88 protein-coding genes, 3 tRNA genes and 4 pseudogenes (1 of these 95 only partly in view) are annotated in these 115,343 nt (G+C 57.1%); 70 read left to right on the forward strand and 25 right to left on the reverse strand.

Annotated features, from left to right (window positions below; genetic code table 11):
• The 5 genes from HUW35_RS13575 to HUW35_RS13595 form a co-directional block, all read left to right on the forward strand.
• Nucleotides 1–307 carry the final stretch of a glycoside hydrolase family 10 protein gene (locus HUW35_RS13575; protein ID WP_181252811.1) on the forward strand. Its footprint begins 863 nt before the window's first position, so the window shows 307 of its 1,170 coding nt (coding positions 864–1,170); its start codon lies off the left edge, out of view; its stop codon occupies nt 305–307.
• Nucleotides 308–366: 59 nt separating this feature from the next.
• Nucleotides 367–1,383 (forward strand): carbohydrate kinase, encoded by a 1,017-nt coding sequence (locus tag HUW35_RS13580; protein WP_219932569.1) that lies wholly within the window; start codon nt 367–369, stop codon nt 1,381–1,383.
• A gap of 16 nt (nt 1,384–1,399) precedes the next feature.
• Nucleotides 1,400–2,608 (forward strand): AGE family epimerase/isomerase, encoded by a 1,209-nt coding sequence (locus HUW35_RS13585; RefSeq protein ID WP_181252812.1) that lies wholly within the window; start codon nt 1,400–1,402, stop codon nt 2,606–2,608.
• A complete protein-coding gene (locus tag HUW35_RS13590; RefSeq protein ID WP_181252813.1) occupies nt 2,601–3,344 on the forward strand; it encodes a L,D-transpeptidase in 744 nt (247 codons plus the stop codon). The genes HUW35_RS13585 and HUW35_RS13590 overlap by 8 nt, the downstream gene beginning before the upstream one ends.
• A gap of 134 nt (nt 3,345–3,478) precedes the next feature.
• Entirely contained in the window at nt 3,479–4,876 is a 1,398-nt protein-coding gene (locus HUW35_RS13595; RefSeq protein ID WP_181252814.1) for an aminotransferase, read from the forward strand.
• 12 nt (nt 4,877–4,888) lie between these two features.
• Here HUW35_RS13595 and HUW35_RS13600 read toward each other — a convergent pair whose 3' ends face one another.
• Entirely contained in the window at nt 4,889–5,806 is a 918-nt protein-coding gene (locus HUW35_RS13600; protein WP_181252815.1) for a LysR family transcriptional regulator, read from the reverse strand.
• A gap of 652 nt (nt 5,807–6,458) precedes the next feature.
• On the opposite strand from HUW35_RS13600, the gene HUW35_RS13605 reads away from it, so the two are divergent.
• The 7 genes from HUW35_RS13605 (at nt 6,459) to HUW35_RS13630 (ending at nt 15,902) form a co-directional block, all read left to right on the forward strand.
• Nucleotides 6,459–8,819, forward strand: a complete 2,361-nt coding sequence (locus HUW35_RS13605; protein WP_181252816.1) for a TonB-dependent receptor — start codon at nt 6,459–6,461, stop codon at nt 8,817–8,819.
• Between the two features lie 146 nt (nt 8,820–8,965).
• Complete coding sequence (locus HUW35_RS13610) at nt 8,966–10,915, forward strand: glycoside hydrolase family 3 N-terminal domain-containing protein (protein WP_219932571.1); 1,950 nt, start codon at nt 8,966–8,968, stop codon at nt 10,913–10,915.
• 119 nt (nt 10,916–11,034) lie between these two features.
• On the forward strand, nt 11,035–12,471 hold the full coding sequence (locus tag HUW35_RS13615) for an amidase (RefSeq protein WP_181252817.1): 1,437 nt from the start codon (nt 11,035–11,037) through the stop codon (nt 12,469–12,471).
• Entirely contained in the window at nt 12,468–13,274 is an 807-nt protein-coding gene (locus HUW35_RS13620) for a putative hydro-lyase (RefSeq protein ID WP_181252818.1), read from the forward strand. Before HUW35_RS13615 ends, HUW35_RS13620 begins: the two co-directional genes overlap by 4 nt.
• Before the next feature lie 14 nt (nt 13,275–13,288).
• Complete coding sequence (gene pxpB / locus HUW35_RS18895) at nt 13,289–13,999, forward strand: 5-oxoprolinase subunit PxpB (RefSeq protein ID WP_255463300.1); 711 nt, start codon at nt 13,289–13,291, stop codon at nt 13,997–13,999.
• On the forward strand, nt 13,992–14,939 hold the full coding sequence (locus HUW35_RS13625) for a biotin-dependent carboxyltransferase family protein (protein ID WP_255463615.1): 948 nt from the start codon (nt 13,992–13,994) through the stop codon (nt 14,937–14,939). Before pxpB ends, HUW35_RS13625 begins: the two co-directional genes overlap by 8 nt.
• Nucleotides 14,940–15,902, forward strand: coding sequence for a glutamate cyclase domain-containing protein (locus HUW35_RS13630; RefSeq protein ID WP_181252820.1), 963 nt, complete (start codon nt 14,940–14,942; stop codon nt 15,900–15,902). It abuts the gene before it with no gap.
• Here HUW35_RS13630 and HUW35_RS13635 read toward each other — a convergent pair.
• The 4 genes from HUW35_RS13635 to HUW35_RS13650 form a co-directional block, all read right to left on the reverse strand.
• Nucleotides 15,872–16,855 (reverse strand): N-acetylmuramoyl-L-alanine amidase, encoded by a 984-nt coding sequence (locus HUW35_RS13635; protein WP_181252821.1) that lies wholly within the window; start codon nt 16,853–16,855, stop codon nt 15,872–15,874. The genes HUW35_RS13630 and HUW35_RS13635 overlap by 31 nt on opposite strands.
• Nucleotides 16,840–17,442: an NlpC/P60 family protein gene (locus tag HUW35_RS13640; protein WP_255463301.1), complete on the reverse strand. Its 603-nt coding sequence runs from the start codon at nt 17,440–17,442 to the stop codon at nt 16,840–16,842. Before HUW35_RS13640 ends, HUW35_RS13635 begins: the two co-directional genes overlap by 16 nt.
• Nucleotides 17,439–19,424 carry a M1 family metallopeptidase gene (locus HUW35_RS13645; protein ID WP_181252822.1) on the reverse strand — a complete coding sequence of 662 codons (1,986 nt, stop codon included), beginning with the start codon at nt 19,422–19,424 and terminating at the stop codon, nt 17,439–17,441. The genes HUW35_RS13640 and HUW35_RS13645 overlap by 4 nt, the downstream gene beginning before the upstream one ends.
• Nucleotides 19,425–19,621: 197 nt before the next feature.
• Complete coding sequence (locus HUW35_RS13650) at nt 19,622–20,767, reverse strand: MFS transporter (RefSeq protein ID WP_255463302.1); 1,146 nt, start codon at nt 20,765–20,767, stop codon at nt 19,622–19,624.
• 472 nt (nt 20,768–21,239) lie between these two features.
• On the opposite strand from HUW35_RS13650, the gene HUW35_RS13655 reads away from it, so the two are divergent.
• Complete coding sequence (locus HUW35_RS13655) at nt 21,240–23,927, forward strand: TonB-dependent receptor (protein WP_181252824.1); 2,688 nt, start codon at nt 21,240–21,242, stop codon at nt 23,925–23,927.
• Between the two features lie 66 nt (nt 23,928–23,993).
• Here HUW35_RS13655 and HUW35_RS13660 read toward each other — a convergent pair whose 3' ends face one another.
• Entirely contained in the window at nt 23,994–25,577 is a 1,584-nt protein-coding gene (locus tag HUW35_RS13660) for a tryptophan halogenase family protein (RefSeq protein WP_181252825.1), read from the reverse strand.
• Between the two features lie 109 nt (nt 25,578–25,686).
• Here HUW35_RS13660 and HUW35_RS13665 point away from each other — a divergent pair, with 109 nt between their 5' ends.
• From HUW35_RS13665 to HUW35_RS13685, 6 genes and pseudogenes are all read left to right on the forward strand, one after another.
• Nucleotides 25,687–27,261 carry a tryptophan halogenase family protein gene (locus HUW35_RS13665; RefSeq protein ID WP_255463303.1) on the forward strand — a complete coding sequence of 525 codons (1,575 nt, stop codon included), beginning with the start codon at nt 25,687–25,689 and terminating at the stop codon, nt 27,259–27,261.
• Between the two features lie 430 nt (nt 27,262–27,691).
• On the forward strand, nt 27,692–30,727 hold the full coding sequence (locus HUW35_RS13670; protein WP_181252826.1) for a carboxypeptidase-like regulatory domain-containing protein: 3,036 nt from the start codon (nt 27,692–27,694) through the stop codon (nt 30,725–30,727).
• A gap of 738 nt (nt 30,728–31,465) precedes the next feature.
• Nucleotides 31,466–31,624: pseudogene (locus HUW35_RS18990) on the forward strand (SH3 domain-containing protein); the annotation flags it as partial.
• A 378-nt stretch (nt 31,625–32,002) separates the two neighbouring features.
• Nucleotides 32,003–32,410, forward strand: a pseudogene (locus tag HUW35_RS18995) (NlpC/P60 family protein); the annotation flags it as partial.
• 11 nt (nt 32,411–32,421) lie between these two features.
• Nucleotides 32,422–33,516 carry a dipeptide epimerase gene (locus HUW35_RS13680; protein ID WP_181252828.1) on the forward strand — a complete coding sequence of 365 codons (1,095 nt, stop codon included), beginning with the start codon at nt 32,422–32,424 and terminating at the stop codon, nt 33,514–33,516.
• A 33-nt stretch (nt 33,517–33,549) separates the two neighbouring features.
• Nucleotides 33,550–34,335 (forward strand): MurR/RpiR family transcriptional regulator, encoded by a 786-nt coding sequence (locus tag HUW35_RS13685; protein WP_181252829.1) that lies wholly within the window; start codon nt 33,550–33,552, stop codon nt 34,333–34,335.
• A 110-nt stretch (nt 34,336–34,445) separates the two neighbouring features.
• Here HUW35_RS13685 and HUW35_RS13690 read toward each other — a convergent pair whose 3' ends face one another.
• Complete coding sequence (locus HUW35_RS13690) at nt 34,446–35,873, reverse strand: transglutaminase-like domain-containing protein (RefSeq protein WP_255463305.1); 1,428 nt, start codon at nt 35,871–35,873, stop codon at nt 34,446–34,448.
• A 265-nt stretch (nt 35,874–36,138) separates the two neighbouring features.
• On the opposite strand from HUW35_RS13690, the gene HUW35_RS13695 reads away from it, so the two are divergent.
• The 12 genes and pseudogenes from HUW35_RS13695 to HUW35_RS13740 all read left to right on the forward strand — a co-directional run bounded on the left by HUW35_RS13695 (nt 36,139) and on the right by HUW35_RS13740 (nt 51,536).
• Complete coding sequence (locus tag HUW35_RS13695) at nt 36,139–37,731, forward strand: serine hydrolase (protein WP_181252830.1); 1,593 nt, start codon at nt 36,139–36,141, stop codon at nt 37,729–37,731.
• 201 nt (nt 37,732–37,932) lie between these two features.
• Nucleotides 37,933–38,850, forward strand: a complete 918-nt coding sequence (locus tag HUW35_RS13700) for an LD-carboxypeptidase (protein ID WP_255463306.1) — start codon at nt 37,933–37,935, stop codon at nt 38,848–38,850.
• A 151-nt stretch (nt 38,851–39,001) separates the two neighbouring features.
• A complete protein-coding gene (locus HUW35_RS13705) occupies nt 39,002–40,396 on the forward strand; it encodes a Na+/H+ antiporter NhaC family protein (protein ID WP_181252832.1) in 1,395 nt (464 codons plus the stop codon).
• Between the two features lie 57 nt (nt 40,397–40,453).
• Nucleotides 40,454–42,496: an aminotransferase class I/II-fold pyridoxal phosphate-dependent enzyme gene (locus tag HUW35_RS13710; RefSeq protein WP_181252833.1), complete on the forward strand. Its 2,043-nt coding sequence runs from the start codon at nt 40,454–40,456 to the stop codon at nt 42,494–42,496.
• Nucleotides 42,497–42,639: 143 nt separating this feature from the next.
• Nucleotides 42,640–43,224, forward strand: a pseudogene (locus tag HUW35_RS19000) (M15 family metallopeptidase); the annotation flags it as partial.
• Between the two features lie 108 nt (nt 43,225–43,332).
• Nucleotides 43,333–43,902, forward strand: a pseudogene (locus HUW35_RS19005) (exo-beta-N-acetylmuramidase NamZ domain-containing protein); the annotation flags it as partial.
• Nucleotides 43,888–44,361: a hypothetical protein gene (locus HUW35_RS19010; RefSeq protein WP_370464621.1), complete on the forward strand. Its 474-nt coding sequence runs from the start codon at nt 43,888–43,890 to the stop codon at nt 44,359–44,361. The pseudogene HUW35_RS19005 and the gene HUW35_RS19010, both read left to right, overlap by 15 nt.
• 2 nt (nt 44,362–44,363) lie before the next feature.
• On the forward strand, nt 44,364–45,551 hold the full coding sequence (locus HUW35_RS13720) for a heparan-alpha-glucosaminide N-acetyltransferase domain-containing protein (protein WP_219932573.1): 1,188 nt from the start codon (nt 44,364–44,366) through the stop codon (nt 45,549–45,551).
• A 73-nt stretch (nt 45,552–45,624) separates the two neighbouring features.
• The gene (locus HUW35_RS13725; protein ID WP_255463308.1) at nt 45,625–47,067 is read left to right on the forward strand and encodes an FAD-linked oxidase C-terminal domain-containing protein; all 1,443 of its coding nucleotides are present in this window, start codon (nt 45,625–45,627) and stop codon (nt 47,065–47,067) included.
• Nucleotides 47,060–48,187: an FAD-binding protein gene (locus tag HUW35_RS13730; protein ID WP_181252836.1), complete on the forward strand. Its 1,128-nt coding sequence runs from the start codon at nt 47,060–47,062 to the stop codon at nt 48,185–48,187. The genes HUW35_RS13725 and HUW35_RS13730 overlap by 8 nt, the downstream gene beginning before the upstream one ends.
• Before the next feature lie 3 nt (nt 48,188–48,190).
• Complete coding sequence (gene glcF / locus HUW35_RS13735) at nt 48,191–49,474, forward strand: glycolate oxidase subunit GlcF (RefSeq protein WP_181252837.1); 1,284 nt, start codon at nt 48,191–48,193, stop codon at nt 49,472–49,474.
• Between the two features lie 193 nt (nt 49,475–49,667).
• Nucleotides 49,668–51,536, forward strand: a complete 1,869-nt coding sequence (locus HUW35_RS13740; protein WP_181252838.1) for a C39 family peptidase — start codon at nt 49,668–49,670, stop codon at nt 51,534–51,536.
• Nucleotides 51,537–51,607: 71 nt separating this feature from the next.
• Here the strand turns inward: HUW35_RS13740 and murQ are convergent, their stop codons facing one another.
• The 3 genes from murQ to HUW35_RS13755 all read right to left on the reverse strand — a co-directional run bounded on the left by murQ (nt 51,608) and on the right by HUW35_RS13755 (nt 55,156).
• Entirely contained in the window at nt 51,608–52,582 is a 975-nt protein-coding gene (gene murQ / locus HUW35_RS13745) for an N-acetylmuramic acid 6-phosphate etherase (RefSeq protein WP_181252839.1), read from the reverse strand.
• 80 nt (nt 52,583–52,662) lie between these two features.
• Nucleotides 52,663–53,550, reverse strand: coding sequence for a BadF/BadG/BcrA/BcrD ATPase family protein (locus HUW35_RS13750; RefSeq protein ID WP_181252840.1), 888 nt, complete (start codon nt 53,548–53,550; stop codon nt 52,663–52,665).
• 16 nt (nt 53,551–53,566) lie between these two features.
• The gene (locus tag HUW35_RS13755) at nt 53,567–55,156 is read right to left on the reverse strand and encodes a sodium:solute symporter (protein WP_181252841.1); all 1,590 of its coding nucleotides are present in this window, start codon (nt 55,154–55,156) and stop codon (nt 53,567–53,569) included.
• A 229-nt stretch (nt 55,157–55,385) separates the two neighbouring features.
• On the opposite strand from HUW35_RS13755, the gene HUW35_RS13760 reads away from it, so the two are divergent.
• Nucleotides 55,386–56,234 carry an SIS domain-containing protein gene (locus tag HUW35_RS13760; RefSeq protein ID WP_181252842.1) on the forward strand — a complete coding sequence of 283 codons (849 nt, stop codon included), beginning with the start codon at nt 55,386–55,388 and terminating at the stop codon, nt 56,232–56,234.
• Nucleotides 56,235–56,679: 445 nt separating this feature from the next.
• Here the strand turns inward: HUW35_RS13760 and HUW35_RS13765 are convergent, their stop codons facing one another.
• Nucleotides 56,680–59,832 (reverse strand): efflux RND transporter permease subunit, encoded by a 3,153-nt coding sequence (locus HUW35_RS13765; protein ID WP_181252843.1) that lies wholly within the window; start codon nt 59,830–59,832, stop codon nt 56,680–56,682.
• A gap of 12 nt (nt 59,833–59,844) precedes the next feature.
• Nucleotides 59,845–61,020, reverse strand: coding sequence for an efflux RND transporter periplasmic adaptor subunit (locus tag HUW35_RS13770; protein ID WP_181252844.1), 1,176 nt, complete (start codon nt 61,018–61,020; stop codon nt 59,845–59,847).
• Between the two features lie 439 nt (nt 61,021–61,459).
• Between HUW35_RS13770 and HUW35_RS13775 the strand changes: the two genes are divergently transcribed.
• On the forward strand, nt 61,460–62,488 hold the full coding sequence (locus tag HUW35_RS13775; RefSeq protein WP_181252845.1) for an isoaspartyl peptidase/L-asparaginase family protein: 1,029 nt from the start codon (nt 61,460–61,462) through the stop codon (nt 62,486–62,488).
• A 15-nt stretch (nt 62,489–62,503) separates the two neighbouring features.
• Here the strand turns inward: HUW35_RS13775 and HUW35_RS13780 are convergent.
• Nucleotides 62,504–62,579, reverse strand: a tRNA-Arg gene (locus HUW35_RS13780).
• A gap of 554 nt (nt 62,580–63,133) precedes the next feature.
• On the opposite strand from HUW35_RS13780, the gene HUW35_RS13785 reads away from it, so the two are divergent.
• The 11 genes from HUW35_RS13785 to HUW35_RS13835 all read left to right on the forward strand — a co-directional run bounded on the left by HUW35_RS13785 (nt 63,134) and on the right by HUW35_RS13835 (nt 71,933).
• Nucleotides 63,134–63,307: a PA3496 family putative envelope integrity protein gene (locus tag HUW35_RS13785; protein ID WP_181252846.1), complete on the forward strand. Its 174-nt coding sequence runs from the start codon at nt 63,134–63,136 to the stop codon at nt 63,305–63,307.
• A 258-nt stretch (nt 63,308–63,565) separates the two neighbouring features.
• Nucleotides 63,566–63,910: an STAS domain-containing protein gene (locus HUW35_RS13790; protein ID WP_219932575.1), complete on the forward strand. Its 345-nt coding sequence runs from the start codon at nt 63,566–63,568 to the stop codon at nt 63,908–63,910.
• Nucleotides 63,911–63,925: 15 nt separating this feature from the next.
• Nucleotides 63,926–65,704 (forward strand): fused response regulator/phosphatase, encoded by a 1,779-nt coding sequence (locus tag HUW35_RS13795; RefSeq protein ID WP_181252847.1) that lies wholly within the window; start codon nt 63,926–63,928, stop codon nt 65,702–65,704.
• Between the two features lie 33 nt (nt 65,705–65,737).
• Nucleotides 65,738–66,427: a cytochrome c biogenesis heme-transporting ATPase CcmA gene (gene ccmA, locus HUW35_RS13800; protein WP_181252848.1), complete on the forward strand. Its 690-nt coding sequence runs from the start codon at nt 65,738–65,740 to the stop codon at nt 66,425–66,427.
• Nucleotides 66,428–66,464: 37 nt separating this feature from the next.
• Nucleotides 66,465–67,166 (forward strand): heme exporter protein CcmB, encoded by a 702-nt coding sequence (gene ccmB, locus HUW35_RS13805; protein ID WP_181252849.1) that lies wholly within the window; start codon nt 66,465–66,467, stop codon nt 67,164–67,166.
• 68 nt (nt 67,167–67,234) lie between these two features.
• Complete coding sequence (locus HUW35_RS13810) at nt 67,235–67,984, forward strand: heme ABC transporter permease (RefSeq protein WP_305075937.1); 750 nt, start codon at nt 67,235–67,237, stop codon at nt 67,982–67,984.
• Between the two features lie 10 nt (nt 67,985–67,994).
• Nucleotides 67,995–68,228, forward strand: a complete 234-nt coding sequence (gene ccmD, locus HUW35_RS13815) for a heme exporter protein CcmD (RefSeq protein WP_181252850.1) — start codon at nt 67,995–67,997, stop codon at nt 68,226–68,228.
• A gap of 53 nt (nt 68,229–68,281) precedes the next feature.
• A complete protein-coding gene (gene ccmE, locus HUW35_RS13820) occupies nt 68,282–68,731 on the forward strand; it encodes a cytochrome c maturation protein CcmE (RefSeq protein ID WP_181252851.1) in 450 nt (149 codons plus the stop codon).
• Nucleotides 68,728–70,731: a heme lyase CcmF/NrfE family subunit gene (locus tag HUW35_RS13825; RefSeq protein ID WP_181252852.1), complete on the forward strand. Its 2,004-nt coding sequence runs from the start codon at nt 68,728–68,730 to the stop codon at nt 70,729–70,731. Before ccmE ends, HUW35_RS13825 begins: the two co-directional genes overlap by 4 nt.
• A 52-nt stretch (nt 70,732–70,783) precedes the next feature.
• Nucleotides 70,784–71,365: a DsbE family thiol:disulfide interchange protein gene (locus tag HUW35_RS13830; RefSeq protein WP_181252853.1), complete on the forward strand. Its 582-nt coding sequence runs from the start codon at nt 70,784–70,786 to the stop codon at nt 71,363–71,365.
• Nucleotides 71,328–71,933 (forward strand): YigZ family protein, encoded by a 606-nt coding sequence (locus HUW35_RS13835; protein WP_255463309.1) that lies wholly within the window; start codon nt 71,328–71,330, stop codon nt 71,931–71,933. The genes HUW35_RS13830 and HUW35_RS13835 overlap by 38 nt, the downstream gene beginning before the upstream one ends.
• A gap of 5 nt (nt 71,934–71,938) precedes the next feature.
• Here HUW35_RS13835 and HUW35_RS13840 read toward each other — a convergent pair whose 3' ends face one another.
• The 3 genes from HUW35_RS13840 to HUW35_RS13850 form a co-directional block, all read right to left on the reverse strand.
• Nucleotides 71,939–73,024, reverse strand: coding sequence for a PaaI family thioesterase (locus tag HUW35_RS13840; RefSeq protein ID WP_181252854.1), 1,086 nt, complete (start codon nt 73,022–73,024; stop codon nt 71,939–71,941).
• Nucleotides 73,025–73,139: 115 nt separating this feature from the next.
• Nucleotides 73,140–73,216 (reverse strand) — tRNA-Asp (locus tag HUW35_RS13845).
• 50 nt (nt 73,217–73,266) lie between these two features.
• Nucleotides 73,267–73,342, reverse strand: a tRNA-Val gene (locus HUW35_RS13850).
• Nucleotides 73,343–73,527: 185 nt separating this feature from the next.
• Between HUW35_RS13850 and HUW35_RS13855 the strand changes: the two genes are divergently transcribed.
• The 7 genes from HUW35_RS13855 to HUW35_RS13885 all read left to right on the forward strand — a co-directional run bounded on the left by HUW35_RS13855 (nt 73,528) and on the right by HUW35_RS13885 (nt 85,047).
• On the forward strand, nt 73,528–74,058 hold the full coding sequence (locus HUW35_RS13855) for a cytochrome c-type biogenesis protein (protein ID WP_255463310.1): 531 nt from the start codon (nt 73,528–73,530) through the stop codon (nt 74,056–74,058).
• On the forward strand, nt 74,051–75,328 hold the full coding sequence (ccmI, locus tag HUW35_RS13860; RefSeq protein WP_181252855.1) for a c-type cytochrome biogenesis protein CcmI: 1,278 nt from the start codon (nt 74,051–74,053) through the stop codon (nt 75,326–75,328). Before HUW35_RS13855 ends, ccmI begins: the two co-directional genes overlap by 8 nt.
• Nucleotides 75,329–75,558: 230 nt before the next feature.
• Nucleotides 75,559–79,062 carry a chromosome segregation protein SMC gene (gene smc / locus HUW35_RS13865; protein ID WP_181252856.1) on the forward strand — a complete coding sequence of 1,168 codons (3,504 nt, stop codon included), beginning with the start codon at nt 75,559–75,561 and terminating at the stop codon, nt 79,060–79,062.
• Between the two features lie 105 nt (nt 79,063–79,167).
• The gene (gene zipA / locus HUW35_RS13870) at nt 79,168–80,658 is read left to right on the forward strand and encodes a cell division protein ZipA (protein WP_181252857.1); all 1,491 of its coding nucleotides are present in this window, start codon (nt 79,168–79,170) and stop codon (nt 80,656–80,658) included.
• Between the two features lie 135 nt (nt 80,659–80,793).
• Nucleotides 80,794–82,830, forward strand: a complete 2,037-nt coding sequence (gene ligA, locus HUW35_RS13875) for an NAD-dependent DNA ligase LigA (RefSeq protein WP_181252858.1) — start codon at nt 80,794–80,796, stop codon at nt 82,828–82,830.
• Between the two features lie 231 nt (nt 82,831–83,061).
• A complete protein-coding gene (locus tag HUW35_RS13880; protein ID WP_078084842.1) occupies nt 83,062–83,496 on the forward strand; it encodes a hypothetical protein in 435 nt (144 codons plus the stop codon).
• A gap of 138 nt (nt 83,497–83,634) precedes the next feature.
• Nucleotides 83,635–85,047, forward strand: coding sequence for an aspartate ammonia-lyase (locus tag HUW35_RS13885; protein WP_181252859.1), 1,413 nt, complete (start codon nt 83,635–83,637; stop codon nt 85,045–85,047).
• Between the two features lie 55 nt (nt 85,048–85,102).
• Here HUW35_RS13885 and HUW35_RS18900 read toward each other — a convergent pair whose 3' ends face one another.
• Nucleotides 85,103–85,225: a hypothetical protein gene (locus tag HUW35_RS18900; protein WP_255463311.1), complete on the reverse strand. Its 123-nt coding sequence runs from the start codon at nt 85,223–85,225 to the stop codon at nt 85,103–85,105.
• Between the two features lie 251 nt (nt 85,226–85,476).
• On the opposite strand from HUW35_RS18900, the gene HUW35_RS13890 reads away from it, so the two are divergent.
• The 6 genes from HUW35_RS13890 (at nt 85,477) to HUW35_RS13915 (ending at nt 92,137) form a co-directional block, all read left to right on the forward strand.
• The gene (locus HUW35_RS13890; protein ID WP_181252860.1) at nt 85,477–85,683 is read left to right on the forward strand and encodes a hypothetical protein; all 207 of its coding nucleotides are present in this window, start codon (nt 85,477–85,479) and stop codon (nt 85,681–85,683) included.
• Between the two features lie 46 nt (nt 85,684–85,729).
• Nucleotides 85,730–86,794 (forward strand): AraC family transcriptional regulator, encoded by a 1,065-nt coding sequence (locus HUW35_RS13895; protein WP_181252861.1) that lies wholly within the window; start codon nt 85,730–85,732, stop codon nt 86,792–86,794.
• 361 nt (nt 86,795–87,155) lie between these two features.
• Nucleotides 87,156–88,949 carry an acyl-CoA dehydrogenase C-terminal domain-containing protein gene (locus HUW35_RS13900; protein ID WP_181252862.1) on the forward strand — a complete coding sequence of 598 codons (1,794 nt, stop codon included), beginning with the start codon at nt 87,156–87,158 and terminating at the stop codon, nt 88,947–88,949.
• Nucleotides 88,950–89,053: 104 nt separating this feature from the next.
• Nucleotides 89,054–89,407: an SCP2 sterol-binding domain-containing protein gene (locus HUW35_RS13905; RefSeq protein WP_181252863.1), complete on the forward strand. Its 354-nt coding sequence runs from the start codon at nt 89,054–89,056 to the stop codon at nt 89,405–89,407.
• 412 nt (nt 89,408–89,819) lie between these two features.
• Nucleotides 89,820–91,457 (forward strand): AMP-binding protein, encoded by a 1,638-nt coding sequence (locus tag HUW35_RS13910; protein WP_181252864.1) that lies wholly within the window; start codon nt 89,820–89,822, stop codon nt 91,455–91,457.
• A 152-nt stretch (nt 91,458–91,609) separates the two neighbouring features.
• On the forward strand, nt 91,610–92,137 hold the full coding sequence (locus HUW35_RS13915) for a phosphate-starvation-inducible PsiE family protein (RefSeq protein ID WP_181252865.1): 528 nt from the start codon (nt 91,610–91,612) through the stop codon (nt 92,135–92,137).
• Between the two features lie 76 nt (nt 92,138–92,213).
• Here HUW35_RS13915 and HUW35_RS13920 read toward each other — a convergent pair whose 3' ends face one another.
• From HUW35_RS13920 to HUW35_RS13930, 3 genes are all read right to left on the reverse strand, one after another.
• Entirely contained in the window at nt 92,214–94,010 is a 1,797-nt protein-coding gene (locus tag HUW35_RS13920) for a M28 family metallopeptidase (RefSeq protein ID WP_181252866.1), read from the reverse strand.
• Nucleotides 94,011–94,076: 66 nt separating this feature from the next.
• Entirely contained in the window at nt 94,077–95,207 is a 1,131-nt protein-coding gene (locus HUW35_RS13925; protein ID WP_181252867.1) for a carboxypeptidase family protein, read from the reverse strand.
• Nucleotides 95,208–95,853: 646 nt separating this feature from the next.
• Entirely contained in the window at nt 95,854–96,429 is a 576-nt protein-coding gene (locus tag HUW35_RS13930) for a hypothetical protein (RefSeq protein ID WP_181252868.1), read from the reverse strand.
• 279 nt (nt 96,430–96,708) lie between these two features.
• On the opposite strand from HUW35_RS13930, the gene HUW35_RS13935 reads away from it, so the two are divergent.
• Entirely contained in the window at nt 96,709–97,227 is a 519-nt protein-coding gene (locus tag HUW35_RS13935; RefSeq protein WP_181252869.1) for a hypothetical protein, read from the forward strand.
• A 104-nt stretch (nt 97,228–97,331) separates the two neighbouring features.
• Nucleotides 97,332–98,255: a DUF3445 domain-containing protein gene (locus HUW35_RS13940; RefSeq protein WP_181252870.1), complete on the forward strand. Its 924-nt coding sequence runs from the start codon at nt 97,332–97,334 to the stop codon at nt 98,253–98,255.
• Nucleotides 98,256–98,291: 36 nt separating this feature from the next.
• Here the strand turns inward: HUW35_RS13940 and HUW35_RS13945 are convergent, their stop codons facing one another.
• Nucleotides 98,292–99,263 (reverse strand): AraC family transcriptional regulator, encoded by a 972-nt coding sequence (locus tag HUW35_RS13945; RefSeq protein ID WP_255463312.1) that lies wholly within the window; start codon nt 99,261–99,263, stop codon nt 98,292–98,294.
• Between the two features lie 230 nt (nt 99,264–99,493).
• Here HUW35_RS13945 and HUW35_RS13950 point away from each other — a divergent pair, with 230 nt between their 5' ends.
• The 6 genes from HUW35_RS13950 (at nt 99,494) to HUW35_RS13975 (ending at nt 106,412) form a co-directional block, all read left to right on the forward strand.
• Nucleotides 99,494–100,840 carry an NAD(P)/FAD-dependent oxidoreductase gene (locus HUW35_RS13950; protein ID WP_181252872.1) on the forward strand — a complete coding sequence of 449 codons (1,347 nt, stop codon included), beginning with the start codon at nt 99,494–99,496 and terminating at the stop codon, nt 100,838–100,840.
• Nucleotides 100,841–100,852: 12 nt separating this feature from the next.
• Nucleotides 100,853–101,809, forward strand: a complete 957-nt coding sequence (locus tag HUW35_RS13955) for a bile acid:sodium symporter family protein (RefSeq protein WP_255463313.1) — start codon at nt 100,853–100,855, stop codon at nt 101,807–101,809.
• Between the two features lie 39 nt (nt 101,810–101,848).
• Entirely contained in the window at nt 101,849–102,844 is a 996-nt protein-coding gene (locus HUW35_RS13960; RefSeq protein ID WP_181252873.1) for an SDR family oxidoreductase, read from the forward strand.
• Nucleotides 102,841–103,701, forward strand: coding sequence for an SDR family oxidoreductase (locus tag HUW35_RS13965; protein ID WP_181252874.1), 861 nt, complete (start codon nt 102,841–102,843; stop codon nt 103,699–103,701). Before HUW35_RS13960 ends, HUW35_RS13965 begins: the two co-directional genes overlap by 4 nt.
• A gap of 249 nt (nt 103,702–103,950) precedes the next feature.
• Nucleotides 103,951–104,739, forward strand: coding sequence for a TatD family hydrolase (locus HUW35_RS13970; protein ID WP_181252875.1), 789 nt, complete (start codon nt 103,951–103,953; stop codon nt 104,737–104,739).
• On the forward strand, nt 104,736–106,412 hold the full coding sequence (locus HUW35_RS13975) for an aminotransferase class V-fold PLP-dependent enzyme (protein ID WP_181252876.1): 1,677 nt from the start codon (nt 104,736–104,738) through the stop codon (nt 106,410–106,412). Before HUW35_RS13970 ends, HUW35_RS13975 begins: the two co-directional genes overlap by 4 nt.
• Before the next feature lie 9 nt (nt 106,413–106,421).
• On the opposite strand, the gene tcdA is transcribed toward HUW35_RS13975, so the two are convergent.
• The 3 genes from tcdA to HUW35_RS13990 all read right to left on the reverse strand — a co-directional run bounded on the left by tcdA (nt 106,422) and on the right by HUW35_RS13990 (nt 108,439).
• A complete protein-coding gene (gene tcdA / locus HUW35_RS13980) occupies nt 106,422–107,219 on the reverse strand; it encodes a tRNA cyclic N6-threonylcarbamoyladenosine(37) synthase TcdA (RefSeq protein ID WP_181252877.1) in 798 nt (265 codons plus the stop codon).
• Nucleotides 107,220–107,331: 112 nt separating this feature from the next.
• Nucleotides 107,332–107,796: a peptidylprolyl isomerase gene (locus tag HUW35_RS13985; protein ID WP_181252878.1), complete on the reverse strand. Its 465-nt coding sequence runs from the start codon at nt 107,794–107,796 to the stop codon at nt 107,332–107,334.
• Between the two features lie 208 nt (nt 107,797–108,004).
• On the reverse strand, nt 108,005–108,439 hold the full coding sequence (locus HUW35_RS13990; RefSeq protein ID WP_255463314.1) for a hypothetical protein: 435 nt from the start codon (nt 108,437–108,439) through the stop codon (nt 108,005–108,007).
• Between the two features lie 429 nt (nt 108,440–108,868).
• Here HUW35_RS13990 and HUW35_RS13995 point away from each other — a divergent pair, with 429 nt between their 5' ends.
• From HUW35_RS13995 to HUW35_RS14010, 4 genes are all read left to right on the forward strand, one after another.
• Nucleotides 108,869–109,288 (forward strand): HIT family protein, encoded by a 420-nt coding sequence (locus HUW35_RS13995; protein ID WP_181252879.1) that lies wholly within the window; start codon nt 108,869–108,871, stop codon nt 109,286–109,288.
• A gap of 92 nt (nt 109,289–109,380) precedes the next feature.
• Nucleotides 109,381–110,169, forward strand: coding sequence for a GIN domain-containing protein (locus tag HUW35_RS14000; protein WP_181252880.1), 789 nt, complete (start codon nt 109,381–109,383; stop codon nt 110,167–110,169).
• 228 nt (nt 110,170–110,397) lie between these two features.
• Entirely contained in the window at nt 110,398–111,849 is a 1,452-nt protein-coding gene (locus HUW35_RS14005) for a YcjX family protein (protein ID WP_181252881.1), read from the forward strand.
• Nucleotides 111,849–113,039, forward strand: coding sequence for a TIGR01620 family protein (locus HUW35_RS14010; RefSeq protein WP_181252882.1), 1,191 nt, complete (start codon nt 111,849–111,851; stop codon nt 113,037–113,039). The genes HUW35_RS14005 and HUW35_RS14010 overlap by 1 nt, the downstream gene beginning before the upstream one ends.
• 57 nt (nt 113,040–113,096) lie before the next feature.
• On the opposite strand, the gene HUW35_RS14015 is transcribed toward HUW35_RS14010, so the two are convergent.
• Nucleotides 113,097–113,564 (reverse strand): hypothetical protein, encoded by a 468-nt coding sequence (locus tag HUW35_RS14015; protein WP_255463315.1) that lies wholly within the window; start codon nt 113,562–113,564, stop codon nt 113,097–113,099.
• 344 nt (nt 113,565–113,908) lie between these two features.
• Between HUW35_RS14015 and gorA the strand changes: the two genes are divergently transcribed.
• Nucleotides 113,909–115,270 (forward strand): glutathione-disulfide reductase, encoded by a 1,362-nt coding sequence (gene gorA, locus HUW35_RS14020; RefSeq protein WP_181252884.1) that lies wholly within the window; start codon nt 113,909–113,911, stop codon nt 115,268–115,270.
• Nucleotides 115,271–115,343 lie beyond the last annotated feature (73 nt).

Consider the following 115,343-nt stretch of genomic DNA (forward strand, 5'->3'; position numbering starts at 1 on the left):
GCAGGGTTCCGTAGACCTGTTAATTCCCCAGGTTTATCGACACCAACTGGACAGCTATCGAAATACGCTCCGTGAAACGCTTGGCTATGTGCCTGAGGCGCAACGCGCCAGCTTTGCGCCGGGGGTTTTGATCAAGGTAGGAAGTACCATGCCGTCCCAGGAGTTGATGCGCGGCATGCTGGCGGCTAATAGGGAGGCTGGTCTTTTGGGCGAAGTGTTTTTCTTTTATGAAGGACTGGAACACTACCGGGAAATCATTCGATCCTCCTATGCGTCACGGCCCGTGCGGTTTCCCGAAGCCCTGTAGCCGAGAGCCTGTAACAGAACCACGAAGTGATCGCGTACAACGAATCAAGGGGGAGCACAGTGAAAGTCGTCTGTTTTGGTGAAGCACTGGTGGACATGTTGTCCAATCGGGTATCCGGAGCCAGTGTCGCCACTGAACACGAGCAGTTTACCAAGTTCGCTGGCGGTGCACCGGCAAACGCTGCCGTCGCCGTGGCGAAACTGGGGGGTAACGCCTATTTCGCTGGTATGCTCGGAGAGGATGCGTTTGGTCGCTTTCTGCAGGGCGCACTCGACGCAGAAGGGGTAAAAACGGATTACGTGCGGTTCACCCCGGAATCCAAAACCGCTTTGGCCTTTGTCTCTCTGGATGAAAATGGCGAGCGCAGTTTCGAGTTTTATCGACCACCGGCCGCGGACCTTTTGTTTCGTGCAGGCCACTTCGACCCGGATACCTTTGCCGGCAATGGAATTCTGCATATCTGCTCAAACAGCCTGACGGAAGAGGGCATTGCCGATACAACGGCCACCGCCGTTGCACTGGCGCGAGAGGCCGGCTGGCTGGTGAGCTTTGATGTGAATCTCCGGCACAATCTCTGGCCCACCGGATACGCGGACCGCCAACGCATCAATCAACTGGTTGCCAAGTCCGATATTGTCAAACTCAGCCTGGAAGAACTCGAATACCTCGCCGCGGAAGAAAACCCGGAAACCGGAGGCTATATTTCCCGTCAGCTGCAGCAGCGTCCGCAACTGATCCTGGTGACCGACGGTGGCCATCCGGTGCAGTGGGCGACCCGCAGCGACTGGGGAGGCGTACGACCGCCGGCGGTAAACGCCGTGGACACTACCGCCGGAGGGGATGGGTTTATTGGTGGGTTTATCTATCAGCTGGCGGCTGACAATGTCAGCGCAGGTTCCCTGATGCAATGGCTCGAATCCGGTGCACATGAAAAGGCGTTGGCGTTCGCCTGCGCCTGTGGTGCCCACGCGGTGTCACGCCGCGGCGCATTTGTCGCGCTGCCTACCCAGAAGAGTCTGCAAGACTTCCTCAATGCCGGTGCCGCGGCCCCGGGAAACCAGCTTCCCAATGATTAGTTCCGGAGCATCACCTATGTCGGATTTCCGTAGTCCCGAATTCTTGCAGCAACACATAGACAGTATCCTCGCCTTCTACCGCCCGCATGTGCGGGATATCGAACGGGGAGGGTTCCACCAGAACTTCCTGGATGATGGCCGTGTGTTTAATCCGGGCAGCAAGCATCTGGTCAGTACTACCCGGATGATTTTCAACTACTGCAGCGCTTACCAGAACACCGCGAACGCAGCAGACAAGGTGGAGTATCGGGCACTGGCGGAAGCCGGATTGGACTACCTGATAAAGTACCACTGGGATGCAGCGCGGGGTGGTTACAACTGGGTTTTACTGGACAATCTGCCGGTGGATCAGACCAATCACTGCTACGGTCTCGCCTTTGTGATTCTGGCTCTGGCTACCTGCGTGCAAACAGGTATTGGTAATGTGCGTGCGCAGTTGTACAAAACCTGGGACTTGCTCAATGACAAGTTCTGGCAGCCTCATGTGGCGCTTTACGCCGATGAAGCCTCTGCCGGCTGGAGCCGCGTTTCCGACTACCGTGGGCAGAACGCCAACATGCACTGCTGTGAAGCGCTGCTGGCGGCATATGCGGCAACGGATGATCCGGTATTCCTCGATCGCGCCTACGCCCTGGCAAAAACCGTCTCGATAACCCTGGCGGACAAAGCGGATGGGCTGATCTGGGAGCACTATACCAAGGAGCTGGAGATCGACTGGGACTACAATCGGCACGACCCCAAGAACCTGTATCGCCCGTGGGGATTTCAACCCGGTCACCAGACGGAATGGAGCAAACTCCTGTTATTACTGCACCGGGTACGTCCGGAGAGCTGGATGATAGAGCGTGCGCGTAGTTTGTTCGATCGCGCACTGGAGATCTGCTGGGACAATGAGCATGGCGGCATCCTGTATGGCCATGCGCCAGACGGGTCTATTTGTGACGACGATAAATATTTCTGGGTACAGGCCGAGTCCTTTGCCGCCGCGGCGCTGCTCGCCGAGGCCACAGGTGAGAATCTTTACTGGCAGTGGTATGACAAAATCTGGGCCTACTGCTGGGCGCATTTTGTCGATCATAAACACGGAGCCTGGTATCGCCTGCTCAACCGACGAAACCACAAATACTCCGATGAAAAAAGTATTGCTGGTGGCAAGTGCGACTACCACACACTTGGGGCTTGCTGGGAAGTCCAGCGTTTATTTCTGGGGAACAGACATGTGTAAAAAACTGGTTTTGTTGCTGCTCATCCTGACCTGCACGACGCATGTGAATGCGCAGGTGCCAGAGAACAGTCAGCAGCTACTGGTGACTATCACCGACAATTGGGCGGCCACCACGGGAGAACTGCATGCATTTCGTCGTACGAAAGACGGCTGGCAACCGGTGCTCAAGCCGATACCCGTGAACCTGGGACGCACCGGCCTTGCCTGGGGTATCGGATTGCACCAGCAATCGGTCATGGGTGAAGGAGACCCGAAAAAGCGCGAGGGTGATGGTAAGGCGCCCGCGGGAATTTTCAGCCTGGGTGATGCGTTTGGATACCCGGACATGCTGAACACGGGGCTCGATTACCAGCCTATGCGTGCATCCCACTACTGCATCGATGTGCCGACGTCGCCACTGTATAACCAGACCGTCGACGCATTGACGGTCGGTGAGGCGGCGGTGAAGGGCTCCTCCGAAGGCATGCGCCGTGATATTCACTATGGGGATCAGCAGTACAAGAAGGGGATTTTCGTTGCGCACAATCCCGATAATGAGCCGGGGGCGGGCAGTTGTATTTTTGTTCATCTCTGGAAGGCAGCTGGCAGCCCCACCGCCGGATGCACAGCCATGGCAGAAGCGCAGATGGATGCGGTACTCGAATGGCTGCAAGCCGGGAAGCAGCCGGTGTACGTCGCCTTGCCGGCGGCCCACTATCATGCTCTGCGCGCGCGATGGGCCCTGCCAAAGCTGTAGGTCGTACACACAGTCTCAAACCATCGGTGCTGTCGATAGGTACAAACTGTTCCTTGTGGGTGCCCCGTTTACACTGAGCTCAATGTCCGCGCGTTTGCGGCGGCCATCCACAAAGGTTGAGATTGAGCAAAGCGATGAGCAGCGAGAACTGGCAGGCGGACAAGCGCCACTGGATGCACCCCTGGACCCACTTTGACTCCTTTGAGGAAGAGGGGGCCTTGATGATGGCGCGGGCCAAAGGTGCACGGCTGTGGGATGAGCAGGGCAAGTCGTACTTTGATGCGGTGGGCGGCCTCTGGTGTACCAATATCGGTCTCGGCCGGGAGGAAATGGCCGAGGCCATCGCCGAGCAGGTTCGGGAAATGGCCTACGCCAATCCATTCGTGGATATTTCCAATGCGCCCGCAGCCCAGCTGGCGAAAAAACTGGCGGAACTCGCACCCGGGGATATCAATCGGGTGTTTTACAGTTGCGGCGGTTCCACCGCGATCGACACCGCATTCCGTCTGGTGCATTTCTATCAGAACTGCCGGGGAAAGCGGCACAAGAAGCATATCCTTGCCCGCAAAGGCGGCTACCATGGCAGTACCTATGCAGCCATGTCGATTACCGGAAAGTCGGGAGACAAGATCCCGGAGTTCGATTACATCCAGGACTCAATTCATCACCTGAGTTGCCCCAACCCCTATCGCGCACCGCAAGGAATGGATGAACAGCAGTTCTGTGACTTTCTCGTGGAGGAGTTCGAGCAGAAAATCCGCGAGCTGGGCGCAGACAACATTGCCGCATTTTTTGCCGAGCCGATCCTCGGTTCCGGCGGTGTGATCGTTCCTCCGGAGGGATATAACCGTCGTATCTGGGAATTGTGCCGGGAAAACGACATCTTATTCGTGGCAGACGAAGTGGTTACCGCCTTCGGTCGGGTGGGACACTGGTTTGCCTCCAAAGACCTTTTCGGTATCCAGCCAGACATCATCACCTGTGCCAAGGGCCTCACCTCCGGTTACCAACCCCTGGGTGCGACGTTGTTCAGCGATCGTATCTATGACGTGATCTCAACCGGCGATCCGGATCGTTACTTCGCCAGTGGATATACCTATTCAGGCCACCCGGTAGCCTGTGCGGCGGCGCTGAAAAACATAGAGATCATTGAGCGGGAAAACCTGTTACAACGCGTGGTCGAGGTCGGTGCCTATTTTGAGCAGCGCTTGCATTCGCTGCGCGACCTGCCACTGGTGGGCGATGTACGCGGCAAGCGCTTTATGATGTGCGTGGAGAGCGTGGCGGACAAAGGTAGTAAACGGTTATTGCCGGATGAACTGAATATTGGCAAGTGGATATCGGACCGGGCAGAGCAGAATGGGCTGATTGTCCGGCCGATTGTGCATCTCAATGTTATGTCACCGCCACTAACGATGGGGCGTGACGAAGTGGACTTTATCGTAGAGCAATTGGGCGCTGCGATTGAGCAGGCCCATCATGACCTTCGCAAGGCCGGGTTGCTATCTGGCGCGCGTCAGATGATCGCGTAGGCATCAGACTTCTCAGGCAGGCTCAACGGTCTCGGCTGACAATACACGTGAGATTTCATCGATCAGCCGCTGACCCGCCGGCCCCAATGTTTTACGCCGTGACCAGATCAGGTCGGTGCAGTAAGGGTAGGGGGTCAGCTGGAAATCTGTGTCGAGCACCCTGATTGCGCCGCTATCGATATATGGCCGGGCGATGTGCAAAGGAGTAAACGCCCAGCCCAGGCCGGCAGTCAGCATGGTCATAAACAGCGAATAACTCTCGAGGTACCAGATGCGATCACTGAGGTCATTTTCCGGCATCGACGCTGAATCACTGCTTGCGCTGATGCGGAGATGCAGGTGATTGTGCAGGTCCTGGATACTTACGGCGTCCAGCGCGCTCAGAGGGTGGGTCTTACCGGCAACCATGACAAACGCGCAGTTGCCGACACCGCGGAAATCAAAGTCTTCCGGATAATCGCTTTGACTCAATACGATGCCGATATCTGCCTTGCCCTCTCGCACCTGTGCCGCCGCACTGTCACCAGAGGCATGCAGCAGCGTTACGGTGACGGTACCGAACTCCTCGTAGAAGGATTCCAGACTCTGCGTCAGTAGTTTCAGCTCGATTGCGGATTCATCGACCGCGATGGTGAGTGACTCCTCCAGCCCTGCGTTGAGGCTGCGACTCTTGGCTTCGAAGCGGGAATAGGAGTTGAGCAGTGAGCGCACATCGTGCAGTAACGAGCGACCCTGCGGGGTCAGTTTCGGCTCGCGACCGGAGCGGTCAAACAGATTGAGACCGGTGTCGATCTCCAGGTTGCTGATCAATCCGGAAATGGTGGACTGCGCCTTACCCAAAGATCGCGCCGCAGCAGAAAAAGAGCCGCTGCGTGCCGCTGCCTCAAATGCTTCCAGTTGTTCCGGGGCAATAAAAAAGCGCGATTCCATATATGACCTGATAGTTTCTACTGGTTATTGTTATGTCGTGGTATAGCCGATATTGAACCCTGTGAGTGACGGTGTTTGTAACAGTCTGTCACCAGCATCCGTCCCAGAAGCCATTAGATGGCCTCCAGTTGTTCCTCATTTTTCATTTGCAGACATTACCGCGTTCCGGGCCTTGTTCAGGCAATACCTTGTATCGGTTTGGCCTATGGAATTCACTTTATCAGAGCGCATCGATGTGTAAAGCAGGGGCTGAATAGTTTTCTTATTGGTCTCTTGCTAACCAAATTCCTGGCCGAAATTAACCGGAGATCTTCGCGTAATTCGCATTAAGCCTAATCCGAATATCGTTATACAGGCAGCGTTTGTGCGGTACTGACGCTATTGCTTTGTGAGTAACACATATTTTTTCGGCGCAATCCATGCGCCACTGTGGTGCGCGATGTGCAACGGATGGCCAGACGTGAGCGCAAATTGGGCAAAATGCGCTCTCTTGATGGATTTGGCGCCAATTCTATTTTAGCTCCGGCGAACTATCGTCATTGCCGATGGTTGATATTTTCCAATTCCTGCTTGCCAAAGAGATCCTGATAGCAGGGTGGATGAGTTCGCGCGCCCACGAACAGAGTCTCAATTTATAATAAGGATTTAGGGTATGTTGCCATTTAACAAGAAGCCAATTTCTTTTCTTATATCTGCTTTTGCACTAAGCGTGGCTCCTGGAGCGATTTCCCAAGAAGTCACTGAATCTGAAAGGGAGAAGTCCAAAAAGGAAAGTGAGCTTATAGAGAGTATCGTAGTTACCGCTACACGTCGTGAAGCGTCGGTAGAGGATATTCCTATAAATATTTCAGCAATAGGTGAGGCCGAGCTACGGAAGCGCGCTATCACTGATCTGAAAAGTCTTATTGAAGATTCTGTCACGATAAGTGCTCCCGCCAACTCCGCGCGTTTTGCTGACTCGGTTACCGTTCGCGGACTTAATGTTTCAGCAGTAACTCAAACTAACTTGGAGTTTTTTGTTCGCTCAACATTGGCGTACTACTTGGATGAAACGCCACTGCCAAATATCGGTTATCGGATCAAAGATATTTCTCGTGTGGAAACGCTCTTGGGGCCCCAGGGAACGCTTTACGGTTCTGGTAGTTTGGGAGGAACGGTACGCTATATTACGAACCAGCCTCAATTTGATGAATCCATAGTCCGGTTCAATACGGGAATGTATCAAACTGACGGTGGAGGCTTGAGTACTGACACTGATGTAGTAATCAACCAGCCATTAAGTGAGAATCTGGCTGTCCGAGCCTCGTTTGCCTATTTGGATGAAGCAGGGTTCACCGATCGTGCCGTATCTCCTTCCTTTAGGGAAGATAATCCCTGGGTTAGTCCGGATGGTTCCGGTGATACGTTGCTTAAGAATGACGATTTTCAGTATGTGAGCACAGGGAAAATTGCGCTTGCCTGGCAGATGAACCCAGATGCCAAGTTGACTTTCACCCATGCACAACAGAGTCAGTTGGCAAACGGTTCCCGAGGTACAACGCTTGATCCGAATGAGGAAGGCGATGTTTTTCAATACGGACAGGATGTTATAGTCAGCCGTTATCGAGAGTTTGCAGATCGCTCTTTCAAACTTGATTCATTGGATCTGGAATGGGATTTTCAGGATTTCTCGATGAAGTCCAGCACTTCCTATTTCGAGGATACCAGGGAGGGACAGGCGAATTATGGAATCGGATTTGTTTACTATGGAGATTGGGGTTGGAGTGCTCTGACACCGGAACAAACTGACGAATCTCCTTATATGGAATTCGATAATACCTATTCTGGGGTTAGTCACGAGACTCGATTTGTGTCCGCCGGAGATGGCCCCTTAAGCTGGGTGGGAGGTATCTATTACACCCAGCAGGAGCGCAGCCTTGCATTCCAGGAGTTTTTCCCAACTTTGGATGAAGTGGGTGGGTTGATTCGTGATGAAATTGGCGGTAGCACAGATGTTGGCTACGCCGAAGATATCAATACGGACTATCAAGAGCTGGCGTTATTTGGTGAGCTAACCTATTCAGTTACTGATCGATGGGATGTGACCCTGGGGGCTCGTGTCTTTAGCTATTCAGATGAAGCTGACCCGCAAATCACCGACTATGCATTCGGATTGGTTGATACCAGAGGCGCCATCGAAAATTCAGCATCCGGCGAGAAATTTTTCAAGTTTAATACTGCTTACGAGGTAGTAGACAACGTATTGCTCTACGCGACGGCGTCGCAGGGCTTCCGGCGTGGCGGCGTGAATGGCTTCAAAGATCAGGGGGATCAAGTTGTAGCCGAAGATACACAAAACTATGAGCCGGACTCTGTCGATAACTTCGAACTGGGTCTCAAAGGTTCATTTTTTGATGATGCGCTATACATAGAAACCAATGTCTATCAAATTGCGTGGGAAAACACCCAGACATATTACAGTCAGTCCATCAACAGTTTCCCCCTGAATGGCACTACTAACGGCCCAGATGCAGAGTCTCGTGGTTGGGAGTTTTCAAGTCGATTACGGCTTAATGATAACGTATCTCTTACCTATTCTACTGCTACCACTGAGGCCAAATGGGCGGAAACAGAAGAAGTTTGTCTCTATGCCGGTGGTTCCGAGTGCCGCACCTGGTCCAAGGGTGGGCTTCTGGGGGGGGCGCCGGAATGGCGGCACAACCTTGGGGCGAATTTTTACCATGACCTGAGTAGCGGGCTGACTCTTTCAGCCAGCGTGCGTGGTTCCTATACCAGTGAAATTCAGAGCGACCGATCTGATTCTCCAGATGAAGATGTCTACCGGTATGATTCTTACACCCTGTACAGTGCAAATGTCGGGCTCAGCGGGGATCAGTGGAGAGCCGGGCTTTGGGCTCGTAACCTGACCAACGAGCGTGCCGAGGTTTCTTATCAGTCTGAGAACTATGTGGGAGACCGACTGATCCAGACCATGCCCCGGACCTTGGGACTGAACGTTTCTTACGACTTCTAATTTCTTTCCTGATCGTCATCTTGTGAACCATTGGGGGCGTTTTCGCCCCCTTTTTTCTTTTTGCAAACTTCCTGTTGCACAGCGGCGCTAAATGTGAAGAATAAAATATTCCATGCGTCACTTAATTTTGAAATTGGTTATTTATTATGCGGGTTGAAAGCGTTCTGTCCAAGGCTGTGAAATTCTGCTCGGTGATGGTTATCGCGGCGGGTATTGGCGGGTGCGGCGAGTCACATCCGGGGGCGTCAGCTGATACGGGCAAGGCGTTGGACCTGCCGCAGAAGATCGCGCAAAAGCTGATGCTGGATATCCGGTACTTCTGCCCAGATATGCAGCGGCCCGCGGCGGGCAAGGCGGGTAATCGCCAGTGCAACAATCCGGTTACAGAACTTCCGCTGGAGCTGGCCAGCATGATTCGGGATACCGACCTCGGTGGCATTATCCTGTTCGCCGATAACCTCGAAAACAGCGCGCAAATCGTAAGGCTGAATAGGGCTCTGCAGCAGGCTGCCGCGGAGTCACGCAGTGGCCTGCCCCTGTTGATCGGTATTGATCAGGAAGGTGGGCGAGTAAACCGCTTGCCGCGCAATGAGGCCGCGGCTTTTGCCGGCAATATGGCCATTGGTGCGACCTATGCCCGCGAAGGCGACCGGTTTGCCAGCGCCACGGCAGTCGTGATGGCAGATCAGCTCCGCGCGCTGGGTTTCAATGTAAATTTTGCCCCCACGCTGGATGTAAACAGCAACCCGGACAACCCGGTCATCAATGTGCGCTCCTACAGTGAGAAGCCACAAGTAGTGGCGGATCTCGGGTCGGCGAGCGTTGCCGCATTTCAGCGGCGGGGTGTGGCCGCAACCGTAAAGCACTTTCCGGGTCACGGCGATACCAGTGTCGACAGCCATACGGGGCTGCCGAGGGTTGAGCGCTCCCTGGAGCAGGCTCGCGCAGTTGACCTCTTGCCGTTTCAGCAGGTCATTCTGAACGCGCAGCCGGCGCTGACAATGACAGCGCATATTCAATATCCGGCGCTGGACACCACGACGCTGACCTCCCGCTCTGGTGAGCAAATGCTTGCCCCCGCGACACTGTCTCGCAAGATCCTTTCCGGCATCCTGCGTGAAGAGATGGGTTACCAGGGAGTGATTGTGACCGACTCCCTCAATATGGCCGGGATCAGCGACTACTTTACGCCGGAAGAGGCGGTGGTAAATACCTTCGCTGCCGGGGCGGATATCGCACTGATGCCCATCAAAATTCGCTACCCGGAGGACCTGGTGCAGCTGGATCGGCTGATTGGTCGGGTAGTTTCTGCCGTGGAGGCCGGCGAGCTGTCACTGGATGAGCTGGATGTTTCTTTGGCTCGGGTGCAACGCTTGAAGCAGACCTATATCGATAACCAATGGGTCCGGCTTGAAGAGGGTGAGGCCGTCGATAGTGCGGCAGCGGTATTGGCCACGGCTGAGCATCGCGTATTGGCCGATAATCTCGCGAGCGCAGCGCTGACCCATATTTTTACGCCGCGAGCGTCTGCACTACCCGTGATTGACGGGAAGACTCAGCAGGTACAAGTGCTTGCCCCCAATCGTGCTATTGGCGAAGCGTTCAGTATCGCGCTGGCGCAGGTAAGTGATGCGAAAGTATCGGTACTGTCGCCTCTGCGGGCGGCGGATGAGGTTTCGCAGTCCGATGCGGACATATTGATCGTGGCGAGCATTGTGCCGGGGGAAAGCGCCGTGGAGCTCGGAGGAATGGAGGACCTGCCAACGCTACAGGAGCGTATTGTGGACCAGGAAACGCTCTACGAAATCTATCGTCAATCACTGAGCGCCGCCAGTGCGCGCGGGGCGAAGACCGTATTTATCAGTATGCGCTCCCCTTATGAAGCGGCACGCTTCAAGGCACTTGCAGATGTACACCTGGCAAGTTTTGACTACAAGGCATTTATCGGGCCCGATCGGACTCTGGAGGGGCCGATTTATCGCGCCCTGGCCAACGCGCTGGTCAGCTCGGAACCGGCTTCGGGCCAAATGCCAGTGACGGTTTCCGTATCCGACGCACTCCATGCGAGCAATGCTTCCACGAGTGACGAGGGTTGACGGTGGTAAGGCAACGTCCACTCCTATCGGTTCTACCTTTGGTTAGTCATTTAGTTGTATCGCTATAGATCTTCACACTTACGGGTATCGAAGTTAGAAAAAACAGGTGCGCCATGGAAATGGATTTGTGTTACCTAGATGCCTGTGAGGTACTGCAGCGCTATAAAAAACGGGAAGTTTCCCCGGTTGACGTACTGCAGGCACAAATCGAGCGTTTTGAACAAATCGGTGGCGAGATCAACCCGTTTACCCAGTGCCGGTTTGAGCGTGCTCAGCAACAGGCGCGCCTTGCCGAACAGGCGTATATGCGCAATGAGGCGCGGCCACTGGAAGGTGTCATCACCGCGATCAAGGACGAAACCTATGTCCGCGGTGAGGTGACCACCAATGGTTCGCGTTTGCTGCAAAATAATGTGGCGGATGTAACGGACCCGGTGCCTGAAAGACTGATGGCAGCTGGCTCCATTTTTCACGCGCGTACCGCCACTCCGGAATTTTCCGTTGCCTCCTACACCTGGTCAGACCTGTGGGGGGTTACCCGCAATCCCTGGAATACCGACATTACCCCCGGCGGATCTTCCGGCGGCGCTGCCGCGGCCATGGCCGCAGGTTTGAGCACCATCGCCAACGGCACCGATATGGGCGGTTCGGTACGCATCCCTGCTTCCCAGTGTGGCTTGGTCGGTTTGAAAGCCTCCCATGGGCGTATCCCTGAGATTCCTCCCTACAATGTCGACCCCTATGTGCATCACGGCATGTTGACCCGCAGTGTGCGGGATATGGTGCTGTTGTATAACCTGATTTCTGGCCCGCACCCGGTTGACCTGATGTCGCAGATGGCAAAGGAACCGGTGGCATCGCAGCCGCTGGATCTACGCGGAGTGAAGGTGGGGTTGTCACTGGATCTCGGATTCTTTCCGCTGGATGACGATGTGCGCCGGAATACACTTTCCTACGCGGAAACACTTCGTGCATCAGGGGCGGAAGTAGAGTTGGTCTCACTCGACTGGGATGCCCGATGTATCCGTACTGCGCAGATTCATCAGGGCGCGCAGATGGGGCATATGCTGCGCAAGAAATACGATCACGCCGAGTGTCGCGCACAGCTGACCAGTTACGTAAAACATTATTTCTCACTTTCCGCCGCCGCATCACCGCAGCGAATTCTGGAAGCCAATGAATATGCTCAGCATATGTGGCAGTCGCTTGAGCAGGTGTTTCGAGACTACGATTTTCTGTTGTGTCCCACGGTCTGTAGTACCCGTGTCCCTGCAGATTTTGATTACAGTAGGGATTCGATGGAAGTGGGTGGTGTAGAGGTGGACCCGGTGAAAGGGTGGTTTATGACCTACCCATTCAACACCCTAAGTCGTTGCCCGGTCCTCTCGCTTCCCAGTGGTTTCGCCGATAACGGGGTTCCCACCGGGGTACAGCTGGTCGGGCATCCCTATGCCGATGGCCGCTTGTTGCAGTTTGCTCTTGGTATTGAAGCTGTTACCGGCCCGTTTATTCATGCGGACAACCGGCCGATGAACTTACAGGTATTAAATTCATGATCAAACAGTGCGCGAGTGTGATTCGGGCGGAAATCCGCGCAGGCCGATTTTGTGGGCCCACTTCCGGTTTGGCAGCGGGCTATGTGCAGGCAAACATCGCCATGGTACCGCTGCAATATGCAGATGCGTTTGCAGATTTTTGCAAGCGCAACAGTCGTGCTTGTGCTCTGCTGCATCGCGCCGAGCCGGGACAATATTTATTGCCTACCTTGGGGGAAGATATCGATATTCGTACTGATGTTCCCCGCTATCTGGTACATCGCGCTGATCAGGAGCCACAGGAAGCGACCGATATTCGGGATATCTGGCGAGAGGACCTGGTTACCTTTGCACTGGGCTGTTCGTTTTCTTTTGAAGAGGCACTGATTGGCGGTGGCCTTGAAGTGCGCAATATTACCGAAGGTGCCAACGTACCAATGTATCGCACAGATATTCCCTGCGAGTCCGCAGGCCCCTTTCACGGAAAACTGGTCGTGAGCATGCGGCCATTTCCCGGTGAAGGGGTAGAGCGCGCCTGTGAAGTTTCCGGGCGATACCCACTGGTTCACGGCGCGCCGGTTTATGCAGGTGACCCCCAGGCGTTGGGAATTGCAGATATTAACGCGCCCGAATTTGGTGACGCCGTGACCATCCACTCCGAGGAAGTTCCTGCATTCTGGGCCTGTGGAGTAACCGCCATTGAAGCGTTGCGCAATGCCCGGCTGGACTTCTGTATTACCCATGCTCCGGGCCACATGCTGATTACCGACCGGCTGAACGCTTCGCTGGAGGCGGTGACTGATACCGGTGTGTTGGGCTGGTAGTTAGCGGAGGCATCATGGTTCGGTTAGAGGATGCCGGTGACAACGCTATTACTGTGTATCTGGCGGAGCAGCCCGGAGAACTCGCGCTCGCACGAGTACTCAGGTTTAGTACACAGGCGCGGCGAGAAATTGGTCACCTACTGCAAGATCTGGTTCCCTCCTATTGTAGCGTTACGGTGTATTACGATTTACTGCGCAGTGATTTTTACACCGTGTGCAGCAACATCCGGCGTATTGTCGACAAACTCGATGATGAATTGTCTTTATTGTCACAATCATCAGCGCAACAAAGTGATTTAGTTGTGTTACCGGTGTACTACGGAGAAGAAGTGGCGCCGGATCTTCCACGGGTCGCTCGGCAGACCGGGCTGACAGAAGAGCAGGTCGTTGCCGCGCACAGTACCCAGACCTATCGGGTGCACGCGCTGGGTTTTCGTCCCGGGTTTGCGTTTTTGGCAGAGACACCAGAGGCCCTGCGCGTCCCCCGTATGGAGACCCCGCGTACCAGAGTGCCAGCAGGTTCAGTAGCTATCGCCGGCATGCAAGCCGCCGTCTACCCCTCTGCCAGCCCCGGGGGGTGGAACCTTATTGGCCGTTGTCCCAAAGCATTATTTTCTTGCAGGCATGGCAAACCCGATGTGTTGCTTAATGTCGGTGATCTTGTCCGGTTCCAGCCAGTATCGCGGCACGCGTTTCTGGATGAGGGGGGGTGTCTGGATGAGTAGATATGCTGCACAAATCCTGGAGGCAGGGCCGCTTGCCTTGCTTCAGGATAAAGGGCGCTTTGGTGCCCAGCACCTGGGTATCAGTGTCAGCGGTGTCGCTGACAGACATGCGGCAGGCTGGGCTAACCGCCTGTTGAGTAATCCCGACAGCGCGCCACTGGTTGAAATCTGTCTTGGGAAGTTTCGATTGCGTTTTGCCGATGTTTGCCATTTTGCGGTGACCGGGGCAGACATGCATTGGAAGTTGAATGATCGGCCTTTAAACAGCTGGTGCACTTACCGCGCTTCAGCCGGGGATGTGCTATCGGCAGCATATGCGACCAGTGGACTGCGCGGATACCTGGCAATGCGCGGTGGTATTGTAGCGCCCATGATATGTGGTAGCTGTGCAACCAGTATCGGCGACGGACTTGGAGGCCTGCACGGTGATGGTGTGCGGCTTCAGGCCGGTGATCGGCTCCAGGTATCAACAGTGGATGCCGACTGGGTTTCGGACCGTTGGGTACCGCCCAAGTTTCGACGTACCTATAAAGGCCCTATCGAGCTACGTGTCGTTCCCTCTAACCAGTTTGCACAATTCTCTGCACAAAGCCGCCACCAGTTTTTTGATTCCTCATTTGAAGTGGCTGCCGAATCCGATCGAATGGGCGTGCGGCTCAAGGGTACTTCATTGCCAGATGCGCCGGGAAGCATGATTTCCGAGGCGGTTGGTGCTGGTGCCATCCAGGTTCCCGCGAATGGCCTGCCAATTGTCCTGATGCCCGATTGCCAGACCATCGGGGGCTATCCGAAACTCGGTCATGTGTACCGTGCGGATCTGGATCGGCTAGCTCAGGCACGCCCCGGAACAAGCGTGCAGTTTTCCCTGGGAGACCGCGCCGAGGCGCAGCGGGAATGGTTGTTTCAAACTCAGTTTTTTTCAGCACAGGAGTGCGCATAAATGGCAAGTTATTCCCTGAATATCTTTCGACGTCCCGATACCGTGCACTTGGCAGCTCAAATCGAGGGTTTGTTGGTGGCCGGAAATCTCCGGGGTATGGAAACTGTGCGCAATAGCGGTTATCGCGATTACTTGCTACCCGCGGTTCAAACACTGTTGCAGCATCGACAGCGTGTGGCGATCGTTAGCGGTTTTCCCGTCAGCGGGCACTACGAGACAGACGGCCCGGCTGGTGCTATCGCGCTAGCACGAGGTCTCCGCGCATTGGGCTCTGAAGTATCATTACTGGGTATGCGGGAATATGCAGAGTTACTGGCAGAGGCACTACCAAATGCGGTTCCGGAAGGAAAAGAGATCGCGAAGTCCGTGTTTCCAGTTGACCGAGAAAGCTTTGAAGAAAGGGTAGACCAATTTCTGAACTGGTTTTCCCCTACATTGATCGTATTTATTGAGGTACCTGGCGCAGCAGTTGACGGTCACTACCGGAATATGCGTTTTGAACTCATCGATGATGGTGTGCTTCCCTGGGAGCTAATGCTTTCAAAGGCAGATTGCCCGACACTGGCGATCGCAGATGGCGGTAATGAGCTGGGAATGGGGCAGGTGCGCAAGCAATTGCAGGACCTTCCTGTGTCGTGCGCCACAGCTACCACAGATGAGCTTGTAATTGCAGATGTTTCTAACTGGGGTGCGTACGGTTTACTTGCACTCGCATCAGCCTGTATTCGACGTCCGCTTCTTGACGGCTTTGTATTATCCGAGTGTCTTGAGGCACTGGTCGATGTGGGTATGGTGGATGGAGTGACTGGTTGCGCGATTGCGACGGAAGACGGACTACCCCTGTTCCGCAGCCAGTCACTCTTCGAGGGTGTGCTGGCGTTGACCTCCTCCGTGATTGCGCAGGGAGGAGGTTCGGTAGTACCTGCGAGCCCTCAGGAATCCTTGGCAGCCAGCACCGCCTGATTGATATCGGGGTAACCACTGAGTTTTTGTGGAAAATATTTTTCCAAAAGGGCGAGCAAGATTGCCCGACTGTGATTGTCTACCTCGCCATCCACTTTCCAGGGACGGAAGTGGTACTGGAAGGCGCGGGTATACAGCGTGATTTCCTCATCAGTCGCTGTTTCCGGGTCGATACCGTAACCATAGTCGCTGAGCCACTGGGCAAATCGCAAGCGAACACTTTCCCGATCACTGGTGGTGTTGCCATTCAGATAGTCCAGGTGACGCGTTACTGCTTCATCATCAAACCATGCACCAATACCCGCTTCGGCCAGCTGTTGCCAGGGAAATTTGGGGCCAGGATCAATTTTCCACTGCGGGATAATGTCTCCGTGGCCGATCACTCGGGTAGGAGAAATATCCGGGTAGCGTGCCAGAATATCCTTCGAGAGCGCAATCACCAGCTCCATCTGTTTGGGATCGAAGTCCGGGAAGAAACATACGGCCTCTGTCTCAGCTCCCGGCGTCGATTCCGCGGGTGGGTGACAGTGACTTTTGTTGACTATCTCAATTCCAATGGAGTGGTCGTTCAATTGGCTGCGGTCTTCCCAGATACTCGGGCCCGCATGCCAGGCCCGGCGCGTCTCGTCCACTAGCTGGTAAACCCTCAGGTCCTCATGCGGGTAGCTGGGATCGTCGCTTTCCGGCACCAGGTAGTGCGAACTTACCGGTGAGGAACTGGGTTGAGTGAGTACCCGCAAAGAGGTATCGAAGTCGATTGCGGTGAAATGCATTACCAGAAATCGAACGCGCTCACTCGCATTTTTCGACTCAACGACTTCAATTTTATAGGCATCGCTCTCGTGATTGAGGCCGGCACTCGTGCTGCTACAGCCTAGATTCAGCACCGCCATGGTTACTGCCGAGCTGAGCAGGGCGGCGCGCCCCAGTGTATGTATTATTGTGCTTGACATAGTGAATCCTTCAGTCGAATACCTGAGTCAAAATCCTCAGAAGGGATGGTGTTGATCTTTACGAGTCCGTCGTTGGAGGTCATGCGGTGGATATAGCGCCCATCTCCCAGGGCGATACCCACATGGGTCAGCACACCCTCGGCCCAATCACCATAGGTATTTTTAAGGAAAACGAGGTCACCAGGTTGCAGTGCATCGATTGTCGCAATTTTCTGGCCGAACTCATCGGCAGCCAATGAATCTACGTGTTCCGGCAGCAGCTCGTCGTCGGCACCAAGTAGATGCTTGTCCCATGGGTTGCGTGTTTCCAGTGTGGCAAAGTGCGGGCCGCAGGCTGCGACGAGTATTTCCCGTGTCCAGTTCATGCATTGTTCCGCCGTGCCAACCCGATATTCCCGGTTTTCCCAGGGCAGGGCCTCAGCAACGAGCCTTTCGCCCATGGCGACCGGGGAGGCGGCTGGTGTTTCGATGACGGCCGTCGGAGAAGTTTCTAGTGAATATGAGTCCCCCTCGGGTTGCGAAGATTCACTACAGCCTGCGAGGGATAAAAAAGTCGAGATGAAAAGTGAAAGAGACTTACTTTTCATGGCGATTGAACCTCCACACAATTATTGTTTCTGTTGGTATCGGGTGTCAGCCACAGCGGATCGGTACACACGCCAGTAAGTGTTTTAACCAGTTGAAGCTGAAGGGCCAGTTGTTCCCGTGCACGCATCCAGGCCTGCGCTGGCACGGTGATTCTGTGCTGGCTACCGTCGCTGAAGATCAACTGCAAGGGGACCGGTAGTAGACCTTCCCCGTGGTTGGTGATCTCGAGGGTATACCAGTGTTTCGTCCCGCTTTCATTGTGCTCATTAGCCGCTGAAACCGGAGTTATTTCTGGGAGTGGATCAGCCAGGCTTTCGGTGTAGGCATCGGCAAGGTGAGGGGATTTATCCACGACAAATTGGCGAATTTTGCCAACTGTATGCGCCAATGCACTGGGCTCAATGGATTCCGCTGGCGTTATTGGCAGGTTCTGGTCATCAATTCGGATACCTGCTACAGCCAGATCAATAGAATGGCTCTGGTAAAACCAGCTGTGCCAGAACCAGCTCAAGTCTGTACCCGCAGTCGTTTCCATTGCGCGGAAGAAGTCTCCTGGCATGGGTCGCTTTCCCTGCCAGTTACGCGCAAAATTTGCCAGGGCCAGGTCAAACACGTCTTCGCCCAAAACAAGATGACGCAGTGTATTGAGCATGCTGGCGGTCTTGTTATACGCGTTGTCAATTTTCCGATGCAATGAGTCCGCGCTGCTCATGATGGGTTGGCTGGATGCGCTATCGGTGTAGCCGGCAATAGTGCGAGGCTCGCCATAAATCACATCGAAATTGGCTTCCCAGCTATGTTCTGCGCGGTACTCAATAAAACTCACCAGGCCCTCATCCAGCCATGCCCATTCCCGCTCGTCGGTATTGACGCGCATCGGCAGATAGTTGTGCCCCACTTCGTGAATGACCGTACCAATAAAGTCGTATTTGGTGGAGCGGTTCCAGGCTGGCTGCTCCGCAGTAGGTAACGGGCGTTCAGGGCGAGTGGCAATGGTGGCGAGCCCCGGGTACTCCATACCAAAACCCGCAGCGTTAACAATGCTGATGCTATCTGCTTCCAAAGGGAAGAGTGCGGTATCGAATACGGTTAAGGTATGTTGGATGGCCGCCAAGCCAAACCTCTCCCAAAGTGGTGCTGCTTCGCGGGGGTAAAACTGTTGCAGTTTGCGCCCACGATTATCCATCTGTATTTGCCACATAAATGCCGGAGACGCGCTGAACGCAAAGTCACGGAGATCTTCACCAGCAAATTTCCAGACGATGCTTTCCCCCGTAGAGGTCGCGCGCTGATCTCGTGCCTGTATTTCGTCGACCATATGAGTGGGTGTCGTTGATGGTGCCTGCCAGTGGGCAAGCTGGTCGGGGCTCAAGACTTCTGCGGCGTTCTGCAGAGCACCACTCGCCGCCACGACATAGTTGGCGGGAACTGTCAGTGATATCCGATAGTCTCCAAACTCAGTGGAAAATTCCCCTTGTTGAAGAAAGGGTTTGAGTTGCCAACCTGCATAATCTGTGTAGGCGATCGCCCGGGGGAACCACTGCGCAGCCACGAATATGGGGACGCCATCGTCGAGCACCTCAAATCCACTGCGTGCTCCTGTAGCGACCTTATCCGTGAGGGGCAATGTCCATTGGATTTGAATCGACTGACGTGCGCCGGATGCGAGCGTTTTTGGTAGCTGGACCTGTAAATTCGTATCGCGAATCTCCCACTGCAGCGCCTTGCCCGCTCCATCGCTCACTGAGCGGATTATAAAACCTGCCGCTTCAGAGCGGGCCTGGGCACGTGAACGGCTTGCTTCACTTGCAATGGCTTGCAGGTTGTAGGAAGCGGCTGACCCCGGCTTGAGCGCATTGTGATCCAGTGCAAAGAACAGAAACTGGAGTCGATCTGGTGAGTTGTTGTGATAAATCACTTCGGCACGGCCATTGATCCGCTTGAGTGCGGGATCAAGCTCCGCCCAAATCGTGTAATCCACCTTCTGCTGCCAGTAATTCTCTGCAGGGAGCCCGTTGGCAGTTCGGTACTGCCCGAGGTTGAGGTCTTCTTGCGTGAATCTGCTGAATGGATCCAGCGCTGATCCTGCGTGTGCATATTGCACATGCGAAGCAAGCACTAGCAGAAAGCAAGTACCTAGCCACCTTTTCAGGGAACAGTTGACTATGGCCCGGTGCTTCATACCGGCGCCGCCATTACTGATGCGGTATCGGTCGGGTTGCGCCGCTCGGTAGTGAGCGCGATCACCAGCGTTACGGCCATGCAGCCAATGCCCAAGTACAGCACTGAGGAAAAACCGCCAACAGTGATAAGTGCTGCGGCCAGAGGAGGGCCGACAATTTCACCAACTTTGAAAGCACTGGCGCACAGCACGATGAAACGACCGGTGTCGTCCACACGATTGAACTGATCCATCAGCAGCGGCAGCGAGAAGCTCCAGAAAAACTGGAATACGATGGAAGTAATGGCATACAGCCAGTAGGCATTCAGGCTGTATTCGCCAATCAGTACCGCCATGGTGATCATCTGCGCTGTCATGGCGATGATCAGTGTGATCACACGGCCGAGATACTGGCTTAGCCACGGAGTGGCTAGCGAACCGAGTCCACTGATCGCAAAGCCAATACCCAGGAGATCTCCAACCTCTGCGCTCCCCAGCCCGAGGTTTACACCAATCCGCTCCAGATAAGCCCAGACCGCAGATACACCGCAGTAGTAAATTACCGTCGTGGCGAACACAAGCAGGGCGCGAGCCGTCAGCAATGTCGAAACTATGCTACTACCCGTATCGCGGGATTTTTCAGAGCGTGGGAAAGCAATCAAGCATAGTGCGATCGTAATGACTAGCCACCCATTCAGATAGTGGAAAAATCCACTGAAATCTGTCTCCCCCATGATACGCGGTACCGCGAAGAAACCGATGGTGCCGAAAACAACCTGAGCGGTAACCATCAGACCAAAGGCGAGTTGCGGATTTCGCTGGTCACCGAGCCCCGCAAGGGCAATGGCGTAAGCCGAGCCACAGCCGAGCCCGGCAAAGATACGAATTGCCATCAGCGGGATAAATTGTTGCGTTCCGAGGCTGGCGAGGTTGGCGAGACAAAAAAGGACGAGGCCGAGTAGTACCACGGGTTTCCAGGGCAATTTACGTACCCAGAATATTGCGGATGCGGAACTCAGGAATATGCCGATGACATCTGCGGAGGCCAGCCAACCAATTTGTTGCCCGCTAAATATTCCCTGATCGGTCAGTGCGCCTACCCACAGAGGCAGTAGCGTCAGGATGGATGCGCCCATCATGGCGACAAATAGCAAGCTTGCCATGTAGGGCAGATGACTGCGGAGCGGATTTATGGAATTCATACCGGATATTTATTGGTTATTGGCTTTCGGACGAGTAGATGCTGTCTGATCCGCAATGTTATGTATTTTGAAGCGTTTGGCGAATCACCCTCGATCGGTTTGAGCGATAGGTGAATCAGCAGCTATGAGGCGTCCCTGATTATTCTTCAGTCCAGCATAAGTTATTCAGCGCGGCGCATTAATGCTCCTTTAGGTTGAATTGTGCGTCATGTTGCTGCTTGCTTTGGGTATTCTACAAATAAAAAATTCCAATTGTGTGGTTTTTTTGGAATTTTCTAAGTAGTCTTGTGGCGCGCTTTCCGGAATGGAAGGCCATTGGATGTGAGGTATCTGGGCCTTTCTTGGATAAAAATGACAGCGATGTCAGTTTGGTCAGGTTGGGCGAAGGGAAGCTGATAAGCAAAATCCAACAAACGATAAAACGGAAAATACTATGAAATCCAATAACTTCCGTAAGAACCTGCTCGCACACGGTGTTGCATTGGCACTGGCAGGCGTTACAGCGCCGCTGGCATTTGCGCAAGAAGCCGAAAAGCAGGAAGAGAAGAAAGATGAAGTAGCGTCTCTCGAAGAGATTCAGGTCGTCGGCTTTCGTGCCGCATTGGAAAAGAGCGTCAATGTAAAGCGCTATGCCACTGTCGTGATGGACAGCATCAATGCCGAAGATATTGGCAAGTTCCCCGATAAAAACATCGGTGATGCGCTGATGCGTATTCCCGGCGTTGGCATTGAACGCCGCTTTGGTGAAGCAGACGGTGTGAGTATCCGCGGCCTCGATCCGGCATTGAGCTTGACCTACCTTAACGGCCAGTCGATTTCGACCGCGCAATGGTTTGAAGGATACCGCCCAACCCGCGGCTTCCGTTCCGATATGCTGGCCGCAGAGCTGGTTTCTTCTCTGGAAGTATACAAGTCGCCGCGCGCGGATCTCCCCGACGGCTCCATCGGTGGTGTGGTGAATATCAAGACTCGCCGTCCGCTAGAGATGGACGCCAATACCATGCACGGCTCCATGGAGTATCAGTACTCTGAGAATGCGGAGCGTTGGGATCCGGCGTTTTCCGGGCTTTACAGCTGGAAAACCGACGATGAAAAATTCGGCGTATTGATCAGCGCTAGTCATCAGGAACGCTTTACTACCTATGACGCCATGGAAAACTACTATGGCAGCGCCGCCGCGGCGAAAGATACCGACGGCTCCGGCGACTTCGACCAGGTCACCTGGGGGGCAGGACACGCTATTTTCCAGCAGCAGCGTGAACGTACGGCATATAATCTTACCGCCCAGTACCAACCAAACGAACAGCTGGACATCACTGCCAACTACCTCAACTTCTCGCTGTCTGCGGACAACGTGAACTCAAACTATCTGGTAGTACCCGGACGTACGGCTGATATCCGCAATGTAACCGCTGTGGAAGATTTTCCCGCTGGTCAGGGCGTTCTGAGGCATGACTCTTACCTGAGTGATGTAACCGGCGAGTCCGGCAACGACTACTGGTTCGGTCCGGATACATTTTTCCGCAATACCAACCCGGAAGCCCAGGCACTTGATATCGATGTGAACTACAGCCACGAGCTGTTCGACGCACACGTACAGGTGGGCCACACCGAAGCTGAGGGCGATATCATCGTGATCGGTTACTCCGGCATGATCAATACCCAGACCATGGGTGCTGCCGGCCTCACCGGAGATGAGGTACTCACGCTGGACCTGACCGGGAACAAGCTCGGAGTGGAATTCGATGGGTTTGACCCGAGTAACCCCGCCAGCTATCCGTTGAGTATCCGCGAGAATAACCCGCACATTCAGGATGCGGACGAGGAAACTTACGCGCAATTCGATCTGACGGTACCAATGCAAAATGGTGGTATTGTCACCTCCGTGAAGACTGGCCTGAAGTATCAGGATCGCACCAACGAGCGTTCCCTGCATAATTTCACCGTGGATATCCCGGCCAGCCTCGCTACCGGTACCGCCACCTATGCGGATCTACCGGTAAACACCGGATGTGGCCAGTATCAGGAAACCGCGAAGAGCAACACCCTGACCTGTCTGCCAACTCTGGATCTGGATGGCATTCGCAGCCTCTCAGCGGATCTGACCCCGTCTAACACCCTGCAGCGTGAAAGCCTGGCGGACTTCTATCAGATCAACGAGCAGAAATTCGCGATTTATGGTATGGCCGAGTTTGAGTATGACAAGTTTGCCGGTAACTTCGGCGTGCGCTATGTCGATTACGACCTCGAGTCTGTGGCGAACCAGGCAGACGCGCTGCGTGTGCCTACCAATAATGATTACAGTGAGTTCCTGCCCAGCCTGAACGTCACCTATGAAATCAATGAAGACCTGTTGGTGCGCGGTGCCGCGGCGCGTGTGATGTCTCTCCCCAACTATCAGGATCTGCGCAACACTTTCAGCTATAACAGCACCACGCGCACCGGTTCTGCGGGTAACCCCTACCTGGAGCCTTGGCTGGCAACCCAGTTTGATCTCGGTATCGAGTGGTATTTTGCGGAAGGTGCGCTCGCCAGTGCTACCTACTTCCGTAAAGATATCGACTCTTTCCTGTTCTCGATTTCCGAGATCGAGACGCATGAAATTATCGATGAAGACACTGGTGACTTCTTTACCGCTGACCTGGATATCTCTCGTACCCGTAATGGTGGCGAGGCAAACCTGCAGGGTATCGAGCTTCAGCTTCAGGCGGAACTGGGCTACGGCTTCGGCGTGACCACCAACTACACCTTCACTGACGCAGAAGTTGTAGACAACAATGGTCAGGATGGTCTGAATCTGCCGGGTAACTCAGAAGACATGTGGAACGTGACCACCTACTGGGAAAATGACCGTTACAGCGCACGTCTGATGGCAAACCATCGCGGTGAGTTCTTTAACGGATTCCGTATTGGCACTGCTTCTGAAACTGAGGCCTACACTTCCGTGGACGTTGCCTTCTCTGCTGAGGTAACTGAAAACGTGACCCTGAGCTTGCAGGGTGTCAATCTGACGGGTGAGCTGTACCGCACCAAAAATGCCCAGGATTCCTGGGATGGTCTGTTCCAGCTGATCAATGATGGCGGTACCCGCTGGTTCGTGAATGCGGCGGTTAAATTCTAAGCGCCAATCGCACTTTACGGCTAGCTAAAAAGAAACCGGCCAGAGGCCGGTTTCTTTTTATTTTTTCTAGCGATAATTCTGTATTCGCTGGAGGAGTGCCCGGTTGGTGGGCAGCACATCGGATATCTCGCTGCTCAGCTGATGGATGCGCTGAAAGTTACGCCGTGCCTCTTCCAGGTGAGGTAGCTGGCCTGCGTTCCATTGATAGTCCGAGTGATACTCCATCCCGTACAGGATGAACTCATAGCTTTCCCGGACAAACGGCTCCAGGGAACTCGGCATATCGAACCTGCTTGGGGGGTAGTGTTTCCAGAATGCCAGCTGGGCTTTTAGCGTATCGGGGAGGGAGGACACCTCAGTATTGTCCAGCCAGAAATCGCTGTCTCTCCTGCGGGATAGGTAGTAATGCAGCTTGATAAAGTCGACAACGCGATGCCAGCGTTCGTTGAAAACAGCATTATATTTTTTTTCCAATGCTGACAGCTGTCCCAAATGCTGTGGAAACAGCTCCGTAAGCATGTTGCACGATGCCTCGATAAGGAATATGGCACTTGCCTCGAGCGGCTCTAGAAATGCTGCGGAGAGCCCCATGCCTACACAGTTTTTGTGGAACACTTTTTCCCTAAAGCCCAGGCGCAGATCAATATGGCGTGCCTCAAGTTGATCGACAATGTCAGGTTGAGCAGGTGTGGCTTGTGACTGATTGAATGTCGCGCGGGCATAATTGCGCAGCGTATTCTCCGCTTCATCCGCGGTCGTGTGATTGGCGCTGTAAACATAGCCAGTACCACGTCTACTTTGCAGGCCGATATCCCAGATCCAGCCTGCCGATTGTGCGGTCGAGAGGGTAGGGCTGTTGATCGGTCCCTCGGCGTCGGCATAGGGGACCTGCATCGCGACTGCTTTGTTGACAAGCAGGGTATCGCTTACGCCGTGAAAGGGGATCTGATAGGTCTGGTCAAGAAGCAGACTGGTAAATCCGCTGCAGTCGATAAACAAGTCCCCGCAAATACTGTTGCCTTCCCTGGTTATGATGGAGTCAATGAATCCCGACTCAGATAACTGTGCGGACTGCACATGTGCCAGCAGGTGCGTTACTCCCAATTTTTCACAGGCGTGATTCCTCAGGAAAGTCGCAAATTTTCCGGCGTCAAGGTGGTAGGCGTAATTAAGAATCGCTTCGTACTGCGGGGTTTTCAGTGATTTTGGGGCGAGATGTTTTTGACATGCTGCGGGCTGTGGCGAAATAGCCTCCGCATAGGGTAGACCTAGCTGATACTGCAGGTGGTGCCAGTAAGGTCCCGGGGGAGTTGGCCACATTCCGCGTGGCAACTCGAATGAATGATAGTAGCTGGAATCTTCGCCATTTACGTTGGCGGTATGCCAATTGACAAACTGTGTCCCCTGTTTGAATGATGCATCGCAGGAGCGGATAAATTCAAATTCATCGATGCTGAGGTTTTTCAGTGTATTACGTATCGTCGGCCAGGTTCCTTCACCCACACCAATTGCGGGGGTATCCGGTGATTCCACCAGGGTTACAGAGTACTCCTGATTTTTCAGCGGGGACAGATGACGGGCCAGGCTGGCGGCGGCCAGCCAACCGGCAGTACCACCTCCAACCACCACCACTTTTTTTATTGGTTTCATTTTAGCCCCCTACACCGGATTGTCGCGAAACTAATTCGGTGGTGTAATGAATTTATAAGAATTATTTCAGCAGTAGTACTGCCTCTATTCTGCCACTGAAAAATCTGTGGTGGAACTGCGCCAGCTAGCAATATACGTGAAGTGTCAGGGGGATCTTGTGGGGAAAAATTTTTCCGTACTGATTGCCGGCGGTGGAACCGCCGGGTGGATGGCAGCGAATCTGCTGGCGCATCGGTGGCGAGACTTTCCGGTCAACATTTCTCTGGTGGAATCCACTGAGATTGGCACCATCGGGGTCGGGGAGGGAAGTACTCCCTATCTCAAGTCCTTGTTCCGCGCGCTCGATATTCCTGAAAGCGAGTGGATGCCGGCCTGTGACGCAACCTACAAGTGTGGAATCCGGTTTCCGGGTTGGTCTACGACCCCGGGGTATGCTGCCTACTATCACCCGTTCTATTCCCCCCTCGATCGTGAAACCGGTGCGGAGTTTTTTTTACAGGCTGATATGCGTCGTCGAGGCATACTGGTGGACGCACAGCCGGATCATTTTTTCCATGCGCCTTATCTGTCGTCTGCCGGCATGGCGCCAATTCCCAAGCGCCCACTACCCTTTGAGCTGGATTACGCTTATCACTTTGATGCGGGACTTCTCGGCAGGTTTTTGAAGTCCAAGGCGATGCAGGCTGGTGTTAGGTATCGTCAGGTCACCATCGATCGGGTCAGGCTGCGCGAACGAGGGCAGGGTGATGTAGTGATTGACAGTTTGACGACAGCGAGCGGCGAAGCTATCGCCGCTGACTTTTTTATCGACTGCACAGGCTTTCGCAGCAGTTTGTTGTCAGAACTGCCTGAGTATCAGTTCTCTTCGTATGAAAAGACGCTACTCAACAACGCTGCCGTCGCCCTGCAGATGCCGGGAGACAGTCAGGTATCCCTGAAATCAGAAACCGTATCTGAGGCATTAACTCACGGCTGGATGTGGAACATTCCTCTGCAAAGCCGCACCGGCTTTGGTTATGTCTACGGCGATGCCTTTATAAGTCCGGAAACGGCCGAACAGGAGTTGCGTAAGCGAACCGGCGCACCTGATGGTATTTCGTGTCGACACCTGAAAATGCAGGTAGGCCGCATAGAGCAGCACTGGTCCTCAAATTGCCTGGGTGTTGGACTGTCACAGGGATTTATCGAGCCGCTCGAGGCGACAGCCCTGATGCTCGTTCAGTTCACCATCGAGCGATTTTCTCTGGCGTTCGATCCTGTTAATCCGCACACATCGGGCGAGAATCAGCGCAGTGCGTTCAATCACAACATCAATACAATGTTCGACGGTGTGCTGGACTATGTTGTTGCGCACTATTTCCTGAATACACGGAATGATACGGAGTACTGGCGTGCCGCGCGCCACGACATTGCCGTGCCCGAACGGTTACAGAGGCTGGTGGACTGCTGGGATCGCGGAGATGACTTTGTTGAGTATCTAAAGCAGGCAGGTGCCGATAAGATCTACTCGCATGCGAGCTGGTATTGCCTGCTCGCGGGAATGGGACGGTTTCCGAAGGGCGGTGCCGTCGGTGGTGGCCTTGAGTCCCAACAATTGCTCCGCGATGTCCAGTCATTCTGCGGCGGCAATGTGGCCCGTTTTGAATCACATCGTCGCTATCTGGAGCGTCTTGCCGCGAACTGAATATTCCCCGTCTTGCCTGACTGCTCCCACTAGGTGGCGCCTAATTCATTACCGTGAGCTGCGGTAGCGTCTACTAAATTATTCCTTTTGAGCAATCTTTAACCATGCTGGGTTCCCGATTCAGTTCCCCGGCTGTTGATTCACATGCCTACACTAGCTGCCTAAGCTGTCTTTCGGTCTATTTGAAGAAATTTCGTTGAATTTTTTATGATTTTCTTCTCGCACAGAGAGAATTTTTTTCGCAGAATGGCCTTGGAATATCTTATTCCTTGCGTTGAGTGCTAAAGATATATTTTATCGGTTTGACCGATAGATGCTACTGACTGAGAACCAATAACTACGCACTACGCCGGCGCTGATGGGAAGTTGAGAATAGTGATCAACTCTTTCCCTATGGGGACAAACACAATAAATGCCTGGGAGGCCATCCATGTTCCAGAAAACGAAATTGAGCTCCTCGCTCCAGACAGCAACCTCAACAACACTCACACGTTCTGCGGCCGCTGTAGCAGGCGTGTTGTTTTCCATGTCTGTTGCTGCTCAGCAATCCGGAAGTATCGAGGGCACGGTCTATCTCGATGAAAATGTCGAAGCGGCCGGTGTAACCATTACCGCAACCAGCCCGGTAATGCCGAAGAGCAGAACCGTGCAAACAGGCGAAGGTGGTGATTTCAGAATGCCGGCATTGATTCCCGGTACTTACACTCTGACATTGACCACGGAAGATGGTATTACACGGACAGTTAAAACCCGGGTTCTGTTGGATCAGCGCTCGAATGTCTCCGTGGTGATGGCGCCTGACGTCCAAGACGCTAACTTGGAAGAAGTAGAGGTTACCGGACAATTGATTCAGGTTGGCGGCGAAGCGACTCTTTCTAATGCTTTGGGGGCCGATGTTGTTAAGGGCGTACCAACAGGGAACAACTACCGGGATATGATGAAGCTCATTCCTGGAGTGCAGTTTCACCAGAATAGCGTGCGTGGTGCGAGCGCCGGTGGTAGTGGTCAGGATAATGTTTATGCATTCGACGGTGTAAATATCACCCTGCCAATGTTCGGTACCCTGGATGCTGAGCCGTCCAACCACGATATTGAAATGGTGTCGGTTGAGCGTGGTGGTGCCAATGCAGTCGGATTTAACCGATCCGGTGGCTTCTCCGTGGACTCTAAGTCCAAGTCCGGTACCAATGAATTCCAGGCGGGTTTTGAACACAAAATCATGCCGAAGGGCTTTGTTGAGGAAAACCGGGATGGCGTAAAAGCGGAGACCGATAACAGCTGGACTACGATTTATGCCAGCGGTCCCCTCATTGAGGACCAGTTGTTCTTTTACGGTTCCTACTTCGGTCCTCGATCCGACCGTGAAAATAAAGAGACTACTTACGGCGATGTAAAAGACTACTCCAGTGAGCGTGATGAATACTTTGGCAAGCTGACTTGGGCGGTGACCGATGACATCCTGCTGAATGGTAGCTATCGGACCTCCGAGCGTATCGATCAGGGTGCCGCTATTGGATGGAACGAATCCAATGATGTGTCACGGGGTGAATTCAAAGAGCTGGAAGTTTTCACTCTGGATGGATCCTGGGTAATTAATGACAGCACCGTTTTCACCGCACAGTACACCAGTTTTGCTACTGAAGGTGGTGAGCGGGCCGACCGTATGCTTGGCGTTCAGCCCAGTCTGGCGGGAGGACTCGATGTATCTAACCTGGGAGATATGGGATACGTCGTTGTTCCGGGTTTTGTTGATGGTGAAGATGCTTACAATGATTTCATTCAGCCGATTGTTGATCAATACGGTTATTTGAATGATGAGGGAGAGATTACCGGCGGCGGTGGAGTTGGCGCCTACTCCCAGGTAGAAGCAGCGGGTTACTACCGCAAGGCTTTTGAGATGGCATTGGATCATACTCTGGAGTGGGGCGGTACCACGCATGAGCTCCATGCCGGTTTCATGTGGGAGGAAGGTGAGGAAGAGCTTTCACGCCTGTCCAATGGCTGGGGTGTTGTCCGTGTAAATGGGGGGCTGGATACACTTGATAGCCTTTCTCTGGATCCTGATAACTTTGTAAGCAATGCTGATTTGTCCCAGCAGGTCTATTACTCTGCCCGAATTCAGCAGATGAGCCTGGGCCTTGATGGCAACCCGGTGTCGCCGATTAACTCATTTACCGAGTCTTATAACTTCGAAGTAAATGACAAAATTGACTGGAACGATTTTACCTTTAACGTCGGCTTCCTGATCAGTGAAGATATCCTGTATGGAGAGGGTTTACGCGAAGCGAATAATTTTTCCGGCTTCGTTGAGGATTTCGGCAATAAGTACGAGATGTACCGTGTAGACTGGAAAGACATGATTCAGCCGCGTCTGGGCGTGACCTGGCGCTATAACGATGCTGAGGATACAGTTTTTGCAAACTACGCACGTTACAACCCCTCCGCCAGCTCGTTGGCTCGCGCGGCGTCCTGGGCGCGTAATACTCGCCGTGACCTGAATGTCTACTTTGATGAAAGCGGCAATGCCCTCGCGTATCAGCCGGCGGCTGGATCCAGCGGTAAGATGTTCGAAAAGGATATGGATCCGCGTTACATGGATGAAATCACCATTGGTACAACGCGCAACGTGATGGAAGGGTTGAATCTGCGAGCGCATGTCCGTTACCGTGAAAACGATAACTTCTGGGAGGATACGCCTTATTACACGCCTTCTGGCTGGTACTTTAATGACCCTGACCGGATTCCGGATAGTGTTGCCAGTCAGGAGTTTTACGCGTACAGCGCTGAAGAGATGGGTCGTATCCGTGAGGAGCTGCCTTCAACTTCTTCGTATGTGATCGCCCAGATCGATGGGGCTTACACCAAGTACTGGGAAGCCAGTCTGGAAGCTGAGTGGTACGGAGATCGCACTTATCTTAATGCATCCTACGTGCGTAGCCGCTACTCCGGTAACTTCGACCAGGACAACACGACGGTTAACAATGACCAGGCTATCTTCATTGGGTCTTCCAATCTGATGGACTGGGAAACCCTGAATATCTGGGATAACCGCGAGGGAACGTTGAGCGGTGACCGGCCGCATATTTTCAAGGCATTCGGTTACTATACGACCGATTGGCAGGCGAATGTTGGCGCCTACCTGATCTATCAGTCTGGCCAGCCTTGGCAGATTCAGGATGGCACCGTGTATGGTTACTCGCCGACTCTGGGTAACGATACGGGCGCCTACGGTGAGAAGGCCGGTGTGCGACGCTCCGATTCTCACTGGCAGCTGGATCTGAACTACACGCAGAGCTTTGATGTGTTCAATGATTACACCCTTAATTTCCGTGCTGATTTGTTCAATGTGTTTGATCGTCAGACAGGCTTTAACATTGAGCAGCGTCTGCGTGCGGACGACTTTGGTGAGGCGCAGAGCTTCTTTGATTCTCGTCGTCTTCAGTTGTCTTTCGGTGTGGACTTTTAATTGGTAGAAGTTTTCTCATAGTCTCCTGATAGTCTGAAACTTGCCCCGGCTTTGCCGGGGCTTTTTTGTCAATGGCTCTCAAGTGTGGAGAAAATCCGGGAGAAACTAGAAAATTATTTTTATAGTTATTTTTTGAATAATTTATTCGTTTTTGGCTATGGGTTTGCAGTAAGATATGCGGGTGCCAAATAAAATAACTGATCTTGTCTAGATATGGATTATGCATTGGGTTTTTTACCAGATCTGAAGCGCCGCTCTCGTACCTGGATTGCGACAATACTGTGTATCACAGTCGTGTCGTGTGGAAGCGCGCATGATGAAGGGTTGGTCGCTTCTACCGAAAAAAATGACGTCCGGGCGATTGCAACGCAGTCATCCACCTTCCAGACAGACGTCCCGGGCCTACGTGAAGAAATGTTAGGGTTGGAGTTTTGGACGCGACGCATCCAATCGGATGTTCGCCGTATGCAGCCTGCTGAGATTCAGGCATTCAATCAGAAAAACCTTTCCACAGATCAGTATCTCCATCATCTCGACCGCTTAGCGGACACCATGACGCAAGCGGACGTTCTTGCGTTGATCGACCAGGTGAGCCGTCCGGCCTCTTCACCGCGTTACTTTACCGACGGGCGTCAGCTTTCCGACAGCGACTATGCGGGGTTCGAAGCGAAAGTGCAGCGGTCCGCTCTGGCCGAAGAGGTAGCTGTCCGCTGGGGAGTGGTCGTTGAGCGCGCAAGTATGCGCAGCTACCCGACGGACACGCGGGTCGTGAAGCACCCGCAAGACTATGATCTGGACCGTTTCCAGGAAACGGGTGTGTTTCCCGGCCAGCGCCTCGCCATTTTGCATGAAAGCACTGACGGTGAGTGGTGGTTTGCTTTGAACTATCACTATGCAGCCTGGCTGCCAAAGCGTGCAGTGGCGGTAGGTGAGCGCAGCGAAATTGACCAGTGGTACAAATCCTCTCCGAGATTGACGGTCACCGGGTCGCAGGTAAGAACCAATTACAACCCGGTAGATCGCCGTACCTCCGAAGTTGTTCTGGATATGGGGGTGTCGCTGCCGTTGATGAGCGCGGCGGATGTGGGGCATAACGTGAATGGTCAGAACCCGCAGGCCAGCTACATCGTGGCATTGCCGGTGCGCAATGCCGAGGGGGAGCTGGAGTTCGAGCCCACTTTGATAGGGCGCGGCCAGGACGTTACTCCCGGGATGCTTGAGTATCGCCCGTCACTTGTGCTCCAGCAGGCATTCAAGTTCCTCGGTGAGCGTTATGGCTGGGGGCACGATTATAACGGGCGTGATTGCACCGGGTTTGTGGGCGAGGTGTATAAATCCTTCGGCATCCTGATGCCGCGGAATTCGGGGCAGCAGGGCAAAAGTGACTTCGCACCGACCAAGCGGTTTGCGCCGGAAGACCACGCAGCACGAGCAGAGGCGCTTTCTGCGCTTCAGGTCGGGGATCTGATTTACATTCCCGGGCACGTCATGATGTATATCGGTGAGGTCGATGGTGAGCCTTACGTGATCCATGACGTTACCGGGCTCAGCTATTACCAGAGTGACGAATCTCTGTATCGGGGCACGCTTTCTGGCGTTTCCATTACACCGCTTAGCCCAATGCGGCTCAGCAAAGAAAAAAGCTATATCGATGGCATCTATGCCATAAAAACCATTATCTAATTGGTGCTGCCATGAAAATCGTAGACGTAAAGCTGGGCATGCTGCGGGTTCCTCTGGTAACCCCGTTCAAAACTGCATTGAGAACCGTAGATGCGGTAGAGGATGTGGTGGTGATGCTGGAGACCGATACGGGGCATGTCGGTTACGGCAATGCCCCGGCTACCGCGGTGATTACCGGTGATACCCACGGCTCGGTGATCGAGGCCGTGCGCACGGTGTTTACCCCATTGCTGTTGGGGCGCGACGTGGCAGACCTGAACCGCCTTACTCGCCAGATTCAGGGGGCGATGATCAATAACACCAGCGCCAAGGCGGCAGTGGAAATTGCCTTGTTTGACCTGTTTGCGCAGAGCTATAAAACACCCCTCTACCGAATTCTCGGCGGTGGTGAAAACAGCCTGACCACCGATATCACCATCAGTGTCGACTATATCGAGAAGATGGTCGCTGATGCGGAAAGTGCGGTGGAGAGAGGCTTCGAGATTCTGAAGCTCAAGGTCGGTAAAGATATTGGCCTGGATATTGAGCGGATCAGGGCCGTCTACGCGGCGGTAAAAGGGCGCGCATTGCTGCGCCTGGATGCGAACCAAGGCTGGAGCCCGAAGCAGGCGGTGCTCGCCATTCGTGGCCTGGAAGAGGCGGGGGTGCTGCTTGAGCTCGTGGAGCAGCCGGTCAAGGCGAACAATCTTGAGGGGATGCGCTATATCGCAGAGCGTGTCAGGACGCCGATTATGGCGGATGAAAGCGTTTTCGGTCCGCAGGAAGTGATGAAAGTCATTGACCAGCGGGCAGCAGACATTATCAATATCAAATTGATGAAGACCGGCGGCATTTCCAATGCACTGAAAATCGCCGATATCGCGGATCTGCACGACGTGGAATGTATGGTGGGTTGCATGCTGGAGACGAGCATCGGTGTTTCTGCAGCGGCACATGTGGCGGCCGCCAAGGCGCCGGTAGTGTCCAAATTGGATCTGGATGTGCCGTCCCTGTGCAAATTTGACCCCGTGGTCGGTGGCGCGTCCTACAAGGATGCGGATATCATTCTGAATGAAACCCCGGGACTCGGTATTGAAAAAATCGAGGGCTTGCAGCTGCTGGCCTGATGGCCAGCGTGACGCGGAGTGATAACGCACCCCATGACCTGTCTTTTGAAAATGCGCGCGATGCGCGACCAGATGTCGGTTAATGAGCGCAAGCTCGCGGACTTTATTCTGGATAATACGCAGTTATTGCGTGACTACTCATCTTCCCAATTAGCGGATGCCGTGGGCGTCAGCCAGTCCAGTGTGGTCAAGTTCTCTCAGAAGCTGGGTTATCGAGGCTATCCGAGCCTGAAGCTGGCGGTATACGAATCCTACGCTGGTGCCGGTATGGCGGCAGATGAGGAAAAAGCCAGGCATTTTGCGCAGTCCGATAGCCCGCTCAGTACCCTTGGGCAAAAGAAGCTCGAGGTGCTGGAGAATACCGTCAGTATCAACGAGACGGAGCAGCTGGCTGCAGCGATCAACGCAATCCGGCAAGCTCGCTGTATACAGATTTCCGCTTGCCCCGGATCGGTATCGGTCGCGCGTTACCTGACCCACCAACTGCTTGAGCTCGGCTGCTGGGCGGTGTTCGATGAAGGTGGACAATTGCAGCATCGTATTGCCGATTCGCTGCGCGACGAAGACCTGTTGTGTATTTTGTGTGATTTTGGTGGTGAGGAATCGCTGGTAGAGGTGGCGAATCGCGCGCGGGAGCATGGTGTCAAGGTGTTGAGCCTGACTCGCTATAACTACAATGCGGCCAGCATCCATTCGGATATTCGGTTGTATGTAGTGCCCTCGGAAGATGAAGAAGCACTACAGCGCCTGTTGTTCCGTTCCGCACAACTGCACGTGATTGAGGCATTGGTGAGCGGGCTTCTGGAAAGCCCGCAGTAAGATATTTCCTTGAAAAACGGGATTAGCTTCAGGCGTTAGTCTGGCAGAAAAAGGCCACCGGGTGATGCCGGGTGGCCTTTTGTTTTTTGCATGCATCCATTCGTGTGGTGCTATTCCCCGGCAATTTGCGGTTTATCTCCGCTGCTTGCCACCGGCTCCCACTGCATCTCGTAATCCCATTGATCAAAGTACAGGTTACCACCGCGCCACTCTACTTCACCGCGCTGGCTATCGACGGTTTCCGAGCGGAAGTGTTGTTTTGCCGGCACCAGGGGGCGGCTGTAGTCGGTATTGAAGATCAGCCGGTAACTGTCCAGCCCGCCCAGGTAGAACCAGCGCTCTGCTTCATTTTCGCTGTCCAGCAGGCCGTGGGTGACGTCCATCGGCATCCATCCGTAAGGGGCCAGATAAAATTCGCCCCAGTCATGCATGGTGTCGAAGCTCGCGGGAGAAAACTCCCAGCCGGACTGCCAGCGGGCGGGAATGCCATTCATGCGCATCAGGGTGATCAACAAAAGCGTCTGCTGACCGCAGTCCGCGTGGCCCGCTTGGGCGGCGTACTGGCTGATATTGCGAATGGTGGAATATTCCCGGGCGCCGGCCCAGGGGATCTCGTCGACGTAGGCAAAGAGCTTCTGGGCAATGCGATAGGGGTTGGTCTCATCGCCGACAATGCGGTTAGACAGTGCGCGAAGCTCGGGAGTGAACTGGATATGTGGGGTTCGCTCTGCAAGAAACGGCGCGATCCTTTCGCGAGTTTCTTGGGCGCGATCCACTGGCGCAGTTTTTGCTGGGTCAATATTGAAATATCGTGACAGGCTGTCAAATGCGTATTCCACGGAAAACCGGGTTGGTGTGCCCGCGCGGGCAGTCTGTTCGAAATAGATAGTGCGTTGCGGTGTGTCCACCGGCGCCAGAGTGAAATCTGTCGGGGTGCTATTCAATAGTGCGATATTTTCCTGGCGCCCGGGTAGTTCTTGCGGAAAGGGGAGCCAGGCCCGCACGGTTTCGCCGTCGGGAACGCTATCTGCGTCCACGGTGAGGGTATAGGTGATGGCAAGGCGCTGGCGCAGGGGCGCATCGCCGTCACCGTGTGCGTCGATGACCGCGGCATGATGCGCGTGCAGCTGGTATAGCGGAGCCCGGTCTGTGAAGCGTCGGTAGTCCGCGGTGCGTGCTGCGGCTTCATCTGAAATGTGAACCAGGTTATAGGCCGCTTTATTGAAATAGCGTCGCTTGCCGTCAATGGTTTTGTATTCCAGTAATCCGGCGTCGTTCCAGTGTTTTATATCGTTTTCTGTGGCGTCGGGAATGTAGCGCTGCACAGAAGCCAGCAATTGCTCTGGCGGGATGGTGAATTCCATCTCGATGCGGCGCATGCGCTCAGCTTCAAAGGCGAGTGCGGTGCTGTCTGGAGTTTGCGGTTCCTTTTGCTGCATTGCGTTGATGTCCAGTTTGGCCTGCCGGTAATGGCCCTGATCAATCTGAGCCTGTATTGCGGCGATATTGCTTTGCTGCGCCATGGACTGCTGTGCCATTGATAGCTGCGCGGCAAAAAGGGCGCTCGCCAGCATTGTTGCAGTCAGGTACGGGCGGCTTGGTCGGTTTGTGCGGTAGGCATTTTTTCGGGTCAAGGTGCACTCCATTGATTGCGAGCCGACACGGTATCGGTTTGGCACTTCCGTCGATTCGGAATAATTTATTATTTACTTAAAAATCCATGATTGATAAATTATTCTGATGCGTTTGCCGCGTCAAGAGCGCATTCCGCAATCCGCGCACATTTATGGAGACTCTGGCCACATGAACCACTTCACTGCAACTGCCGTCCGTATTTCCTGCATGCTGGGCATGGTACTGGGCGCAGGTTGCCAGCCAGAGCCTTGGGATCAACACGACCCCGAAGCCTATATAGAACGCGTACTCGAGCAGGAGCAGGTGCCCGGTGCTGCAGTGGCGATCTGGCACAAGGGCGAACCTGTGCTGCTGCGTGGATTTGGTGTTACCAATGTGGATAGCCCGAAAGCGGTCGATGGGCAGACCCTGTTCAAGCTGGCGTCCACCACCAAAGCGTTTACCACTGCGGCTCTCGGGCTGTTGGTGGAAGAGGGCAAGCTGGAGTGGGAAGGGCGTGTGGTCGACTACCTCCCACAATTTCGTCTCGGAGATTCCTGGATCAGCAATGAATTTCGTGTGGTGGATCTGCTGACCCATCGTTCCGGTTTGGGCCCCGGGGCCGGCGATCTGATGCTGTGGCCGCAACCCAATGCTTACACGCGCGCTGACGTGATGAATGGATTGGCGCACCTCCCCGTTACCCGCGGTTTTCGCGCCGACTACGCCTATGACAACTTGCTGTATATCGTGGCCGGTGAACTGATCGCAGAAATTTCCGGCATGTCCTATGAGGATTTTATTCAGCAGCGTCTGCTTGCTCCCTTGGGGCTGGAAAGTTGCTATGCCGGACCGGTGCCGGCCGATGCCCGCGACAATCTTGCCGATCCCCATCGACTGGAAGATATTGGCGTGGTGGTGGATACCCCCAACCTGGCCGGCTATGAACCTATTGTGCTGGCGGCGGCTGGCGGTATGCACTGCAGCGCCGGCGATATGCTGACCTGGCTGCGGGTCTTGTTGAATGGTGGTGAACTGGAAAGTGGCGAGCGTCTATTCACGGAGCAAACCCGTGATCGCTTGTGGCGCCCGGAAACCCTGATGCCGTTTTCCAGCCAGCGCGCGGAGCGTGATGGAGGGCATTTCTATGCTTATGCCCTGGGGTGGCGAGTGCAGGACATGCACGGAAAAAAAGTGATCCATCACACCGGTTCCCTGTCCGGCATGTACGCCTGGGCGGCCATGGTGCCGGAAGAGGATCTGGCAATAGTCGTGCTGATGAACCGCAGCGCGGGCGCTGCGCGCCAGGCGTTGATTTATGGCCTGCTGAAGCCCTATCTGGGGGCGCCTGAGCGGGATTGGCTGGCCTATTTTCAGGACCTTTACGGCACCCCCGCAGAGGCAGTGGAACCGGAAGAACTGGTCGCGCCTGTTGGGTATACCTCGGTCGCAAAGGAAGAGCTGGCCGGACTCTATCGGGACCCGTGGTTTGGGGATGTCGGTATCACTCAGGAAAACGGAAAGCTGCGCTGGCGTGCACTCAAATCGCCCCGGCTGACCGGGACACTGACGGCCGCCAGTGACGGCGTCTGGGCGCTGCACTGGGACGACCGCAGTCTGAATGCGGATGCATGGATGATTGCTGACCGCAGCGAAGCCGGCGTTTTACTGCTTACCATGCAAGCGAAGTCGCGCGGTACCGATTTCAGTTACGATTTTCACGATCTGCGCTTTGAAAAGGTGGCCGAGGCCGTACAGGTAGAGACTGCCCGCAGCCATTAGTGCGACAACAGTGTTCGAAAACAATAAATTAATCAGTTTCAGGAGTCTGTCATGCGGCGGCGTACTTTAATTCAATCCCTGATGTCAGCTCCCCTGTTAGGGGCAGCAGCAAGTGTTGCCAGTGGCGCCCAAGCCTTGGAATCCTCTGGCTACAGCGGCGGAGATACTGACCTGCTGCGCCCGAAGCGATTAAAAAAAGGTATGACGGTAGGCCTGGTGACCCCGGCCAGTAATGCCTGGGAAGACGAAGATATCCGTTTTGCCGGTGATGTAGTGCGCTCGCTGGGCTTTGAAGTCAAAGAGGGCCGGCACCTGTATCGCCGCACTCAGTACCTGGCGGGTCCCGACTCTGCGCGGGCAGAGGATTTTAACAGCATGTTTGCCGACCCGGACGTGGATGCGGTTTTCTGCCTGCGCGGTGGTTATGGCACGCCGCGTATCCTGCCAATGCTCGACTACCAGTTGATACGCAATAATCCGAAAGTTTTGCTCGGCTACAGCGATATTACGGCGTTGCTGAATGCCATCTACCACCGAAGTGGTGTGGTTACTTTTCACGGCCCGATCGCCGCCCAGAACTTTACCGATTACACCCTGGCCGAGTACCAGAAAGTATTAGTGCACGGTGAACGCCCAGTACCACTGGGCGCTCCACCGCCCTTCGAGATTGCCCCGGGCCGGGTAGAGAAACGCAATCGAATTACCCGCTTTTCCGGCGGCCGCGCCCGCGGCCGTCTGATCGGCGGCAATCTGTCGCTGATGGCGAGCCTGGTGGGTACACCCTTTGAGCCGGATTATCGCGGTAAAATACTGTTTCTGGAGGACGTCGGCGAAGCCCCGTATCGTGTGGACCGTATGCTCACCCAGCTCTGGCTCGCCGGGAAATTGCAACAGGTTGCGGGGATAGTCTTTGGCAAGTTCACCGATGCGGAAACCAGCGGCAATACGTTCAGTATGGAGCACGTGCTGCGCGAACGTACGGCGGAACTCGGCGTGCCGGTAGTGCGTGGCTTGATGATAGGACATGTGGAAGACCAGACCACGGTGCCCGTGGGGGCGATGGCCGAACTGGATGGTGACGCTGGTACGCTGGTATTGCGGGATGCCGTAGTCAGCTAGTTGCGAAGGAAGCGCAAGTCTGTAAGGTGGCAGCTATCGGTTTCGGCGATAACTACCACCATTTCTCATCGGTGCCCAGCTGGTAGCATGTGGCAAATTGTGGATCACAAATCGCTGCCCGATCAAAAATATAACAATAGCAGTACTACTTATGACTGAACTCTCCTGGCTCACGCTTTTACCTCCTTTTATCGCCATTGGCCTGGCGCTGTTAACCCGCCAGGTTTACCTGGCGCTGTTCGCCGGTATCTGGTTAGGGTTCTTTCTGCTGAATCACGATGGTTTTTTTGCCTCCCTGGCGCAGGCGCTGGATGGTGTGTTAGCGGTTCTGGCCAATCCCGGTGATGCGCGGGTAGTGATGTTCACCCTTGTGATCGGTGCATTCATCATCACATTGGAACGCTGTGGGGCGGTCAGCGGCTTTGTGCGATTCCTGGAGCGCAGCCGCTGGGTCACTAATGGCAAGCGGGCTCAGTGGATGGCATGGCTGGTCGGCATTGTCATCTTCATCGAGTCCAATATTACGGTGCTGGTGGCAGGTACCGTTTCGCGTCCGCTGTTTGATCGGTTCCGGATTGCCCGTGAGAAGCTCGCGTACATTATTGATTCCACGTCAGCGCCTGTGTGCATGTTGATTCCCCTGAACGCCTGGGGTGCGTTTAATCTCGGGCTTTTGGATGGGCTCGGTGTGGAGGACCCGTTAAAAGTTCTGCTGGCGAGTATCCCCTTAAACCTGTACGCGATTGCCGCTGTCGCGCTTACAGCCTACACGATCTCCCGTGATTACAATCCGGGACCGATGGCTCAGGTGCAGGCCCGTACCAGCGGCGGTGAACTGGACGGCATCGATATCAGTGCGAGTACTGGTGAGAAGAGCCATATCAAACCCCGTGCGATGAATATGTTGTTGCCGGTCATGGTATTGATTCTCGCGATGCCGCTAAGCCTGTGGATCACCGGTGATGGCAAGATTTTTGAGGGCTCTGGCTCCACATCCGTACTCTGGGCATCGCTTGCAGCACTCACCACTGTGTCTGTGATGGTGATTGTGCAGCGCAGCATGTCGCTGGATGAACTCAGCCATACCTGGATGGAGGGCGCCGGGCGCATGTTGCCGCTGGCGATCATTCTGGTGCTGGCACTTGCGCTCGGCGCTATCTCCAAGACCCTCGGCACCGGGCAGTATGTCGCGGGGCTAGTGGGGGATTCGATTCCCCTGGCGTTGCTGCCGGTAGTCATTTTCCTGGTGTCCGGGGTAATTGCGTTTTCCGTGGGTTCCAGCTGGGGGACTTTCTCCATTATGTTGCCCATCGCCATTCCCGTGGCTAGTGCGCTGGGTGCGGAACCCGCTTTGTTCGTCGCCGCGGTGTTGTCTGGTGGCATCTTTGGCGATCACAGTTCGCCGATTTCCGATACCACCATCGTGTCATCGCTGGCGGCCGGTACTGAGCATATCGAACACGTACGCACGCAGATACCTTATGCGCTGCGTGCTGGTGTGGTGAGCGCATTCGGGTTTATCGCGCTCGGTTATCTGATGCTGTAAAGCGAAACAGGAAGTATTTTGAGTGAGAAACAAGGGTTGCAACCAGGGTAAAACGACATGAAGAAGAGCCCTTGTGAAATAGTGCTGTTTACGGATGACAAGGAATTTGCCGCGCGCTGGATAGACGAATTGACACCGCTCGCCGAGCACGATTCGGACGCACCCATTGCACTGGTATTCACACGCACTAGCGAGGAAGGGCTGGATTCAGCGCTCGCACGCGGCGCTGTGCAAATTCTGGTGGTGGATGATAAGGGGCTCGGCGAAGCCGATCTAAAGGCTACCCTGGCACGGGTGCACGCGCAGCGGGCGGAGATTGATCGTGTACTACTGACCGGTGCCGACGAAGCCTCAGGCGCTGGCTTTGAATGTGTGATTTCCCGGGCTGAATCCAATTACGGTGTTGTGTATCGTACCTTGCGCCGAATTTTGCTGGAGCGCATCGCAACCCCTTTTGCCGATGCATTGCGTGAGTATGTGTATGCGGCGCGAGATTCCTGGCACACTCCCGGGCATTCCAGTGGCGATAGCCTCAGTACCAGCCCCTGGATTGCCGATTTCTATCGCTTTATGGGCGAGCATATCTTCAATACCGACCTGTCCGTGAGCGTGAAAATGCTGGACTCCTTGATGGATCCCATCAGTGTGATTCGTCAGGCCCAGCAGCTTACAGCCAAGGCTTTTGGTGCGCACCAGAGTTACTTTGTTACCAACGGCACCTCCACTTCGAACAAGATCGTCCTGCAGCACCTCCTGCGCCACGGCGACCGTGTCATCGTGGATCGCAATTGCCACAAGTCCGTGCATCACGCGATGATCATGAGTGGTGCGCTGCCCGTCTACCTGGAGTCTGCGGTCAATCAGCATTATGGCGTTTACGGCCCGGTGCCACAGCGTGAAATTTTCAGTGCGATTGACGCCAACCCCGGTGCTCGTCTGCTGGTCCTTACATCATGTACCTATGATGGACTGCGCTACGATCTGCGCCCGATTATCGAATACGCCCACGCGGCGGGCCTGTTTGTCCTGATTGATGAAGCCTGGTATGCCCATGGTCGGTTTCACCCGGCCCTGCGCCCGACGGCGCTGGAGTGTGGGGCCGATTTTGTTACCCAGTCTACGCACAAGATGCTCTCGGCATTTTCTCAGGCGAGCATGATTCATGTGGGAAATTTCGAGTGGCAATTATCGCGGGATGGAGAGGAACGGGAAGAATTTGACGCGGCCGGATTCCGCGAAGATATCAATATGCACACTTCTACCAGCCCGCAGTACGGCATGATTGCCAGCCTGGATGTGGCCCGCAAGCAGATGAGTATTGAGGGCTACCAGGTACTGGATCGCACCCTGGGATTTGCCGAAGAAATACGCCAGTTTGTCGATCAGAATACGGTTTTCCGCAGCCTCGACGCGGAAGATCTCTGTGGCCCCAGACTGGCAAAAGACGGCATTCGTCTCGACCCGACCAAAGTCACCATTGATGTGGGCCAATCGGGTCTCAGCGCACCGGACGCACAGGCAGCTTTATTTACCGAATTCGGCATTCAGGTCGAGAAGAACACCCACAACACGCTGTCTTTTCTGGTCACTATCGGCACCACGGAGAGTAAGGTGCTGCGTTTGAAGCAAGCCTTGCGCCAGTTATCGGACGACGCTTGCAAAGCAGGGGGGCGCAGAGTTTCTGCCGCGGGTAACGATGAAGCTCCAGTTCGCGGACAGACCCTGCCCGAGCTCAGTGAGATCGTTGCCCTGCCGCGCACCGCGTATTTTGCCCGAGGGGAGAAACTTGCCTGGGAAGGCGGTGGCCGCGCTGCGCTGATTGGTCGTGTCGCTTGCGACGAGGTGGTTCCATATCCCCCGGGTATCCCTCTACTGGTGCCCGGCCAGGAGGTTACCGCAGAAATTCTCGATGCGATCATCGCTTTCACCAGTGAACGCGCGGACCTGGAAATGCATGGCCTGCGCCGTATCGATGGATCTCCGGCCCTGCGTGTGTTGACCGCGCGAGAAGCCGCTTTGGCGACGGTGGAATATCAGCAACTATGCACATTGAACGATGCCCGGTCGCCAGCTGCAGGGACATCGCGGGAGGCAGTATGAGGAAGGTTTGGAAGCAGGGGGGGCTTATCGCCCTGGCCGCCATACTGGTCATTGGTGGTGTCACGCTCAGCACGTTTTATTCACAGGGCGAAAGTCGCCGGGCGGAGACGGCCAGTGTAACCACTTCGACCAATCCGGGGTTTGTGGCGGTACGCGGTGGCAATATCAAGGTCGCCATGCGCTACGCGACGACAAATAATCTGGTGGGAGAGCCGCTGGATGGGTACCGGGATAACCTGTGTCTGTTGGCACCCGCAGCCGCCCACGCGCTGGAAAAAGTGGCTCACCGGCTGGCAGAAGAAGGGCTGGGTCTCGAACTGTTCGACTGCTACCGCCCGCAGCAGGCCGTCAATCACTTTGTACGCTGGGCCGCCGCGCCGGAAGATCACAGCACCAAAGCGGATTTCTATCCACGGGAGAAAAAATCCGAGATGTTCGAGCGGGGCTATATCGCTGAACGCTCCGGGCATAGCCGCGGTGCCACTGTGGATTTGACCCTCTACCGTATCGATACCGGCGAGGCGCTGGAGATGGGGACCGGGTTCGATTTTATGGATGAACGTTCGGCGACGGAATATCCGTTGAAGGATGCCACCGCACGCGCGAATCGGCTGCACCTGCGCGAGGTCATGGGGGCGGCGGGGTTTGTCAACTATACCCAGGAGTGGTGGCACTACACCTACAAGCCCGAGCCTTATCCCGACACCTATTTTGATGTGCCGGTGGCTCACGCCTCGCTGGAGGATGGCGATACCGGTGCTTCGGCGTTGCGCACCGGCGCAGAGCAAGCCGACCTCTACCTGCCCCTGCTGCGCGATCAGAAAGTGGGGCTGGTGGTAAACCAGACTTCTCGGGTGGGCGAGTCGCACCTGATTGATTTTCTACGCCAGCGTCAGGTCGGCTTGCAGAAAATTTTCGCACTGGAACACGGTGTGCGCGGCAATGTGGAAAACGGTGGCAAGGTAGATGATGGTATCGACGGCCCGAGTGGATTGCCTATCGTCTCCCTCTATGGTGGCAATTACGCACCCAGCGAGGAGAACCTGACGGAGCTGGATTGGCTGGTATTTGATATCCAGGACGTGGGTGTACGCTTTTACACCTACATCAGCTCATTGCACTACCTGATGCAGGCCTGCGCTGATCATCAGGTTCCGCTGATGGTACTGGACCGGCCTAATCCGAATGGGGACTACATCGATGGTCCCCTGCTGGAAAAACCTTTTCAGAGTTTTGTGGGCATGCACCCCATCCCGCTGATACACGGCATGACCGTGGGTGAACTGGCGCAAATGATCAATGGGGAGGGCTGGCTGGATGGCGGTGCGCAATGTGCGCTGACGGTGATTCCGGTGGCGAACTACCGCAAGAGCATGGCTTACAGCCTGCCGGTGCGTCCATCGCCGAATCTGCCCAATGATTTGTCCATCCGCTTGTACCCCTCTCTGGGGCTCTTCGAGGGCACTACGGTGAGTGTGGGACGCGGAACTGAATTTCCGTTCCAGGTGCTGGGTCATCCGGGTGATCATCAGGGCACCTTTACATTTACCCCGATACCTGTTGCCGGTGCCAGCGAGAATCCCAAACATAAGGGGATCCTGTTGACGGGAGATGATTTACGCAATGCGGATTCCCGTGTGCGCTTTTCGCTGCAACCGTTGCTCTCCTGGTCCCGGCGCACGGGAGAGTCTCCCGAAGCATTTTTCTCTCGCGCCAGTTTTTTTGACAAGCTCGCCGGCACAGACCAGCTGCGCAAGGCCGTCATGGACGGTACCAGTGCTAAACAGATTCGTGCCTCCTGGCAGGCGGATCTCGCTGCCTTTCGCAAACAGCGGCAGTCTTACCTGCTGTATCCGGAGCAATGACTGTGCAGCGGCACATTGACGATATTTTGCAGCAGTTACCCAGCGGTCGCCTGATGTCCGTTGACCTGCTGCGGGGGCTGGCCATTGCCGCCATGGTTCTGGTCAATAACCCGGGCAGCTGGTCCTACGTCTATGCGCCTATGGCCCATGCGGAATGGCATGGGTGGACACCGACCGATGTAATTTTCCCTCTGTTCCTGTTCGTAGTCGGATTGTCTATGGTGCTTTCCTGCGGTCGCAGCAGGTCATTCCCTGCGGTTGGTTGGGCGCAGTGGAGCAGGGCACTCAAGCTGTTTGCTCTGGGGCTGTTCCTGGCGGTGTTTTTCTACAATTTCCGCGATGACTCATACAGCTGGGTACAGGATCGGTTGGAGGGTATCCGTTGGATGGGGGTATTGCAGCGCATCGCACTGGTTTACATTGTTTGCTGTTACCTGGTGCGCTGGCTTTCGACGTCAGGCCTGATTGTCGCGACAGTTCTCTGCAGTCTGCTGCCGTGGCTAATGATGCTGTTTTTGCCCTACCAGAATGCCGCCGGAGAAACCTTTCAGGGGCAACTGGCATTCGGCAATCATTTTTCTGCCTGGCTGGACCAGTGGCTTCTCGGAGCTGAGCATGTGTATTACCGCAGTGCCGAGCCTTTCCCGTTTGATCCCGAGGGTGTGCTGACCACCTTTGCAGCAGCTTCCACCTGTCTGCTGGGGGTGCTGGCTGGCCTTGCCTGGAAGCAAACGGGAGTGGACAGCGCATCGCAGCTGCGACTGTGTCGAGTCTGGGGACTTGGCGGCGCCGCTATGCTGATAGTGGGGCAGTTATTGAATCCGCTTGTGCCTATCAACAAGGCACTCTGGTCGCCGAGCTTTGTGCTGGTAACTGCCGGTGTGTCCACACTACTGCTGTCCGGGCTCTATTATCTGGTGGATATCCGCGAACGCCGTCGCGCGCTGGCGCCACTGCTGGTGTTCGGTGTCAATGCCATTGCCCTGTTTATGCTCGCGGGTGTGATGGGGCGGTTGTTGATCATGTTACCGGTGGGGGATACCACACTAAAAGGCTGGCTGTTCCATACTGTGTTCCAGCCATTATTTGGTAGCTACGGCGGTTCGCTGGCATTTGCAGTGTCCAATCTGGCGCTATTTTATCTGGTGATGTGGCAGATGTACCGTCGCCGTATTATCTGGAAAGTGTGAGCGGCGATGTTTCGGTGCTGTAGTTCGCTCTTTGGTTGACTCTTTGGTTGGGATGAATCGTGTGACCCGGGGTATGGATTCCAGTACGCAGGCATTTCTCGCTGCACTCCGCAGGGTGTTTCCCGGCGAACGCTTGCTGTATGGGCGCGAAAATACGTCGCCCTTTGAATGCGACGCGCTTCCGGTCTACTGTCAGGAGCCACTGGCGGTCGCCCTCGCACACAGCGAGCAGGATGTGGTGGCGGCGGTTCGTCTGTGCCATGAATTTTCTGTACCGCTGGTCTCCCGCGGTGCCGGCACCGGCCTGTCCGCAGGGGCCAAACCCATCTCGCAGGGCTTGCTTCTGGTCACCGCACCTATGAATCGAATTCTGGACCTGGACCCTCAGGCGATGACGGCACGTGTGCAGCCCGGTGTGATTAATCAACAAATCTCCACGGTGGCGGCGCCTCACGGACTTTACTATGCGCCGGATCCATCTTCCCAGATCGCCTGTTCCATTGGCGGTAATGTCGCAGAAAATGCTGGCGGTGTGCATTGCCTGAAGTACGGTGTCACGGTCCAGAACGTTCTTTCCGTGCGCGTGGTATCCGCAGCCGCCGGCAACGTGGGTGAGGTAATGACCCTCGGCGGCGATTGCCTCAGCCAGCCGGGGTACGATTTGCTGGCACTGGTGCACGGTAGTGAAGGCGGTCTGGGGGTTATCACCGAGGTCACCGTAAGGCTGACATCGGTACCGGAAAAAACACGTACCCTGATGGCGGATTTTGACAGTGTGCGCGCCGCCGCGGATGCGGTATCCGCCATCGTGCGGGCTGGTGTGATTCCCGCGGCACTGGAAATGATGGACAAGCTCGCCATCTCCGCCACCGAAGCATTTTGTCACGCCGGCTATAACCTGAAAGCGGCAGCGATACTGTTGATTGACCTGGATGGTCATCCCCTGGAGGTGGACGCGGAGCTTGCCGTGGTAGAGCAGGTGTTGAGTGCATCAGGGGCGGTGCAGGTGCAGTGCGCGGCAGACGCGTTGCAGAGAGCCCGGTGGTGGAAAGGGCGCAAGAGTGCCTTCCCGGCTATTGGCCGTCTGAGCCCGGATTACTACTGTATTGACGGCACGGTGCCTCGACACCGTATCGGCGAGGTGCTGGAAGCGACCGCGCGATTTGCCGAACAGTACGACCTTCAGGTTGCCAATGTGTTCCACGCAGGGGATGGCAATCTGCACCCGATCATCATGTTCGATGGCAGCGAGTCCGACGCCCTCGAGCGCACGGAAAAGCTGGCCGCGGACATTCTTGAATACTGCATTGCCGTAGGCGGCACCATCACCGGTGAACACGGTGTGGGTATCGAAAAAATCAACCAGATGGCGGTGCAATTCAGTGACGCCGAGCTGGAACAGTTTCGCGCGATCAAACGCGCATTGGATCCTTTCCAGCTTCTGAACCCTGACAAGCAGATTCCCACCCTGGCCCGGTGCCAGGAATATCGCGCGTTGAGGCAAGAGCGTGGCTGAAGTAATACACCCAGGTAATGATCAGGATTATTCCGAGGGCCTCGCGGCACAGGTGCGCGAATGCTATGTCGCAAACACGGAGCTTGAGACTGGTGCATCTTCTCGGCCACATCTGGTGGTGGGGGGCAACGGCAGCCGCGTCGCATTGGGATTACCTGGCGACGCCACCCTCGCGATTGGTATGCACCGGGGCGTCATCGACTACCAGCCCGAGGAGCTGACGCTGCGCGCCCGCGCCGGCACGCCCCTGAGCGAACTGGAAGCGTTACTGGCGCACAATAACCAGAGCTTCGCCGCGGAAATCCCGCAACCTTCCCCGCAAAGTACCCTGGGTGGCGCCATTGCTTCCGGTTGGGACGGGCCATCCCGCGCATTTGGTATGGCACTGCGCGACAGCCTGCTGGGATGCAGGCTGATCAACGGACGTGGTGAAATCGTCAACTTTGGCGGGCAGGTGATGAAGAATGTGGCGGGCTATGATCTGGCGCGCCTGCAAGTTGGCGCACTGGGCACCCTGGGGGCAATTCTCGATGTCACCTTGCGCCTGCAACCGCGCGCCGAACATACGGCTTCGATCTCCTTCGCGGTTGCGCCTGGTGATTTGGCCCAGTGGTGGCAGCGCACACGCAGTCTACGCCCGTTGCTGACCGGTACCTGTTATCAGGACGGGCGCCTGTACCTGCGCATCAGTGGGCGAACCATCGCGGTGCAGGAACTGCTTACGCAATTGGGTGGTGACGCCACAGACTTCGACTGGGCAGCGTTGACGAATTTTCAGCTGCCGTTTTTCTGCAGTGAGCGGCTCGCCTGTGTGCATTTGCCCCGGTACGCCCATTTGCCGGTGAATGCCGGCCAGGCGCTGGTCGAGTGGGAAGGCGCGCGGGTCTGGGTACGGGATGGTGATCATCATGCACTGGCCCGTGTCGCAGCTGACCGGGGTGGCTTCGTTCAGATAATGCGCGGGCCTTTGGTTCCCGCGCAGGCGGATGCTCCGGAGTGGCATTGCGCATTGCGCGACGCCCTCGACCCCAAGGGGCTGTTCAACCCGGTGCTGTTCCGTGCGCGGTTTTGCAGTAGCGACGAGGCGCCTGAGCGAGTGGCAAATGGAGCGGGGCACTAACCAATGCAGGTCAACCTGATCGAAGGGCTTCTGGAAGAATCTGAAAAGCAACGCGCGGAGCAGGTATTGAATGCCTGCGTGCACTGTGGGTTTTGCACCGCAACCTGTCCCACCTATCTACAGGATGGCAATGAACTGGACAGTCCGCGCGGGCGGATTTACCTGATCAAGGAGATGCTGGAACAGGGCACCGCCAGCGAGGCCACGCGCACCCATCTCGATCGTTGTGTCACCTGCCTCAGCTGTGAAACTACCTGTCCCTCCGGCGTCGAGTATCACAAGCTGGTGGCTATCGGCCGCAATACCAGTGAGCGTCTCGCCCCTCGCGGTCTCTGGCAGAAGACGCTGCGTTGGGGACTGCGCAACTTGCTGGTAACCCCGGTGCTGTTTTCCGGGTTAATGGGAATGGGGCGACAGTTTTCGGCACTGTTACCCGCGTCTATCAAGCGCGTTTATTTTCCTAGGCAAGAAAAAACAAATGTAATCACCAGCCCGGTACTGACCGCAAACACCGCGGTTCCTGCCCTTGATCCTGGCGCGGTACTAATCGTGCGCGGATGTGTGCAGCCTTCGCTGAGACCGCAAACCGACGCCGCGTTGGAAAAAATATTGCACCACTGTGGCGTACCGGCGTGTATCAGTGCAGTAGCCAGCTGCTGTGGTGCGGCCAGCTTTCATACCAGTGGTGAAGCGCAGGCGCGAGCACTGGCGCGGGCAAATATTGATTCCTGGTGGTCTGTTTACGAACGGCAGCGTTCGGAAAACGCACCATTGCGTGCGATTGTTTCTACGGCATCTGGCTGCGGTGTGCACCTGAAAGATTATCCCCATGTGCTCGCGGACGACGAAGAATACCGACAAAAGGCGCAGATGCTTGCGGGGTTAATGCGCGACCCTGTGGAGCTGCTGGAGTCGGTGTTTAATGAGTCCACGCCCGATTTTTTGGAAACACTGCGCGAACAACAGCTTGTGTTCCACTGTCCCTGTACTCTGCAGCACGGACAGGCGCTGCCCGGCCGGGTTGAGGCCCTTCTGCATAAACTGGGGTTGCAACTACCGGTAGTGGCCGATAGCCATTTGTGCTGTGGTTCCGCCGGTACCTACTCAATCCTGCAGCCAACAATGTCCCGGCGCTTGCGCAGGGAAAAACTGCACTCACTTCAGGCAAGTCGTCCTGAAACCATCATTACCGCCAATATCGGATGCCAGCTCCATTTGCAGGCGGGAACCAAAACTCCGGTGCGCCACTGGCTCGAAATTCTGGCGGACAAGCTGCCCCCTTCCTGAGTATTGCGTCACGTTTGTTCCATGAATAACCGAAACCTTCGGACTTTCTCGTACCTTTATAGCTCTGACCGATAGCTGCTAACTGGTCGGATTCTCTGGTGGAGGGTGTGATGAGTCTGTGATGCGTTTTTCTCTTCTGAAATTTTTAAGAGTGCATTACCCCGTCTAACAATAATGTTTAACAGGTAATCACATGTCCTTGCGAAAATTACTGTTGCTTCCTGTACTGGCCTTGGGGTCCATGCAGGTGGCGGCGTTGTGTCCCGATGGAAGCAGTTTTGATACAGAACTCGATTTCTGCGCCAACGAGGTTGATGTTTTCGGCCCGTTTACCAACCAGATGGTCGATGGCTGTATCAACTACGGTGGTGGCAGTGCCTGCACCAATACCTATACCTACCCGGTACAGGGTAACAATATTCAGGTACTGCGCTGGTCCAGAAGCTTTGCGCAGAATTTGCGTGGCACGGGTAGCTGCCCGGTAGGTTCGGTTCGCTCCGCAACCTACGGAAACCACTGTTTTGAACAGGTCTCTGGTGCAGAAAACAATGTCTATGGGAACTTTTCCCAGACCGAAGTCAGTACCTGCCAGAGCCTGAATGGCGGTACTGCCTGCTTTACGAATCGCTGGTCGGCGAACTTTTATCTGTCTGTAAAAGAGGCGATGGATCAGCAGCCCCCGGGTTTACTCACCAATAAGTTTGGTGCCTGGCTCTGGTATATCGATGAACAGGGTTTAAATCGCACCCATACGCAACTGGCAGACGAACTGGCTGCGCTGGGTGTAAAGCGTATCTTCATCAAAATCGCCGACGGTACACAGAACTGCAATCTGTTTGCGGACGCCTGTTCTTCGGTTACGACGGGGATATACAAGAGCAGGGGGATAGAGCCCTGGGCCTGGGCTTACAACTATCCGAACAATTACACCACACAGGCAGATGCCCTGTACTACGCGGCACAGTATGGATATGTCGGTTTTGTTTCCGATGTGGAAGTGGAGTTCAACAATACCACCACGGCTTTGCACAACCTGTTCCAGGCCTTCACCAGTGCACGCACCGATGCTCAGAACGCGGGGCATGCGGATAGTAGTTTTGCCCTCGGTGCCACAACCTGGGGCAACCCGGCAGACCAGGGTATGGACGTGGGAATAATTGATCAGTACGTGGACTTCCATATGCCGCAAACCTATGTGGAAGTCTGGGGTGCAAGCTATATGGCGGACCCGGCGTACTGGATTGAAGTCGGGGATTGCGAATATCGTCAGCTGGGCGCGCAGAAGCCTATCTGGCATATTGTTTCCACCGAATATGATCAGATCACGCCAGCGCAGATTGAGGCGTTCATGTCCGCCGCTGGTCCCAATACCAGTATCTGGCGAGTTCCCGGTGGTTCAGTGCCGCAGACTGTGTGGAATGATTGGGGAAATATCGACTGGGAGCGGACAAACTTCACACCCGGTAATTGCAGTGCGGGCAACAATACGCTCACGGACCGGTTAGATGGAGCCGGTAATCCACCACCACCGCCGCAACAACCATCTGTACCGTACTGGAGTCAGCTGGACAATTACTACGATCCATACGGCACCTGTTCGGTTACGTCACTGGCGATGATTACCGATTATTTCGGTATTACCGATCCAGGCGACAATGGTCGGTCACCGGACTATATCTACGAGCGTTTTGATGGTGTTCTGCAAACCGTATCGGCGCTGAAAAGTGGGTTCAATACCCTGGCGCAGGAAGCGGGCAGCCCGATTCGTAATGTGGGTAAGGAAAATGGCACCATCGCAGAATTGCGTGCGCTCGCTTCGCAGGGTGTTCCCACAATTATCCATGGCTGGTTTACCCAGCCTGGCCACATCATGGTGGTTACCGGCTTTGATGGTGAGTACTACACCGTGAATGATCCGTTTGGGCAGTGGAACCTGCAGAAATGGGGAAGCTACGATACCAGCGTCTCCGGGGAGGGGCAGCGCTATCCGAAAGATGCGTTTGAGTATGCGATCAACGACAATGGCACCGGTGATGACCTGTGGATTCACATATTCGAATAGACTGAGGCTGTAGTTGCACGAAGTGCTATGAAAGCCGGCGCAGTGAGCGCTGGCTTTCATACCGATTGAACTCAGGCCACGGGTTCTTCTGTATTCCGCACGTGATCAATCTTTTGTTCCTGGTCTGCCGCATTTATTTCCCGCAGCGCCCGGCGCAGAAAACCGTCGGATTTTTTCAGGGCGCGTTCGGCATCGTGACGGTTCAGGCCGCTCAGTATCATCATGATGGCCAACTTGGCATTGTGTTCACAATCCTCAAGTACACGATCTGCCTCCGCCAGTTCCACACCGGTGGCTTCCATCACGATGCGGCGGGTACGACTCACCAGTTTTTCATTGGTTGCTTTTACATCCACCATCAAATTGTAGAAACTTTTGCCGATCCGAATCATGCTCGCGGTGGTTAGCATATTGAGTACCAGCTTCTGCGCGGTACCCGCTTTCATCCGTGTGGAGCCGGTCAACACTTCGGGGCCGACTTCGGGAAGAATGGCAATGTCCGCTTCAGCGGCGATGGCTGCCGATTTATTGCAGGAAAGCGCCACGGTTGTACAGCCCAGGCTGCGCGCGTAACGCAACCCCCCGATAACATAAGGAGTGCGGCCGCTGGCAGCAATGCCGACGACCACGTCTTTTTCTGTGAGCTGAATATTGCGGAGATCTTCACCGCCCAGGGTAAAGCTGTCTTCCGCACCTTCCTGGGCGCGATATACCGCTTCGTCACCGCCGGCGATCAGCGCCACCACCATTTCTTCACTGACGCCGTAAGTCGGCGGACACTCTACCGCGTCCAGAATACCCAGTCGTCCACTGGTGCCTGCTCCCATGTATACGAGTCGGGCACCGCTTTTGAAGGCTTCGGCGATGGCATCGACGGCCCGCGCTATCTGCGGTATTTCCCGATGTACTGCTGCGGGCACTTCCCTGTCTGCGGCGTTGATTTTTTCAAGAATCTGCTCGCTGGGCAAAAGGTCTATATCCAGTGTATCCGCGTTGCGGGCCTCGCTGGCGAGTGTGGCCAGTTCATTGATCAGTTGCGTGTTCATTCTTTTTTGTTCCTTGATGCTCCAGGGTTGGCTCGCGCAATGCAATCGGAGTGCTTTTCGGGGATGACGGCGACCACAATTCAACAGAGGGGATCGATGCTGGGTTGTAGCGCTTTCTGCCGCGCCAGCATGCAGGCGCCGTCCAGTGCGGTTCCCAATGGCGGAATTTGCCGATTTTGATGATCCGGATGTAGATGCGGGCTGAGCTTGTCCGCCAGACCGCCAAGAATGGCCAGTGGCAACTTCTCATCACCACTGGCAGCCTGAATCAACCGGTCCACCTCTGCGGCGGTTTTTCCGATGATGTCCCGCGCCAGCGGACATTCCGGCAAATGGCTGAATGCCGCCGGGGCAAGTGCTGCGTATTCACGGGATCCTGCCCGCTGCAGCCATGGCAGAATTTGCGAACGATCTTTACCAACCTCGGCCATTACCTGCTGGCATAGAGCGCTTACGGCTTTTCCGCGAGTATCCAATTCCCACAGCAGCGCGCGCACCAGGCTTTTGCCAATTGCTGCACCGCTGCCTTCATCGCCAACCGCCAGTCCCCATCCACCGTATTGATGGATTTTACCGTCGCGCCCAAGTCGCATGGCCACCGAACCGGTGCCGATAGCGACCATGACGATCGGGGTACCGGCTCCGGCCCCCAGTAGTGAGGTCTGTGCATCCGAGGAAATCTGAACGCTGGCAAACCCCAGGCTGCAAAGGCGCTGACGAAGCTTCTCCGCCGAAGCCGGGTTACCGGCGCCGGCGACGCCACAGGCCAGGTGAACCTGATTGGGGCGAACCCGTTCCCGCGCCAGCACCTGTCGGCTCAGACCCGCGATATTGTTGATTGCACCATCGAGATCCTGGGTAAGTGAGCTCGCGCCCGACTTGAGCGTGAGTCGCTCTCCTTGCGAGTCCTCGAGGCGGGCCAATGTCTTGGTCCCACCACCATCTATCCCTAGAAAATATGCGCTCATAGTGTGCGTACTTGCGTTATCCGTTAGCCGGGGTCTGGTTGTTGATGGCCGCGTTTTCTTCTGCCAGCTCGGGCGCTGGCCTTCCCAGGTTGCACACAGCAAAGGAGGCCAGCGTGCCAAGACAAAGTTGCCAGGGGAATGCAATAACCAATGGCTCATCAGTGCCGGTAAGCAGGGTGATCATCCAGGGTTGCTGAAGCAGGGTAACCACAAAGCCGACAGCCAACGCCCAGCCGACACTGCTGGCATTGCCGCGGCCGGTAAACAACGCGGTAAAAAACACACCCAGGAGTCCCGAGTAAGCGAACACCATCACCGAGAGGGCAAAGGTAATCAGAGGCAGGTCGCTCATCTGCTGCCAGTAAAAACACAGTATCGCCATGCCACCGAGGGTGCCGGCCACAATTGCCATACCCCAACGCCCTGCGCGTACAAAGTGCGCGGCCGGTTTTTGCACCTTGCGCTGACTCAACCAGTGCCGATACAGGTCTTCCGTGAGCACGCTGGCCATGGAATTCAGGCTGGAGTTAAGTGTGGACAGCGCCGCGGCGATCACGCCGATGGTGACCAGACCGCGCAGACCGGCGGGCATTTCATGCAAGACGTAGTGCATAAACACGGTGACGTCGCCACCACTGGGCTCGGAAACACTGGCGCCGGCCATCAATTCGGGGGACTGGTAAAAAATATGCAGTAGCAAGCCGATACCCATGAATACCGCCATGACAGGGACCACCATGACGACAGAGTAAAGCACCGCACGGGCACCATCGCGGGGAGTCTTGCAGGTGAGGATACGCTGGGTAACATCCTGGTCGAGGCCGAATGCCGCGATATTGAGAAGGACAAAGCCGGTGAGTGTGGCCCAGAGGTTAAAAGGATTACTCAGATCCCAGCCTGTATCTATCAGCGTCAGTTTGGAGGCGCTGCCATCGGACGGGGAGGCCAGTGCCGCTGCGATCTGCCCCAGATCAGCGGGAATCTGCCAGAGCAGCACCGCCACCACCGCGATGGCGGCACTGACGTAAACACCGCATTGCAGCACATCGCTTTGAATAACTGAGCGCACGCCTCCGATGAGTGTCTGTAACAGGCCTGCTGCACTGAGTAGAATGACTGCAGTTACCACGTGATGCGCGGCAATATCGTTAAACAGGATCATGGATACTGCGATGGCCGCCATGTACAGCCGTGCACCACTGGCAAATACCCGGCCCAGCAGATAGATTCCACCGGCGCGATGTTTTGCCTGCTCCCCGAAGCGGGTCTGCAGTAACTCGTAAACCGTGGTGACACGGTTGGCGTAAAAGCGCGGTATCAGATAACGGGCGACGACGATTGCGGCGATTACCGCACCCACATTGGTGAACAGGTAGGTAAGATCTCCGCGGTAGCCAAGATCTGGCCCGCCGAGGAAAGTGGCGGCGGACTGTGTGGTGGCCAGAGTTGAGATGGCTACCATCCACATGGGCATGCTATTGCGGGCAAGGAAGTAATCGCGGCTATCCTGCGACCGGCTTTGGCTGAAGTACCAGCCGGATGCGGCCAGTACTGCCAGGTAAAGCGCGAAAATCCCCCAGTCCAGTCCGGTAAACTGCAGTTCCATTATTCAACTCTCATTTTCCCTTTGGTATTGGCACCCGGGATAATTATTTATTCCTGTTATTCTATGCAATTGGTATCATTTATTCTTATGAGGTGCAAAGCATTTTCCATCGGTGGTACCGATAGTGGTAACCTGATTGGCAACTGAGGTACCCGATGAACGGCCCGGGTTTTCGGGCATTGTTACATTTGTCGCGTTAAACACGGCGACACCGAAATAGACCGTAGTTATGGGATCACTGGCTAAAATCCGCGCAATGCGCGACTCCATGTCAAACCACGAACGTCGCATTGCCGATTTTCTTTTGGATAATGTGGAAATCGTGCGTTCGCACTCGTCCAAATCACTGGCTGAACAGGTTGGCGTATCCCAGTCGAGCGTGGTGAAGTTCAGCCAGAAGCTGGGCTACAGGGGCTATTCCGACTTCAAACTGTCATTGAGCGAATCCGTGGCGCGCTCCGCGATGCTGCCCCAGGCGATCCATGGTGATATTGCGTCGGACGATGATCTGGCTACGGTTGCCCGCAAGCTTATAAGTCGAAAAAACATCGCGCTGAATGAAACTGTGATGGCGAATTCGGAAGAGTCTCTTGTCCGGTCTGCGCAGGCGCTGCGCAAGGCGAAGCGTATTTTGCTATTTGGTGTAGGGGCGTCATCGCTGGTGGCACGGGACGTTGCTTACAAGTTGATGAAGCTGGGCAAGTCGGTACTGATCGAGAGCGATACCCATGTACAAGTGGCTAACGCGGCAACCCTGGGGAAGGGGGATCTGGTTTTTGCGATCTCGGAGTCCGGTCTTACCCAGGATGTAGTTCGCGTTGCGCAAGCAGGTGCGGCACAGGGGGCGGATGTTTTGTCGCTAACGCGCTTTACCCGTAACCCGCTTACTGAATTGGCCACCCACAGTTTGTACTGCGTTGCGAACGAATCGGAGGCGCGTAGTTCATCTATTCTCGCTCGCACGGCGCAATTTATGATCACTGACCTGCTGTTTATCCTCATTTCGCAAAAAGACGCTAAGGCAAATGAATTGTTTGAGCGCAGTCGCCAGGCGGTCGAGGTGCTCCGCAGCACGTAAATGTGAGCGCGACGAATTGGTTGGGGTTGTATTATTCGGAAAGGAATAATATATTCTTGTTGTTCGCTCAATTTTGGAATTGTTGCGCTTAGTGTGGCAAGCCCATTCCGCGAACTCTGATTCAGGCGAAGTAAACTCCGGTTTGTCTTCCCTGAGTCATTCACCTTGTACTTCCAATTCTGATTTCCTCCTTGTTGAATTGGCATGGGAGCTCTATAGGGGCTCCATTTTTTCCTCCCTTCTGTGAAGATTTCTCCTCGAGCAAGTCGCGCTGGTGCAAACCGCTGCCCTCTTTACCCGTCTTACACTGCGGTGGAAATGGAAACTGGCGCCCAGATTGCTATTTGCCAGTAGTCGTGAATGCTGTTTTCGAAAAATGACGACCAACAAAAAAGCCCGGGGAAGTTTCCCCGGGCCTTGTCATTTCTCCTGGCGATGGTGATCGCTAGTTATTGATCTGGTTTAGTGGCGGCACCGAATGGGGCTTGCTACTCAGCTTGCTCGCCACACTGGCTTTGATGCGAGCGGCGAGACTGTTGATATCCACCCCGATCCCATACATCGCCGGCACCAGTAACAGGGTCACAAAGAAGGCGACAAATACACCGAATGCAAGCGCCACCACAATGGGTTGCAAGAAGGCCGCCTGAATACTGCGCTCCAGCATCATTGGCAACAGACCGACGATGGTGGTGATGGTGGTCAGCAGAATCGGGCGGAAACGCGCAACACCGGCTTCTACCACAGCCTTGAGCGGTGCCATACCTTTTTCACGCAGGCGGTTGCAGTGGTCCATCAGCACCAGGTTGTCATTGACGACCACCCCCGCGGCGGCGGCGATACCGAAGTAGCTGAAGATTGCCATGGTCATACCGGTAACAGCGTGGCCGAAGATCGCACCGATGAACGCGAACGGAATGGCAATCAGGATCAGGATCGGCTGCGAGTAGCTGCGGAAGGCGATGGCCAACAGGCTGTACATGCCGAAGAAAGCCATGATGTACAGGCCGAGCACTTCCTGGATAAACCGTTTCTCACCCTCTGCCTGGCCCACGGCACCGCGGACGATACCCGGGTAGCGCTTTTCCCAGTTGGGGAAGAAGTTGTCATTCAGGTCCTTCATGATGTCGCCGCGCACATCATCCTTCAGGTCTGCCATCACGCGCGCCGCGCGGTTGCCGTTCCAGCGCTGGATACGTTTGATACCCGGCGCATAGTGCAGTTCGGCGACGGCGAGCAGGGGCACTTCGCGTCCGTCCGATGTGCGCACGCGAAAGTCTTTCAGGCTTTCGATGGAGCGACGGGACTCCAGCGGATAACGCACCATCACTTTGACGTCCTGACCAGCCCGTGGCAGGCGCTGAACTTCTTCACCAAAGTAGGCCTGGCGTACCTGGCGGTTCACATCCGCCAGGGTCAGCCCCAATTTGGTGGCGCCCGGCTTCAACTCGATGCGGATTTCTTCGGAAGCGCCCTCCAGGTTGTTGCGCACGTCGTAAAGGCTTTCGTATGTGCGCAGTTGCTCCTCCAGGTCAGCGGTCGCGGTACGCAGCACATCCAGGTCGGGATGGCGAATGGAGAGCTCGAAACCGGGGCCGCCATTGTTGAACGAGTACTGTACCGAGACCTCTTTTGCGTCCGGGATATCACCGAGTAATTCACGCAGTCGCAGGGCGGCGTCTTTGGCGGACATATCGCGCAGTTCCGGTGGCGCCAGTTTGACGATGGCCATAACGCTGTCGCGACGGGAACGGGTGTACCAGTTTTCGATCAGAACCCCTTTACCGTCGGTGCGCTCGTTCACTTCCTGCTCAAGGCGTTTTTCGGCATCCTGCAGTTGCGCCAGTACTTCCAGTGCACGGCTATAGGGTGCACCCTCTGGCATGACCACATTGACGATCACTTCGTCGGACTCGATTTCGGGCATAAAGCCTTTCTTCACCCAACCGCTGCCGAACATACCGAAGCCAAGCATCATGACGGTGATGAAAATACTCAGCGTCAGGTAGCGGCGATCAACCGCCCACTGGCCAATGCGACGGTAGTGGTTCTGGGCAAAATAGATAATGCGGTCGGCAATATTTTTCTGGATGCGACCGAATCGGCCGAGCTTGGTGCGCGGCTTCAGGTTGCGCAGGTGTGCCGGCAGGATAAACAGGGACTCGATCAGTGAGAACAGCAATGCGAGGATCACCACCCAGGTGATATGGCGGGTGAACTCACTGGTGGAGCCGCTGATAAAAATCCATGGCAGGAAAGCAAAGATGGTCGTCACCACCGCAAAGATCACCGGTTTGGCGACAAGCTGGGTGCCGAGCACCGCGGCGCCCAAGCGACCTTTTTCATCGTTGCCGTGTTCCGGGCTATGGGACTCCGTATGAATACTTTCGCCCACCACAATTGCGTCATCCACAACGATGCCGAGCACAAGCAGGAAGGCAAACGTGGACAGCATGTTGAGGGAAACCCCCATGCTGGGCAGCAGCACAAATGCGCCGGCGTAAGCGGTGGCGATACCGAAGGCGACCCAGAATGCGACTTTAGGGCGCAGACTGAATACCAGTACCAGCAGAACCAGGAATAGCCCCATGAAAGCCGAGGAGCCGATGGTTTCCAGACGGCCCTTGAAGTCCTCGGCGTTGTCGGTCCACAGAGTGAGCTTTGCCCCAGCGGGCAGGGTGTCATTGCGCTTGGCGATCCAGTTGCGGATGGACTCAGAGGCCGTGAGAATGTCCATGGTCTCGGTGCTCATCACCTGCAAAAGCACCGCAGGCTCCCCGTTCAGGGTTGCGAGGATTTCATTGTCTTCAAATCCGTCCACCACGGTGGCGACATCCGCGACCCGGATGGTGCCGCCATCGGCGGTCTGGCGCACGATGATATTGCCGAACTCCTGTTCCGAGTCTGCCTGATTGCGCACCTTTAACTGATAGGTCCCCACCTCGGTACGTACGGTGCCGGCGGACTGATTGATAGAACTCTTGCGGATTGCATCGGCCACTTCCTGAAAGGTCATGCCGTAGCGGCGCAGGGCCTTTTCGCTGACCTCGATGGAGACCTCCTCCATGCGTGTGCCGAACAGGTTCACCACGGAAACAGCAGGCAGGGTAGCTGCCTCGCGTCGCAGTTGTTCTGCCAGCCGCTTCAGTTCCCGCTCACCGAGGTCACCGTGCACGGCGACCCGGATAAACTCCTGCCGGTTTACCCACTGGTGGACCTGCGGGGGTTCAATATCCCTAGGGAACGACGAGATACCGTCTACACGGATTTTCACGTCATTCATAAAGCGAGAGAAATCCACATTACTTTCGGCGAGGATGTACACCTCACCGGAGCCTTCGGAGGAAGAGGAGCGCACCCACTCGATATTGTCCATATCGCTGACGGCTTCTTCGATACGGGCGACGATTTGCTCTTCCACTTCCTGTGGCGCCGCGCTGGGCCAGGAGACACGGATCTCTAGGCCGGGGAAACGAACCTGGGGGTCCATTTCCCGCTCCATACTCATAAACCCGATCAGGCCCGCTACAAAAATGCCAATCATGGCAAGGTTGGCGGCGACGGGATTGCGCGCCCACCATGCAATCAAACTATTCATTGATGGGCTCCCTTAGTTTCTGGCCAGATGGGTGATCGGCTGTACTTTCATACCGTCGACCGCGTTGGCAACCGTGGAGGTCACCACGCGCTCGCCGTCGGCAATGCCGCCCGCGAGCACCACTCGGTTCTGGGAGGTGGACAGCACATCGACGGTGCGGATATTCAGTTCATCATTTTCATCCACCACGTAGACCTTGTCGGCACTACGCAATGCTGATCGGGGAACGACCACAGCCTGCTGTTCCTGTTCGCTTTCCGCTTCGGCGGTGACAAACAGGCCTACTGCTAATGGTGCACCGTCACTGGCGCCCGCGCCGTAGGGGTCTTCCACTTCTGCCACGGCGTAGATCAGGCGTGTCTGCTGATCCACCGCCGCCTGGGTGCGGACGATTCGTCCCTGCCAGGAATGTTGCCGCTGGCCAATTTGTGCGGATAGCGTCACCGCCGGGCCGGAATTCTTGTCACCGGCTTCAAAGCCCATGGGAAGGTTCAATTCCAGCAGCTGGGAGTCGGTTAGGGGGAGGCGTATCTCAACGCGGTCGGTAGCGAATACCCGGCCGAGTACGGTACTTGGTGTCACATACTGGCCGATACCGATATCACGGCTTGCAACCCGCCCGCGAAACGGCAACCGGATTTTGGTGCGCGCGAGATTCAGTTTGGCGTTGGCGAGCTCGGCTTTGGCGGAACGGAGGTTCGCTTCCGCTTCCAGTACCTGCGGTTTGTTGACCTGCAGAGGGGAAGGCTGTTTGTTCGGGTTTAGCTCGAGCCATTGCTGGCGTTTGATTTGGGCCGCGGCCTGGGCCTGAAGGAGGAGGACCTCCGCCTGCGCCACCCCGGCCTCGGCGCGCGCGAAAGCGAGGCGGTAATCGGAGTCATCCAGCTGGATCAGGGTTTCGCCGGATTCGAACCCCGCGCCTTCCGCAAAGCTGCTGGCTACAGAAATAATGCGTCCGGAAACTTCCGGCGTCAGTTCAATTTCTGTGTGCGCGCGGACTTCACCCTGTGTGGTCACCGCGAGATGCACGGCCTCCTGTCTGGCCTCCGTATAGACCAGTGAAACTGGCCGTTGCTCTTCTACTTTTTTCTCTGGCGCCGGCTTGGAGGCAGACATAAGTTGTACAGCGCCAAACCCCAGTGTTAGTACGATCACTGGCGCGGCAGCCTTCATGATTCGTTTCTTCATTGCTCTCATCCTGCCTGGTTCGAATTAATCGCCAACAGTCCCGTTGGTGTGTGTGGGTGATAAAACCACGGAATTGCGAAGTCTTGCCACGGCCCATAGTCGAGAGGAGCTGGATCCGCGGTAAATGGTCTGTGTAACGATTTTATTGACCACGCGAGGTGCGCGATTGGATGCACCGGAGGAGTAAAATTTTTCTGGGGCGAATACTCGCGTCAAACGGGTTGATGGCGGACGGGAGTCCTCGGCGTGCTACAAAGCCGATCGCAGCGCGCCAAACCACCGCTTCGGCGAATCCAGAAAGTGCTTCCAGGGCCTTGTCATCCAGGTTCTCAGTTTGGGGTGCTTGGGAGATGTGGCTGGCGGTGTCCGGGTGCTTTGCGTTATTTTTCGTGGATATCAGCGGTTAACGATTGATGATCAACAAATAGTGGAAAACGCGATGAACAAGATACTTTTTATTTTCTCCTGCTTGATTTGCCTCTCTTCGGGCGTCCAGGCATCTGAACCGGCTGAGTTTGCCATCGTCATCCACGGTGGTGCCGGTACTATCGAAAAGTCGAAGATGACTCCGGAAAAGGAGCGCGCCTACCGGACCAAGCTACAGGAGGCCATTGACGCGGGGTATGCGGTGCTGGAGAAAGGCGGTGCAAGCCTGGATGCGGTTGTCGCTGCGATCAATATCCTCGAAGACTCGCCCCTGTTCAACGCGGGTAAGGGTGCGGTATACACCTACGAAGGTGCCCACGAGCTGGATGCCTCGATTATGGATGGCCGCGATCGGCAGGCGGGGGCGGTTGCCGGGGTAAAACGGGTAGCCAATCCCATCAACCTGGCGCGGATGGTGATGGAGGATTCCCCGTTCGTGATGCTGGCGGGAGAGGGCGCTGAGGCGTTTGCACGCAGTCGCGGTGTCCCCATGGTAGACAACAAGCGTTTTGATACCGAACAGCGTCGCCAGCAACTGGAGCGGGCAAAAGAAAAGCTGGATAAGGAGAACAAGCAGGACAAGGATTACCGGGCGGCGGTAGATAGCCTGCCGGTCCCCTTCCGTATGGGCACTGTAGGTGCGGTCGCACTGGACAAGCAGGGTAACCTGGCGGCGGGTACGTCTACCGGGGGCATGACCGCGAAGCGCTTCGGCCGGATCGGGGACTCCCCGGTAATCGGTGCGGGTACCTTTGCCGATAACGCCTCATGTGCGGTATCTGCCACGGGGCACGGGGAATACTTTATCCGCTACAACGTGGCCGCGGATATCTGCACCCGGGTTGCGTACCAGTCCAAGTCCGTGGCCCAGGCGGCGGACGAGGTCATCAATGAGGTGTTGTTGCCGGTGGGTGGTACCGGTGGCGTGATTGTGCTGGATGCCAAGGGCAATATCGCGCTGACCTTCAATACCAAGGGGATGTATCGTGCCAGCCGGGTGGCTGGGCAGCCCGCGCAAGTGGCGATCTTTGGCAAGGATTGATCAGGGAGATCTGGATGGCGCCCCCGGGTGGACTCGAACCACCAGTCCGGACTTAGGAGGTCCGTGGTTTATCCTGTTAACCGACGGGGGCCGGTGAGGGCGCACATTCTAGCGACTGTCGCCGCGCGTGTCATGGGGAAGGGGCAGCGTGCTTCCCTTTCTGGATAGGCCGGACACGAGGCGGCGTTGTCTGGCAGGCCTCCAGTGTCTTTTTTACCTTATGGCTCGCCCTGTTTCCTTTCCCTGGGGCTCTCTCTTCCTCCCTCTACGTTGACAAAATTGCTACCCACTTCTCATTACTGAACATGAATGTCACCGAGGGTAACGCCAGATTGCGACCGGTTACCACTGTGAGCAAATAGTAACCTGCTGGGCCGGCGGTCTTTTTCCGGGGGGATTTTGAGAAAAACGACCGCAATTTGGTAACAAATAGCCGTTATTTTTGCGCTTGACGCCATCCGCCGCGGAGAGACTTTTCCCGCCGGAGGGGCGTACTGCTGTGGCGTGTGTAACCTTGTGAAAAAACTTGTTTCCACAGCGAAAAAGATGCTTGACCGGAAAAGTCAGAGCTGGCTAATCTGCGATTGCACAACAAAAACAGACAAAGTGTTTCTGCCTTGGCAGATCGAGATTGTGGAGTTTTCTATGAGCGGCAACGTTATCGAAAATGACATGGATTTTGATGAAAACGATTCCTCGACGGAAGAGGATCTACTGTATACCCCTCACAATCCCAGGGACGCCCGCCGGATGGTCGAAGACAAGCTGGAGGAGATGCGTCTCAGACGGGAATTGATGGATTTCCAGTACGATTTTTAAGCCGACAGGAATTTTCAGACCAATTTGCGCATACCGGTGTATGTCCGGTTTTAGACAGTGAGTTACCCGACCGTTTTGAGCATTGCGCCTCTAACAACGGGGTAGGCCTCTCCCAAAAGGAAAAGGGTGCCTTGCGCACCCTTTTTTCGTTTGTGGGTGTGTGGGGCGAACGACGTGGTCCGGCACCAGTTTTCACACCCTCCGGTGGGGTGTATATTGGGCGCAGGCGTCAGGAAAGGAAGGAAAAGGGACCTTCAGATGGTAGTTTCCGACAGGTATGACAGCAGGGTGACTTCGGAAGTCTCGGAAAGCGGTGATGCACTGATCATCCGCGTGGCCGGCAATTTCGATTTCAATATGCACCGGGAATTCCAGCGCGCCTATCGCAATGTGTCGCCGCCGCCCAGAACATTCCTCGTAGATCTCTCCGAAACCGATCATCTGGATAGCGCAGCGCTGGGTATGTTGCTGCTGCTGAGGGATTACTGTGTGGAAGTGGCGAGCGCGGGCACCCATCCGCAGGTGGAATTGATGAATGCCAACGCACACGTCTCCCACATACTGTCGGTCTCCAACTTCGACCGGATTTTCAGCATACGCTGAGGGGCACGATTGCTGATGGCTGCCTTTCGCGTCCTGATTGTCGAGAGCGATGCCAAGGAGGCGGCAGAGCTCAGGCAGCTGATCCACAGCTGGAAGTACACCGCAGCCACCGGAAACAGATTGCCCACACGCGTCGAGGTGGCGCCGGATATAGCTGTTGCTCTGGAGACCTACGAAGAATTTCTTCCCAACCTGGTGATATTTGGCCCCCTTGCGGTGGCGCAGGTTACCAGTGGCGACATCCGCCAATTGCGCCAGAGCGGCGGCATTGAGCCTGTTCCCATTCTGTTTGTACAGGATCTGTCCTCATCCTCCCGGGCGCCTGCCGAACCGCCCACCGATTGCGACGATATCCTTACCAAGCCCTACAGCCCGCCACTGGTGCGGTTAAAGCTCGCGTCCATCCGGCGCTTCTGTGAGTTCAGCCGCTCATTGATGGCCCAGCGGGACCGCCTGCGGCGACATCATGCAGATTTCTTGCAGGAGCAGGCCAATGCGCGGGAAATTTTTGGCAATCTCGGCAATGAAAGCTGCCTGGACGGTACCCCGGCTATTCGCTATCACCTCTCACCGAGGGCGGTACTGAACGGGGACGTGCTCGCGGCTACCTATACGCCAGACGGTAAGCTGGTGCTGATGCTGGGGGACTTTGCCGGCCATGGCCTCGCGGCCGCAGTCGGCGCGGTGCCCCTGACATCCATTTTCTATTCCATGATGCCCCGCGGCTTCTCGATGAGCCGGGTGCTGCGGGAGATGAACCGCAAACTGCACGGCATCCTGCCGCGGCAGATGTTCTGTTGCCTGGCCATGCTCGAGCTGGATCCGCGGCGCAACCATCTGCGGATCCTCAACGCGGGCATGCCCAGCCCCTGCCTCAAACGCACCAATGGCGAGCTGCACCTGCTCGAATCCCGGCATTTGCCCTTCGGTGTGCTGCCCTCCGATCAGGTGGATACGTCGATCGTCAATCTGCGGGTGCTTCCCGGGGACCGTCTGTATCTGTGGAGTGATGGCATCCACGAGGCACGCAATAGCAAGGGGGAGCATTTTGGCGAGTGCCGTTTGATGGCGCTGTTGCGCGCGGATGGCAACAGTGCCCAGGCGTTTGACCAGATCCTGATGGCGGTTAACGCACATGCCGCAGAGCAGCACGATGACCTGTCTCTCGTAGAGCTGGATCTGACCGACGATTCTCTTAAAAAGAGCGGGTGCCCTGCGGCGGACCAGTCGGGAGATCGCCGGGGTGGGCGGGTCGGCAACTGGTCGATGCGTCTTCAGGTCACCCAGGAGGAGTTGCGCGAGGCAGATCCACTGCCACACCTGCTCGGTGTACTGGCGCAGATGCCCGGTGCCGCGCGTTTTCAGGAAGACCTGGCGATCGCGCTTGGCGAACTGTTTCGCAATGCCCTCGAGCACGGCGTACTGGGGCTGGATTCTTCCATCAAGAATACCGATGACGGTTTTGTGCGTTACTACGACCTGTTGGCGGAGCGCCGCAGTGGGCTGCAGGATGGGTGGATAAGTGTCTCACTCAGCTGTAGTGAGGGTAAGCAGGGCGGCACATTGGTACTGGTGGTGGAAGATAGCGGCAGCGGGTTTCCGGAAGTTCGGGAGCCCACAGGGGTTTATGCGGGCCGGGGGCTCAACCTGTTGCATACGGTGTGCGATGAGGTGAATTACTTGCCGGGGAGTAGTCGGGTGGAGGCGGTGATTCGCTGGGATGCGGCGGAACAGGATCACGATACAGCGGAAGCGCATCGCAATGCCATACAAAACACGCCACTACCGGTATAATGCCGGCTACTTTTTCATCAAGTGCGGTGCACAATGGCATCTGGACCAGCGGAAACAGCTAGCAGTCGATCTGTTGACCTCGCCCTGAGCGCGCGGGCGCTCTCCTGTGAGCGGGACGGTCGCTCTCTTTTCGAGGGCCTGGAATTCGAGCTGGCGCCGGGTACCGCGCTTCAGATAGAAGGTGCCAACGGTGCAGGCAAGAGCACCCTGATCCGCACACTGATCGGCACGGCCTCAGATTTTTCTGGCGAAATCCTCTGGCAGGGTAAACCGTTCCCCGCGGCGCTTCCCGCACTGCGTGCATCCCTTCTTTATATAGGTCACAACGCCGGTGTGCGGCGCGGACTTACCCCCCTGGAAAACCTGGCCTGGTACGGGGCTTCCGGCGCAGCTGCGATGGCGGCGCTGGATGCGGTGGGTCTGTATGGGTTTGAAGATGTGCTCTGTCAGCAGCTTTCCGCCGGGCAGAATCGCCGGGTAGCTTTGGCGCGACTGTATTTGCCAGAAGCGCCCGCGCTGTGGATTCTGGATGAGCCACTCGCGGCCCTGGATGTCGCCGGGGTTGCCAGCCTGGAAGCGCAGATGAATCTGCATATGCAGGGTGGGGGCTGCGTTCTGCTTACCTCGCACCAGCCGGTAGCCATTGCGCCGCTGGCAAAGGTCAACCTGGCAGATTTCCAGCCCTGTCGCGATGCATCGGCGGAGTGGGCGTATGCGGGCTGATGTGGTGAAGCAATATGGCGGTGCAGGGGAGAGCGGGATGAAGATTGAAGCCGCAACCGCATCAGTGCGTGTCGCAGGCTTTTACACCCTGTTTCGCACCGAGTTGACCCTCGCTGTGCGCCGCCGTTCCGATATCTTCAATCCGCTGCTGTTCTTTGTCACCGTGCTGGCGATGATGCCGCTCGGTATAGGTCCGGAACCCGAGATGCTCGCACGAATGGCAGCCGGCCTGATCTGGGTGATGGCGCTGCTGGCGACACTCCTCTCCCAGGAGTCCCTGTTCCGTGGTGATTATGAAGATGGCTCCCTGGAGCAGTTGGCACTGCAGCCACAGCCTCTGTACTTTCCGGTGCTGGCCAAGGCGCTGGTGCACTGGTTGGTGACCGGCTTGCCGCTGGCGTTGCTGTCGCCCCTGCTGGGCATGATGTTGAATCTGGGGGAGGCGGGTTACTGGCCGCTGTTTGTCTCCCTTGCGCTGGGCACCGCGAGCCTGAGCCTGATCGGTGCCGTGGGTGCTGCCCTGACCGTAGCGCTGCGGCGTCCGGGCCTTTTGCTGGCGCTGATTATTATGCCGCTCTATGTGCCCGTGTTAATCTTCGGCACTGGAACGGTGCAGGCGGCCCTCGACGGCTACAGTTACGGCCCGCAAATGGCAATTCTTGGCGCAATTCTGGCAGCCGCAGCGGCGCTGGCGCCGCTGGCGGCTGCTGGCGCCATTCGCATCAGTCTCGAAAACTGACCCTTTTACGTACATTTCACGATAGCGGTGCGGGAAATGGGGAACAGAAGGGCATAGGAGTACTTATTTTGTCCTGGCAATGGTTTCACAGATTGGGATCGCCGCGCTGGTTTTATCAGAAAACCAGTGCCTGGCTGCCGTGGCTGGGTGCGGCCAGTCTTATACTGCTTTCTGTCGGTATCGTCTGGGGGCTCGGGTTTGCGCCGCAGGATGCCAAGCAGGGCAACAGTTACCGCATAATCTATATTCATGTTCCCGCGGCATTCCTCGCGCTTGCCGGTTATTACATCATGGCCTTCTGCGGTGCCATCGGCCTGATCTGGAAGATGAAGCTTTCGTTCGTGGTGATGCGCGCGGCGGCGCCAATCGGTGCGGCGCTCACCTTCATTGCTCTGTTTACCGGCGCGGTATGGGGCAAACCAACCTGGGGCACCTACTGGGTATGGGACGCCCGCATTACATCCATGCTGATCCTGTTCTTCCTTTATCTGGGGGTCATGGCACTGTCTGGCGCCTTCAGCCGTGAACAATCCGGCGACAAGGCCAGTGCATTGCTGGCGCTGGTGGGGACGGTCAATATTCCGATCATCTACAAGTCCGTGGACTGGTGGTTCACATTGCATCAGCCGGCGACCCTGAAACTTACCGAAGCCAGCACCATTGATCCCAGCATGTTCTACCCGCTGATCACCATGATTGCCGGCTTTTATCTTTTTTATGCCTGGGTGCTGACACTTCACACCCGCAGCCTGATCCTGCAGCGCGAGTGGCGTACCCAGTGGGTGCGCGAACTGTTCGCGCCAGCGGCGCGGGCTTGAGGGGGCTGCCATGCAATTTCAATTTGATAGTTTTGCCAGTTTTATTGCCATGAATGGCCACGGCCCCTACGTCTGGTTTTCTTATGCCGTGGCACTGCTTGTCCTGGTGGCACTGGTGGTGCTGCCGCTACTGCGCCAGCGCCAATTGCGCCGGGATTTCGGCCGGCAAATGCGCCAGGAAGAGGCGCGTCGTCGCGCGGCGGAAAATCGCCAGCCGCAGCCGGAACATGCAACCGGGTCCTGAGCCCGAATGGCTCCGCAGCTGTTTTTAAAAAATCGATGTATAACAGGTCAATCATGCACCCAGCCCGTAAACAACGACTGATTCTGGTGGTTCTTCTGGTGGCACTTTCCAGTGCCGCCGTGGGTTTTGTCGCCTATGCGATGCGCTCCAATATGGACTACTTTTATGCGCCCAGCGCTTTTGCTGCCGGTGAAGTGCCATTTGAAAAGCGTATCCGTGCCGGTGGCTGTGTGGTGCCGGGCAGTATCGTGCGTGACAGCGACTCCCTCGACGTGCGTTTTGCCCTTACCGATGGCGATGCAGAGCTGGAAGTGGTGTTCGACAAGATTCTGCCGGATCTGTTTGCCGAGGGTGAAGCCGCGGTGGTGACTGGTAAGTTGCAGCAGGATGGCTACGTGCGCGCAGACCAGGTGCTGGCCAAGCACGATGAATCCTACACGCCGCCAGAAGTTGCTGAGTCGATGCGCGGTGAGGCGAAATGCCATGGAGACGCCAAGATATGAGTCCTGAGCTGGGTCACTTTGCCCTGATTGTTGGTCTACTGCTCTCGGTTGCGCTGTCGGTAGTGCCGCTGCTGGGTACCTATACTGGTCGCGTACTGTGGATGGATACCGCGCGCCCGCTTTCTCTGGGGGTGCTCGCATTCACCGCAGTTTCCTTTGTCTGCTTGACCGTGGCGTTCGTAAACAGCGATTTCACGGTTGCCTATGTGGCGCAAAACTCCAACAGTATCCTGCCGATGATCTACAAGATCACCGCAGTTTGGGGTGGGCACGAGGGCTCAATCCTGCTGTGGTTATTGATGCTGGCGGGCTGGACAGCTGCGGTCGCCCTGTTCAGCCGGCAGCTGCCGGAAGTGCTGGTAGCCCGGGTGTTGTCGGTGCTCGGTATGCTGTTGATCGGCTTCTTCCTGTTTATTCTGCTGACCTCGAATCCCTTTGATCGGATCCTGCCGTTCCCGCCCAATGACGGCAGCGACCTGAATCCGCTGCTGCAGGACCCGGGCATGATCATTCACCCGCCACTGCTGTATATGGGGTATGTGGGTTTCTCGGTGGCCTTCGCGTTTGCCATTGCGGCGCTGCTGGAAGGGCGCCTGGACAGTGCCTGGGCTCGCTGGGCGCGGCCCTGGACGGCGGTCGCCTGGTCTTTCCTCACCCTGGGTATAGCCCTCGGCAGCTGGTGGGCCTACTACGAGCTGGGTTGGGGCGGCTGGTGGTTCTGGGATCCGGTTGAAAACGCATCCTTTATGCCGTGGCTAGTGGGAACGGCGTTGCTGCATTCCCTGGCAGTGACCGAGAAGCGCGGGCTTTTCCGCAGCTGGACCATCCTGCTCTCTATTTTCGCCTTTGGCCTCAGCCTGCTGGGGACCTTCCTGGTGCGCTCCGGTGTATTGACCTCGGTGCATGCCTTCGCCACCGATCCCCTGCGCGGCGGATTTATCCTGGCGTTCCTGGCGGTAGTGGTGGGTGCGTCCCTGTTGCTGTTTGCGGTGCGCGCTCCGGCAGTGAGTGCCGGCAGTGTGTTTTCCGTGCGCTCCCGGGAAACCTTTCTACTCGGCAATAACATCGTACTGATTCTGATTATGGCGGTAGTGATTACCGGCACCCTGTACCCGCTGCTCGCCGATGCATTGGGCTGGGGCAAGATCAGTGTGGGACCGCCCTTCTTCAACATGTTCTTTGTTCCCCTGATGCTGGTACTGAGCCTTCTGCTGGGGCTCGGCATCCACGCCAACTGGAAAGACAGCCAGATGGGCAAGCTGGCGAAGACCTGGGGTGTTCCTGCGCTGGTGGCAGCGGTCGCGGCACCGCTGGTGACTCTGTTGGCGGGTGATTTCCACTGGGGCGCGATGCTCGGTGTGTTTGCGGGTCTGTGGGTGATCGCCTCCAGTGTGGCGGATATGCGGGTGAAATCCCGCAATGCTGAGACACTTTGGGCTGGGCTCAAGCGTCAGCGTGCCAGTTACTACGGTATGCACCTGGGGCATATTGGTCTTGCTGTTTCCATCCTCGGCGTGGCGCTGACCACCGTTTACAGTATCGAGAAAGACCTGCGCATGTCGCCGGGGCAGAGTGCAGCGCTCTCCGGCTATGAGTTTACCTTTGAGGGGGTGCGTCAGGTTCGGGGGCCGAATTACCGGGCTTCCGAAGGTGTGTTGATGGTGCGCAAGGATGGTCGCCTGATTGCGGAGTTGCTGCCCCAGAAACGCAGTTACCTCTCCGGTGGCAACATCATGACCGAGGCGGCCATTGATAGCGGGATGTTCCGCGACCTGTACGTGGCGCTGGGTGACCCCATGGATAAAAGTAACCTGGGCGGCGACTGGGCGGTGCGCCTCCAGTACAAGGCTTTTGTGATCTGGATTTGGCTCGGCGCGGCGCTGATGGCGTTGGGTGGCGCCATAGCGGTCGCGGACAAGCGCTACCGCAAGGTCAAAGCGGTGCGGACGAGCAAGGTGGCCGCTACTGGCTCTGCAAATGGCTCCCTGGCCGGGACCTGATTCCGGCCCGCTTCACCAAAAGCCAGACTGAATTAAAGGATTGCGACGCTCGATGGCCAGGTTAAAACTGTTTCTGCCTCTGATTATTTTTGCTGCGCTGGCGCTGTTGTTCTGGCGCGGGCTCTCTTTGAATCCCCAGGATATGCCCTCGGCGCTAGTGAACAAGCCGGTGCCGGAGTTCACTTTGCTCGATGTGGAATCCAACCGTGAGCTGAAAAAGAAGGATCTGCCCAGCAAGCCGCTGCTGTTGAATGTATGGGCTACCTGGTGCATTTCCTGCCGGGTTGAGCACCCGTATCTCAATGAACTCGCCGCGGGTGGGGTGCCCATTGTCGGTATCAATCTGAAGGACGATAACGAAGCGGCGCAGAAGTGGCTGGAGAAATTCCACAACCCCTATCTGTTTTCCGTGTCGGATGTAGAGGGGCGCCTGGCGCTGGATCTCGGTGTGTTTGGTGCGCCGGAGACCTTTCTGGTGGATGCGGGTGGAACCATCCGCTGCAAGCATGTTGGTGTCGTCGACGACAAGGTGTGGCAGACCAAACTGCAGCCCCTGTACGAGCGTTTACAGAATCAGGAATGGGACGAATTTTCTGGTGAGTTATCAGATTCCCTGCTCGCCCGTTGTCACTGAGACGGAAGAGAAAAAGAGCCGTTTTATCTGCTGGCTGGGGCCAGTTACTGATAAAGCGGCTTTTTTGCATGAACTCGAAATAATCCGCTCTCGCTATCCCGATGCCTCACACCACTGTACGGCGCTGGTGATCGGCAACCCCTCCAATCCGCAGACGATGCAGTCCGACGATGACGGTGAGCCCGGTGGCAGCGCCGGGCGTCCGATGCTTGAGCTGTTATTGAAGCAGGGTGTGGGGAATGTCGGCGCGATTGTCACGCGTTATTTTGGTGGCACCAAGCTCGGCGTGGGCGGTTTGATGCGCGCCTATCGCGGGGCAGTGGGCGCGGCGCTGCAGTCTGCCGAGTTGACGACCTTCATTCCATTGCTGGCGGTGCGGATTGTGTGCGATTTTGCAGAGGAATCCCGCGTACGTTTTCTGGTTGCCCAGTGTCGCGGTGTTTGTGAAGACGCTGCTTACACCCACCAGGTGAGTGTGCCGGTTCAGCTTCCGCTGGATCAGTGGCCTGTGCTCAGGGCGCAGCTACAGGCGGAGGGTATCCGCTTTGAGGAGCTCGAGTCGACCTGACGCGTTCACCCTGGGTTGGCCGTTGCGCTGGCGATGATCTCCTCGGCTTTCTTGCCTTCACCGAGCATTCTCGCCCCACCCGGTAAAACCAGTGCCGAACCCGTCGCCATGGCGACGCGTTTCCCCTCCGCATTGGTGACAACACATGAAGATACCCGCAACTGGCGTCCGCGGTGGTGGACTCTTGCGATCAGCTTGAGTGGCCCCGAGTCTATGCTTGCTGCGCGGGTAAAACGGATATGCATATCCAGGGTGGCGAACAAGTCCCCCGCCGGGAGCGTGGAATAGACTGCCGCTCCCATGGTGAAGTCCGCCGCCCACGCGAGTAACCCGCCATTGATCGAAAAGCTGCCGTTTGAAAACCAGGCCGATGATGGCAGCGTTGCCTCGCAGTAACCGTCCTCGATTGCGGTGGCCCGGTATCCGGTAAATAGCCACACCGGATGAGTGCGTCCCTCTTCGACGGTGGCTTTCTGCAGGTCAATGGGAGTCCATCCCGCCAGCTCGTGCAGGTTACAGAAATTAGAAGATGGTCCCGGGCGCAGGTACGGATCTTCTGGAGTTGTGGGGCCGAGATCGGGTGCGGGAAAGTCCGCGTCGGCGTCTACGGGAAAATCCATGATCAGGCAGCGCGAGCTGCCAAAAGCCAGTGTGCGTCCCTCCTGATCGGAGATCTGCACGGTAGACAGTCCCACCTGGCTTCCCGAGTGCACGGTGGTGGCATGACCGATGATATTCCTGGTCTGCTCAGTGATCGGGCGAAGAAAGGACATGTTGAGCTCGGAGGTGGTCAGTATTTTGGAGGCGGGCAGTGTGGTCCAGATTGCAGCGGCCAGCGGTGAGTCCGCAAACAGGGCATAGATACCACCCCAGTAAATACCGGTGCCATCCGCCAGCCAAGGAGATATGGGCATGGAGAAGGTCGCTTTGCCCAGCCCGGCCTCGATAGGGTGTAAACCCGTCAGCCGCCAGATAGGGGGTAGCGGGAGGTCGCCGCGAATATAGCGCTTGAAGGTCTGCAGCCCCTCCTGCTGCAGGGCTCTCAAATCTGCAATGGCGCCGCGGTGGGGCTCATCGGTAATGTTGGGCATCGACTTCTCCCTGTGTATCGCAGAGATACGGGAGAAATACTAGGGTCGCATGGGGTAAGGTGTTAATGGCGCAAACAAAAAAGGCCCACACTTTCGTGTGAGCCTTTTCTGTATATGGCGGACCGGACGGGACTCGAACCCGCGACCTCCGGCGTGACAGGCCGGCATTCTAACCAACTGAACTACCGGTCCGCATTCCTGACTTTCCTTTGAGCAACCTGCCGAGCAGATGTAAAGGATAGTGGTGGGTGGTACAGGGGTCGAACCTGTGACCTACGCCTTGTAAGGGCGCCGCTCTACCAACTGAGCTAACCACCCCGCGTCAGGAGCTGCGTATAGTAATGATATTTTTTGGGGCGTCAACGCTTTTTGGAAATATTTTTGTGATTCAATGAGTTAAGTGCGATCGCGGGCAGTTGCGGGCGGCGGGTGAAGCACCGCAGAGGTATGTAGTGGCGCCGCCTCACTGTTATAATTCGGCCACTTTTTACTGGAGTAATTCCGTGCTGATCAAGATCCAAAGGACGTCGCTCATTGCCATGCTGACCCTGCTGGTTGCACTGGTCATGCCCTTTTCTGCAGTTCGCGCCTCGGTGGAGGTGGAACCGCTTTCCACGCCGGAACTGCAGGCGCGCTATCAAGTGCTGATTGAGGAGATGCGCTGCCCCAAATGCCAGAATCAGAATCTGGCCGGCTCTGACTCCATGGTGGCTACGGATTTGCGTCGCGAGATTCGCCGCCTGCTGGAAGAAGGATTCAGCGACCAGGAAATCAATGAATACATGGTTGCCCGCTACGGTGACTTTGTTCTGTATCGGCCCCCGCTGCAGCGCAACACCATGGTGCTGTGGCTTGCGCCGGGTATCTTTGCGGCGGTCGGGCTGCTGACCCTGATCGTGATCGTGGTGCGCTCGCGCGGTGGTCGCGGCGGCCGACAGAATGACGAATCTGATGAATTGAGCGTGGAAGAGCAGCAGCGTCTCGCGCAGCTGCTCAACACTGGTGAACAGGGCGGAAGCAAAACCAATGACTGATCTCTGGCTGATACTGGCATTGCTGATGCTGCCGCTCGCGTTTTTCATTGCCTGGCCCCTGCTCAGTGGGCAGGGCAAGGCGGCGTCTGCATTGTCGAATGATGCGGATACCAACACCCAGGCGGCACTGTACCGGGAGCACCTGGCTGAATTGGAAACGTCTCGCGCCAGCGGTGCGGTAGATGAAGCCCAGTACCTATCCTTGAAAAACGAGCTGGCGCGCAAACTGCTGGCGGAAGAGGGGGGATCCTATCGGGTTGCCCAGGCGCGCAACGGTGGGCGGGGGCTCTTGTTTGCACTCGCGTTTGCGCTGCCCTTTACCGCGGTGGGGCTGTATTTTTACTGGGGTGCTCATCAAGACCTGTCCCTGCACCGTGATCTGGTGGCGAGCCAGTCCGGTGAAACCGATATGGTGGTCGAGGCCCGTATTACCCAGCAGTTGAAAGCGCGTATTCAGTCACACCCGCAGGATATTTCCTCCCGCTATGTGCTGGCCCAGCGTTTGCTGGTGAGCAATGACCTGCAGGGTGCGATTGCGCAGTACCGCTATATCGTGGCTCATGAGCCCGAGGCGGCGAATATTCGTGCGGAGCTGGCACAGGCGCTGTTCTTTGGCAATGGGTCAAAGATGTCGCCGGAGGTCCTGCGCGAAGTGGATCAGGTACTTGCGATCCAACCCAGCAACACAACCGCCCTCGGCCTGGCCGGAATCGCGGCGTTTGATCGCGAGGATTATGTGGCTGCCAGGGATTTCTGGCAGCGCGCACAAGCGCAGATGGCCCCGGGTTCCAGTGCCGCTCAGGCGCTTGCCGCCGGCGTTGCGCGGGCGGAAAAGGCGATTGCCGACGCCGGCGGACAGGTGGTGGTCAATGAGTCGCCGGAAGCTGGCTCCCCGGAGGGCGCGGAGAGTGCCAAGGGTTCAGAGGGCGCGGCCAACCGCATCGCGCTCAAGATCACCCTGCCGGATAGCGTGCAGTCCTCCCCGGACACCCCGGTATTTGTTTACGCCCGCACCGCCGACAGCCCTATGCCGGTGGCGATTGTGCGGCTGACCGCAGCAGACCTGCCAGCAGAAGTGGTGCTCGACGAGTCCCGCGCGATGATGCCCGGCCGCAGTCTCAAGACCGTGGACGAGGTGGAACTGGTTGCGCGACTGGCGATCAATGGTAATGCCCGTCCGGCACCGGGGGATTGGCAGGGCGAGGTAAAAGGCCTGGCCCGTGCCGACTGGGGCAAGCCGATCCATATCTCCATCAACGAAAAAATCTGACCCTGCCTGTTATTCAAATAGTACCGTGCCCCGTCCGCAGTGAAAGTGGATGGGGCGGTCAAAAATAGCGCTGAAACCGTGCCCGCAGCCATGTACAATCGGCGGTTTGCAAAGACAAATCGGCGATCTGGCTGCCCGGCGGCCGGATCCCTCCTGTAATTACAACGAAGAGCGTTCGGCGGCGGTAAATGTGACCGTACGGGCGCCGGGTATTACCGAGTTTCAAGACCATGCGTTTGAAGTGCATCAAGTTGGCCGGGTTCAAATCCTTCGTCGATCCGACCACCGTTTACTTCCCTTCCAACCTCAGCGCCGTGGTCGGCCCCAACGGTTGTGGCAAGTCAAATACCATCGACGCCGTGCGCTGGGTAATGGGTGAGTCCTCCGCGAAGAACCTGCGCGGCGACTCCATGACCGACGTCATCTTCAATGGCTCCAGCGGCCGTAAGCCAGTGGGTCAGGCCTCCATCGAGCTGGTGTTCGACAATTCAGCCGGCAAGCTGACCGGTGAGTACGCCGCTTTCAGCGAAATCTCCGTCAAGCGTAAAGTAACCCGCGATGGGCAGAACAATTACTATCTGAACGGTGAAAAGTGTCGCCGGCGGGACGTGACCGATCTGTTCCTGGGAACCGGTCTCGGACCGCGTAGTTACGCGATCATCGAGCAGGGCATGATCTCCAAGCTGATTGAGGCCAAGCCGGAAGAGCTGCGGGTATTTATCGAGGAGGCCGCGGGCATCTCCAAGTACAAGGAGCGCCGCCGCGATACCGAAAACCGCATGCGCCGCACCCATGAGAACCTGGAGCGCCTTACCGATATCCGCGATGAGCTGGATCGCCAGCTGGCCCGCCTTGAGCGCCAGTCCGCGGCAGCGGAGAAATACAGCCGCTTCAAGGAGGAGGAGCGCACCCACAAAGCGCACCTGCAGGCGCTCAAGTACAAAGACCTGGACGATCAGGCCAAGGCCAAGCAGCAGCAGATCGGTGAGCTCGAGCTTACCGTGGAGGAGCTGGTCACCCGACAGGTGAGCTGCGACACCGGTATCGAAGAACAGCGCGTGGCCTACCACGACCTGTCCGATGCATTTAACGAGGTGCAGGGCCGTTTTTACTCGGTGGGCGCGGATATCGCGCGTCTGGAGCAGAGTATTTCCCATGCGCGTGAGCGCAACGCTCAGCTGCAGAGCGATTTTTCCCGAACCGAACAGGAATACAACGAATCTCAGTCACTGCTCGCGGCGGACCAGGAAAAGGCGGTGGAGTTCGACGCAGAGCTCGAAGTCATCGTGCCGGATCTGGAAATGGTGCAGGCGGCAGAGGAAGAATCTGCACAGGCACTGCTGACCGCGGAAGACCAGATGCGCGATTGGCAGAACGAGTGGGACCAGTTCAACCAGGGTGCTTCCGGTTCCCGTCAGCGAGCCGAGGTTCAGCAGTCGCGTATCCAGCATCTGGAAACCTCGACCCAGCGCCTGCAAGACCGTATCAGCAAGCTGCAGAGTGAGCGCGAGAGCCTATCCGGTGCTGGCGATGACAGCGAACTGGAACAGCAGAACGAAGAGCTGGCCGAGCTGGAAATGCAGCTGGCGGAGCTGCGCGAATCCATTTCCGAGCAGGTTGAGCAGCTCGCAGAGTTGCGCCGCCAGGAAACCGATATCGCTGCGGACCTGGATAAAGAACGCCTGCAACTGCAGACCAGCCGCGGCCGCCAGGCTTCCCTGGAAGCCCTCCAGCAGGCCGCAATGGGGCAGGGCAAAGCAGTAGCCAGCTGGCTGGAACAGCAAAACCTGCAAGATCGCCCGCGCCTGGCGGAGCAGATCAGCGCCCGGTCCGGTTGGGAGACCGCCGTTGAAACCGTACTCGGTGCCCAGCTGCAGGCGGTGTGCATCGATCAGATCGAGTCCCTGCAGGAGTCGCTCACCAGTCTCGAGAGTGGTCAGGCGGTATTTGTTGATGGCAACAGTGTTTCTTCTGTCGCCAGTGGCAGCCTGCCCAAGCTGGCGGACGTCGTGGATGGCCCCGCGGGCCTGACAGGTCTGATCGACGGTATCTACACTGCCGAAGACCTGACCGCGGCGCTCGCCCAGCGCGCCCAGTTGCGAGCCGGTGAATCCATTGTCACCCGCGATGGCCTCTGGGTGGGCCCGAGCTGGTTGCGTGTAAGCCGCGGTGCGGATGCGGAAGCGGGCGTTCTGGCACGCAAGCAGGAATTGGAAAACCTCGAGCAGTCCCTGGCGGAATGTGAAGCGCGCATCGAGGAACTGTCCGAGCAGCGCGAACAGCTGCGCGGGCGCGCCGCAGAGCTGGAATCCGGTATCGAGCAGGGGCGCAACAACGCCGAGCAGCTGAACCGTCGTACCGGCGACCTGCGCAGCCAGCTGTCTGCCCAGCGTGCCCGCCAGGAACAGATGGACGAGCGCCGCCGTCGTATCGAGCAGGAAATTGCCGAAGTAAAAGAGCAGAAAGAGATGGAGTCCGAAGCCATCTCAGAAGCGCGAATCGTACTGCAGGAAGCGGTCGAGGCCATGAGCGACGATACGGATCGTCGCGAGACAATGCTTGCCCGCCGTGAAGAGCTGCGTGAAGCGCTGGATAACGCCCGCCAGCGCGCCCGTGAAGACAAGGACCGCGCGCACGAACTGGCCATGCGCGAGCAGTCCGTGCGTACCCAGAAAGTATCCCTGGAGCGCACGCTGCAGGTGCTGCGCGAACAGGTGGAGCGCCTGCAGGAGCGCCGCGAGCAGCTTACCCTGCAGATGGAAGAGGCCCAGGATCCGTCCCAGGATTTCCAGGCCGAGCTCGAAGAAAAACTGGGCCAGCGTATCGAGGTGGAGAACGAGCTTTCTGAAGCGCGCAAGAACCTGGAAGACGTGGAATCCAGCCTGCGCAATCAGGAGCAGGAACGCCACAAGGCGGAGTCTGCGCTGCAGGGGGTGCGCGCACAGCTGGAGCAGCAGCGCCTCACGGCCCAGACCCTGGAAACCCAGCGCAATGGCCTGGTCGAGCAGTTGCGCGAGGCGGACCACGATCTGGAAGTCCTCCTCGAGGAACTCCCGGAAGAGCTGACTATCGAAGCAGTACAGCAGGATATCGAGCTGGTGGCTGCGCGTATTTCCCGTCTCGGCCCGATCAACCTGGCGGCCATCGACGAGTACAAGCAGGAATCCGAGCGCAAGCACTATCTGGATCGCCAGTACGATGACCTGACCGATGCGCTGGAGACCCTGGAAAATGCCATCCGCCGCATCGATAAAGAGACCCGGACCCGCTTCAAGGAGACCTTTGACCAGGTCAACAGCGGTCTGCAGGAACTGTTCCCGAAAGTATTCGGCGGTGGTCACGCCTATCTGGAGCTGACCGGAGACGACCTGCTGGATACCGGTATCGCGATCATGGCGCGCCCGCCCGGCAAGCGAAACAGCACCATCCACCTGCTTTCCGGTGGGGAAAAGGCGCTGACGGCGATCGCGCTGGTGTTCTCCATTTTCCGCCTGAATCCCGCACCTTTCTGTATGCTGGACGAGGTGGACGCACCGCTGGATGATGCCAACGTTGGACGCTACGCGCGCATGGTGAAAGAAATGTCCGCGCACGTGCAGTTCATCTACATTACACATAACAAGATCGCCATGGAGATGGCCGATCAGTTGCTCGGTGTGACCATGCACGAGCCGGGCGTGTCGCGCCTGGTGTCCGTGGACGTGGAAGAAGCCGCGGAACTGGCGTCTGCGTAATGGAAGTACAAAGTTGTTTAAATCGGAAGATCCCGGTGGATTGCAACATGTGGAGCCCGGGCTTTCCGGCTCGATGGATGTCGGCTTAGGGAGAGGGATGCACAAATGGACAACTGGCTGATCAATTTGCTGGCTCTGGTGCTGCTCGGGGTAGTACTCGATGGCGCGCGCCGCGCCTATCTCAAGCACCGCGACACCATGAAAGTTTCCCGTAACCTGTCCCGATCCATGCGTCGGGACATGGACGATTACAACGATGACATTCTCTCACCGCCGCGGGCGGTGGACGCGGGCGAGCGCGACCAGCCGGTGACTGAAAAACGGTCATCCAGCGCGCCCGTCGTGCAGCAAAGCGCCCGTTTTGCCGAGCCCGATCTCGAATATATCGATCCGGAAGAAGCGGAGAAGCGTCGCCAGATCGCCGCGGAGCTGCCCGGCACGGTACGCGTGGTGCAGCGACGCAAGCCAGAGGACGCCTCCCAGGTCAATCGCAAGGTGCAGCAAAACTTCCAGTCCTCGCGCAAACCCCTGGCGGGAAGCAAGCCCGATCGCCGCGATGCCGATATTCCGGAACCGGCCGTAACGGCTGAGCCGCCGCGCCCGCATGTGCCGGAGCAGGTCGCCCTGAATCTGGAGGAGCAGGTGCCCATGCTCATGGATTCCGTGACTGACGCGGACCAGGAGCCGGCTGCAGAGCCGGAATCCACCACTGCGCTCGGTCGCACCGCAGACCTTGAGCAGCTTGCCCCGGAGCTGGCACACCAGCAGCCGCTGGAGCAACAGTCCGTGAGATCTCCGCAATCTGGCGCTGGCCGCGATGCAGAAACCGACCCGCTGGGTAGTCTGGCCCAGGAGTCTGTGGCGGGCGACCGTCGGGAGCCCTCACTGGACGAATCTGTAAGTCTCGAATCCCTGCAGGAAGTTTCTGAGCCTGTCGGGGATGAAGCTGCGCGCACCGCTTCCGAGCCCCCGGCCAAGTCTGGCTGGGCTGCCGCAGACCTGAAACTGCCGGAACTGAAGTTTCCCGAATTCAAGAAGCCGGCCTCCCCGGCTCGGGAATCCCGCAGCGCAACAGAGAGTCGTGATACGGCGGGCAGCAGCCGTGCAGGCAAGCGCGGTAGCAAGGGCAAGGCCGCGGAGTCGGCAAAGGAGCGCGCCGTGGAAGAAGTGCTGATCCTCAATATCATGGCGCCCGCGGGCGACTATTTTGAAGGCAATGATCTGTTGCGTGTGCTGCTTTCCAGCGGCCTGCGTTTCGGCGATATGAATATTTTCCACTATCACTGCGGCGAAGCGGGCGAGGGTTCGGCACTGTTCAGCCTCGCGAATATTGTGGTGCCCGGCACTTTCGATATGTCCGAGATGGAAGATTTCACCACCCCGGGTGTCAGCCTGTTCCTGGCACTGCCCGCGGAGGTAGAGGCTCTCAAGGCTTTCGATACCCTGCTGTCCACTGCACGTGGCATCGCCGAGCAGTTGGGTGGCGAGCTCAAGGATGAAAACCGCAGTGTCTTCACCGCGCAGACCGCGGAACACTATCGCCAGCGGGTCATGGAGTTCCAGCGACGCAAGGCGCTGGCCCGGGCCCAGGCATAAAACGTCAGCCCCTCCCATTGCGGAGGGGCTTTTGTATCGGGTGCGATATTTCCGCTGATCCGCCGATCATTTGCCCGATAATCCCCTGTTAATTCCATTGCCATCGGCAAGTATTTTCCAATTCGCGAAAACACAATGACAAAGAGCATTCCCCAGGAAAAACAGCAGCGCGTCAACGAACTGCACGAAATCCTCAACCGCGCCAATTACGAATACTATGTGCTGGACACACCGGAATTGCCGGATGTGGAGTACGACCGTTGTCTGCGCGAACTGCAGGAGCTTGAGCGTGAATACCCGCAACTGATTACCTCTGATTCACCCACCCAGCGCGTGGGCGCTGAGCCTCTCGCCGCATTCACCCAGATCCGCCACGAGATGCCCATGCTGTCGCTGGACAATGCGTTCAACGATGAAGAGATGGAAGACTTTGACCGCCGCATCCGCGATCGCCTGAACAGCAGTGCGCCGGTGGAATATGCCTGTGAACCCAAGCTGGATGGCATTGCCGTGAGCTTGCTGTATCGCCAGGGGATTCTCGAGCGTGCAGCCACCCGCGGTGATGGCACTGTGGGTGAAGATATCACCCAGAATGTGCGCACTATCTATTCTGTCCCGCTGAAGTTGCTCGACGAAGACGTGCCGCCGGTGCTGGAGGTGCGCGGTGAAATTTACATGCCGAAGGCGGGGTTCGATGCCCTGAATGAAAAGGCCCGGGCCGCCGGGGAAAAGGGGTTTGTAAACCCGCGCAATGCGGCCGCTGGCAGCTTGCGCCAGTTGGACTCGCGGATTACCGCGCAGCGCCCGCTGGAATTATGTGTGTACAGCGTCGGTGTCGTGGAGGGCGGCGACTTGCCCGAGCGCCACTCTGAAGTGCTCGAGCAGCTGAATCGCTGGGGGTTCCGCATCAATAGTGAAATGGCGGTGGCGGAGGATATACAGGCGTGTATCGAGTACCACCGCAAGCTGGGCGAGAAGCGTGCGCAGCTGCCGTACGATATCGACGGCATTGTGTTCAAGGTTAACAGTATTCCGCTGCAGCGCCGCCTGGGATTTGTGGCGCGGGCGCCGCGCTGGGCCACCGCGTATAAATTTCCCGCGCAGGAGGAGATGACCCGCTTGCTGGATGTGGAATTCCAGGTGGGACGCACCGGTGCGGTGACGCCGGTGGCGCGCCTGGAGCCGGTGTTTGTGGGTGGCGTAACCGTGTCCAATGCCACGCTGCACAATCGCGATGAAATTGCCCGCCTCGGGGTAAAGATCGGCGATACGGTGATAATCCGTCGCGCGGGTGATGTGATTCCCCAGGTGGTTTCCGTGGTGGAAAGTCGCCGTCCGCAAGATGCCCGGGATATCGAGTTTCCCGCGCACTGCCCGGTGTGCGATTCGCCGGTCGAGGCGACCCCCGGCGAAGCCGTTGCCCGCTGTAGTGGCGGACTTATTTGCAGTGCCCAGCGCAAGCAGGCGATCAAGCATTTTGCCTCTCGCAAGGCCATGGATATTGATGGGCTCGGCGACAAACTGGTGGAGCAGCTTGTGGACGAGGGGCTGCTAAAGTCCGTATCCGGCCTTTACCACCTGTCCCTCGAGCCCCTGACCGGTCTCGAGCGCATGGGCGAAAAGTCGGCCCAGAATCTGCTCGATGCGCTGGAGAGGAGCAAAAGTACAACCCTGCCCAAATTTCTCTACGCGCTGGGGATTCGCGAGGTGGGCGAGGCCACAGCGCGCAATCTGGCGCGGCACTTCGGCGATCTCGAACATCTGATGCAGGCGGACAGTGAGGCCCTGCAACAGGTCGATGATGTGGGCCCGGTAGTAGCTCACTATGTGGCAGAGTTCTTCGAGCAGCCCCATAACCTGGAGGAAATTGCCGCGCTGCAGCAGGCCGGTGTGCACTGGGAAGCGGAGGTGCAGGAAGAGGGCTCGCAGCCACTGGCTGGGCAGACCTGGGTATTGACCGGCAAGCTTGAGACCCTGTCTCGCAGCGAGGCCAAGGATTACCTGCAGCGGCTCGGCGCCAAGGTGGCAGGCAGTGTCTCTGCCAACACCCATACGGTGGTGGCGGGGCCAGGTGCCGGTTCAAAACTGAACAAGGCGCGCGACCTCGATCTGCCGGTGCTCGATGAAGAAGGGCTGATGGCCATGTTGCGTGAGCAGGGTATTGAAATTTAACCGTCCTGATCGGTTTATCGACAACCTGTCTGGAGGATAGGCACCCGCATATCCTTCCGGTGCGTCACCGCACAATTCATATGTGGAAATTGCGACGAGATTGCCGATTTCGCCGATTTCCACAGTGGCATTCTGCGGTTTGCGCCGTTACAGTTGGCAGATAAAGTTTTATGAATTGGCCTGCAGGCAGTCGTGATTACGCTGCGAGGGCAGCGTAGGGGTTAGCGCAGAGTGATTCAGGGCGATCAGGAATCCATTGTTTACGGCTGTATCAAAGACAGTAATAGCCTGACCGGCGGCAGTGACCGACGCCGGGTCAATCGCGAAGCTGTCCTCGCGTTGCCGAGCGCCGACGAGTGGCCGTTTCTGTGCCGCGACATGTTTTCGATTCCCACCATCAAGGTCAAGCAGTCCCAGTACCAGACGGACGTCATTCATTTCGGCGCGTCCTACCGTGCGGTAGAGTACGAGTGGAATCACTGGATCCAGAAGTTTGAGGAATTGCTGCAAAGCATGTACTGGGTTTCTGCCACAGTACACCTCGAAACCGAACTCTCCGGTACTCATTCGTTCACCTGGGAGGCCGCGGGCCTCTACCATGAGCCCGGTTGTGGCGATATGCAGGTGCGCTGCGAGTGGACCCAGGAAGGGCGTGTCAGTATCTGACCGGTATCCACAGGCCGGTTGTATCTGGCTCCCCGCCAGCCCGGCATTTTTGACTTCGCGACTCCATATTCTCTACGCTACGCTAGTCCTGATGTATCAGTCCTAGATATCCAGTCAAATTCCGACCGGGGGTTGCGCATGCCTGAATCCACATCCGGGGCACCGGAAAATTATCGTATCGAAGAAGACAGCCTCGGCGAAGTGCGAGTGCCACAGGGCGCACGTTACGGTGCCCAGACCCAGCGTGCGGTGGAGAATTTCCCCGTCAGCGGATACACCCTGCCGGTGGAGTTCCTGCGTGCGGTAGTGGCGATAAAAAAAGCGGCGGCCGAGGCAAACCTGTGTCTTGGTCTACTCGAAAAAGAGGTGGCCGAGGCGATTATCGCAGCCTGTGAGCAACTGTCTGAAACCGACTTTCAGCAACAATTCCCCATCGATATTTTCCAGACCGGTTCCGGTACCAGCACCAATATGAATGTGAATGAAGTGCTGGCCCACATGGCATCGGAGCACAGTGGCCTGACGGTAGGCGCCAACGATCATGTCAATATGTGTCAGAGCAGTAACGATGTGATTCCTTCGGCGATCCATCTTTCCGCATTGCTGGCGCTGCAAAACAAACTCCTGCCGGCACTGGTACACCTGATCGATGTGACCGAGGAGAAAGCAGAAGCGGTGGACGGTGTGATCAAAACTGGTCGCACCCACTTGATGGATGCGGTACCGGTTTCACTATCTCAGGAGCTGAATGCGTGGGCGGCGCAGGTGCGCCTGTGCAAGGAGCGGATCGAAAATTCACTGCCGCGTCTCGAGCAATTGGCTCAGGGCGGCACCGCAGTGGGGTCGGGATTGAATGCGCACGCAGAATTTGCCGAGATCTTTGCGCGCAAGCTGAGTGGCGATTGCGGTGTTTACCTGCGCCCGGCGGAGAACCTGTTTGCGGCCATTGCCAGTCAGGACACGGCAGTGGAAGTTTCCGGACAATTGAAAACGCTGGCGGTGGCGCTGATGAAGATCGCCAATGACCTGCGCTGGATGAATAGCGGCCCCCTCGCCGGGTTTGGTGAGATTGCGTTGCCTGCACTACAACCGGGCAGCAGTATCATGCCGGGCAAGGTTAATCCGGTAATTGCGGAGTCTGTGGCCATGGTTGCGGCCAAGGTCATCGGCAATGACACCACCATCACAGTGGCGGGGCAGAGTGGAAATTTTCAACTCAATGTCATGTTGCCGGTCATTGCATTTTCCCTGCTGGAAAGCATCCGGATACTCAGCACCGGCACCCGCTTGCTGGCAGATAAGGCGATAGCAGGGTTTGAAGTGAACGAAGCGCGTATGCAGCAGGCCCTGGCGAGGAATCCGATCCTGGTAACCGCGCTCAACCCGGTAATCGGCTACGCGCGCGCGGCGGAAATCGCCAAGGCGGCTTATGCCAGTGGTCGGCCGATACTGGATGTTGCGGTGGAAATGACGAATCTTTCCAAAAGCGAATTGGAAAAGCTTCTCGACCCGGCGCGGCTGAGTCAGGGCGGAATCATAGATGGTGACTGAGGAACCCTTGATTGACCCGAAGAGTGGTGGCAGGTAAGTCCCGGCAGCGTATACGTCAGCTGAGTAGCAGAATACCCAGTAGTATCGAACCTGTCAGCAGCATCATGCATTCGACCCAGATAGCCAGTTTGCGCAGGATGCTCCTGTCTTCACTGCGATAAAGTAATCGTTTGCCCATGGTCTGCACCTCCATTGATCCCTGGTTTGCCCAGCTCCCTCAAGAAGCGGATGATTCCCCGGTTCGTTGACAGCTGCAGGTCGATGCTGCACGATTCTGCGCCGAGAGTGGCGCCAGACCCCGCAGTCCACACCGCGAGTGTGCCTTCGCCACCGGTTACCGGTGGGTGCCGGTTGCCTCACTATTATTAAGGGTAGTGTTGGCGCAGTTCGCCGACCAACCATTCATTTCCCAGCCAAAGTGTTTTTGTTATGGCCAACAAACGCCGCCGTTCGTTCATCACCAGTGTACTCGCCTGTATCGCATTTATTGCAGCGGCGATCTGGAGCTGGGACCTGCCGGTGGCGGATGTGCTCAGTTATCTGGTGTTGATGCTGGTGTTCCTCGCAGTGATTGTTTCCGTGGCATTCGGCTTCGGGGCACTGTTGAACTGGATTCGCAATCGCCGCGACAAGTAATAAAAACGGATTAACCTTAACTTCTGACCAGGTCGCCAGTTGTCGAATGGAAAACACCCACGAAGATATTCGAATCCCGATTACCTATGTGCAGCGCCTGCTGGATGAAGCTTCCCAGCACGGATGCGATCGCGCGGAACTGCTGGGGTCGGTGGGTATTTCCGAACAGGATCTGGAGGATACCGCCGCGTTTTCCGCGGTGAAGTACGGACGTCTTTACCAACGTGTGATGTGGCTGTCACAGGACGAGTGGTTTGGTATGTTGAGCGGTGGGCGGGTGCGTTCCGGCTCCTTCCGGTTGCTGTGCCTGACCGTGGTGAACTGCGCAACGGTGCGGCAGGCGATCACCCTGAGCGCCCAGTTTATGGAGATCTGCCGGGGGTTTCGCGTCAAGCCGGTGCTGTACCGGGAGGGCGACAAGGATCGCGTGGTCATCGAGGGCATCAGCTCCCTGCAGCCCGGTGAGTTTGATCAACTGATTGCAGAGACTTCGCCCGGGGTCATCCGCACCACCCTGGCGGTTTGGCATCGCTTTTATTGCTGGCTGGTCGGTCGGGAAATCCCGCTGGCAAAATTACATTTTTCTTTTTCGTGTCCGGAAGAGTTCCTCGCGCTGGCGCAGAGTGAAGCGGAAGAGCTGCTGTTCGACCAGCCGGGTAATGCGCTCGAGTACGAGAGCCGCTACCTGGACTATCCCATTGTGCAGAGCCCGCAGACGGTAGAGGATTTTATCCGCACCGCGCCCTACCACCTGGTGATCAGTGACGGCAATGCCAACAGCATCAAGACCAAGGTAAAGACCATTCTCAACCGGGATGTGAGCGAATCCATGCCGGCGGCAGAGGCGGTCGCCGAGCGCCTGAATATGTCGGTTACTACCCTGCGTCGCAAGCTCCAGCAGGAGAATACGTCTTACCAGAAACTGAAAGACGAGTGCCGAATGGAAGCGGCGTTTCACTATCTGAGCTGTCCGGATCTCTCCAATACCCAGATCGCGGAAATGCTCGGTTTCGACGAGGCGAGTGCTTTTTTTCGCGCGTTCAAGAAGTGGACCGGGGTGACACCCGGCGAATATCGCAAAAGCCCTCGCTCCACCTCGGCCGGGCTGTAAGCGTCTTTCAGGTGTCGTCTCCGGGCAGCCATGCCAGCGCGCTTGCACCAGATTGACGCAGCCTCTTCCCTTCGGAGCCACTGACTGTGGCTCCACCCTCGATTTTCTTCTACCCGCTAAATATTCCTGCCCCAAAGCATTTTTGACCGCTGCGTCAGGCAGTTTTTTGTCAATTTCGCGCCGTATTTTGTTAGTGCTTTGGACTCTTTTCGCCATAGTGAGTATTGCCGATTTGCAACTAATATGAATAAAAGTAAAAGTTGAGTCACCGACAGGCGTGGATCTTCCGCAGCCCGGCAATGACTCCCGGGATAACAAGACCCGGTCCACCGACGACCAATATCGAAAGAGGGTATACAGGATGAGCGAGATCAAAATTCCCCTGCGTGACATGCGCTTTGCGATGCGCGAGCTGTTCAACTGGGATCAGCACTACGCAACGCTGGGTTATGAAGACGCGAGTCCGGATGTGGTCGACGCCATCCTGGAAGAAGGTGCCAAGTTCTGTGAAAACGTACTGGCTCCCCTGAACCAGATCGGCGACCAGCAGGGCTGTACCTGGAATGACGGTGAAGTCAAAACCCCTGAGGGCTTCAAGGAAGCCTACCAGCAGTTCGTAGAGGCCGGCTGGCCGTCCCTGGCGCACCACGTGGATCACGGTGGGCAGGGCCTGCCGCCGTCCCTGGGCACCATCCTGAGCGAAATGGTGGGTACCGCCAACTGGTCCTGGGGCATGTACCCGGGCCTGTCCCACGGTGCGATGAACACCCTGGAAGCCCACGGTACCGACGAGCAGAAGCACACCTACCTGACCAAACTGGTAGAAGGCACCTGGACCGGCACTATGTGCCTGACCGAGCCGCACTGTGGTACCGACCTGGGTATCCTGCGCTCCAAAGCCGAGCCCAACGACGACGGTTCTTATTCCATTACCGGCACCAAGATTTTCATCTCTGCCGGTGAACACGATATGGCGGAAAACATCGTGCACATCGTGCTCGCCCGCCTGCCCGACGCGCCTGCCGGCACCAAGGGTATTTCCCTGTTTATCGTTCCGAAGTTCCTGCCCAGCGAAGACGGTTCCGTGGGTGAGCGCAACGGTGTGACCTGTGGCTCCCTGGAGCACAAGATGGGTATTCACGGCAACGCCACCGCGGTGCTGAACTTCGACGGCGCCAAGGGCTTCCTGATTGGTCCTCCCAACAAGGGCCTGAACTGCATGTTCACCTTCATGAACACTGCGCGTCTGGGTACTGCCCTGCAGGGCGTGGCGCACGCGGAAGCGGGTTTCCAGAAGTCCCTGGCATACGCCAAGGATCGCCTGCAGATGCGCTCCCTGAGCGGCCCGAAAAACCCGGAAGGCGCGGCGGACCCGATCATCGTGCACCCCGATGTGCGCCGTATGCTGTTGACCCAGAAAGCCTTCTCCGAAGGCGGTCGCATGCTGGTCCTGATGTGTGCGCAACAGGTAGACCGCTCCCAGAGTGGTTCCGATGAAGAGCGCAAGGATGCTGACGATCTGCTGGCATTCCTCACGCCGATTGCCAAGGCGTTCCTGACCGAGACCGGTTACGAGTCCGCCAACCTGGGCATGCAGTGCTTCGGCGGCCACGGTTACATCGCCGAGTGGGGCATGGAGCAGAACGTTCGTGACTCCCGTATCTCCACGATCTACGAAGGTACCACCGGCATCCAGGCGCTGGACCTGCTGGGCCGCAAGGTATTGATGAGCCAGGGCGAACTGCTGCGCAAGTTCACCAAGATCGTGCACAAATTCTGCCAGGCAGAAGTCGACAACGAAGCGCTCGCGCCTTACGTCGCCAAGCTCCAGGAAATCAACAAAGAATGGGGCGAGCTGACCATGAACGTGGGTGTCAAGGCCATGGAGAACCCCGATGAAGTGGGTGCTGCTTCCGTGGACTACCTGATGTACTCCGGTTACGCGGTACAGGCATACCTGTGGGCACTGTCAGCCAAGGTTGCCAACGAGCAGATTGCCGCGGGTACTGCGGAAGAAGACTTCTACCGCGCCAAACTGGCGACCGCGCGCTTCTACTTCGACCGTATCCTGCCGCGCACTTGCATGCATGCCAGCGCGATGCAGAGCGGCGCCGAAAACCTGATGAGCCTGGATGCGGAACACTTCGTATTCTGAGTTTGATGTAGACAAAACACCGCCGCTGGTAACAGCGGCGGTGTTTTTGAATCCGGCCTTTGCCAATGGCGGTGATGGCGGGATCTTTTTTACGCGGAGCTTCGATGCATCTACCCGTGCAACTCATTGAGCGGCTGCAGCAACTGACTTGTCTGCCCGAAACCGCTCGGATACAGTTCCGATTGCCTGATGGCAGCGATTTTTATCTGCAGGTCGAGCAACGACGGGATGAAGTACAATCGTCCACGGGTGCGACCAGCGAGTCTATCGAGGCTAAGCAGATAGCGGGCCTCACAGAAGACGCGGATCTTGAACTGGAGATGTCTTTCAACACCCTGAAAGACATTAGCGATGGCCAGTTGAGTGCCCGGCATGCGTTCCTGCTGGGGGATATCCGCTACACCGGGAACCGCGAGCTGGCGGCAGCGCTGGCGGATCTGTTCTCCGCACACGGCTGACCGGGTATTACCTCGGGCGGAATAGAAGTGCTGTGTAATCAGTGCTCCAATATTCACAGCAGTGATTGCCGAGCCGGTTCTCCAGGAGAAAACTGGCGGCTTATATAACAAACAACAGAGAAAAATAACGGAGTCTCAAAATTCAGGCGCCTTATTTGCCTCGCATAGCGACATTCACCGAATAACTATCAAAACTTACAATAATCATCTGTCCGCAGAGCGCTTCGCTCGAGGATTTCGTCTATATACGGACATGGGTACCAGAATGGGGCATTCGGCTGCGAATTTTCGCGGTTGGTTAATTTCCACGTCATGGTATCTTCGGTCCGCAACCTGACCGATAATCCCGGGTTAAGGGGCGTTCCGCACTGCGCGGACAGCACCACAAGAACAACATTTTGGGAGAAATAAGTTGGACATCGAACGCAGCATTATCGACGTGTTTTCGTCTGCCACGGCCAAATACGCCGATCGACCGGCCTTTACCTGTCTCGGGCACACATTGACGGTTGGGGATATTGACCGTCTGAGCGCCAACTTCGCCTCCTACCTGCAGAACAAGACCGGTCTGAAACCGGGCGATCGCATCGCGGTGCAGCTGCCCAATGTGCTGCAGTATCCCGTTGTGGTATTCGGTGCGCTGCGTGCCGGCCTTACCGTGGTAAACACCAATCCCCTGTACACCAAGCGTGAGCTCAAGCACCAACTGAACGATTCTGGTGCCAAGGCGCTGGTGGTGCTGGCAAACATTGCCGATACCGCTTCCGAGGTGATTCCCGAAACCTCCGTGGAGCAGGTGATTGTTACCGAAATTGCCGACCTGCACCCGCCGCTCAAGCGCATCCTTATCAATAGCGTCGCCAAATACATTAAAAAGATGGTGCCGGAGTTCAGCTTCAGCAACCCCGTGAACTTCCGTGATGCCATGTCTGCCGGCGCCTCTCAGCCCCACGAGGAAGTGCAGCGCACACCGGACGACCTGGCTGTGCTGCAATATACCGGCGGCACCACGGGTGTTGCCAAAGGCGCAATGCTGACCCACCGCAACCTGGTGGCCAACATGGAGCAGGTGCGCGAGGCGCTGGGCGACTCCATGCGTGAAGGCGAGGAGTTTTACATCGCGCCGTTGCCGCTGTATCACATCTACGCGTTCACCCTGCACTGTATGTGCCTGTTTACCACCGGCAGCCATTCGCTGCTGATTCCGAACCCGCGGGATATCCCGGGCTTTGTGAAAACCCTGAAAGGCAAGCGCTTTACCGGGTTCTGTGGTCTCAACACCCTGTTCAACGGCTTGATGCGCTGCCCGGAATTTGCCGAGCTGGACTTCAGTAAGCTGCACACTACCTGTTCCGGTGGTATGGCCCTGACCCGTGCAACGGCGGAGAAGTGGGAGAAAATGACTGGCTGTGTGGTAACCGAAGGTTACGGTATGACAGAAACCGCACCGGTGGTTTCCTTCAACCCGGCGGACGCCGTGCAGCTGGGTACCGTAGGTGTGGCTGTGCCGGGTACCGAGGTCAAGGTGATCGATGAGAACGGCAACGACCTGCCGAATAACACCCCGGGTGAGCTGTGTGTCCGTGGTCCGCAGGTGATGAAAGGTTACTGGGAGCGCCCCGAAGCAACCGCCGATACCATTGATTCCGAAGGTTGGTTGAAGACCGGCGATATGGCTGTGATTCAGGATGACGGTTACATCAAGATTGTCGACCGCAAGAAAGACATGATCATCGTGTCCGGCTTCAACGTGTATCCAAACGAGATCGAAGATATCGTGGCGGCGCACCCGAAGGTGGCTGAGGCTGCGGCAGTGGGTATTCCCGATGAGCGCAGCGGGGAGGCGGTGAAGCTGTTTGTAGTAAAAACAGACGAGTCACTGACTGCTGACGAGGTTGTGGCCTACTGTCGCGAAAACATGACCGCGTACAAGGTGCCGCGTAATATCGAGTTCCGCGAAGACCTGCCCAAGACCAATGTGGGCAAAATTCTGCGTCGCGAGCTGCGCGATGAAGAGTTGAAAAAGCTCGAGGAAGCGACGGTCGCCTGATCCGGTAGCCGCCTTTGCCTGATGCAAAAAGGGCAACACATAAAAAACCGCTGCTTGCAGCGGTTTTTTTGTGCCTGGAAAACGGGGAAGTGCAGGAAATACACGGTGCGCTATAACTAGTGTTGCACTGACTCAGCCCCAAGAGACGCGCGATGGAAAAGAAAAACAGGCGGCATATCATTCTTCATGAAGAGCTGCCTGCCGAGCACGAAGATCCCCTGATCCGGATACTGCATATCGTCATTCGCGCTTCCATCCGGTTTCTGGCGGTACTCATGGCACTGGTGATCATGTGGAGCGTGGCGGATGTGGTTTGGGTGTTGTATCAGCGCCTGTCGACGGAGCCCAAGCTACTGCTCGACCACGGTGATTTGTTTGACGTGTTTGGGGCAATAATGTTGGTGCTGATCTCCATCGAAATTTTTATCAATATCCGGCTCTACCTGGGTTCCAACGTCATTCCGATTCAGCTTGTGGTTGCCACGGCGCTAATGGCGATTGCGCGGAAAGTGATCGTGCTCGATTTGGATGATACCGGGCCGGAGTTTGTGGCCGGCATCGCGATGACGACGCTCGCGCTGGGCGTTACTTATTGGCTGATTGCCAAGAAGGAGACGCTGGCCTACGAGCCCCGTGGCGCAGCGCGCGATGACGGACAAGGTAAGTCCCTTACCGATTGAGTCGATGGTCAAAACGAAAAAGGGGCGCCCGAGGGCGCCCCTTTTTCGTTTGGTCTGCTCGAGCGAGCAGGGTCACTTATTTTCTGCTGTCCGCAGTTTTGTCGCGGGCGGCTTTAAACTCGTTGCCCTTGTACCAGTTCGGCCAGTCGCGGCTATTGGCTAACGCCAGACCGATGTCGAGGCCGAGGGCCAGATCCAGTGCAGCGCCTTCCATGTTCCACTGGGGGTCATATTCATCGCCCGGCTTGTGGTAGTGCTCTGCGGTGTACTCTTCGCCTTTCTTCTGCGCCCACTCGCGGCCGTGCTCGAAGCTGTCGGTACCGGAATCGAAATAGAGCATGGGTACGCCCTTTTTCGCCAGGCTGAAGTGATCGGAGCGGTAGAAGTAGCCGCGCTCGGGATGATCTTCCGGCGCCAGGTAGCGTCCCTGGGTTGCCGCAGCTTTCTCCAGAATCTGCTCCAGCTCACTGTTGCCGTATCCCACAACGATCACGTCGCGCATGGGGCCGAGTACGCCCATGGCATCAAAGTTAATGCCAGCGACGGTTTTCTCCAGGGGGACCACCGGGTTGGCGGCGTAGTATTTGGAGCCGAGCAGGCCGGACTCTTCAGCAGTTACCGCGACGAATACCAGTGAGCGCTCAGGCGCCTGTGGCATCTTGGATACCTGGTGCGCCATCGCCAGCAGGCCGGCGGTACCGGTTGCGTTGTCGACCGCGCCGTTAAAGATCTGGTCCCCGTCATCGGCGTGGGTGTTTACCCCCAGGTGATCCCAGTGCGCGGTGTAAATGATGGCTTCATCCGGGAACTTGCTGCCCTCGATTTTGGCCACCACGTTGCGCGAGTTGGAGGTGCGGACCTTGCTCTTGAGGTCGACGGAGGCCGTCAGGTTCAGGGGCTTTGGCTTGAAACCGCGTTGTTTCGCCGCGTCCATTTCCTGCGCCAGATCCAGTCCTGCAGCACTGAACAGTTCCTTGGCTGCGTCGCCGGTGATCCAGGACTCCACCGCTACGCGATCGGCATTTTTGTCTTCCGCCTCCAGGCTGATTTGCGCGCCGGACCAGCTGCCGCTGACCACTTCCCACGGGTACCCGGCAGCGCCGGTTTCGTGGATGATGATGGCACCGGCAGCGCCCTGGCGTGCGGCCTCTTCGAACTTGTAGCTCCAGCGGCCGTAGTAGGTCATGGCGTTGCCGTTGAACAGGTTCTTGTCCTGGGTGGCATAGCCGGGATCGTTTACCAAGATAACCGCGGTTTTCCCTTTCATATCCAGGCCAGCGTAATCGTTCCAGTCATTTTCCGGAGCGACGATGCCGTAACCGACGTATACCAGCGGGCTGTCTTTCAGCTGGCTTTCTGCGGTCTGGCGCTGGGTAAATACCACCATGTCGGTGAGGGGTTGCAGGGACTGTTCGAAGTCCTTGCCCTTGATTTCGAGCGGTGTGCTCTCAATTTGCATTTCCACCACTGGCACTTCCTGGAACCAGCTGGGGTTGCCATCCGCATCGGTGGCACCGGGTTTCAGGCCCAGTTTCTCGAACTCGTCCGCGAGGTAATTCACGGTCAGTTCTTCACCCTGGGTGGCGGGAGCGCGACCTTCAAATTTATCCGAGGCGAGCACCGCGATGTGCTTGTGCAGGTCTTTGGCGATTTCCGCAACTTCGGCTTTTTCTTCATCGCTCAGGGTCGGCTCGCTGACCACCTCCGCCGTGGGCATGTCTTTTGGTGGTGTGGCGGCCCGTTCGCTGCCTGCTGCTGTGGCAGACTGCTCGGCGCTGCTGTCGGCTGCTTCTTTGCTGCAGCCGGCGATTGCGGTAAGTCCCGCAAGGGCCAGGGGCAGCGCCAGGCGCCGCCAGTCAGAGGGCTTTTGCATAAGGGGTCCTTTTCTGGTTATTGGAAGTAGGGGAGCGTGCGGCACGGCGTGCCGCCGGTCTTTCAATTAGTTTTTGTTCATAAACGCGAGGGTTTCGCGGATCGGGAACAGCATATCCCGTGCCAGGCTGCGACAGCGGGCGGGTGACCAGCCTTCGATAGGGTCCGGCAGGTTGTCATTGTCCTTGAACGGCATTTCCAGGGTAAGCGCCAGGGTGCGGAACTGGTGGCCACACCAGTTGGTGCCAACGGTCATGTTGGCTTCACCGGGCTTGTCCAATGGATAGCCGCGCTCGGTCTGGAAGTCCGGGCTGATTTTCTCAAAAGCCTGCTTGAAGGTATTTTCCAGCTCGGCGTGTTTGTCGTCGTAGCCGGGGATGCCCTCGCAGGCAGCGACGAAATTGAAGGGCAGGGCCTCATCGCCGTGAATATCAAGGAACATATCGCCGCCGGTAGCGAGCATACGTTCGCGCACCAGGTAGACTTCGGGGCTGCGTTCCATGCTCGGTGACTGCCACTCGCGGTTGAGGTTGGCGCCCGCCGCATTGGTGCGCAGGTGTCCGCGTACGCTGCCGTCGGGGTTCATATTCGGCACCACGTAAAACACGGTGTCTTCCAGCAGGCTGAGTGCTGCGGAGTTGGATTCATCCAGCAGGGTTTCCAGGAAGCCCTCCACAAACCATTCCGCCATGGTTTCACCCGGGTGCTGGCGGGCGATCATCCAGACCTTCTGTTTCGCGGTATCCGGATTGCCAACCGTGAGCAGGGTCATTTCCCGGCCGTCCAGGGTGAGGCCGAGGGTCTCGGCCTGTACCCGCTCGTCGGACTGCGCCCACGCCAGCAGGTCGAGGTGGCGTTCCCAGGAATAGGGCGCAAAGTACGCCAGGTAAATACTCGGCTGCTCCAGGTCAACGGTGAAGTCCAGCACCTTGCCATCGTACTGCGCATCGATCCGGAACCAGTTGTGACGATCGTAGGAAGCGCATACCCGATAATTTTCCCAACCTTCGGGGTAGGCAGCCTTGCCGGCATTGGAAATGCGCAGCGGGTACTCTTTACCGACTTCACCTTCGAGGCGGAAGTGGAACCACTGGTAAAAGTCCGACTGGTTATCGATCTTGATGGCGAGTTCGACAGGGGTGCTGTTTTTGTCGAGGACCTGGATATTGCCGCTGTCAAAGGCGCTGCTGATATGCATGCGAGGACTCCGCAGTATTCGTGGGCGAACGGGGTGAAAGTGCCGGCAGCCATTGGCGGGTCCGGCATTTTTTGTCTTGAGCTAGCAGGATACAGATTCGAGCTGAAAATTCAGGATAGCCCAAGGCAGCTTGAACGAAATCTCTGCCAGCTGTTTGTTTTTGAGAACAATATATTGAAAGGCGAGTGGAGTGGTATGTTTTTTTGCTGCGCAGAAACGGCTCGCCCAATACAGACAAAGTGCGTGAGAAATAGGCGAGAGAGCCAGTGCAATAAAGCCCTCCAATAACCTTTTCCAGGACCCCTGATATAAAAAGGCGCGGTGCCCTTGCGAACACCGCGCCCCTGCCAATCCATGGCGGCACCTGCTGAGACTACTGCTCCTTGAAATTTCTGGCGTCAGACCAATGACGACTTCTCACTGCCCCGGTCAATGCGCGGTGCGAACCACTACCGCACCATCAGAAACGTTGTACTGCTCCCTGACATACCTCAGTAGGCGCTGTTTAAAGTTTAGGCAGTGCAGTTGCGGGCTGCGCTGTGCAAGTGAAAACTTGGCGTGCAAACGGTTAACTTTTAGACAGTTGACGCAGTTATGCTTAACCGCCGAAACATTAAGTGTTTCTGCCCGCGAGTCGACACAAGCGTCAATCGAAATTCAGTTCGCTGTCTTTCCAGTACTTGGTTCCCTTCAGCGTAGCCTGCAGGGCAATGCCGCTCTCGGTGAGCTGGTAAACCCGCATGCCGTCGACGACCACTTCTCCGCCTACCGCGACGCCTTTGTCCTGGGCCTTGGCGGCAGCGTCGGCGTGGCCGCCGAATGACCAACCGCGCTCAACGAAGCGATTCATGACTTCGGGGGAGTCAAATACGAAGAGGGCGCGAAAATCTTTAATACCGATGCCCAGGCCCAGGCCCACTTCGCCCATTTTCATATAGGTGCGTTCGCCGGACTTGCTTACCGCCACACCGTAGCCGGTGGAAGCGCTGGCCAGTAGCAGGTTGACATTGACGTTACTGAACACGGCGTATCCCGGGGCGCGAGCCACGTCGGTGCGCAGGTCGGGCTTCAGGTCGTACAGCGCGTTCAGGACTTCGCGTTCGGTTTGCTGGATATGTTGGCGCTGATCCGCGCGGGTCTGTCCCGGCGCGGCACAGCTGCTGATCACAAGCAGATTGGCAAGCACGATGAACAGGCTGCAGTATCGAAAGTAAGCTGGCATGATGATTTCTCCATCGCTGCCCCACTGAGCGCGGTCAATGGTGCGGTTCCAGTGGGTGGATTATTAGGGGTATGGCTGTTGGTATCTCCCCGGGGTGGCATTGCCGGAATTCGTCGATACATGGCACCAACGGTGATCAGAATACCGACGATGTATTGTTGTGCCTGCGACCTGGCGCACAAAGATCCAATTGGCGCCACTTTCCGTGCGGCGGGCAAATCGGTATTCTTGCGAGCCTGTACTATCTGGCGAACTGTTCCAATAAAGGAATCTAAATCCATGAACAAATCCATCAAGCGCGGCATCGCCGTTTCCTGCCTTCTGACCCTGATGCTGAATCTCACCGCATGTGGTTACTTTCTGTACCCTGAGCGCAAGGGGCAAGCGGGAGGTCGAGTTGATCCGGTCGTGGTCATCCTGGATGGCGCAGGTCTGTTGTTCGGTATTCTGCCGGGTATCGTGGCTTTCGCGGTAGACTTCACCAACGGCACTATCTACCTGCCGGCCGGTGGTTCTTCCGCCATTGACCGCCACCTCACCGCAGTCGACCAGGGCGCGCAGGACGCCGATCTGATGGAAGAGGGTAAGCCGGTCATCGACCAGAATGGCCAGGCCTGGATTGAGCTGCCGCTCGAAGCCGTTACTGGCGATCAAGAAGTTGAAAACCTGGAGCAGGTGCGCGCGGCGCTCGGTGAATACACCGGTCAGAAGATTGCCGCTACGGATATCGTATGGCTGGAAGACCTGGCTGCACTGTCCCAGGCACGCGCGGCCCAACAGGCAACTGCATCCCGTTGATGGGCGGCTTGTGACCGCTTTGTCGCCTAATCTGCACCGGCGCAATTCCGGTGCCTAGCCTTCCCCGGGACTCTTCCGGAGGTGTCCGGCAAGCGGCGCGGAATATGCGTCGCTTTGCCCAGGACCTGTGCTCTCCTCGCGCGGTACTGCCTTTTATCCGCGAACCCGCCATCGTACACATGGGATTGAACCGGCTTGCGCCGCAAGGCTGGATTCAGCCCTGTGTCAATCTCCCGCATTACCTGCATAACAAGCTTGCTGCCCGGCGTCGGCTGGGAGAGCGGGTATTCGCGCAGTTGCCAGCATCACTTCCTGCCCAGCGGGAGTTGGCGACCCTGATGGCTAAGCATTTGTCGCGGGATCACGACACCTACCATTGTGCTGCGGGCGGTGAGTTGCGCTGGCGCGATTGCCCGGGGGGCGCGGGCGCGCTCTGTTGGCCCGGTGCGGATGTCGTGCGCGCTAGTGACGAGCCGTTGTGGGGTGCGAGTCTCTGGGTGGCAGACGATCTGTGTATCTTGTTGCCCGGCGCGCGCGGCTACGAACTGGTGGCAGCGTCCCTGGCTGCGCCCAGTTACTGGCGTCTGGAAGAAAAAATCGGTCGTCCCCTGGATAAAATTCACAAGCCCGTGCCGGGCTTTCATCGCGATCTCGGTGCGCAGGTGGCCCGCTTTTTCGATCATCTGCTGCCGGAGTACCCGGTGTGGCGCAGTAACTGGTCGGTGGTGGACTCTCCCGCACTGTTGCAGCGTGGTGTCGATGAGGTCGGCTCAGCGGACCTTGCTCCAGAAGAGGGTGCGCTTTACCTGCGCATCGAGCGGCAGTCGCTGCGGCGTCTGCCGGAGACCGGCGCGGTGGTGTTTAGTATTCGTGTGATGACCAATCCGCTGTCGGATTTGCTGGCAGTGCCCGGCGGGCTGCCGGCACTGCAGGCTGCGGTGGAGGCGATGTCGCCGGAGGAGTCGCGCTACAAATCCCTCGCACCATTGCGTGCATCGTTACAGGCATTTTTCCGCGCGCACCTGTGAGGTTCCGGCCGGGCACACAGAGGTGCCCGGCATCGTTCACTCGGTGCTGTCGGGATTATCCGTGTCGGCCAGATTATCCAGGCTGTCGAGCTTGAACGCCTTGGGAGAAAGGCCGGTCCAGCGCCTGAAGGCTTTGCCGAAGGCGCTCTCATCGCAATATCCGAGGGCCGCGGCAATATCTACGTTGGTCTTTTCTCCCTCGCGCAGCCACTGACAGGCATAGTGGCTGCGCACCTCGTCCTGGATCGCACGGAAGCTGGCGTTTTCCTCCAGCAACTTGCGCCCCAGGTGACGGGGGCTGATGCACAGCCGCGCAGCAACCTGTTCCCGGCTGAGCTGGGGTTCCTGTTGCAGCAGGTGAGCAACACGCAGCTGCAGGCTTTTGCTGGTTAGCGCCTTGAGCAGGGCATCGGCCTCTGGCTTGAGACGTGCCATCACATGACGGTCGGCGGCCACCAGGGGGATTTCCAGGTCCTGGGGGCGCAGGCGAATGCCAGAGGCCTCTGCATTGAACTGCACCGGCGCCTGGAGCAATTGCTGGTATTGCTGCTGAATTGCCAGAGAGGGGGTGGGGTAGGCAAACTGGATACTTTGCGGCTGGAATTCACGGCCGGTCATCGCGCGGGCCTGTGCCAGGCAGATGGACAGTACAGTTTCCACTCGCAGGCGGGCGCAGCGCAGGTAGTTGGGGCGGTAGCAGAGGTCCACGTAGAAACTGCTGCGGCGCATTTCAAACAGGCCGCCCTCGCCGAGCAGTGGGTGGTAGATCAGCAGCTGGTCCAGGGCTGCACCCAGGTTTTTCTGGGTCATCAGCAGGTAGCCGACCAGCCCCATCTGGCTGCCCAGCATGGCCTGGCCCAGGCGAATTCCCAGTAGCGGATCGGGGTGGGCTGCCTGTACCGCCAGCCAGATCTCCTCCTGGACCTGCATGGGCACCCTGTCTCCATCGTTAATGGAGGTCAGAATGGCTTCCACACGGGAAGGCAGCTTCAGCTGGAGTTGCGCCAAGGCGCTTATAATCGCGCGTGTGTAGCTTAAAGTTACGCTTCTGTTGTCTGTTCTGTGCAAAACGTCTGTCCGAAATTAACCAGATACTGCCCGATTATGACGACGGCGCATCGGGATGTCACGTTATATTGACGGTCAAGGCGATATGACATGTCAGTTTGCCCGCCAGACACAGACCCGGCAGCGGGTTGCGTGGGAAGGCAACTGAGCAGAAAACCCGGAGAAAAATAATGAAACCCTTTGCCGTCATCGGTGCGGGCCCCATGGGGCTTTGTAGTGTACGTAACCTGGCCAAGCACGGGATTCCCTGCGTGGGCTTCGAGATTCACAGTGATGTGGGTGGGCTGTGGGATATCGACAGCGAGACCAGCACCATGTACGAGTCTGCGCACCTGATTTCCTCCAAGAAAATGACCGAATTCGCGGAATTCCCCATGGGCGAAGACGTTGCGCTTTTCCCCCATCACCGTGAGATGCGTGATTACTTCCGCGACTACGCGCGGACCTTTGATCTCTACCGCCACTACGAGTTTGAGACCGAGGTGGTGAGCTGTGAGCGGGTCGGGAGCGACTGGCGTATTACCACCCGCTGTCGTGGGGAGGAGCAGACCCGGGAATTCGGTGGACTGCTGATTGCCAACGGCACACTGCATCACCCCAACATGCCCCAACTGCCCGGCGAGTTTGCCGGGGAGCTGCTGCACTCTTCCGATTACCGGGATCCGGCCATTTTTGACGGCAAGCGCGTACTGCTGGTGGGTTGCGGCAACAGCGGGGCAGATATTGCGGTGGATGCGGCCCACCGGGCGAGCAGCGTGGATATCAGTTTGCGTCGCGGCTATTACTTCCTGCCCAAGTTTATTGGCGGAAAAGCCACCGATGCGGTGGGCGGCAAGATCAAACTGCCGCGATTTGTGCAGCAGCGTATCAGTGCGGCCATCTCCAAATTCATGCTCGGCACGCCGGAGCAGTACGGCCTGCCGAAGCCGGATTACAAAATGTTCGAATCCCACCCGGTGATCAACTCGCTGATACTGCACCATATCGGCCACGGCGATATAAAACCGCGCAAGGATATCTCCGAGGTGAATGGTCATAAGGTCACTTTTACCGATGGCAGTAGTGGCGAGTACGACATGGTCATGATGGCCACCGGTTACAAACTGCACTATCCGTTTATCGATCGCGCGCACCTGAACTGGGAAGGGTTTGCGCCGCGTCTGTACCTGAACGTGTTCCACCCGGAATACGACAACCTGTTTCTGATGGGTATGGTGGAGGCTGCCGGCCTCGGCTGGGAGGGTCGCAACCGGCAGGCAGAAATGGTCGCGCTGTACATCAAGCAGTTGGCGGCCGGCGCGGAGTCCGCGCGCAAGCTGCAGCAGACCAAGCGCGCGGCCGCTGGCGAGCGTGCGGATGGGGGCATGAATTACCTGAAGCTGGAGCGCATGGCCTACTACGTGCACAAGGACACCTACCTCAAAGCACTGGCTGGTCACACTCGGGACTTGCTCCGGGACCTTCCGGTTGCGGATACTGCACGTTTTTCATCCAATTCGGCCGCGGTGACCCGCTGAGGTCGCTACGCCATGAATGACTTGAATACTGTAGTTACGACGTCCATCGACAGCTTCCAGATGTCTCCCGCAGCCCTGATCGCGTTGAACGCGGTGCTCGCGTTCATGATGTTTGGGGTTTCCATGGGGCTGCGCACCGCGGACTTCAGCCGTGTACTACGCCGCCCGGTGGCGCCGGTCACCGGGCTGTTGGCGCAGTTCCTGTTGCTGCCCGCCGTCACCTGCCTGGGTACCTGGGCGCTGGACATCAGTCCCGGACTGGCGCTGGGAATGATTCTCGTGTCCTGTTGCCCCGGCGGTAGCTTCTCCAACGTCATGACCTGGATCGGGCGTGCGAATGTGGCCACCTCGGTCAGCATGACCGCAATTTCCAGCCTCGCTGCGGTGGTCATGACCCCGTTCAATTTTGCCCTCTACGGCAGCCTCAACCCCAATACTCGCGACGCCTTGCAGGCTATTGCGCTGCCGGCGGAAAACATGGTGCTGATGGTGGTGTTGGTTCTGGCACTGCCGATGGCCCTGGGAATGATCGTCGGTGCCAAGTTTCCGGGCTTTGCCGAGCGCAGCGAGCGTCATTTCCGCACGGCATCGCTGATGGTGTTCCTGCTGTTTGTGGTGATTTCCTTCAGCAAACACTGGCAGACCGCGGTGCAGATCGCCGGAGCTGTACTGGTACTGGTGGTTGCGCACAACGCCATTGCTTTTCTGGTGGGCGACCTCGCCAGCCGCGCCGCGCGATTACCTCAGGGGGATCGCCGTGCGGTCACCATGGAGGTGGGGATACAGAATTCCGGGCTGGCGCTGGCGATCCTGTTTACGTTTTATCCAGAGGCTGGGGAGATGCTGGTCATCGCCGGTTTCTGGGGTGTCTGGCACCTGGTATCGGGCTTGAGTCTCGCGGGCTACTGGAACTTCAGCCAGCGCCGCCTGCTCGCCGCGACCCCGAAAGCGGCGGGCGATTGCCCGTAGGGTTTGTGCACCACCTACAACAATAAGAGCTGTATAGAAATGAGTGAAAAAAGGGTATTGATTACCGGCGCCGCCGGCTATGTGGGCGGCCAGCTTGGGGATCTTCTGGGTAAAACCATGCCGGTGGTGGGAGTGGATATCCAGCACCGGGAAACGGCTTTCCCGCTGTTTGTGATGGATATTTGCGATGCTGCCCTTGCGGAATTGATGCGTGCGGAGCGCATTACCCATGTGGTGCACCTGGCATCGGTGGTTTCACCGGGCCGCGATCGCGCGCGGGAATACCACATTGATGTGGAGGGCACGCGCAACGTGCTTGAGGCCTGTATTACCGCCGGAGTGGAGCACCTTACCCTGACCAGCAGTGGTGCCGCATACGGATACCATGCAGATAATCCTGCCTGGCTGGAAGAGACGCACGCATTGCGCGGCAATCCGGAATTTGCCTATTCCGATCACAAGCGCCTGGTAGAGGAAATGCTGGCGGAATACCGGCAGCGCCACCCTCAGCTCAAACAGCTGATTTTTAGGCCCTGTTCTATTATCGGTGCCACCACCAACAGCAAGATCAGCGACCTGTTTGCCGGCAGCGGCATTCTCGATCCCGGCGGCCACAATTCAGCGTTTGTCTTCATTTGGGATCAGGATGTGATCGGCGCGATTGAATACGGCGTGGTGCGCAGTGCCAGCGGCATTTTCAATCTTGCTGGTGATGGCGCCCTGACTCCGGCGGAGATTGCGCGGTTGCTCGGCAAGCCACTGCGGCGTCCGCCGGTGTGGTTGCTGAAAGCACTTTTGTGGGTTAGCTACAACCTGCGCCTGGGCAATGTGCAGCCTGCGCAAGTCATGTTTCTGCAGTACCGGCCGGTGCTGTTGAACACGCGCCTGAAGAACGAGCTGGGCTACCAGCCCAAAAAGACCTCCGCGGAAGCTTTTGCCTACTTTGCTACCAAGGCGCTGGGAATCAGCGTCGACCCCGGCGAAGCCAATGTGACTTGTGCTGGTACTGCTAAAGAGCAGGGAGTTCCGGCATGAGCGCTACGGGAGTAAAGCATATCAACCGGTCAAAAGTTGTCGTCGTCACTGGCGCTGCGGGTGGTCTCGGCTGGGCGCTGGTCCAGTCCCTGGTGAAGGCGCATGCTGGCGTAACGCCGCTGCGATTTGCCCTGGTCGATGTCAACGGCGAAGCGCTGGCGGCGCGCGGTCGCGAGCTTGAGCAACAGGATATCGACGCGGACATATTGGTTGCCGACCTGTCCAGTGAAAGCGCCGTGGCGGAATTGTGCGAGCGCTTGCGCGCGCTCTATCCGCATGTGGATCTGTTGATCAACAATGCGGGTATTACTCATCGCAGCCTCTCTACCCAGACCACCAATACGGTCATTCGCCGGGTGATGGCGGTGGATTACCACGCGCCGGTGGAATTGGCTCAGGGATTGCTGGTACCGCTGCGTGCGGCGGGTGGTTGTGTGGTGAATATCAGTTCCATGGCCGGCTGGATGCCGGTGCTGGGGCGTGCGGGTTACTGTGCAGCGAAGAGTGCGCTACATCAGTACTTTGAAACGTTCCGCGAAGAGGTTCGGGAAGAGGGGATCCGCGTATTGATGGTCTATCCGAGCTTCGTAGCAACGGATATCGATACCAATGCCCTGTCCGGCGACGGCGGGCGAGCCCGCCACGCGCAGAGCACCATCGGTCAGGTGCGCAGTGCGGACTGGATGGCCGACCGGATTGTGGCCGCGCAGATGGCGGGTAAGGAGCGGTTGTTCCCGCGGGACAAATCCCTGCTCGGTGCCTATCTGTATAAGCTGGCGCCGCGTCTGTTCCTGCGTCAGATGGTAAAAAACTTCCGCGTGGAGCTGGAAGAGGGACGCAAGCTGGTACGAGAGTAAGCCAGGTCCGCCAGGATCCGGGGGCGGCATCGGGATGATGCTGGCCTCCGTTGGCTTTTCCGCAATCTCCCGTCTCTTTTTCCGTCTCCTTCCGCTTCCCCATTTGCAATACCCCCGATAACCCGCCTGAAAACAGTCAGTCTAGCCCGACGTCGCAATTCCACGGCGCGCGACCTACAATTCACGTCCTGGATTGCCGGGTGCTGCCCCTCCTTGTTACCCGCGCAGAGAACTGGTTTCGAGCCTTCTATGCCCCTGATCGACAGTCACTGTCATTTTGATTTTGATGCGTTTTCCGCAGACCGCGAGCAGGTCTGGGATAGCTGCCAGCAGCGCGGTGTCCAGGCCCTGGTGATTCCGGGGGTGAGTATTCCCCAGTGGCGATCGCTATTTGCAATGGTGAATGCGCAGGCGGGCTGGTACGGCGCGGCGGGCGTGCATCCCTGGTGGGTTTCAAAGCTTACCCTTTCCCCGCAGCAGGTGTTCCGCGCGGTGGTGGAGCGGGTAGAGCGCGAACGCCGACAGGGCGCTGGGTGCTGTGTGGCAGTGGGGGAGTGCGGGCTGGATGGCAATATTGATCTTCCTCTGGAGCAGCAGCTACCGGTGTTCGAGGCGCAGCTGGAGGCAGCCAATACACTGTCGTTACCGGTAATCGTGCACAGTGTGCGCGCCCACAATGAAGTCATCCGCGCGTTGAAAAAAACTGGGGTAAAAAAGGCCGGTGTAATTCACGCATTCACCGGTAGCCGGGAAATTGCCGAGGAATATATCAAGCTTGGTTTTTATCTGGGGGTGGGGGGCTCCATCACCTATGAGCGCGCCGCCAAGACCCGCAGGACCCTGGCAGGCGTTCCGCTAGAGCATCTCTTGTTGGAATCCGACGCTCCGGACATGCCCCATGCCGGGCATCAGGGCGAGCGCAATAGCCCGGAATATTTGCCGGCTGTGGCTGAAACGCTGGCGGTGCTGCGCCAAGTGCCGGTGGAAAACATTGTCGCCCAAACTGGAAAAAACACGCAGGCGCTATTCGATCTATGACTTTCTCTGTCGAAGAATTTAAACAGCAGTTTCCGCTGTTCCAGCAAAGTGAAAACCGCGATCTGGTATATCTGGACAATGCGGCAACCACACAAAAGCCGGCCTGTGTCATTGAGGGTATCAGCGAGTTTTACCTGCATGCGAACGCGAACACCCACCGCTCCAGCCATCGACTGGCACGGCGCGCGACGGAAATGGTGGAGCAGGTACGGCGCGATGCCGCGGGGTTCCTGGGTGCGCAATCTGCTCGGGAAGTCATCTTCACCCGGGGGGCAACCGAGGGGCTGAATCTGCTGGCCAACAGCCTGTGCGCCACGCTGCGTGCGGGAGATGAAGTCCTGCTGTCCACCGCGGAACATCATGCGAATCTGGTGCCCTGGCAGATGATGGCCGAGCGATACAATCTGCAACTGCGCTTCGTGCCAGACGAGTGGGGCGTGCCGAATTTTGCGCGTATCGGGGAGGCGCTCACCTCGCGTACCCGCATTGTATCGGTAACCGCCGGTTCCAATGCGCTCGGGTTTCGCACCGATCTACAGGCGTTGCGTGAGGCGCTATCCGGGCGCGACCTGATGTGGGTGCTGGATGGTACGCAGCTGGCAGCACACGATGTGGTGGATGTGGCAGCCATTGGTTGCGATTTCTTTGTCTGTTCCGCACACAAGTTCTACGGTCCCACCGGTATCGGGCTGGTGTTCGGGCGCGAGGCGTTGCTGGCACAGCTGCCGCCGTGGCAGGGAGGTGGGGAGATGATCACCAGTGTCGACCTGCTGGCCAGCGAGTTTGCGGACTTGCCCCACCGCTTTGAGGCGGGAACCTCTTCCCTGGCTGCCATCGCCGGACTGGGTGCCTGTCTCAAATTTCTGGGGCGCTGCGACCGGCCGGCTATGGCCCGGCACGAGCAGGGCCTGCAACAGTACCTGCACGACCGCTTGGCACAGATTCCCGAGCTGGTGTTGTTGAGCCACAGTCAAAGCAATCTCGGTATCGTCACTTTCACTCATCCCCGTTGCGCTGCCATCGACCTGGCCCAGTGGCTGGACGGTAGGGATATTGCGGTGCGGGTAGGGCATCACTGTGCCCAGCCACTGCTGCGTGCCGCGGGCCACACCGCCACGGTGCGCGCGTCCTTTGCCGCGTACAACACCCGGCAGGACGCGGAGCGGTTTATGGCCGGGGTCGAGGAGTTCTTTGCCCAGCTGGATGCCGAAGATACCGGCGAGCCGCTGTCGGTTACCCCGGTTAGTGCTGCTCCAGAGTGGGTTGCGGATGATGTCTCTGCGCTCGATGTCGACATACTGCGCGGTCGCAAGACCTGGCAGGACCGTTATCGGACCCTGATGGGGTGGGCGAAAACCATTTCTCGCAAGGATGTGATTCGCCGCGAACAAAACCTGGTGCGCGGATGTGAATCCAGTGCGTGGCTGGTGCATCGCTGCGAGGGTGGCAGACACCTGTTTGCGCTGGATAGTGACAGCCGGATCGTAAAAGGGCTTGGCGCGCTATTGCTGACCCAGTTGAATGGGCAGCCTGCCGGTAGGGTAAACCGGGCTGAACTGGAGACGCTGTTCGAGGAGCTGGGATTGGCGCAGCAATTGAGTGAATCGCGCAGCAATGGATTCCGCGCGCTGATGGAGCGCGCGTTTGCCCTGATGTCCGAGTCGGTGGGTTAAGCGGGGGGCTCAGCCCTGTTTCACGATCCGCTCAATGGCCTTGCTGGCCGCAACAAAACCGAAGGTGGCGGTGACCATGGTGGCGGCGCCGAAACCGCCGCTGCAATCCAGTTTTACCCCGTTTTGCATGCTGCTTTTCTGCTGGCATACCTGTCCATCCGGCTGCGGATACACCATGGGTTCCGCGGAGTAGATGGCGTCTATGCCGAACTGGCGTTTGCTGGATTTCTGGAAGTTGTGAAAGCGATACAGGTGTTGCCGCACCTTGGCCAGCATCGGGTCGCTGACCGTGCGCCCCAGGTCCGCGCAGGTGATTTTGGTGGGGTCCTTCTTGCCACCCGCAGAGCCTACGGTCACCAGGCGGATCTTGCGCGCCTTGCAGTAGGCAATCAGCGCAGCCTTGATACGGGCGTTATCAAAGGCATCGATCACGATATCAATTCGTGCTTTTTCCGGGGCGAGCAGTTCGGCGAAATTGTCGCTGGCGATAAAGTCCTCGTGGGTTTCGATCGCAATGTCCGGATTGATTGCGCGCAGTCTCTCCGCCATTACGGATACCTTGATATCCCCCACAGTGTCGACGAGCGCGTGGATCTGGCGGTTGGTGTTGGTGATACAGATGTCGTCGAGATCAATCAGGGTAATCTTGCCGATACCGCTGCGCGCCAGCGCCTCCGCGGTCCAGCTGCCAACGCCGCCAATGCCGATCACGACCACGTGCGCGTCGTGCAGGCGCGCCAGGGCCGGTTCACCGTAGAGTCGGGCGATACCGCCAAATCGTTGCAGATAGGAGTCGCTGAGGGGCATGGGAAAATTCCGGGATTACTTCGTGCGGGGAATCTGAATCAGTCTAGGCCGGGAAAGGGGTTGCTGGAGTGGGGAGGGTGCAGGGCCGGGAGGCCCTGCACACGGCGATCACTTAGTGCACGTGACCGTGGTCGATTTCTTCCGGCGTGGCTTCACGCACGGCTACAACTTCGATTTCGAAGTGCAGTTCCACACCTGCCAGAGGGTGGTTGCCGTTGATGGTGACCTGGTCGCCGTCGATGTCGATGATCTCCACTTCAATGGGGTGGCCTTCAGTGCTCTGGGCGCGGAACGCCATGCCCACTTCCAGCTTTTCCACACCGCCGAAAGCGCTGCTCGGCAGGGTCTGGATCAGTTCGGGGTTCTGCGGGCCGTAGCCTTCTTCCGGGGCGATGACGACGGTGAATTTGTCGCCAGCGCTCTTGTCCAGCATTTCCTTTTCCAGGCCGGGGATAATATTGCCCACGCCCTGCAGGTACTTCAGCGGCTGTCCACCTTCGGAGGAGTCGATCACGGTGCCTTCGGCATCTTTCAGGGTGTAGTTGATCTCCACCACACTGTGGTTAGCAATTTTCATTGGCAATCTCTTGTATCTTGAGAGTGAGTTGTAGCGCTTACCGCTTACGGAAGGAAAAGCAAACGGGGGATAAAGGCTGTGTGAGGGGGCATTGTATGGGGCGGCCCCGACGGTCGCAACCGAGGGGGCGGGAGGAGGCCCGCGAAGCGGACTGGACCGCGCTCCGCAAAATGGGGTTCATTGGCTGCTTAACGCCGTCAATCCGGCGCTAGCAGGCGATACACAACGGCTCCTGGCAGCTTTCATAGAGGTCTGCGGCCGCGCGCACCAGGCGATTGCTGGCCTTGGCTGAGACGCCCTTTTCGAGCAGGCGCGCCTCGAAATACTCCAGCAGCGCCTCGAACAGTGCCGGGTTCAGCCCCCGGGCGAGGAAATTGGCGCGGGCACTGTGGACCGGCTCGGGCTGGCCGGACAGGGCATGGCTCAGGAACTGCGCCTGACGGCTGTGTTGCTTGCCGTGATCGGCCGTATCTTCCGGGGTCAGGTATTTGCCGATGGCGTGATAGAACTCGCCCACGGTTTCGTGCACGAAGGGGCGGCCGCCCAGCTGGGCGAGGGGGCCCTGCTCGTTGAAACCGGGACTGCTGCCCTGGGCTGCCGGTGTGACGGGCTTGTGTACGAGAACGGGTACAACTTTCGGCATAGGTAGATTCCCCCTGTGAGATGGTAATCATTCTTGTGATATTTTCGCGATGGCGCCCGGTTTGCCTCAATTCTGCGTATGCGCCCGTGCTGATTCCGGATCTGTGCCGGAGGCCCGGGTGTGGGCTGGGGGCTGCCTGTCGCGATATGGGCGGCAAGATTACGGGATGGATATACCACTGCCAACGAAGCCGCACGAAATTGTCACACTCTTCCACGGGTTGTGCCGGTGTGTTTAATTTCGTGCAGGATTTGGGCGCTGAAACCTTCGGCGCCTAGTAAAAAAATCCCTGAATGCGAGATGAATGTCCCCGGAAGTGGCGTGGGGCGAAGTGCCGCTGGTAGACTTGCCAGTTTAGTTTCGCGGCAGATTGACGGCGTGGGGCAGTAACCGAAGCATGGACCAGAACAGGAATAAGAGGCACTGAGTATGGCGAGCATTTTTACCCAGATCATCAACGGCGACCTGCCCGGCCATTTTGTCTGGCGCGACGATGTCGCGGTAGCCATCATGACCATCGCACCGATCAAGCCGGGGCACTGCCTGGTTATTCCCGTCGAAGAGATCAATCACTGGGACGATGTGCCCGCCGACGTCTCTGCCCACCTCATGGATGTGGCGAGCAAGGTCGCCAAGGCGCAAAAGCAGGTGTATTCACCGAAGCGGGTCGGGGTGATGGTCGCCGGCATCGAAGTGCCGCACACCCATTATCACCTTGTGCCGATCAATGAAATCGCGGATCTGGACTTTGCCCTGCAAAAGCAGGCCGAGCCCGAGGATCTCGCTGCCGAGGCGGCAAAGCTGCGCCAGGCGCTGGTAGCGCTCGGTTATCGCCAGGACGCCGAATAAGCCCTCCCGCGTTAAAAAGTTGCGGGTGGGTGCATCCATCCGCAGCTGTCGCCACGTCCTACTGGCAATCAACAAGAACAGGTAAACAGATCATGCTTCGCAGATTGTCTATTTTCGTTTCTCTGGCCCTGGCACTTTCACTTGCTGCGGTCGCTGCGCAGGCCCAGCAGGGCAGCCGCTCCTACCCGCTGGACGGGTTCACCGCCATCGCAGTAAAAGGGAGTTCCAACCTGAAAGTGGTTCAGGGGGATACTTTCTCGATTACTGCACATGGTGAGGAATCTGACCTTGCCTACGCCAAGGCGGAAGTGAAGCGCGATACCCTCGAGCTTTCCGTTGAGCAGGACAGCAAGAGCCTGTTCGGTATCGTTACCGTCAGCAGCGAACCAGAGATCGAATTCCGCGTGACCCTGCCCGTGATTAGCGGCATTCGTGTCACTGGCTCTGGCGATGCCATGGCCGATACCCTGGAAAGCGAAAAACTTGACCTGCGTGTGACTGGCTCCGGTCTGATCCGGGTGGAGAAGGTGGCTGCCGAATCCCTGAGCACGGGGGTTACCGGCTCCGGGGACCTGATTCTGGGTACGGTGCTGGCCGTGCATGGCTCGGCGGGTATTACCGGTTCTGGCGACATCCGTATGGACAACTTTATTGGCGAGGACTTCTCGGCGCAGATCAAGGGCTCCGGAGATATGGCCATCGGCGGCAAAGTGGCCAATCTGAACGTGACAGTGATGGGTTCCGGCGACTTTATGGGACGCAACCTGAGTGCCACCAACGCTGGCGGCGCAGTAATGGGCTCCGGCGATATTGTGCTGAAACGTCCCGCGAATGAGTCTTTCTCGGTGATGGGCTCTGGCGATGTGGCGCTGGTGGAGTAACCGTGCCCGGACAAGGACACGGAACGGTTTAGACTCAAGGGGTTGAAACGGTCGTCCGGGCCTCCATCTTGCTTTCATCACACTGATTGCAATGGCAGTACCGGAGACCGTCGCGTCGCTATCTCAGGTGTTGCTGGTACAGGGTATTGCTGGGCATTTTGCGCCGGTCCCCGTGCAAATCTGCTTAACTGCCGGCCGTGACGCAGCCGGTGGATACAGGGAGTATTCATGAGCGCATCTGACGGCGACGGCCGCGAGTCCGGCAAGGGCGCCAAACACCGCTTGCGCGCCCTGCGGGAGCGCTTCAAACATCTGCGCAAAGAAGCGCGAGACAAGTCCCACTGGGCCGCGGAGCGCCTGCTCGACAAGCGAATCTGTATCGGTATCACCGGTCTCAGCGGTGCCGGAAAATCTACCCTCATCAGCAGCCTGATCTACCAGCTAAGCCACCCGGACCGGGCCCAGCTGCCCGGTTTTGCCCCGGCGCTGAATGGCCGCCTGCTGGGCGCCGAACTGCATCCCGCCCTGGATACCGGATTGCCATTGTTTGAGTACCAGCGATGTCTGGATGCGCTCACTGCAAATCCGCCGCGCTGGCCCGAATCGACTCGCGACCTCTCCGCCCTCGAACTCCACGTGCACCTGCAGGGGCGGCGCCTGGGGCGTGACTACCGGCAGAAGGTGATACTGGAGCTACGCGACTATCCCGGCGAGTGGCTGATGGACCTGCCGCTGCTGCGAATGGATTTCGCTACCTGGTGCCGTCATCAGCGGGATCTGCTGGACGGCGCACCCCGTGCGGAGCTTGCCCCGGAGCTGTTGTCGGAACTGAACGCGCTGACGCCGGAAACCGTAGTGGATTCGGCCAAACTGGACAGCCTCTGGCAGAACTACCGCCAGTTCCTCAGGGACTGCCGCGGTGAGCGGAAACTGAGTTATCTGCAGCCGGGCAGGGCGCTTCTGGACAGCGAGGAATACGGTTTTTTCCCGCTGCCGGCATTGAGCCATCAGTCGCAGGGCGAATTACAGTCCTTGCCGGACAACAGCGTGTACAAGGTGCTGGAAGCGCGCTACCGGAACTACGTCGAACAGCAGGTCGCGCCCTTTGTGGATAGCCATTTCCGCCACCTGGACCGCCAGCTGGTGCTGGTGGATCTGATTGGCACCCTGTTTGCCGGCGAGGAATCCCTGGAGGATATGCGCAAGGCATTCGGGCATATCGCCGACACTTTCCGCTATGGCAGCAATGGCTTGCTGCGCAAACTGTGGCGCCCGCGGATTGACAGGTTGGTGTTTGCCGCGACCAAGGTGGACCAGGTGCTGGCGGCAGATCACGATGCTTTGCGACAGTTGCTCGGGCAGCAGTTGCAGCAGGTTTTCTCCGGGGCTCGCCATCGCGGCTTGCCCCTGTACTGTGAAGCCATTGCCGCGGTGCGCTGTTCCAATGAAAGTGTCCGCGATGGGCGCCGTATGCTGGTAGGGCACGCAATGGACGGTCGTTATCTCGGTTTCGAAAATGCCGAGATCATGGCGCATCTACCGCAGGACGGCGAATGGCGACATTACACTGGCGGGCTACCGCCCCAGTTGCGTCCGCCGGTGGGCATCGGTCGCGAGGGGTATATGCCCCATATTCGAATTGATGCCCTGCTTAATCTGCTGTTGGGAGACAAGGTGTAATGAGCGCCTCTGACGATCGACTGGACACTGAATCCGCCGCGCAACCTGCGCCCAAACCCCGCCGCCAGACCCGAATCGAAAACCTGGAAGTGGAAGAGCCCGCGGTGCACGAGCGGGCCAGCACCCGGGTGGAATCCCTGGCAGAGGAGCCCGGCGAGCTGCCGCGTTCAATTACCACCGGCGAGTCGCTACCGGATAAGATCTCGTTTTCCGAGTTGCGCCTGCCTTTTTTCCGCCTGCGGATGTGGAAGCCCGCACTGCTTGCCGGCTTGGCGCTGGCATTTGGTGCGGTGTTCTGGGAGTTGCGCCAGTTTTTCTACTGGGCTGCGGATATGCACTGGAGCCTGGGGCTGCTGGCCGGAGTCGTTATCGGCGCCTTGGTGCTCACCATGGCCAGTGCGGTGTGGGAGTACTTTCGTGCGGGCAAGCCACTGAGAAAACTGCAAAAAACCCAGCAGCTCGCGGCGGAGGTACGCGACAGTCGCGCCACCGATGCGGTGGCGCCACTTAACCAGCAGCTGCAGGAATTGTTTGCTGGCAAGCCGCAGGGTGCGCTGCTGGCCAGGGTGCAGGAAGAAACCCCGGATTATTACGACAACAGCGAGCTACTGCGCCATCTCGAGCTCAACTTTTTCGAAGCGCTGGACCAGGAAGCGCTGCGGCGTATTGTCCGCCACGCAACCACCACCGGTGCGCTGGTTGGTCTGAGCCCGTTCACCACTCTCGATGTGCTGGTGGCCCTGCGCCAGTCGATGCGCATGATCGACGACGTGGCGCAGATCTATGGCGTGCGTCCCTCTATGGTGGTGCGCTGGCGCCTGTTCAAGAAAATACTTGCCCTTGTGGCCTACAGTGGTGCCAGTGAGTACGCCGTCAGTGAACTGTGGCCGGAATTGGTGGGCGACAGCATGTTGAGTACCGTGTCTGCACGTCTGGGGCAGGGCATGGGAGCCAGTCTGTTTATGGCGCGTATCGGCCTCGCCGCGGTGCACAGCTGCCGCCCGATACCATTTTCTGAAAAACAGCGGCCGCGACTTGGTGCGCTTACAAAGCGTATTGCCAGTAGTCTCAAGGAGCGTTTGCTGGGGCGTGAGCAAAATCGTTGGCCGGATGCGGGGCTGTCACAGTCTGCAGCGGAAAAGGTATCGGCGCGACGGAGCGATGCTCGTGGACCAAACCAGGACGATTGATTTTGCGGAGTTTCTGATTGCGTAAATACAGCAGGCCCCTCGGGGCCTGCGTGCGTATTACTGGAACTGCTTTTTCATTAGCAGGCGGGTGTGGTGCTGATCCACCAGTGTGGCCAGGGTTTCGTAGCGGCTCTTGATGAATGGTCGCGGATTGTTGGTACCGGACTCGTCCGGGTACTCGACACCCTCACGTACCAGTTGCAGCTCTTTTGCCAGCTCTTTCATGGCATCGAAAATGGCTTTGGTGTTTTTGTCGTCGTAAAAAATGCGGCTGTTCGCGGTGTCGTTCAGGTACTCATCGCACTCACCCAGCCACTCGGCGCGCTGGTTAAGGAAGTTGATGGTGTTGCGAATGCCACCTTTGTACTCCGGTTTGAAGTTCTCGTTGACGTACTTCCCTAAACTTCGCATGCCCGAGTCTACAAACTGCTCTACCAGACCGTCGCAATAGCTTTCGGTGAGGTAAGACGGATGGGTTTTGGCTGATACTGAAGTACTGCACAGCGCGATTAGGCTCGTCATCATCGCCGCTTTCAGCGGCAGGAATTTACACTTCTGTGTGAGGCTCTGGGAAGGCGCGGCTTTTGATCTGTGAAACGTTTTCATTTTGCATGCCCTGCTGTTGTTTTCGCTATCAGGCTTGTTATTGTGATAAACGTCACATGAATAACGAAACGCCAATCTGATGTCAACGGCTTTTAAGTATGATTAGTCAGTAATGTGCTATTTGCTGAACCAGTACCGGTTTTTTAATGCAAAATCGGTGTAGGAGTACCCCGGTGCGGTGCATTTTTTGTCAGTTTGTTGAAGAAAATTTGAGCGCCTCGACCTTATCGGAATCCGGGGGCAACTTGTGTTAGGAGTGGATTTTGTCAGAGTTTGATTTCGATCTTTTCGTAATTGGCGCGGGTTCCGGTGGTGTGCGCGCTGCTCGTATGGCTGCTGCTACCGGCATGCGTGTAGCGGTAGCCGAAGATCGCTATATGGGCGGCACCTGCGTCAATGTGGGTTGTGTACCTAAAAAGCTTTTTGTGTATGCAAGCAGTTACCGCGAGGCGTTCGAGGACGCGCAAGCCTACGGATGGCAGGGCCAGACCGAGGCCAAGTTTGTATGGCCCACGCTGCGCGATAACAATGCCAAGGAAATAACCCGGCTCAATGGCATCTACCGCAAGCTGTTGGGTAACGCGGGAGTTCAGATTATCGATGGTCGGGCCAGGTTGACCGGGCGCCAGGAGGTGGCGGTCGGTGACAGCACCTATACCGCCGAGCGTATTCTGGTGGCCACCGGTGGCTGGCCTTTCGTGCCGGACTTTCCCGGCAGTGAGCACGCAATTACCTCCAACGAGGTATTTTCCCTGGAGGTTATGCCGCAGCGTGTGCTCGTGGTCGGTGGTGGCTATATCGCGGTGGAGTTCGCCGGTATTTTCGCCGGGCTGGGGGTGGAGACGCATTTGTCATACCGCCGCGATCTGTTCCTGCGTGGTTTCGACCGGGATATCAGGAACTTTGTGCGCGACGAAATGAGTAAAAAGCAGGTGAACCTGCATTTCAACCACGATGTGAAATCCATCGAGAAGCAGGCCGACGGCAGTCTCAAGGTGATTGATGCCGATGGTGGTGAGATGGAGGTCGATACGGTGCTGTATGCCACCGGCCGAAAACCCAATACCCACGGGCTGGGCCTGGAACGGCTGGGTGTGGTGCTGCACAAAGATGGAACCATTGGGGTGGATGACAACTTCCGCAGTAGCGTCACCTCGATTTTTGCCCTCGGCGACGTTACCGGTGGCCCGGAACTTACTCCGGTGGCGCTGGCTGAGGCCATGGCGCTGGTCAAGCATTGGCAGACGGGAAAAACCGCTGAGATCGATTACAACAACATTCCCACAGCGGTTTTTTGCCAGCCCAATATAGGGACTGTTGGCCTTACGGAAGAAGAGGCGCGTCAGGCGCAAATTCCGGTGGTGATTTACAAGTCGGATTTTCGCGCTATGCGCCACGCCGTAAGCGGGCGTGACGAGCGTACCCTGATGAAACTGATCGTGGATGGCAGTAACGACAAGGTGGTCGGTGCGCATATGGTGGGGCCAGATGCGGGAGAAATCATTCAGGGCATTGCTGTGGCCATGAAGGCTGGGGCGACCAAGACGGTGTTCGATCAGACCATTGGTATCCACCCCACGGCAGCGGAGGAGTTTGTCACCATGCGCACGCCGGTGGCCGACTGATATCGCATATGTAAGTAGAGGGTATAGGAAGGCAATCGCCATTGCCTTCCACGGGCGCGCAGCACCCGATGGG

Origin of the sequence: Microbulbifer sp. YPW1 (genome assembly GCF_013367775.1) — a bacterium.
Taxonomy (GTDB): domain Bacteria; phylum Pseudomonadota; class Gammaproteobacteria; order Pseudomonadales; family Cellvibrionaceae; genus Microbulbifer.

Coding starts and splice junctions, on each gene's coding strand:
- HUW35_RS14015 (WP_255463315.1), bottom strand. CDS start 113,564: ATGATGACGAGCCTAATCGCGCTGTGCAGTACTTCAGTATCAGCCAAA.
- ccmB (WP_181252849.1), top strand. CDS start 66,465: ATGAAGATTGAAGCCGCAACCGCATCAGTGCGTGTCGCAGGCTTTTAC.
- HUW35_RS13640 (WP_255463301.1), bottom strand. CDS start 17,442: ATGAAAAGTAAGTCTCTTTCACTTTTCATCTCGACTTTTTTATCCCTC.
- HUW35_RS13885 (WP_181252859.1), top strand. CDS start 83,635: ATGCCTGAATCCACATCCGGGGCACCGGAAAATTATCGTATCGAAGAA.
- HUW35_RS13895 (WP_181252861.1), top strand. CDS start 85,730: ATGGAAAACACCCACGAAGATATTCGAATCCCGATTACCTATGTGCAG.
- HUW35_RS13975 (WP_181252876.1), top strand. CDS start 104,736: ATGACTTTCTCTGTCGAAGAATTTAAACAGCAGTTTCCGCTGTTCCAG.
- murQ (WP_181252839.1), bottom strand. CDS start 52,582: ATGAACACGCAACTGATCAATGAACTGGCCACACTCGCCAGCGAGGCC.
- HUW35_RS13740 (WP_181252838.1), top strand. CDS start 49,668: ATGTCCTTGCGAAAATTACTGTTGCTTCCTGTACTGGCCTTGGGGTCC.
- ccmE (WP_181252851.1), top strand. CDS start 68,282: ATGCACCCAGCCCGTAAACAACGACTGATTCTGGTGGTTCTTCTGGTG.
- HUW35_RS13700 (WP_255463306.1), top strand. CDS start 37,933: ATGACGGTAGGCCTGGTGACCCCGGCCAGTAATGCCTGGGAAGACGAA.
- HUW35_RS13600 (WP_181252815.1), bottom strand. CDS start 5,806: ATGGAATCGCGCTTTTTTATTGCCCCGGAACAACTGGAAGCATTTGAG.
- HUW35_RS13925 (WP_181252867.1), bottom strand. CDS start 95,207: ATGCATATCAGCAGCGCCTTTGACAGCGGCAATATCCAGGTCCTCGAC.
- smc (WP_181252856.1), top strand. CDS start 75,559: ATGCGTTTGAAGTGCATCAAGTTGGCCGGGTTCAAATCCTTCGTCGAT.
- HUW35_RS13900 (WP_181252862.1), top strand. CDS start 87,156: ATGAGCGAGATCAAAATTCCCCTGCGTGACATGCGCTTTGCGATGCGC.
- HUW35_RS13785 (WP_181252846.1), top strand. CDS start 63,134: ATGAGCGGCAACGTTATCGAAAATGACATGGATTTTGATGAAAACGAT.
- HUW35_RS13655 (WP_181252824.1), top strand. CDS start 21,240: ATGAAATCCAATAACTTCCGTAAGAACCTGCTCGCACACGGTGTTGCA.
- HUW35_RS13670 (WP_181252826.1), top strand. CDS start 27,692: ATGTTCCAGAAAACGAAATTGAGCTCCTCGCTCCAGACAGCAACCTCA.
- glcF (WP_181252837.1), top strand. CDS start 48,191: ATGCAGGTCAACCTGATCGAAGGGCTTCTGGAAGAATCTGAAAAGCAA.
- HUW35_RS13635 (WP_181252821.1), bottom strand. CDS start 16,855: ATGTCAAGCACAATAATACATACACTGGGGCGCGCCGCCCTGCTCAGC.
- HUW35_RS13610 (WP_219932571.1), top strand. CDS start 8,966: ATGCGGGTTGAAAGCGTTCTGTCCAAGGCTGTGAAATTCTGCTCGGTG.
- HUW35_RS13770 (WP_181252844.1), bottom strand. CDS start 61,020: ATGAAGAAACGAATCATGAAGGCTGCCGCGCCAGTGATCGTACTAACA.
- HUW35_RS13605 (WP_181252816.1), top strand. CDS start 6,459: ATGTTGCCATTTAACAAGAAGCCAATTTCTTTTCTTATATCTGCTTTT.
- HUW35_RS13920 (WP_181252866.1), bottom strand. CDS start 94,010: ATGCAAAAGCCCTCTGACTGGCGGCGCCTGGCGCTGCCCCTGGCCCTT.
- HUW35_RS14005 (WP_181252881.1), top strand. CDS start 110,398: ATGAGCGCATCTGACGGCGACGGCCGCGAGTCCGGCAAGGGCGCCAAA.
- HUW35_RS13710 (WP_181252833.1), top strand. CDS start 40,454: ATGAAGAAGAGCCCTTGTGAAATAGTGCTGTTTACGGATGACAAGGAA.
- HUW35_RS13590 (WP_181252813.1), top strand. CDS start 2,601: ATGTGTAAAAAACTGGTTTTGTTGCTGCTCATCCTGACCTGCACGACG.
- HUW35_RS13625 (WP_255463615.1), top strand. CDS start 13,992: ATGAGTAGATATGCTGCACAAATCCTGGAGGCAGGGCCGCTTGCCTTG.
- HUW35_RS13830 (WP_181252853.1), top strand. CDS start 70,784: ATGGCCAGGTTAAAACTGTTTCTGCCTCTGATTATTTTTGCTGCGCTG.
- HUW35_RS13955 (WP_255463313.1), top strand. CDS start 100,853: ATGAATGACTTGAATACTGTAGTTACGACGTCCATCGACAGCTTCCAG.
- HUW35_RS13960 (WP_181252873.1), top strand. CDS start 101,849: ATGAGTGAAAAAAGGGTATTGATTACCGGCGCCGCCGGCTATGTGGGC.
- HUW35_RS13795 (WP_181252847.1), top strand. CDS start 63,926: ATGGCTGCCTTTCGCGTCCTGATTGTCGAGAGCGATGCCAAGGAGGCG.
- HUW35_RS13765 (WP_181252843.1), bottom strand. CDS start 59,832: ATGAATAGTTTGATTGCATGGTGGGCGCGCAATCCCGTCGCCGCCAAC.
- HUW35_RS13790 (WP_219932575.1), top strand. CDS start 63,566: ATGGTAGTTTCCGACAGGTATGACAGCAGGGTGACTTCGGAAGTCTCG.
- HUW35_RS13840 (WP_181252854.1), bottom strand. CDS start 73,024: ATGCCCAACATTACCGATGAGCCCCACCGCGGCGCCATTGCAGATTTG.
- HUW35_RS13760 (WP_181252842.1), top strand. CDS start 55,386: ATGGGATCACTGGCTAAAATCCGCGCAATGCGCGACTCCATGTCAAAC.
- HUW35_RS13775 (WP_181252845.1), top strand. CDS start 61,460: ATGAACAAGATACTTTTTATTTTCTCCTGCTTGATTTGCCTCTCTTCG.
- HUW35_RS13620 (WP_181252818.1), top strand. CDS start 12,468: ATGATCAAACAGTGCGCGAGTGTGATTCGGGCGGAAATCCGCGCAGGC.
- HUW35_RS13995 (WP_181252879.1), top strand. CDS start 108,869: ATGGCGAGCATTTTTACCCAGATCATCAACGGCGACCTGCCCGGCCAT.
- HUW35_RS13930 (WP_181252868.1), bottom strand. CDS start 96,429: ATGCCAGCTTACTTTCGATACTGCAGCCTGTTCATCGTGCTTGCCAAT.
- HUW35_RS13940 (WP_181252870.1), top strand. CDS start 97,332: ATGCGTCGCTTTGCCCAGGACCTGTGCTCTCCTCGCGCGGTACTGCCT.
- HUW35_RS13615 (WP_181252817.1), top strand. CDS start 11,035: ATGGATTTGTGTTACCTAGATGCCTGTGAGGTACTGCAGCGCTATAAA.
- HUW35_RS13990 (WP_255463314.1), bottom strand. CDS start 108,439: ATGCCGAAAGTTGTACCCGTTCTCGTACACAAGCCCGTCACACCGGCA.
- HUW35_RS13750 (WP_181252840.1), bottom strand. CDS start 53,550: ATGAGCGCATATTTTCTAGGGATAGATGGTGGTGGGACCAAGACATTG.
- HUW35_RS13890 (WP_181252860.1), top strand. CDS start 85,477: ATGGCCAACAAACGCCGCCGTTCGTTCATCACCAGTGTACTCGCCTGT.
- HUW35_RS14000 (WP_181252880.1), top strand. CDS start 109,381: ATGCTTCGCAGATTGTCTATTTTCGTTTCTCTGGCCCTGGCACTTTCA.
- ccmI (WP_181252855.1), top strand. CDS start 74,051: ATGACTGATCTCTGGCTGATACTGGCATTGCTGATGCTGCCGCTCGCG.
- tcdA (WP_181252877.1), bottom strand. CDS start 107,219: ATGCCCCTCAGCGACTCCTATCTGCAACGATTTGGCGGTATCGCCCGA.
- HUW35_RS13965 (WP_181252874.1), top strand. CDS start 102,841: ATGAGCGCTACGGGAGTAAAGCATATCAACCGGTCAAAAGTTGTCGTC.
- HUW35_RS13725 (WP_255463308.1), top strand. CDS start 45,625: ATGGATTCCAGTACGCAGGCATTTCTCGCTGCACTCCGCAGGGTGTTT.
- HUW35_RS13685 (WP_181252829.1), top strand. CDS start 33,550: ATGACCTGTCTTTTGAAAATGCGCGCGATGCGCGACCAGATGTCGGTT.
- HUW35_RS13695 (WP_181252830.1), top strand. CDS start 36,139: ATGAACCACTTCACTGCAACTGCCGTCCGTATTTCCTGCATGCTGGGC.
- HUW35_RS13705 (WP_181252832.1), top strand. CDS start 39,002: ATGACTGAACTCTCCTGGCTCACGCTTTTACCTCCTTTTATCGCCATT.
- HUW35_RS13905 (WP_181252863.1), top strand. CDS start 89,054: ATGCATCTACCCGTGCAACTCATTGAGCGGCTGCAGCAACTGACTTGT.
- HUW35_RS13650 (WP_255463302.1), bottom strand. CDS start 20,767: ATGGCAAGCTTGCTATTTGTCGCCATGATGGGCGCATCCATCCTGACG.
- HUW35_RS13660 (WP_181252825.1), bottom strand. CDS start 25,577: ATGAAACCAATAAAAAAAGTGGTGGTGGTTGGAGGTGGTACTGCCGGT.
- HUW35_RS13690 (WP_255463305.1), bottom strand. CDS start 35,873: ATGGCACAGCAGTCCATGGCGCAGCAAAGCAATATCGCCGCAATACAG.
- HUW35_RS13985 (WP_181252878.1), bottom strand. CDS start 107,796: ATGAAAATTGCTAACCACAGTGTGGTGGAGATCAACTACACCCTGAAA.
- HUW35_RS18900 (WP_255463311.1), bottom strand. CDS start 85,225: ATGGGCAAACGATTACTTTATCGCAGTGAAGACAGGAGCATCCTGCGC.
- HUW35_RS13755 (WP_181252841.1), bottom strand. CDS start 55,156: ATGGAACTGCAGTTTACCGGACTGGACTGGGGGATTTTCGCGCTTTAC.
- HUW35_RS13585 (WP_181252812.1), top strand. CDS start 1,400: ATGTCGGATTTCCGTAGTCCCGAATTCTTGCAGCAACACATAGACAGT.
- HUW35_RS13935 (WP_181252869.1), top strand. CDS start 96,709: ATGAACAAATCCATCAAGCGCGGCATCGCCGTTTCCTGCCTTCTGACC.
- HUW35_RS13680 (WP_181252828.1), top strand. CDS start 32,422: ATGAAAATCGTAGACGTAAAGCTGGGCATGCTGCGGGTTCCTCTGGTA.
- ligA (WP_181252858.1), top strand. CDS start 80,794: ATGACAAAGAGCATTCCCCAGGAAAAACAGCAGCGCGTCAACGAACTG.
- HUW35_RS13950 (WP_181252872.1), top strand. CDS start 99,494: ATGAAACCCTTTGCCGTCATCGGTGCGGGCCCCATGGGGCTTTGTAGT.
- pxpB (WP_255463300.1), top strand. CDS start 13,289: ATGGTTCGGTTAGAGGATGCCGGTGACAACGCTATTACTGTGTATCTG.
- ccmD (WP_181252850.1), top strand. CDS start 67,995: ATGCAATTTCAATTTGATAGTTTTGCCAGTTTTATTGCCATGAATGGC.
- HUW35_RS13915 (WP_181252865.1), top strand. CDS start 91,610: ATGGAAAAGAAAAACAGGCGGCATATCATTCTTCATGAAGAGCTGCCT.
- HUW35_RS13825 (WP_181252852.1), top strand. CDS start 68,728: ATGAGTCCTGAGCTGGGTCACTTTGCCCTGATTGTTGGTCTACTGCTC.
- HUW35_RS13970 (WP_181252875.1), top strand. CDS start 103,951: ATGCCCCTGATCGACAGTCACTGTCATTTTGATTTTGATGCGTTTTCC.
- zipA (WP_181252857.1), top strand. CDS start 79,168: ATGGACAACTGGCTGATCAATTTGCTGGCTCTGGTGCTGCTCGGGGTA.
- HUW35_RS13595 (WP_181252814.1), top strand. CDS start 3,479: ATGAGCAGCGAGAACTGGCAGGCGGACAAGCGCCACTGGATGCACCCC.
- HUW35_RS13630 (WP_181252820.1), top strand. CDS start 14,940: ATGGCAAGTTATTCCCTGAATATCTTTCGACGTCCCGATACCGTGCAC.
- ccmA (WP_181252848.1), top strand. CDS start 65,738: ATGGCATCTGGACCAGCGGAAACAGCTAGCAGTCGATCTGTTGACCTC.
- HUW35_RS14010 (WP_181252882.1), top strand. CDS start 111,849: ATGAGCGCCTCTGACGATCGACTGGACACTGAATCCGCCGCGCAACCT.